106 protein-coding genes and 3 pseudogenes (2 of these 109 cut by a window edge) are annotated in these 115,343 nt (G+C 67.4%); 74 read left to right on the top strand and 35 right to left on the bottom strand.

The annotated features are described in order from the left end of the window. The 19 genes and pseudogenes from infB to IEW22_RS06625 form a co-directional block, all read left to right on the top strand. A protein-coding gene (infB, locus tag IEW22_RS06720) for a translation initiation factor IF-2 (RefSeq protein ID WP_188585815.1) crosses the window boundary here: on the top strand, window positions 1-1,098 show its final stretch. It extends 1,797 nt beyond the left edge of the window; only the last 1,098 of its 2,895 coding nucleotides appear in the window; the start codon falls outside the window, past its left edge; it ends in the stop codon at window positions 1,096-1,098. Between the two features lie 110 nt (window positions 1,099-1,208). Continuing rightward, window positions 1,209-1,694, top strand: coding sequence for a 30S ribosome-binding factor RbfA (gene rbfA / locus IEW22_RS06715; protein WP_188585814.1), 486 nt, complete (start codon window positions 1,209-1,211; stop codon window positions 1,692-1,694). Further along, complete coding sequence (locus tag IEW22_RS06710; RefSeq protein WP_229742234.1) at window positions 1,684-2,655, top strand: DHH family phosphoesterase; 972 nt, start codon at window positions 1,684-1,686, stop codon at window positions 2,653-2,655. Before rbfA ends, IEW22_RS06710 begins: the two co-directional genes overlap by 11 nt. An 18-nt stretch (window positions 2,656-2,673) precedes the next feature. Then, window positions 2,674-4,044, top strand: coding sequence for an MATE family efflux transporter (locus IEW22_RS06705; protein WP_188585812.1), 1,371 nt, complete (start codon window positions 2,674-2,676; stop codon window positions 4,042-4,044). Between the two features lie 305 nt (window positions 4,045-4,349). Continuing rightward, window positions 4,350-6,950 (top strand): LuxR C-terminal-related transcriptional regulator, encoded by a 2,601-nt coding sequence (locus IEW22_RS06700; protein WP_188585811.1) that lies wholly within the window; start codon window positions 4,350-4,352, stop codon window positions 6,948-6,950. 95 nt (window positions 6,951-7,045) lie between these two features. Next, window positions 7,046-8,308 carry a DUF2235 domain-containing protein gene (locus IEW22_RS06695; RefSeq protein WP_188585810.1) on the top strand — a complete coding sequence of 421 codons (1,263 nt, stop codon included), beginning with the start codon at window positions 7,046-7,048 and terminating at the stop codon, window positions 8,306-8,308. 182 nt (window positions 8,309-8,490) lie between these two features. Next, window positions 8,491-8,871 carry a cupin domain-containing protein gene (locus IEW22_RS06690; RefSeq protein WP_188585809.1) on the top strand — a complete coding sequence of 127 codons (381 nt, stop codon included), beginning with the start codon at window positions 8,491-8,493 and terminating at the stop codon, window positions 8,869-8,871. An 11-nt stretch (window positions 8,872-8,882) separates the two neighbouring features. Beyond that, window positions 8,883-9,509 carry a dimethylamine monooxygenase subunit DmmA family protein gene (locus tag IEW22_RS06685; RefSeq protein WP_188585808.1) on the top strand — a complete coding sequence of 209 codons (627 nt, stop codon included), beginning with the start codon at window positions 8,883-8,885 and terminating at the stop codon, window positions 9,507-9,509. Window positions 9,510-9,631: 122 nt separating this feature from the next. Beyond that, on the top strand, window positions 9,632-10,564 hold the full coding sequence (locus IEW22_RS06680) for a PDR/VanB family oxidoreductase (protein ID WP_188585864.1): 933 nt from the start codon (window positions 9,632-9,634) through the stop codon (window positions 10,562-10,564). After that, window positions 10,561-12,161, top strand: a pseudogene (locus IEW22_RS20365) (heme-dependent oxidative N-demethylase subunit alpha family protein). The gene IEW22_RS06680 and the pseudogene IEW22_RS20365 overlap by 4 nt, the downstream one beginning before the upstream one ends. A 3-nt stretch (window positions 12,162-12,164) precedes the next feature. Further along, window positions 12,165-13,187, top strand: coding sequence for a PDR/VanB family oxidoreductase (locus tag IEW22_RS06665; RefSeq protein WP_188585805.1), 1,023 nt, complete (start codon window positions 12,165-12,167; stop codon window positions 13,185-13,187). Next, window positions 13,184-14,242, top strand: coding sequence for a heme-dependent oxidative N-demethylase family protein (locus IEW22_RS06660; protein ID WP_188585804.1), 1,059 nt, complete (start codon window positions 13,184-13,186; stop codon window positions 14,240-14,242). Before IEW22_RS06665 ends, IEW22_RS06660 begins: the two co-directional genes overlap by 4 nt. A gap of 86 nt (window positions 14,243-14,328) precedes the next feature. After that, window positions 14,329-15,687: an ammonium transporter gene (locus IEW22_RS06655; protein WP_188585803.1), complete on the top strand. Its 1,359-nt coding sequence runs from the start codon at window positions 14,329-14,331 to the stop codon at window positions 15,685-15,687. Window positions 15,688-16,051: 364 nt separating this feature from the next. After that, window positions 16,052-17,392: a type III glutamate--ammonia ligase gene (glnT, locus tag IEW22_RS06650; protein WP_188585802.1), complete on the top strand. Its 1,341-nt coding sequence runs from the start codon at window positions 16,052-16,054 to the stop codon at window positions 17,390-17,392. Window positions 17,393-17,455: 63 nt separating this feature from the next. Next, window positions 17,456-18,352: a class II glutamine amidotransferase domain-containing protein gene (locus tag IEW22_RS06645; protein ID WP_188585801.1), complete on the top strand. Its 897-nt coding sequence runs from the start codon at window positions 17,456-17,458 to the stop codon at window positions 18,350-18,352. Then, window positions 18,340-19,023, top strand: coding sequence for a GltB/FmdC/FwdC-like GXGXG domain-containing protein (locus IEW22_RS06640; RefSeq protein ID WP_188585800.1), 684 nt, complete (start codon window positions 18,340-18,342; stop codon window positions 19,021-19,023). Before IEW22_RS06645 ends, IEW22_RS06640 begins: the two co-directional genes overlap by 13 nt. Window positions 19,024-19,056: 33 nt before the next feature. Next, complete coding sequence (locus IEW22_RS06635) at window positions 19,057-20,403, top strand: FMN-binding glutamate synthase family protein (protein WP_188585799.1); 1,347 nt, start codon at window positions 19,057-19,059, stop codon at window positions 20,401-20,403. Continuing rightward, window positions 20,403-21,596: an NAD(P)/FAD-dependent oxidoreductase gene (locus tag IEW22_RS06630; protein ID WP_188585798.1), complete on the top strand. Its 1,194-nt coding sequence runs from the start codon at window positions 20,403-20,405 to the stop codon at window positions 21,594-21,596. Before IEW22_RS06635 ends, IEW22_RS06630 begins: the two co-directional genes overlap by 1 nt. 9 nt (window positions 21,597-21,605) lie before the next feature. Beyond that, window positions 21,606-22,712: a proline racemase family protein gene (locus IEW22_RS06625; RefSeq protein ID WP_188585797.1), complete on the top strand. Its 1,107-nt coding sequence runs from the start codon at window positions 21,606-21,608 to the stop codon at window positions 22,710-22,712. A gap of 18 nt (window positions 22,713-22,730) precedes the next feature. Here the strand turns inward: IEW22_RS06625 and IEW22_RS06620 are convergent, their stop codons facing one another. Beyond that, window positions 22,731-23,366 (bottom strand): helix-turn-helix domain-containing protein, encoded by a 636-nt coding sequence (locus IEW22_RS06620; protein ID WP_373284144.1) that lies wholly within the window; start codon window positions 23,364-23,366, stop codon window positions 22,731-22,733. Between the two features lie 223 nt (window positions 23,367-23,589). Here IEW22_RS06620 and IEW22_RS06615 point away from each other — a divergent pair, with 223 nt between their 5' ends. From IEW22_RS06615 to truB, 3 genes are all read left to right on the top strand, one after another. After that, window positions 23,590-24,564 carry a metallophosphoesterase family protein gene (locus tag IEW22_RS06615; protein ID WP_188585796.1) on the top strand — a complete coding sequence of 325 codons (975 nt, stop codon included), beginning with the start codon at window positions 23,590-23,592 and terminating at the stop codon, window positions 24,562-24,564. Continuing rightward, window positions 24,561-25,259 carry a 4'-phosphopantetheinyl transferase family protein gene (locus IEW22_RS06610; RefSeq protein ID WP_188585795.1) on the top strand — a complete coding sequence of 233 codons (699 nt, stop codon included), beginning with the start codon at window positions 24,561-24,563 and terminating at the stop codon, window positions 25,257-25,259. The genes IEW22_RS06615 and IEW22_RS06610 overlap by 4 nt, the downstream gene beginning before the upstream one ends. A 161-nt stretch (window positions 25,260-25,420) precedes the next feature. Next, window positions 25,421-26,353: a tRNA pseudouridine(55) synthase TruB gene (truB, locus tag IEW22_RS06605; RefSeq protein ID WP_373284140.1), complete on the top strand. Its 933-nt coding sequence runs from the start codon at window positions 25,421-25,423 to the stop codon at window positions 26,351-26,353. A 1-nt stretch (window position 26,354) separates the two neighbouring features. Here the strand turns inward: truB and IEW22_RS06600 are convergent, their stop codons facing one another. Further along, window positions 26,355-27,122: a metal-dependent transcriptional regulator gene (locus IEW22_RS06600; protein WP_188585793.1), complete on the bottom strand. Its 768-nt coding sequence runs from the start codon at window positions 27,120-27,122 to the stop codon at window positions 26,355-26,357. A gap of 105 nt (window positions 27,123-27,227) precedes the next feature. On the opposite strand from IEW22_RS06600, the gene IEW22_RS06595 reads away from it, so the two are divergent. From IEW22_RS06595 to IEW22_RS06580, 4 genes are all read left to right on the top strand, one after another. Continuing rightward, the gene (locus tag IEW22_RS06595; protein ID WP_188585792.1) at window positions 27,228-28,202 is read left to right on the top strand and encodes a bifunctional riboflavin kinase/FAD synthetase; all 975 of its coding nucleotides are present in this window, start codon (window positions 27,228-27,230) and stop codon (window positions 28,200-28,202) included. A 155-nt stretch (window positions 28,203-28,357) separates the two neighbouring features. After that, the gene (gene rpsO, locus IEW22_RS06590; protein WP_188585791.1) at window positions 28,358-28,627 is read left to right on the top strand and encodes a 30S ribosomal protein S15; all 270 of its coding nucleotides are present in this window, start codon (window positions 28,358-28,360) and stop codon (window positions 28,625-28,627) included. 365 nt (window positions 28,628-28,992) lie between these two features. Then, window positions 28,993-31,293 carry a polyribonucleotide nucleotidyltransferase gene (locus tag IEW22_RS06585; protein WP_188585790.1) on the top strand — a complete coding sequence of 767 codons (2,301 nt, stop codon included), beginning with the start codon at window positions 28,993-28,995 and terminating at the stop codon, window positions 31,291-31,293. Window positions 31,294-31,334: 41 nt separating this feature from the next. After that, complete coding sequence (locus tag IEW22_RS06580; RefSeq protein ID WP_188585862.1) at window positions 31,335-32,651, top strand: M16 family metallopeptidase; 1,317 nt, start codon at window positions 31,335-31,337, stop codon at window positions 32,649-32,651. Window positions 32,652-32,754: 103 nt separating this feature from the next. Here the strand turns inward: IEW22_RS06580 and IEW22_RS06575 are convergent, their stop codons facing one another. Beyond that, window positions 32,755-34,233: an amino acid permease gene (locus IEW22_RS06575; RefSeq protein WP_229742232.1), complete on the bottom strand. Its 1,479-nt coding sequence runs from the start codon at window positions 34,231-34,233 to the stop codon at window positions 32,755-32,757. 612 nt (window positions 34,234-34,845) lie between these two features. On the opposite strand from IEW22_RS06575, the gene IEW22_RS06570 reads away from it, so the two are divergent. Then, entirely contained in the window at window positions 34,846-36,702 is a 1,857-nt protein-coding gene (locus IEW22_RS06570) for a putative nucleotidyltransferase substrate binding domain-containing protein (protein ID WP_188585789.1), read from the top strand. Window positions 36,703-36,712: 10 nt separating this feature from the next. Here the strand turns inward: IEW22_RS06570 and ald are convergent, their stop codons facing one another. After that, the gene (gene ald, locus IEW22_RS06565; protein WP_188585788.1) at window positions 36,713-37,813 is read right to left on the bottom strand and encodes an alanine dehydrogenase; all 1,101 of its coding nucleotides are present in this window, start codon (window positions 37,811-37,813) and stop codon (window positions 36,713-36,715) included. A gap of 135 nt (window positions 37,814-37,948) precedes the next feature. Between ald and IEW22_RS06560 the strand changes: the two genes are divergently transcribed. The 4 genes and pseudogenes from IEW22_RS06560 to IEW22_RS06545 all read left to right on the top strand — a co-directional run. Further along, entirely contained in the window at window positions 37,949-38,464 is a 516-nt protein-coding gene (locus tag IEW22_RS06560) for an Lrp/AsnC family transcriptional regulator (protein WP_188585787.1), read from the top strand. A gap of 108 nt (window positions 38,465-38,572) precedes the next feature. Beyond that, window positions 38,573-39,325, top strand: a complete 753-nt coding sequence (gene dapB, locus IEW22_RS06555; RefSeq protein ID WP_188585786.1) for a 4-hydroxy-tetrahydrodipicolinate reductase — start codon at window positions 38,573-38,575, stop codon at window positions 39,323-39,325. Between the two features lie 105 nt (window positions 39,326-39,430). Continuing rightward, window positions 39,431-39,916, top strand: a complete 486-nt coding sequence (locus IEW22_RS06550) for a hypothetical protein (RefSeq protein ID WP_188585860.1) — start codon at window positions 39,431-39,433, stop codon at window positions 39,914-39,916. Next, a pseudogene (locus tag IEW22_RS06545) lies at window positions 39,916-40,131 on the top strand (flavodoxin family protein); the annotation flags it as partial. The gene IEW22_RS06550 and the pseudogene IEW22_RS06545, both read left to right, overlap by 1 nt. A 182-nt stretch (window positions 40,132-40,313) precedes the next feature. Here the strand turns inward: IEW22_RS06545 and IEW22_RS06540 are convergent. The 9 genes from IEW22_RS06540 to IEW22_RS06500 form a co-directional block, all read right to left on the bottom strand. Then, window positions 40,314-40,847, bottom strand: a complete 534-nt coding sequence (locus IEW22_RS06540; RefSeq protein WP_188585785.1) for a hypothetical protein — start codon at window positions 40,845-40,847, stop codon at window positions 40,314-40,316. A gap of 121 nt (window positions 40,848-40,968) precedes the next feature. Then, window positions 40,969-41,748, bottom strand: coding sequence for a hypothetical protein (locus IEW22_RS06535; RefSeq protein WP_188585784.1), 780 nt, complete (start codon window positions 41,746-41,748; stop codon window positions 40,969-40,971). After that, the gene (locus tag IEW22_RS06530; protein ID WP_188585783.1) at window positions 41,745-42,392 is read right to left on the bottom strand and encodes a hypothetical protein; all 648 of its coding nucleotides are present in this window, start codon (window positions 42,390-42,392) and stop codon (window positions 41,745-41,747) included. Before IEW22_RS06530 ends, IEW22_RS06535 begins: the two co-directional genes overlap by 4 nt. 13 nt (window positions 42,393-42,405) lie before the next feature. Further along, window positions 42,406-42,585: a hypothetical protein gene (locus tag IEW22_RS06525; protein WP_188585782.1), complete on the bottom strand. Its 180-nt coding sequence runs from the start codon at window positions 42,583-42,585 to the stop codon at window positions 42,406-42,408. Beyond that, window positions 42,582-42,866 carry a hypothetical protein gene (locus IEW22_RS06520; protein WP_188585781.1) on the bottom strand — a complete coding sequence of 95 codons (285 nt, stop codon included), beginning with the start codon at window positions 42,864-42,866 and terminating at the stop codon, window positions 42,582-42,584. The genes IEW22_RS06525 and IEW22_RS06520 overlap by 4 nt, the downstream gene beginning before the upstream one ends. Window positions 42,867-42,981: 115 nt before the next feature. Then, the gene (locus tag IEW22_RS06515; RefSeq protein WP_188585780.1) at window positions 42,982-43,221 is read right to left on the bottom strand and encodes a hypothetical protein; all 240 of its coding nucleotides are present in this window, start codon (window positions 43,219-43,221) and stop codon (window positions 42,982-42,984) included. Between the two features lie 256 nt (window positions 43,222-43,477). After that, window positions 43,478-44,176 carry a recombinase family protein gene (locus IEW22_RS06510; protein ID WP_188585779.1) on the bottom strand — a complete coding sequence of 233 codons (699 nt, stop codon included), beginning with the start codon at window positions 44,174-44,176 and terminating at the stop codon, window positions 43,478-43,480. A 105-nt stretch (window positions 44,177-44,281) separates the two neighbouring features. Next, window positions 44,282-44,992 (bottom strand): hypothetical protein, encoded by a 711-nt coding sequence (locus tag IEW22_RS06505; protein ID WP_188585778.1) that lies wholly within the window; start codon window positions 44,990-44,992, stop codon window positions 44,282-44,284. Beyond that, the gene (locus tag IEW22_RS06500; RefSeq protein ID WP_188585777.1) at window positions 44,989-45,429 is read right to left on the bottom strand and encodes a hypothetical protein; all 441 of its coding nucleotides are present in this window, start codon (window positions 45,427-45,429) and stop codon (window positions 44,989-44,991) included. Before IEW22_RS06500 ends, IEW22_RS06505 begins: the two co-directional genes overlap by 4 nt. An 877-nt stretch (window positions 45,430-46,306) precedes the next feature. Between IEW22_RS06500 and IEW22_RS06495 the strand changes: the two genes are divergently transcribed. From IEW22_RS06495 to IEW22_RS06480, 4 genes are read left to right on the top strand one after another with little or no spacing between them, the layout of a single operon-like run. Further along, window positions 46,307-46,750 carry a helix-turn-helix domain-containing protein gene (locus tag IEW22_RS06495; protein WP_229742231.1) on the top strand — a complete coding sequence of 148 codons (444 nt, stop codon included), beginning with the start codon at window positions 46,307-46,309 and terminating at the stop codon, window positions 46,748-46,750. After that, window positions 46,747-48,876, top strand: coding sequence for a phage/plasmid primase, P4 family (locus IEW22_RS06490; RefSeq protein ID WP_188585776.1), 2,130 nt, complete (start codon window positions 46,747-46,749; stop codon window positions 48,874-48,876). Before IEW22_RS06495 ends, IEW22_RS06490 begins: the two co-directional genes overlap by 4 nt. Next, complete coding sequence (locus IEW22_RS06485; protein WP_188585775.1) at window positions 48,873-49,343, top strand: hypothetical protein; 471 nt, start codon at window positions 48,873-48,875, stop codon at window positions 49,341-49,343. Before IEW22_RS06490 ends, IEW22_RS06485 begins: the two co-directional genes overlap by 4 nt. Beyond that, window positions 49,337-50,440, top strand: a complete 1,104-nt coding sequence (locus IEW22_RS06480) for a bifunctional DNA primase/polymerase (RefSeq protein ID WP_188585774.1) — start codon at window positions 49,337-49,339, stop codon at window positions 50,438-50,440. The genes IEW22_RS06485 and IEW22_RS06480 overlap by 7 nt, the downstream gene beginning before the upstream one ends. A gap of 112 nt (window positions 50,441-50,552) precedes the next feature. On the opposite strand, the gene IEW22_RS06475 is transcribed toward IEW22_RS06480, so the two are convergent. Continuing rightward, window positions 50,553-52,010 (bottom strand): recombinase family protein, encoded by a 1,458-nt coding sequence (locus tag IEW22_RS06475; protein WP_188585773.1) that lies wholly within the window; start codon window positions 52,008-52,010, stop codon window positions 50,553-50,555. 22 nt (window positions 52,011-52,032) lie between these two features. On the opposite strand from IEW22_RS06475, the pseudogene IEW22_RS06470 reads away from it, so the two are divergent. Next, window positions 52,033-52,275 (top strand): annotated as a pseudogene (locus IEW22_RS06470) (flavodoxin family protein); the annotation flags it as partial. Window positions 52,276-52,304: 29 nt separating this feature from the next. Here IEW22_RS06470 and IEW22_RS06465 read toward each other — a convergent pair. Next, window positions 52,305-53,177: an NAD(P)-dependent oxidoreductase gene (locus tag IEW22_RS06465; RefSeq protein WP_188585772.1), complete on the bottom strand. Its 873-nt coding sequence runs from the start codon at window positions 53,175-53,177 to the stop codon at window positions 52,305-52,307. A gap of 174 nt (window positions 53,178-53,351) precedes the next feature. Between IEW22_RS06465 and IEW22_RS06460 the strand changes: the two genes are divergently transcribed. The 11 genes from IEW22_RS06460 (at window position 53,352) to IEW22_RS06410 (ending at window position 65,848) form a co-directional block, all read left to right on the top strand. Then, window positions 53,352-54,158, top strand: a complete 807-nt coding sequence (locus IEW22_RS06460; protein WP_229742230.1) for a thymidylate synthase — start codon at window positions 53,352-53,354, stop codon at window positions 54,156-54,158. Then, window positions 54,122-54,649, top strand: a complete 528-nt coding sequence (locus tag IEW22_RS06455) for a dihydrofolate reductase (RefSeq protein ID WP_229742229.1) — start codon at window positions 54,122-54,124, stop codon at window positions 54,647-54,649. The genes IEW22_RS06460 and IEW22_RS06455 overlap by 37 nt, the downstream gene beginning before the upstream one ends. Window positions 54,650-54,686: 37 nt before the next feature. Beyond that, a complete protein-coding gene (locus tag IEW22_RS06450; RefSeq protein WP_188585771.1) occupies window positions 54,687-55,331 on the top strand; it encodes an SIMPL domain-containing protein in 645 nt (214 codons plus the stop codon). Continuing rightward, a complete protein-coding gene (locus tag IEW22_RS06445; RefSeq protein ID WP_188585770.1) occupies window positions 55,328-55,492 on the top strand; it encodes a hypothetical protein in 165 nt (54 codons plus the stop codon). The genes IEW22_RS06450 and IEW22_RS06445 overlap by 4 nt, the downstream gene beginning before the upstream one ends. After that, a complete protein-coding gene (locus IEW22_RS06440; RefSeq protein ID WP_188585769.1) occupies window positions 55,489-56,721 on the top strand; it encodes a winged helix-turn-helix domain-containing protein in 1,233 nt (410 codons plus the stop codon). The genes IEW22_RS06445 and IEW22_RS06440 overlap by 4 nt, the downstream gene beginning before the upstream one ends. Window positions 56,722-56,825: 104 nt before the next feature. Further along, window positions 56,826-57,578, top strand: coding sequence for an FAD-dependent thymidylate synthase (gene thyX, locus IEW22_RS06435; protein WP_188585768.1), 753 nt, complete (start codon window positions 56,826-56,828; stop codon window positions 57,576-57,578). A 100-nt stretch (window positions 57,579-57,678) separates the two neighbouring features. Then, window positions 57,679-58,584 (top strand): 4-hydroxy-tetrahydrodipicolinate synthase, encoded by a 906-nt coding sequence (dapA, locus tag IEW22_RS06430; protein ID WP_188585767.1) that lies wholly within the window; start codon window positions 57,679-57,681, stop codon window positions 58,582-58,584. Further along, the gene (locus IEW22_RS06425) at window positions 58,581-60,704 is read left to right on the top strand and encodes a ribonuclease J (protein ID WP_308421366.1); all 2,124 of its coding nucleotides are present in this window, start codon (window positions 58,581-58,583) and stop codon (window positions 60,702-60,704) included. Before dapA ends, IEW22_RS06425 begins: the two co-directional genes overlap by 4 nt. A 152-nt stretch (window positions 60,705-60,856) precedes the next feature. After that, on the top strand, window positions 60,857-61,474 hold the full coding sequence (locus IEW22_RS06420; RefSeq protein WP_188585766.1) for a TIGR03085 family metal-binding protein: 618 nt from the start codon (window positions 60,857-60,859) through the stop codon (window positions 61,472-61,474). Between the two features lie 163 nt (window positions 61,475-61,637). Beyond that, a complete protein-coding gene (locus IEW22_RS06415) occupies window positions 61,638-64,607 on the top strand; it encodes an FtsK/SpoIIIE family DNA translocase (protein WP_188585765.1) in 2,970 nt (989 codons plus the stop codon). A 185-nt stretch (window positions 64,608-64,792) separates the two neighbouring features. Next, entirely contained in the window at window positions 64,793-65,848 is a 1,056-nt protein-coding gene (locus IEW22_RS06410) for a TerC family protein (protein WP_188585764.1), read from the top strand. 31 nt (window positions 65,849-65,879) lie between these two features. Here IEW22_RS06410 and IEW22_RS06405 read toward each other — a convergent pair whose 3' ends face one another. Together IEW22_RS06405 and IEW22_RS06400 are read right to left on the bottom strand one after the other, a co-directional pair. Continuing rightward, window positions 65,880-66,161, bottom strand: a complete 282-nt coding sequence (locus IEW22_RS06405; protein WP_188585763.1) for a YciI family protein — start codon at window positions 66,159-66,161, stop codon at window positions 65,880-65,882. Window positions 66,162-66,250: 89 nt separating this feature from the next. Further along, complete coding sequence (locus tag IEW22_RS06400) at window positions 66,251-66,835, bottom strand: amino-acid N-acetyltransferase (RefSeq protein WP_188585762.1); 585 nt, start codon at window positions 66,833-66,835, stop codon at window positions 66,251-66,253. A gap of 295 nt (window positions 66,836-67,130) precedes the next feature. Between IEW22_RS06400 and pgsA the strand changes: the two genes are divergently transcribed. From pgsA to IEW22_RS06355, 9 genes are all read left to right on the top strand, one after another. Beyond that, window positions 67,131-67,868, top strand: coding sequence for a CDP-diacylglycerol--glycerol-3-phosphate 3-phosphatidyltransferase (pgsA, locus tag IEW22_RS06395; RefSeq protein WP_188585761.1), 738 nt, complete (start codon window positions 67,131-67,133; stop codon window positions 67,866-67,868). A 74-nt stretch (window positions 67,869-67,942) separates the two neighbouring features. Continuing rightward, window positions 67,943-68,455, top strand: coding sequence for a CinA family protein (locus IEW22_RS06390; protein ID WP_188585855.1), 513 nt, complete (start codon window positions 67,943-67,945; stop codon window positions 68,453-68,455). Window positions 68,456-68,516: 61 nt separating this feature from the next. Then, window positions 68,517-68,849, top strand: coding sequence for a helix-turn-helix domain-containing protein (locus tag IEW22_RS20460; RefSeq protein ID WP_188585760.1), 333 nt, complete (start codon window positions 68,517-68,519; stop codon window positions 68,847-68,849). Window positions 68,850-69,084: 235 nt separating this feature from the next. Further along, entirely contained in the window at window positions 69,085-69,894 is an 810-nt protein-coding gene (locus tag IEW22_RS06380) for a PspA/IM30 family protein (protein ID WP_188585854.1), read from the top strand. A 3-nt stretch (window positions 69,895-69,897) separates the two neighbouring features. Continuing rightward, window positions 69,898-70,092, top strand: a complete 195-nt coding sequence (locus tag IEW22_RS06375; RefSeq protein WP_188585759.1) for a hypothetical protein — start codon at window positions 69,898-69,900, stop codon at window positions 70,090-70,092. A 16-nt stretch (window positions 70,093-70,108) separates the two neighbouring features. Next, window positions 70,109-71,278, top strand: coding sequence for a glycosyltransferase (locus tag IEW22_RS06370; protein ID WP_188585758.1), 1,170 nt, complete (start codon window positions 70,109-70,111; stop codon window positions 71,276-71,278). Between the two features lie 57 nt (window positions 71,279-71,335). After that, a complete protein-coding gene (locus IEW22_RS06365) occupies window positions 71,336-71,530 on the top strand; it encodes a DUF3046 domain-containing protein (protein WP_188585757.1) in 195 nt (64 codons plus the stop codon). A 276-nt stretch (window positions 71,531-71,806) separates the two neighbouring features. Further along, window positions 71,807-72,850 carry a recombinase RecA gene (recA, locus tag IEW22_RS06360; protein WP_188585756.1) on the top strand — a complete coding sequence of 348 codons (1,044 nt, stop codon included), beginning with the start codon at window positions 71,807-71,809 and terminating at the stop codon, window positions 72,848-72,850. A 272-nt stretch (window positions 72,851-73,122) separates the two neighbouring features. Further along, entirely contained in the window at window positions 73,123-73,623 is a 501-nt protein-coding gene (locus tag IEW22_RS06355) for a regulatory protein RecX (protein WP_188585755.1), read from the top strand. A gap of 115 nt (window positions 73,624-73,738) precedes the next feature. Here the strand turns inward: IEW22_RS06355 and IEW22_RS06350 are convergent, their stop codons facing one another. Genes IEW22_RS06350 through IEW22_RS06335 form a run of 4 tightly spaced genes read right to left on the bottom strand, consistent with a single transcriptional unit; the run spans window position 73,739 to window position 77,067 of the window. Beyond that, window positions 73,739-74,656: an amino acid ABC transporter permease gene (locus tag IEW22_RS06350; protein ID WP_188585754.1), complete on the bottom strand. Its 918-nt coding sequence runs from the start codon at window positions 74,654-74,656 to the stop codon at window positions 73,739-73,741. After that, window positions 74,653-75,336 (bottom strand): amino acid ABC transporter permease, encoded by a 684-nt coding sequence (locus tag IEW22_RS06345; protein WP_188585753.1) that lies wholly within the window; start codon window positions 75,334-75,336, stop codon window positions 74,653-74,655. Before IEW22_RS06345 ends, IEW22_RS06350 begins: the two co-directional genes overlap by 4 nt. Further along, window positions 75,333-76,337: a glutamate ABC transporter substrate-binding protein gene (locus tag IEW22_RS06340; RefSeq protein ID WP_188585752.1), complete on the bottom strand. Its 1,005-nt coding sequence runs from the start codon at window positions 76,335-76,337 to the stop codon at window positions 75,333-75,335. The genes IEW22_RS06345 and IEW22_RS06340 overlap by 4 nt, the downstream gene beginning before the upstream one ends. A gap of 1 nt (window position 76,338) precedes the next feature. After that, on the bottom strand, window positions 76,339-77,067 hold the full coding sequence (locus IEW22_RS06335) for an amino acid ABC transporter ATP-binding protein (protein ID WP_188585853.1): 729 nt from the start codon (window positions 77,065-77,067) through the stop codon (window positions 76,339-76,341). Between the two features lie 254 nt (window positions 77,068-77,321). Here IEW22_RS06335 and miaB point away from each other — a divergent pair, with 254 nt between their 5' ends. Both miaB and IEW22_RS06325 read left to right on the top strand, forming a co-directional pair. Next, window positions 77,322-78,848, top strand: coding sequence for a tRNA (N6-isopentenyl adenosine(37)-C2)-methylthiotransferase MiaB (gene miaB / locus IEW22_RS06330; RefSeq protein WP_229742228.1), 1,527 nt, complete (start codon window positions 77,322-77,324; stop codon window positions 78,846-78,848). Continuing rightward, window positions 78,845-79,756, top strand: coding sequence for an Rv2732c family membrane protein (locus IEW22_RS06325; RefSeq protein ID WP_373284138.1), 912 nt, complete (start codon window positions 78,845-78,847; stop codon window positions 79,754-79,756). Before miaB ends, IEW22_RS06325 begins: the two co-directional genes overlap by 4 nt. 50 nt (window positions 79,757-79,806) lie before the next feature. On the opposite strand, the gene IEW22_RS06320 is transcribed toward IEW22_RS06325, so the two are convergent. Further along, entirely contained in the window at window positions 79,807-81,288 is a 1,482-nt protein-coding gene (locus IEW22_RS06320; RefSeq protein WP_188585751.1) for a DUF349 domain-containing protein, read from the bottom strand. A gap of 200 nt (window positions 81,289-81,488) precedes the next feature. Between IEW22_RS06320 and IEW22_RS06315 the strand changes: the two genes are divergently transcribed. The 4 genes from IEW22_RS06315 (at window position 81,489) to hflX (ending at window position 85,706) form a co-directional block, all read left to right on the top strand. Continuing rightward, entirely contained in the window at window positions 81,489-82,292 is an 804-nt protein-coding gene (locus tag IEW22_RS06315) for a class III extradiol ring-cleavage dioxygenase family protein (protein ID WP_188585750.1), read from the top strand. After that, a complete protein-coding gene (gene miaA / locus IEW22_RS06310) occupies window positions 82,289-83,200 on the top strand; it encodes a tRNA (adenosine(37)-N6)-dimethylallyltransferase MiaA (RefSeq protein WP_229742227.1) in 912 nt (303 codons plus the stop codon). Before IEW22_RS06315 ends, miaA begins: the two co-directional genes overlap by 4 nt. A 59-nt stretch (window positions 83,201-83,259) precedes the next feature. After that, on the top strand, window positions 83,260-84,147 hold the full coding sequence (gene dapF, locus IEW22_RS06305) for a diaminopimelate epimerase (protein WP_188585850.1): 888 nt from the start codon (window positions 83,260-83,262) through the stop codon (window positions 84,145-84,147). 83 nt (window positions 84,148-84,230) lie between these two features. Continuing rightward, complete coding sequence (hflX, locus tag IEW22_RS06300; protein ID WP_188585749.1) at window positions 84,231-85,706, top strand: GTPase HflX; 1,476 nt, start codon at window positions 84,231-84,233, stop codon at window positions 85,704-85,706. A 25-nt stretch (window positions 85,707-85,731) separates the two neighbouring features. Here the strand turns inward: hflX and IEW22_RS06295 are convergent, their stop codons facing one another. From IEW22_RS06295 to IEW22_RS06280, 4 genes are all read right to left on the bottom strand, one after another. Then, window positions 85,732-85,989 (bottom strand): HPr family phosphocarrier protein, encoded by a 258-nt coding sequence (locus IEW22_RS06295; protein WP_188585748.1) that lies wholly within the window; start codon window positions 85,987-85,989, stop codon window positions 85,732-85,734. Between the two features lie 74 nt (window positions 85,990-86,063). Further along, the gene (locus IEW22_RS06290; protein WP_188585747.1) at window positions 86,064-88,220 is read right to left on the bottom strand and encodes a PTS fructose transporter subunit IIABC; all 2,157 of its coding nucleotides are present in this window, start codon (window positions 88,218-88,220) and stop codon (window positions 86,064-86,066) included. 159 nt (window positions 88,221-88,379) lie between these two features. Next, a complete protein-coding gene (locus tag IEW22_RS06285; protein WP_188585746.1) occupies window positions 88,380-89,363 on the bottom strand; it encodes a 1-phosphofructokinase family hexose kinase in 984 nt (327 codons plus the stop codon). Next, on the bottom strand, window positions 89,360-90,148 hold the full coding sequence (locus IEW22_RS06280; protein WP_188585745.1) for a DeoR/GlpR family DNA-binding transcription regulator: 789 nt from the start codon (window positions 90,146-90,148) through the stop codon (window positions 89,360-89,362). The genes IEW22_RS06285 and IEW22_RS06280 overlap by 4 nt, the downstream gene beginning before the upstream one ends. Before the next feature lie 244 nt (window positions 90,149-90,392). On the opposite strand from IEW22_RS06280, the gene IEW22_RS06275 reads away from it, so the two are divergent. Then, a complete protein-coding gene (locus IEW22_RS06275; RefSeq protein WP_188585849.1) occupies window positions 90,393-92,060 on the top strand; it encodes a phosphoenolpyruvate--protein phosphotransferase in 1,668 nt (555 codons plus the stop codon). A 47-nt stretch (window positions 92,061-92,107) separates the two neighbouring features. Here the strand turns inward: IEW22_RS06275 and lexA are convergent, their stop codons facing one another. Next, entirely contained in the window at window positions 92,108-92,776 is a 669-nt protein-coding gene (gene lexA / locus IEW22_RS06270) for a transcriptional repressor LexA (protein WP_188585744.1), read from the bottom strand. A 453-nt stretch (window positions 92,777-93,229) separates the two neighbouring features. Here lexA and IEW22_RS06265 point away from each other — a divergent pair, with 453 nt between their 5' ends. Next, window positions 93,230-93,802, top strand: coding sequence for a hypothetical protein (locus tag IEW22_RS06265; protein WP_188585743.1), 573 nt, complete (start codon window positions 93,230-93,232; stop codon window positions 93,800-93,802). A gap of 145 nt (window positions 93,803-93,947) precedes the next feature. After that, complete coding sequence (gene nrdR / locus IEW22_RS06260; RefSeq protein WP_188585742.1) at window positions 93,948-94,520, top strand: transcriptional regulator NrdR; 573 nt, start codon at window positions 93,948-93,950, stop codon at window positions 94,518-94,520. Here the strand turns inward: nrdR and hrpA are convergent. Then, window positions 94,504-98,574: an ATP-dependent RNA helicase HrpA gene (gene hrpA, locus IEW22_RS06255; protein WP_188585741.1), complete on the bottom strand. Its 4,071-nt coding sequence runs from the start codon at window positions 98,572-98,574 to the stop codon at window positions 94,504-94,506. The two genes, nrdR and hrpA, sit on opposite strands and share 17 nt — an antisense overlap. Window positions 98,575-98,637: 63 nt before the next feature. Here hrpA and IEW22_RS06250 point away from each other — a divergent pair, with 63 nt between their 5' ends. Together IEW22_RS06250 and IEW22_RS06245 are read left to right on the top strand one after the other, a co-directional pair. Then, window positions 98,638-99,882, top strand: a complete 1,245-nt coding sequence (locus IEW22_RS06250; RefSeq protein ID WP_188585740.1) for an aminotransferase family protein — start codon at window positions 98,638-98,640, stop codon at window positions 99,880-99,882. Between the two features lie 67 nt (window positions 99,883-99,949). Further along, the gene (locus tag IEW22_RS06245) at window positions 99,950-100,768 is read left to right on the top strand and encodes a DUF2185 domain-containing protein (RefSeq protein ID WP_188585739.1); all 819 of its coding nucleotides are present in this window, start codon (window positions 99,950-99,952) and stop codon (window positions 100,766-100,768) included. Between the two features lie 104 nt (window positions 100,769-100,872). Here IEW22_RS06245 and IEW22_RS06240 read toward each other — a convergent pair whose 3' ends face one another. After that, window positions 100,873-101,412 carry a carboxymuconolactone decarboxylase family protein gene (locus IEW22_RS06240; protein ID WP_188585738.1) on the bottom strand — a complete coding sequence of 180 codons (540 nt, stop codon included), beginning with the start codon at window positions 101,410-101,412 and terminating at the stop codon, window positions 100,873-100,875. A gap of 5 nt (window positions 101,413-101,417) precedes the next feature. Continuing rightward, window positions 101,418-102,005 carry a peroxiredoxin gene (locus tag IEW22_RS06235; RefSeq protein ID WP_188585737.1) on the bottom strand — a complete coding sequence of 196 codons (588 nt, stop codon included), beginning with the start codon at window positions 102,003-102,005 and terminating at the stop codon, window positions 101,418-101,420. Window positions 102,006-102,165: 160 nt separating this feature from the next. On the opposite strand from IEW22_RS06235, the gene IEW22_RS06230 reads away from it, so the two are divergent. Then, entirely contained in the window at window positions 102,166-103,176 is a 1,011-nt protein-coding gene (locus tag IEW22_RS06230) for a hydrogen peroxide-inducible genes activator (RefSeq protein ID WP_188585736.1), read from the top strand. Here IEW22_RS06230 and IEW22_RS06225 read toward each other — a convergent pair. Together IEW22_RS06225 and IEW22_RS06220 are read right to left on the bottom strand one after the other, a co-directional pair. Further along, entirely contained in the window at window positions 103,163-105,655 is a 2,493-nt protein-coding gene (locus IEW22_RS06225; protein WP_188585735.1) for a DEAD/DEAH box helicase, read from the bottom strand. The two genes, IEW22_RS06230 and IEW22_RS06225, sit on opposite strands and share 14 nt — an antisense overlap. Further along, on the bottom strand, window positions 105,652-106,731 hold the full coding sequence (locus tag IEW22_RS06220; protein WP_188585734.1) for a proteasome assembly chaperone family protein: 1,080 nt from the start codon (window positions 106,729-106,731) through the stop codon (window positions 105,652-105,654). Before IEW22_RS06220 ends, IEW22_RS06225 begins: the two co-directional genes overlap by 4 nt. 459 nt (window positions 106,732-107,190) lie before the next feature. Between IEW22_RS06220 and IEW22_RS06215 the strand changes: the two genes are divergently transcribed. Beyond that, entirely contained in the window at window positions 107,191-108,279 is a 1,089-nt protein-coding gene (locus IEW22_RS06215; protein ID WP_188585733.1) for an S-(hydroxymethyl)mycothiol dehydrogenase, read from the top strand. After that, window positions 108,276-108,905: an MBL fold metallo-hydrolase gene (locus IEW22_RS06210; protein ID WP_188585732.1), complete on the top strand. Its 630-nt coding sequence runs from the start codon at window positions 108,276-108,278 to the stop codon at window positions 108,903-108,905. Before IEW22_RS06215 ends, IEW22_RS06210 begins: the two co-directional genes overlap by 4 nt. Before the next feature lie 80 nt (window positions 108,906-108,985). On the opposite strand, the gene IEW22_RS06205 is transcribed toward IEW22_RS06210, so the two are convergent. Beyond that, window positions 108,986-109,507, bottom strand: coding sequence for a hypothetical protein (locus IEW22_RS06205; RefSeq protein ID WP_188585731.1), 522 nt, complete (start codon window positions 109,505-109,507; stop codon window positions 108,986-108,988). 101 nt (window positions 109,508-109,608) lie between these two features. Between IEW22_RS06205 and IEW22_RS06200 the strand changes: the two genes are divergently transcribed. Both IEW22_RS06200 and IEW22_RS06195 read left to right on the top strand, forming a co-directional pair. Beyond that, window positions 109,609-110,340 carry a DUF5642 family protein gene (locus IEW22_RS06200; protein ID WP_188585730.1) on the top strand — a complete coding sequence of 244 codons (732 nt, stop codon included), beginning with the start codon at window positions 109,609-109,611 and terminating at the stop codon, window positions 110,338-110,340. Between the two features lie 99 nt (window positions 110,341-110,439). Continuing rightward, on the top strand, window positions 110,440-111,504 hold the full coding sequence (locus tag IEW22_RS06195) for a DUF4192 domain-containing protein (protein ID WP_188585729.1): 1,065 nt from the start codon (window positions 110,440-110,442) through the stop codon (window positions 111,502-111,504). Window positions 111,505-111,622: 118 nt separating this feature from the next. Here IEW22_RS06195 and galE read toward each other — a convergent pair whose 3' ends face one another. Both galE and IEW22_RS06185 read right to left on the bottom strand, forming a co-directional pair. Continuing rightward, window positions 111,623-112,597, bottom strand: coding sequence for a UDP-glucose 4-epimerase GalE (galE, locus tag IEW22_RS06190; RefSeq protein ID WP_188585728.1), 975 nt, complete (start codon window positions 112,595-112,597; stop codon window positions 111,623-111,625). Window positions 112,598-112,605: 8 nt separating this feature from the next. Continuing rightward, window positions 112,606-113,292, bottom strand: a complete 687-nt coding sequence (locus tag IEW22_RS06185; protein WP_188585848.1) for a metal-dependent transcriptional regulator — start codon at window positions 113,290-113,292, stop codon at window positions 112,606-112,608. A 248-nt stretch (window positions 113,293-113,540) separates the two neighbouring features. On the opposite strand from IEW22_RS06185, the gene IEW22_RS06180 reads away from it, so the two are divergent. Together IEW22_RS06180 and IEW22_RS06175 are read left to right on the top strand one after the other, a co-directional pair. Continuing rightward, window positions 113,541-114,938, top strand: a complete 1,398-nt coding sequence (locus tag IEW22_RS06180) for an acetoin utilization protein AcuC (RefSeq protein ID WP_229742225.1) — start codon at window positions 113,541-113,543, stop codon at window positions 114,936-114,938. Further along, window positions 114,931-115,343, top strand: the 5' end (the start) of a protein-coding gene (locus IEW22_RS06175) for a bifunctional acetate--CoA ligase family protein/GNAT family N-acetyltransferase (protein ID WP_373284137.1). It continues 2,386 nt past the right edge of the window; only the first 413 of its 2,799 coding nucleotides appear in the window; it begins with the start codon at window positions 114,931-114,933; the stop codon falls past the right edge of the window. The genes IEW22_RS06180 and IEW22_RS06175 overlap by 8 nt, the downstream gene beginning before the upstream one ends.

Below are 115,343 nucleotides of genomic sequence, written 5' to 3'. Positions count from 1 at the left end.
GGCGGCGACACCATGTTCGTCGACATCTCCGCACGGGAGGGCACCAACATCGAGCAGCTCCTCGAGGCGATCCTGCTCACCGCGGACGCCGCGCTCGACCTGCGTGCCAATCCGGACATGGACGCCCAGGGTGTCGCCATCGAGGCGCATCTGGACCGCGGCCGTGGCCCGGTGGCGACCGTGCTCATCCAGCGCGGAACGCTGCGTGTGGGTGATTCGGTGGTCGCCGGTGACGCCTACGGCCGCGTGCGTCGCATGGTCGACGAATACGGCGAGGACGTCGAAGAGGCGTTGCCGTCGCGACCGGTCCAGGTGATCGGTTTCACCTCGGTGCCCGGAGCCGGCGACAACCTGCTCGTGGTGGAGGAAGACCGCATTGCCCGGCAGATTGCCGACCGCCGCAATGCGCGCAAGCGCAACGCGCTGGCCGCACGCAGCCGCAAGCGGATCAGCCTGGAGGATCTGGACTCCGCACTCAAGGAGACCAGTCAGCTCAACCTGATCCTCAAGGGCGACAACTCCGGTACGGTCGAGGCCCTCGAAGAGGCATTGATGAACATCGATGTCGGCGACGAGGTGCAGCTGCGCGTCATCGACCGTGGCGTCGGTGGTGTCACCGAAACCAACGTCAACCTGGCGTCGGCCTCGGACGCGATCATCATCGGGTTCAACGTCCGCGCGGAGGGCAAGGCCACTGAGCTCGCCAACCGCGAGGGCGTCGACATCCGCTACTACTCGGTGATCTACCAGGCGATCGACGAGATCGAGAGCGCGCTCAAGGGCATGCTCAAGCCGGTCTACGAAGAGGTGCAGCTCGGCCGCGCCGAGATCCGCGCGATCTTCCGGTCGTCGAAGGTCGGCAACATCGCCGGTTGCCTCGTGCAGTCGGGCATCATGCGGCGCAACGCCAAGGCCCGCCTGCTGCGCGACAACGTGGTGGTCGCCGACAACATCACCATCTCGTCGCTGCGTCGCGAGAAGGATGACGTCACCGAGGTCCGCGAAGGCTACGAATGTGGTCTCACGCTCACCTACAGCGACATCAAGGTCGACGACGTGATCGAGAGTTTCGAACTGCAGGAGAAGCCCAGGGACTGATCCCTGTGTTCCGCCCGCCCCCTCTCGTGCCACGAGAGGGGGCGGGCGGACGGCTGTGCAGCCCGCATACTTTCAGCGAAGTGTTCGAAGCGAGGAGAAAGGACACGACCATGGTGGATACCGCTCGCGCGAACCGCTTGGCCAAGCGCATCAGTGCCATCGTCGCGACCGCCATCGGCGGCGAGATCAAGGATCCGCGACTACTCGGCGTCACCATCACCGACTGCCGGGTCTCCGGGGATCTGCATGACGCGACCCTGTACTACACGGTGATGGGGGCGTCGCTGGACACCGAACCCGATTACGAGGGTGCCGCCGCCGGCCTGGAGAAGGCCAAGGGGGCGTTGCGCTCGCTGGTCGGCGCTGGAACCGGTGTCCGTTTCACTCCCACGTTGACTTTTCAGCTCGACACCGTGCCTGACTCCGCGCGTCACATGGAAGAGCTGGTCGCCCGGGCCCGCGCCCAGGACGAACTGGTCGCCCGTCGGGCCCGCGAGGCGCGACCGGCCGGCGAGGCGGACCCGTACCGCCAGCCCGGCGAGCATGCTGATGCCGACCAGGGTCCGGCGGAGGACGGCGACCAGGTTGTCGACTGACACCCTGCCCGCCGATCTCGCGGCGGCGGCGAAGGTCATCGCCGCCGCCGACTCGGTGACGATCGTCTGTCACATCCGCCCCGACGCCGACACCGTCGGTTCGGCGCTGGCGCTGGCGTTGGCGCTGGACAAGCGCGGTACCCGTGTCGAGGTGGTCTACCCCGCGCAATGGGAACTCCCGGCCGCCCTCGCCGAGTTGCCCGGCAGCGAGATGCTGGCGGACTCGCCTGCTGACGGCGGGCATGCGGTGGTCGTCGCCGTGGACTGCGCGAGCCCCGAGCGGCTCGGCGAGCACGCCCAGATGGCCTCCGAGGCCGACGAATGCGTGGTCATCGATCATCACGCGTCCAACCCGGGCTTCGGAACTCGTCAGGTGATCGACCCGACCGCCGACTGCAGCGCAGAACTCGTCCTGGCGCTCGTCGAGGAACTCGACGTGGACGTCGACGTCGATATCGCGACGTGTGTCTACGCGGGACTGGTCACCGACACCGGCTCGTTCCGGTGGGCGCGGCCGCGTTCCTTCGATCTCGCCGCCCGGCTGCTGGCCCACGGTGTGGACGGTTCGGCGATCACGCGCCGGCTCATCGACACCCACCCGGTCGGCTGGCTGCAGATGGTCTCTCATGCGCTGGGTTCGGCCACCCTCGTCGCCGATGCCTTCGACGGCGCCGGACTCATCTATGCGGTGATCCGCCATGCCGACCTCGCCGATCTGGGCTGGGAAGAAGGCGAGAGCGTGATCGACGTGGTGCGCACGGTGGATGCCGCGGAGGTGGCCGTGGTGTTCAAGGAGGGCACACCCGGCGAATGGACGGTCAGCCTGCGATCCAAGAGCACGGTCGATCTCGTGCCGTTGGCGAACAGACTCGGCGGTGGCGGACATCCGCGTGCGTCGGGATACACCGTGTCCGGAACGGCCGATGAGGTCGTCGGACAGCTGCTCGGTGCCCTTGACTGACGACGCCCGTGACTGACGATGCCCGTGACTGACGATGTGGCCCAGCCCGACCAGGCGGGTGAGCAGTCGGCGGCCGCATCGCTAGCGCAGGCCACGCCGGCCAGAATCGCGCGCCTGGCCGGATCTGCCCTGATCGTGCTCGCGGCCGAACCGCTGTATCTGATGTGGGATCTGGCTGTCGTGGGGCGGCTGGGGGCATCCGAACTCGCCGCACTGGGCGTGGCGTCGCTGGTATTGGGGGTGATCAGCACCCAGCTCACCTTCCTGTCGTACGGCACCACCGCGCGGTCGGCGCGCGCGTACGGCCGCGGGGACCGCACCGGCGCGATCGACGAGGGGATGTCGGCGTCCTGGCTCGCGGTGATCGCCGGCGCGGTGATCATCGCCGTGGTCTGGCCGACTGCGCCCTACATCTTCGACGTACTCACCGGACATCACGACATCGCCTCGGCGGCCACGTCGTGGCTTCGCATCGCGGTGTTCGGCGTTCCGCTGATCCTGCTGTCGATGGCCGGCAACGGGTGGATGCGCGGCGTCCAGGACACCCGGCGGCCCATCGTCTACGTGGTGACCGGCCTGGGATTGTCGGCCGTTCTGTGCCCGTTGCTCGTGCACGGGATCGCCGGCGCGCCCCGGCTCGGACTCGAAGGCAGCGCCTGGGCCAATGTGATCGGACAGTCGGTGGCCGGTCTGGCCTTCGTGATCAGCGTGGTTGCGGCCGCCCGCGGACGTGTCCGGCCCCGGTGGAGTCTCATCGGGTCGCAGCTGCGGATGGGCCGCGATCTGATCGTGCGCAGCCTGTCCTTCCAGATCTGCTTCCTGTCGGCCGCCGCAGTCGCGAGTCGCTTCGGGGTGGCCGCGGTGGCCGCCCACCAGGTGGTGATGCAGGTGTGGAACTTCGTCTCGCTGCTGCTCGATGCGCTGGCGATCGCCGCTCAGGCGCTGGTGGGCGCGGCACTGGGGGCGGGCGCGGTCGCCGTGGCGAAATCGGTGGCCTGGCGGGTGACGATCGCCTCGTTCGCCGCCTCGGCGGTTCTCGCACTCGTGTTCGCGCTCGGGCGTTCGGTACTGCCGCGGCTGTTCACCGGATCGGCGTCGGTGCTCGACGCGATCGCGGTGCCGTGGTGGTTTCTGGTGGTGATGCTCCCGGTGGCCGGGGTGGTATTCGCGCTCGACGGAGTGTTACTCGGCAGCGGTGATGCGGCATTCCTGCGCACTGCCACCCTCGCATCGGCGCTCGTGGGGTTCCTGCCCGCCATCTGGATGTCGCTTGCCTTCGGCTGGGGGCTGACCGGGATATGGAGCGGGCTGCTCATATTCCTCCTCGCCCGGCTGCTCACCCAGGTGCTCCGGATTCGCAGCGGTCGTTGGACATCGATCGAGTTGTGACCTCAGTCCTTCACTATTTGTGCGAACGAAATATCAACCCCCGCGATCAAACGCGATTCCCAGGTTCTCCCAAATAGGTAAACCATTCGTCAAAGAATGGATTTCACGCGTTGGGACATATTGCTGCGCACGATGATTCACATCAATGGGACACATGAACGATATCCACAGGTCAGCGGCGTCGGGAACGAGTGGTCGGTGATATTCACCAGCCAATCGCATCGGTGCCGGCGGTGTGCGCGTCAATTCCCGTTGGCTGATAATTCAATGTTCCCATCGGGATGATTCCCAGTAAAATCCCAGATATGGCACGCCTGTGGCCGATGATTACGCGCGGCCTCGAATACGACACCATCACGACTGCTCTCACGTCGACGAGCGGTGAATGCGGCGTGGTCCTCACCGGCTCGGCAGGTGTCGGGAAGACCACCCTGGCCCGTCAGGCCACCTCATCTGTGGGCGGCAACGTGCGCTGGGTGGCCGGAACCGAGTCTGCTCGCAGCATTCCGCTGGGTGTGTTCGCGCACCTGGTGGGCTCGCGGACGTCCAGCGATCCGGTGAGTTACATGGCTGCGGCGCGCGAATCCCTGCTCGCCGACGGCAACCTGGTGATCGGGGTCGACGATGCCCACCTGCTCGACGAGATGTCGGCGACGTTCCTCCATCACCTCGCCATCGACCGCTCGGCGCACATCATCGCCACTGTTCGCGACGGTGAGGCGGTGCCCGATGCGGTGATCTCGCTGTGGAAGGACGGACATCTGCACCGCATCGACCTGCAGCCGTTCACCCGGGAGCAGAGCGTGGAGTACATCGAGAGCGCACTGGGTGGTCGGCTGGAGGGCCTGTCCGCCGATCTGATGTGGCGCGCATCGGGCGGTAACGCCCTGTACCTCCACCACCTCGTGGACGGGGCGCTGGAATCGGAGACGCTCAAGCAGGTCCGTGGTGTCTGGCAGTTGCGCGGACGCGCGGAGGTCACCTCCGAGCTCGCCTCGCTGCTGGAGGGCCGGATCGAACAGCTCGACGGCGACGTCAAACGGGTGCTGCGGTTGCTGACCTTCTGCGAACCCCTCGATCTCGACGTCCTGGCTGATCTGGCCGGTGAGGATGCCGTCGACGAGGCCGAGACCCGGGGCCTCATCCGCGTCTCGCGTGAGAGTGATCGCCTCGCGGTGCGCTACACCCATCCGCTGTTCGGCGATGTCGTCCGGCGTCGCCTCGGTGTCACCGCCTCGCGTCGGCTGCGCGGTGAGCTGGTGAAGGCGATGCGCCACGGCGCGCTCTCGACCGCAGCCGACCGCATCCGACTCGCCCAGCTCGCGCTCGACAGCGACGAGACGGTCGACAAGGGACTGTTGACCGCTGCAGCCAACGACGCGATCTCGTTGGCCAAGGTCCCGCTCGGTGCACAGTTCGCGACCGCGGCCCTGTCGGCGGGCGCCGGCTTCCCCGCCGCCGCGGTGCTGGCCCGCGCACAGTTGTACGCCGGTGACGCCGCGGAGTCCGAACGCACGCTGGCCGAGTTCGACGTCGCCGACATCGACGGCGCCGAACTGGTGTGGTGGGCGGTCACCCGGATCTCCAATCTGTTGTGGGCGATGGGGGAGTCCGAACGCGCCGACGAGGCACTGGCGCTGCTGGATTCGCGGGTGAAGTCCCCGGCTGGTCGCCTCACGGTGGCCGGGATCACCGCCGCGGTCAAACTCTTCGAGAATGAGATCGACGAGGCGATCACCAACGCGCGAACCGTCCTCGACGATCCGACCGCCAACCCCTGGGCGGTGGGATTCGCCTGTCTGGGCGGGGGGTTGAGCCTGGCGGTCAGTGGTCACGGCAATGAGGTCGCCGAGGTCGCGGCCCGGATGGACGAAGTGGTCGCACACACAGACGGCCTGCTGCGCTATCCGGCGGGCACCGGTCAGATCCTGGGGCTGACCCTCTCCGGGCGTATGGACGACGCCCGTCGCGCGGCGAATGATTTTCGCGAGTTCTCCTCTGCGGGACAGTATCTGGCCTGGGGAATGTCATGCGTGCTCACCGGCATCGTCGATCTTGCACAAGGTCTGCTCGACGATGCCGCGGTGCGGTGTGAGCAGGCGTTGGCCGCCTTCGACTCCGAGAGTGCGAGCTCGTGGGGATTTCCCGCCCGCATCGCGCTGGTGGAGGCCTACTCGGGACTCGGACGCGTCGAGGAGGCCGAGTCGGCGCTCACCGATGCGATCCGGAGATCGGGGCGTCACGTGGCGGTGTACGAGCCGCAGTTGCGCATCAGCAAGGCCTGGTTGGCCGCGGCCCACGGACTCGTCGGTGAGGCGGCTCAGCGTGCCCGCGACGCCGCCCGATTCGCGGCCGCATCGGGTCAGACGGCCATCGAGGCCGAGGCCCTGCATTTCGCGGCGCGCTGCGGCGACCACGGGGTCGCTGACCGGCTGAGTGAGATCGCCGGTCGTGTCGACGGGGAACTCGTGGACATCTACTTGCGTCATGCGCTCGCACTGGCTGCCGATGACGGTGCTGAACTCGACTCCTGCGCTCGTCAATTCGAGCGCGTCGGTGCGCTGCTGTCGGCCGCCGACGCCGCCGCGGCGGCTGCCATGGCACATGACCGCGCCGGTCGGCGAACCGCCGCGGCGACGTCGTCGGCCGCGGCGATCCGCCTGGCCGCACGGTGCGGCGGTGCCCGCACGCCCGCGTTGACCCTCGCCGCGCAGCCGCTGCCGCTGACCACGCGCGAACGTGAGATCGCGACATTGGTCGCCGCGGGTCTGTCGAACAAGCAGATCGCCGATCGGTTGACCGTCTCGGTGCGCACAGTGGAAGGCCACATCTACCGGGCCTGCACGAAACTCGACCTGTCCGATCGGGCCGAGCTCGCGACCATGTTGCAGGGGGCACCGGGATGAGTGGTGCGGAATCGAGTAGCCGACTACGCATGTGCTCGACCGCGTGAGCTGGTCACCTGGGGGGACCACATCACCGACCTCGGGAGGCCCACCTCATGTCTGTCGACCAGCGTCCCGCCGACCCCGGCCCGTCTGACCCCCACGCCTCTGAACCCCACCATCGCGACGTCACGACCACTGAGTTCGACCTGCGCGCACAACGTAAGCGTGTCGTCGTGTGCTGTGACGGTACGTGGAAGACGTCGTCGGACCGGCACGTGTCCAACATCGAGAAGATCGCCAGGTCGATCCGGACCACCGCCGACGACGGCGCGCCGCAGGTGGTGTTCTACTCGCCGGGCGTGGGAACCGGTGCGACGTGGATGGATCGACTGGTCGGCGGGGCGACCGGGAAGGGACTCGACGCCGACCTGCTGGCCGCCTACCGGTTCCTCGCGCTCAACTGGCAACCCGGCGACGAGATCCACGTGTTCGGCTTCAGCCGCGGTGCGTACACGGCGCGCAGCCTGGTCGGGATGATCCGGTCGATCGGGCTGCTCACGCCGCTGGGGATGGCGCGGGATCATCTGCCGGAGGCGATCGAGCTGTACCGGGGGCGTCCGTGCGACGCACCGCCGACCGCGGAGTACGCACGTCGCCTCGCGGACTACCGGACCCAGTGTTTTCCCGGCACAGTCCCGATTCGGTTCCTCGGCGTCTTCGACACCGTCGGGGCGCTGGGGGTCCCGGGGATCACCAGTAAGCGGTACCGCTTCCACAACGTCGCCCTCGGTGATCACGTGCGCACCGCGCGCCATGCGTTGGCGTTGCACGAACGTCGGCGGGCGTTCGCTCCGGCGATCTGGTCGGGCGCGCCGGCTGTGGGCCAGGACGTCAAGCAGATCTGGTTCGAGGGTGTGCACAGCGACGTGGGTGGCGGCTACGCCGAGTCGGGTCTGGCCGATGCGACCCTGGCCTGGATGGTCACTCAGGCCGGCGATGCCGGCCTGGACTTCGACCCGGCGTTGTTACGCGTCTGCGCCGTCGATCTCGACCCCTGCGCCCACACGTCGTTGCGATGGGGCTACCGCATCGCCAACGCGGTGTCGGCGTGTGCGGCACGGTTGCAGGTGGGAGGCGCCGCTCACGCGCGGTTCCGCCACGGGTGGCGCGTGGTGGAGGAGCGGGGCGACACCCGCGTCGGGGTGAGCGGTCCGGCGTTGAGCCGTCTGGCCGACGGACTCGATCCGGCCGCCGGCGCGCGCAACCTGTGCGAATGGGCCAAGACCCACGCCGACACACCCGCAGGTCTCATCGGCGAGCCGGTCACGCTGCCGTGGAGAACAGTCCTCACGCCATTGCACACCGATCACCCGTAAGCGACTGGAACGCGTAAGCGACTGGAACGCGTAGCGACTCGAATGTGAACGACTGCGTTAACTGTTGTGAACCAATGAGTCCCTACATTCAACTCATCTGTCACACGGTTGCAATATCCCCTGGGTTTCATGGTGGATGACACCGTCTCACGCGGTGATTCACAATCGAGAGGGATGACGACATGGACAATTCGGCCACGCTCACGCCGTTCCGGGTGACCGCAGACGCCTGGCGCACGCTGCCCGCGATGCCGCAGGAGCTGTACCCGGGAACAAAGGGTTTCATCGGGGATGTCTACGAGAATCCTGACGGCAGCGAGATGTGCAGCGGGTACTTCGAGCTGCACGCCACCGATGAACCCCTGTGCTACGAGTACGAATACGACGAGATGAAGGTCGTGCTCTCCGGCGAATTCCTGCTGGAGAACAGGGAGACCGGCCAGCAGATGGTCGCCAAGGCCAACGACGCGATCTTCTTTCCCAAGGGGTCGAGGATCTACTTCAGCACACCCGATCACGCGCTCGCGTTCTACGTCGGGCATCGCAACGCCGACCTGCTCTGAGCGTCGCGGTAATGGATCAGCTGCGCTATTCCAGTGTGCCGGCGTGGGCGGTGTCGGATCTGTCCGGCACCACCCGGCCGGACTCCGACCCCGCCCACCTCGCCGGGCGTGAGGACACCGCATCCGAGCATCTCCTGGTCGGTGTCGGTCCGGCTGCCGCAGAAGTGCTGTCGCAGATAGGCTCTCGCGGCGGTGCTATTCCCACTACACGCATCCTCGTCACGGACAACGACCGTGCGGGGGGCGGCCAGCTCGATACCACACCGGCCGAGCGGGCCGCGGCCGCGATGTCCGGGCACCTACGGGCAGCGTCGGTGGGAGTGCGCATCACCATCGCCGGCTCGGCGTCGGACTGCCTGCTCCTGCGCGCCCGTGCCATCGCCGATGGCGCCGAAGACGACGAGGTCTCGGTGATCGCGGTGGACTGGGGCACCGTCACCGTGTTCTGCGCGCACTGCCGCGCCGTGACAGCGGCCCGCGCGCGCATCGGCGAGGTCATCACATGTGCGGGCTGCGGGCGTGAGGTGGTTGTCTACCACCATGTCTCGCGTCGAACAGGATTCCACCTGGGCTACATGATCGACGCCGAGCGAAGCGGACAACATCCGGTCCGATCTGATTCGGGGGTCCCATCGTGAGTGCGACGGTCGACTCGGACCCTACGACACACAGCAGGTCGGCACCGGAGGTCTCTCCGGTTCCGGACGCAGCTGCGGCATCGGCGACGACCGATCGCCGCGACGAGCCGACCAATTCGCCGATGATGTTGCGGGTGAGGGTCATCGACGATTCGGTGCCCACGATCCGGAGTCTGACACTGGCGGCCGACGACGGTCGGCGACTACCCGGGTTCGTTCCCGGCAGTCATGTCGTGATCGATGCCGGCGGGCGTAGTAACGCCTACAGCCTGACCGGCGACGGGATCGCCCCGTCGGAGTACCGCATCTCGGTGCTGCGGGTGGACGGTGGCCACGGCGGTTCCCGCTGGATCCACGACATGCTGGGCCCCGGTGACACCGTGACAGTCAGCCTGCCACGCAGCGCATTCGCTCCGGTGGCGAGGGCGCGACGTCACGTGCTGATCGCGGGCGGTATCGGTGTCACGCCGATCCTGTCTCATCTGCGTTCCGCACGGCGGTGGAACCGCGAGGTCCGCGTGTTCTACACACACCGGCCAGGTGTCGGCGCGCACCTCGACGAGATGACCGAACTGGCCGGCGGCGACCTCGCGGTGTTCACCTCGCGTGAGGAGTTCTGTGCCGCACTCGATGTCGAACTCGCCCGCCAACCGTTCGGCACACATCTCTATGCCTGCGGTCCGGCCGGGATGATCGACCGGGTGCACGCGGCCGCGTCCGCTGCCTACTGGCCTGCATCACGAGTGCACGTCGAGCGCTTCGGTATCGATGCGCTCGACGCCGGTGAGCCGTTTCGGGTGCATCTGCGCGAGTCGCAGCGCACCATCGACGTTCCGTCGGGCACATCGATGCTCGAGGCCCTGGAGCGCAACGGCATCGCGATCCGCAACCGATGTCGCCAGGGTGTGTGCGGTGAATGTGTGACCCCGGTGTCCGCCGGTGTACCCACCCACCGCGATCTCTATCTCAGTGACGAGGACAAGAACTCAGGCGCGGTGATCATGCCGTGTGTGTCTCGCGCCGCCTGTGACACGACATTGGAGGTTCCCCGATGACCTCATCGGTCACCGACCCGGATCTGTTGTCCGGGTTCCCCTTTCCCTTCCCCGAGGACACCTACCGCTACAGCACCAACGTGGAGCCGGCGAGAACCGTGGTCGCGACCGCGGCCGGCGGATGGGGTGGCGCGGTGGTCGACATCGACAGCGAGTACCGCCACGAACTCGCCACGCGGGAGGCTGTTCTCGCCGCCGACCCCACCCGGCATGCGGTACTCGGGCATATGGTCCAGGCGTCGTGGGATGCGATGTTCACCCTGATGCGTGAGCTCGCCGACACGTATCCGCAGTCGATGAGCCTGACCGAGCAGCACGACGGATCCTGGGTGTGGTGCAACGACCTGCTGGGGATCCGAGCGCACTTCGTCTACGGTGACGAGTCATCGCTCGGCTGTGAACCGTTGCGCTACATCGGCAGTCAGGTGCAAGAGGACATCGCGCTGCTCGACCAGCGTGCCGGGTCGCTCTACGTCGACGCCGGCCTGATCACCTTCGCCGCCGATTGGAGTTTCGGTTTCGACGTGGGTATGAGCTTCCTGGAGATCCACGGACCGGTGCCCCGCGTGCGGGCCGACGGTGTGATCACCCGGGCTCACGAATTCCTCATGCGTCTACAACCGCACGAGCCCTATCGGCGTACCAACTGGACACTGACGATCGGCAGACGTCTGGATGTGTCGACAGAGCTGTACCCGCAGTGGGGGCCTGACCGCGACACGATCTGCACCGTCGACGACGACGACTTCGCACGGTTGGTCCACCTGCGCGTCGAGGTGCAGCACTTGATCCGACTCCCTGATTCGGGCGCGGTGATGTTCCTCATCCGCACCTACATGCTGCCGTTGTCCGCACTCGCGCAGGTCGAATCATGGCGTATGCGCGCGGCGCAGGTGTTCGCCGAATTGCCCGCCGACATGGCCGAGTACAAGGGCATCATCAAATATCGCGACCGCGCTGCACAGTGGCTGCGCGATCACGGATCCGCAGCTGCCGCAGACCACTCGGAGGGTCAGTCGTGAGCGCCGCCGGTGGGCCACCGACGTCGTGGATGGACGCACATGCCGACGGTGTGCAATGGATGTGCGGTGAGATCGGCGAGGTCGATCGTTGCGGCACATCGTTTCTCGTGGTGTCGGTGGGCTCGGACCCGAGGGTCGCCGACGTGGTCGGTCAGTGGGTCCGGACGGCCGAGGCGGTGGCGCCCGTACGGCTGCTCGTACTCGACAGCCTCGACAGCCCTGGTGAGCTGGCAGCCTTCGATGCCGAGCTCGGCACATCGGTGGTGGGCGTGCGGATCCACATCGCCGGCGGACAGGCAGATGTGCTCGCAGCCACCGCGTATGCCGCCCGCCGAGGGGTCCTGCCGGCCGAGATGTCGACCTTCGCCGTCGACTCCGGCGACCTGCGGATGTACTGCGCGCACTGTCGGCAGATCTTCCGGGTGTCCGCACGCGCCGGTGAGACGACCCGGTGTCCCGGATGTGCGCGCATCCTCGAGATCCACCGGCATTCCTCGCGCATGCTCGGCGCTTTCCTGGCCTCGTGTGTGTCCGTCCCGCGCGAATCGGTCCCTGCTGTATCGGCGGAGGAGTAGACCATGTCAAATCAGCACACCGACGAGACGTCGGCGACTGTGCCTGCCGTTCGCGGGATCTCGGCGCATCTGCACGCCGCCTACGACTGTGCACCGCGGCCGATGCGGGTGGTCTCGACCACACGGCTCACACCCGACATCACACACATGCGGCTGGTGTCGGCGGAGGGGTCGCCGTTGCGGCCCTATGTCGCCGGCAGCCATCTGATCGTGACCGCCGGCGCCCATCGCAACGCCTACTCACTGGTCGATGATGGGTTGCGGCCCGATTCCTACGGCATCTCGGTGCTGCGTCGGGCCGGCGGCGGCGGGTCGCAGTGGTTGCACGACAACATCGCGGCCGGAGACGTGATCGAGGTGGAGGGTCCCCGGTCGATGTTCGCGCCGGTGAGCGGGCAGCGGCGAGTGCTGCTCGTCGCCGGTGGCATCGGCGTCACCGCGATCCTGTCGCATGCGCGCGCAGCGCTGCGCGATGGTGTCGAGGCCGAGATCATCTACTCCCATCGTCGCGGACACGGCGCACACTTGCCCGAGCTGCGGGCCCTTGCCGCTCGCGACGGTGTGACACTCCATGAGGTCTGCGGACGCGAGCGCACCCGTGCGGTGATGTATGCGGCCTTCGCCCGACAGCCCCTGGGCACCCACGCCTACGCATGCGGCCCGGCCTCGCTGCTCGACACCTATGTCGAGATGGCGGCACAGGCGGGATGGCCGGGTGCCCGGGTGCATCTCGAGCGGTTCGCCGCACCCGAACACGACGCGGGCGAACCCTTCACGGTCACCATCGTTCCGAGCGGGGCGGTCGTCGAGGTGCCGGCCGGCACGTCCTTGCTGCACCGGTTGCTCGAATCGGGTGTGGCCGTTCCCCACATGTGCCGGCAGGGAGTCTGCGGTGAGTGCCGGATCACGGTGCGCAGCGGTCGGGTCGACCACCGCGATTGCGTGCTGACCGATGACGAGAAGGCCGCCGGCGACACGATGCTGTGCTGCGTCTCCCGCGGCACCGACCTCGAGGTGCAACCATGACGAAGTCCACGACCGACGCCATCGACATCCCCCGATCGCGTCCGCGCGCGAGAACCGCAGCGGCGCAGGCATATCTGGATGCGCCGGTGGATCATCTCGCGAACCTACCGTGGCCGTTTCCCGATGGACTCGGCGAGTTCACCTACTCGGTCAACGTCGAACCCGCACGCGTGATGCATCGGACACGTGGTGGGCAGTGGGGAAGCGATCTGGTCGATCTCGGTGGGGCCGAGTATCCGCAGATCATGGCCGACCGGCGGCGAATCCTCGACGCGGACCCCTCTCGCGTGCGGATCCGTCCCGGGATGGAGATCGCGTGCTGGGATCTGTTGCTCTACTACCTGCGTGACCTCTCGCTGTCCTATCCCGAGCTGATGCACCTCGACGAGGACGCAACGCGTGGATGCCATTGGCGTAACGATCTTCTCGGCACCGACCAGACCTTTGTGGTCGGTGACCACGAGTCGTTGCCGTACTCACCGCTGGAGTTCCTCGCCCGTGAGGTGCCCGACGATCTGCTGCTGATCACCGAACGTGACGGGCACATGTATTTCGATGCCGGGGTGGTGACCTTCGCGGCCGGTTGGTCGGTGTCCTTTGACGTCGGGATGGACATGTACGAGATCCACGCCCCGGTGCCGCGGATGTACCGCGAGGGGATCGTCGCACGCGCCGAACAGTTCCTGCGTCGCCTGCCTGCCGATCAGGTGTACCGGCGGGTGAACTGGACACTGTCGGCCTCGGATTCGCAGCGTCTCGACATCAGCCTCGAGGAGCTGCCCGAGTGGGTCGATGACATCCCGAAGATGGTCGCCGACGGCGACTTCGGCCGCGCGCGGCTGCGAATCGAACTCGAACACTTCATCCGGCTGCCGGCCTCGGGAGCGGTCACGTTCAACATCCGTACGTTCATGGCGACCCTCGCCGACGTCAGACGCATCCCCGCCTGGGCATCGCAGCTGGCCGACGTCATCGAGACACTCGGTGACGACATCGCCTCGTACAAGGGCTTTCTCGACTACCGCGACGACGTCGTCGCCTACCTCCGGTCCTGAGCGATCACGCCCGGGCCCCCTTCTCACCACTCCCTGATCTCACCACTCCCTGTCCTCACGACACCTCCACGTCAGGAGATTCTCTGATGCATCCCGTCCTCGCCGCCAACGCCGATCTGGCGTGGCTACTCGCGGCATTTGTCTTCGTCTCGTTGATGTTCCCCGGTCTGGCGCTCTACTACGGCGGCATGATGGGTTCTCGCAACGTCCTCAACGTCATGATGATGGTGATGGCCACGCTCGGCATCACCAGCGTTCTCTACGTGCTCTACGGGTATGGGCTCGTGTCGGGCCCGTCGGTGCACGGCTGGGGGCTGATCGGCAACCCCGTCCACTACATCGGGTTGGGGGACTTCCAGAAGGACGACGGATCGGGGGGCCCGCAGGGCGCCTTCTACGCGGCGTGGTTCATCCTCTTCGCCGCCATCACGATCGCCATCGTCGCCAGCGGGACAGCGGGTCGGATGAAGTTCACCTCGTGGGTGATCTTCGCCGCCATCTGGCTGACCCTGGTGTATTTCCCGGTGGCGCACTGGGTGTTTGCCGCCGACAGCGACGGACACAAGGGCGGCTTCTTGCTCAACGACCTCAAGATCCACGACTTCGCCGGTGGCACGGCGGTTCACATGAACTCCGGTGTCGCCGCTCTGGCGGTCGCGCTCGTCATCGGTCGACGTCGAGGTCGGGCCGAACGGCCACACAACCTGCCGCTGGTACTGCTCGGCGGTGGCATTCTGTGGTTCGGCTGGTTCGGGTTCAACGGGAGTTGTGCCGGCGGTGCGAATTTCGTTGCGCAGTACGTGATCCTCAACTCGTTGCTGGCCGGAAGTGCGGGAATGATCGGGTTCCTCGTCGTCGAACGAATCAAGACCGGGCACGTCACCACCCTCGGCCTGATCACCGGCGCCGTAGCCGGGCTCGTCGGGATCACCCCGTCGGCCAATGCCGTCAGCCCACTGGGCGCACTCGCCGTCGGTGTTCTCGCCGGCGGTGTGGTCTGTGCGGCCATGGGTCTCAAGAATCTGCTGCGCGTGGACGACACACTCGACGCATTCGTGGTGCACGGGCTCGGCGGCATCGTGGGCACCCTGTGCATCGTCGTCTTCGCCTCCTCGTCTGCACCGGCGGGTGTCAAGGGCATCCTCTTCGGCGGCGACATCTCGATCCTCTGGCGCGAGCTCGCCGGGATCGTCATCACCTGCGTCTTCTCCTTTGTGGTCACGTGGCTCATCGCGACGGCACTGGACAAGACGATCGGACTGCGTGTGGATGCCGAGACCGAGCGCACCGGCCTGGACTCGGTCATCCACGCGGAGTCGGCCTACGAGATCCACGCGCCCGGCGTCGGACATGCCGGACCGGGGACGTTGCATCCCAAGGCTGCCTCGAGGGCCCTCGACGCCGTCGAGGCCCACGGGGTCGAGTCGGTGACGACGACCAGCTGAGAGCCTGTCGCAGGTCGCGCCCGGTTCGGTCGGCTCGCGCCGGCTAGCGGCGTGCTCACGCGCGATCCGCAGAATGCACTGCTGGACTCCGGTCCCGGCACATCGGTGTGCCGGGACCGGAGTCGTGTGCGAGTAGGAGTCGTGTGCGTGTGAACGGTCGATCACCGGGGATGTGTCACCGACTCATCATGCAACCGAAACATGAGCGCAATCGTCGGCGGGTCTACTATTTGTAGACAGTGATTCATGCGAGTGGACCCACGCGGTGCATCGCAGCGGTGCAGCCGACTGCAACCGGCTCAGCGCCGCACCACTGCCCACACTCGACCCCCTCACCAGATCCGCAGAGCAAGGACCGATGGCCATGACCAGAACACAAGATCTCGCCGAGCGGTGTGCGGCGACCGGAACCACCTTCATCCTCGCCCTCTTCGTCGACCTGCGCGGAAAGCCCTGCGCCAAACTGGTTCCCGTCGAGGCCGTCGACGAACTCGCCAGCGACGGCGTGGGTTTCGCCGGCTATGCCGTCGGCGCGATGGGCCAGGAGCCCAAGGATCCCGACCTCGTCGCCATTCCCGATGTCGAGTCGTTCACCCCCATCCCGTTCGTGAAGGAGGGGCTGGCGATCGTGCATTGCGATCCGCATGTCCAGGGCCGCCCGTGGCCGTTCGCGCCGCGCAACATCCTCAAGACGCTCATCGCCGCGGCCGGTGACGCCGGCTTCGAGCCGTGGGTGGGTGCCGAGGTCGAATACTTCCTGCTCAAGCGTGATGAGCAAGGGCGACTGGTCACCGCAGACGATCACGACGACTCCTCCCAGCCCTGCTACGACGTGCGCGGTCTCACCAGGATGTACGAGCACCTCACCTCGATCTCCACCGCCATGAACGCGCTGGGCTGGGGCAACTACGCCAATGACCACGAGGACGGAAACGGGCAGTTCGAGCAGAACTTCGCCTACGCCGACGCGCTGACCACCGCGGACCGGGTGACGACGCTGCGCTACCTGCTCTCGGTGTTCGCCGCCGAGCGAGGGATGATCGCCACTTTCATGCCCAAGCCGTTCGCCGATCGCACCGGGTCGGGTCTGCACCTGCACATGTCACTCACGTCGGCGGGCGCTGCGGTGTTCCCGTCCGCCGAGGACGAGCGGGGTCTCGGATTGTCGCCGACGGCATATGGTTTCGTCGGCGGGATCCTCGACCACGCCTGCGCGCTGCAGGCGCTGATGGCGCCGACGGTCAACTCCTACAAACGCACCGGTGCGGTCTCGACCCGCTCGGGCGCCTCCTGGGCGCCGCGCCGGCCCACCTACGGCGGTAACGACCGCACGCACTACCTGCGGATCCCTGACGATCAGCGGGTGGAGTTGCGCGGCGGCGACGGTTCGGCGAATCCCTACCTGGCGATCGCGGCCGCACTCGGCGCCGGTCTCGACGGCATCAAACGGAGTCTGGACCCCGGCGCACTCGGGTCGTGTCCTGATCACGTGGGCGAGCTGCCGCTGACACTTCTGCACGCCGTCGAGGCGCTCGAGGCCGACCCGGTGGTCTACGGGGTGCTCGACGCCGCGCTGCCCGCGGACTGGCCCGCCGAGGCACTCACGGTCGGCAAGTACTTCACCGGTCTCAAACGAGACGAGTTCTTCGACTGGCATTCGCAGGTCTCCCCGTGGGAGATCGACTCCTACCTGACGGCCTTCTAGGCCTCGCAACACTCGGCCTTCTGGGCCACCCAACGCACGCAGCCAAACGAAAGAGGACAGACCATGTGCGGAATAGTCGGGTTGCATCTGCGCAACCCCGATCTCTATCCCCGACTGGGGGAGTTGCTCGCCGGCATGCTCGGTGAGATGCAGGACCGCGGAGCCGATTCGGCCGGTGTGGCCGTCTATGGCGATCCGAAGTGGGCGCCCCCGGGTCGCGGCTGTGTATGCCTGCTCGAGGTGGTCGCGACCGCCGAGGACGCCGCGGCGGCGGTGTCGGAGGCGCTCGGTACACCGGTGTCGGCTCGGCTGATCGACGAGACCCTGGTTCTGACCGCGGATACCGACGCCGAGACGCTGCTGGCGGCCGCGCGCGGCGTCTTCCCGCAGGCGCTTGTCGCGGGATTCGGGCGCGACATCACAGTTCTCAAAGGGGTGGGTGCACCGCGCGATCTCGCGCAGCGATGGGATCTGGCAGCAGCATCCGGATGGCAGGGCGTGGGACATACGCGGATGGCGACCGAGTCGGCGGTGACCCCGTCGGGTGCACATCCCTTCGCCGTGGGTCCCGAGCAGTGCCTGGTGCACAACGGATCGTTCTCCAACCACGCGGGTATCCGACGTGAACTGCGTGCCTCCGGGGTGCACTTCGACTCCGAGAACGACACCGAGGTCGGGGCGCGGTTCGTCGCCGCACAGCTCGCCGCGGGTCGCGACGTCGAGACGGCGCTGAAAGAACTCTGCGCCACCTTCGACGGCTTCTACACGCTGCTGGTGTCCAACCGCGACTCCTTTGCCGTGGTCCGTGACGCGATCGCCTGCAAACCGGCGGTCATCGCCGAAACCGACGACTGGGTGGCCATGGCCAGCGAGTACCGCGCGCTGGCGCATCTGCCCGGAGTCTCCGACGCCCGTATCTGGGAACCCGAGCCCGAGGTGGTCTACGCATGGACACGATGACGTTCGATCTGTCGACAACCCCACTGCGCGAGCTGAACTGCGCGCTACACGCCCCCGACGTGTGCGGCGAGGTCATCGTCGACAACCCGGCGGGCGCACATTCGGTGGCCGTCGGCGTGGACGCGCCGGTCAAGGTGACCGTCAACGGCCATGTCGGCTACTACGCGGCCGGGATGAACCAGCGCGCGGAAATCGTGATCAACGGCAATGCCGGCACCGGCGTCGGCGAGAACATGATGAGCGGCACCGTGGTGGTCAAGGGCAACGCCTCGCAGTCGGCGGGTGCGACCGCGCACGGAGGACTCCTGGTGATCGACGGCGACGCCGCCGCGCGCTGCGGCATCTCGATGAAGGGCGTCGACATCGTGGTCGGCGGGAATGTCGGGCACAACAGCGCCTTCATGGCACAGGCCGGGCGACTCGTGGTGCGCGGTGACGCCGCCGACGGACTCGGCGATTCGATCTACGAAGCTCGGATCTACGTCCGGGGCGACGTCGCCTCACTGGGCGCCGACTGCATCGCCAAACCGATGGGTGAAGAACACCGCGAGGAGCTCGCCGGCTTGCTCAAGGCGGCGGGATTCGGCGATGACGATCCCGGTGACTACACCCGCTACGGGTCGGCGCGCGAGCTCTACCACTTCCACGTCGACAACTCGTCGGCCTACTGACCCGCCCGTTCCACCTTTCCCGACAGGAATCTGATGACCGAGAATCTGAGCATCCAACAGCGCGGGTTGCGTGAGTCGGCGACGTTCGACCGCACCACCATCGCCGCGATCCAGCGCGCCGCCGAGACCGGCGTCTACGACATCCGCGGCTGGGGTGCCAAACGGGCACTGCCGCATTTCGACGACCTGCTGTTCCTCGGCGCGTCGATGTCGCGCTATCCACTCGAGGGCTACCGCGAGAAATGCGGCACAGACGTGGTCCTCGGCGCGCGCAACGCGAAATATCCTTTGCACCTGGACATCCCGGTCACCATCGCCGGGATGAGCTTCGGGGCGCTCTCGGGTGCGGCCAAGGAGGCGCTCGGACGGGGTGCGTCGACCGTGGGCACCTCGACCACCACCGGTGACGGCGGTATGACCACAGAGGAACGCGGCCAGTCCAAACACCTCGTCTACCAGTATCTCCCGTCGCGTTACGGGATGAACCCCGATGATCTGCGCAAGGCCGATGCGATCGAGATCGTCCTCGGCCAGGGCGCCAAGCCCGGCGGCGGCGGAATGTTGTTGGGGCAGAAGATCACCGAACGGGTTGCAGCGATGCGCACGCTGCCTGAAGGTATCGACCAGCGCAGCGCGTCCCGCCATCCCGACTGGACCGGTCCCGACGACCTGGCGATCAAGATCGCCGAACTGCGCGAGATCACCGACTGGGAGAAGCCGATCTACGTGAAGGTCGGCGCGACCCGGACGTACTACGACGTCAAACTCGCCGTGCACTCCGGAGCCGACGTCGTGGTGGTCGACGGTATGCAGGGCGGCACCGCGGCCACTCAGGAGGTGTTCATCGAGCACGTCGGCATCCCGACGCTCGCGGCGATTCCGCAAGCGGTGCAGGCATTGCAGGAACTCGGTGTGCACCGCCATCGCGAGGGCGTCCAGTTGATCGTGTCCGGCGGGATCCGCAACGGTGCCGACGTGGCCAAGGCGATGGCGCTCGGTGCCGATGCCGTCGCGATCGGCACCGCCGCACTCATCGCACTGGGCGACAACGATCCTCGCTATGAGGCCGAGTACGAGGCACTGGGTTCGGCGGCCGGCTACTACGACGATTTCCAAGACGGCCGAGACCCCGCCGGCATCAGCACCCAGGACCCGCAACTGTCGGCCCGCCTGGATCCGGTGGCCGCGGGCAACCGGCTCGCGAACTTCCTGCGGGTCACCACGATGGAGGCCCAGACCATCGCCCGCGCATGCGGTAAGGCCCACGTGGCACATCTGGAACCCGAAGACCTGGTGGCGATCTCGATCGAGGCGGCGGCGATGGCCAGGGTGCCGCTCGCCGGGACCAGTTGGATCCCCGGTACCGGGGGAGGGTTCTGATGGCCCGCGCCGATTTCGCCTCGGTCGTGATCGTCGGCGGCGGTCTGGAGGGTGCTGCGGCGGCGTGGTCGTTGTCGCAGCGCGGTGTGACCGACGTGCTCGTGCTCGAGCGCGACACCGTCGGCGGCGGGATGACCGGCAAGTCGTCGGGGATCGTGCGCTGCCACTACGGGGTCGGTTCGCTGGCGGCGATGGCCACCGTCGGTCTGGAGACCTTCGAGAAGGCACACGAGATCTTCGGCACCGACATCGGATTCCGTCAGACGGGCTATGTGGTCGGCGTGGGTGAACCCAATGTCGAGAACCTGCGCGCGAGCATGGCCGCACAGCGCGAGGTGGGTGTGCAGACCGAGGAGATCAGCGCGGCCGATGTCGCGCAGATGTGGCCGACCGCCGACCTCGACCCGTTCGCCGCCTTCGCCTGGGAGGAACGCGGAGGCTATGGCGACGCCTATCAGACAGCGCAGGCCTTCGCCGTCGCGGCCCGTGCGGCCGGGGTGCGCATCCGCCAGGGTGCGCAGGTGGCCGAGGTGATCGTCGATGCCGACCGCGCGACCGGCGTGCGCCTGACCGACGGCACCGTGGTCGGTGCCGACACCGTTGTGGTGGCCACGGGCGCCTGGACCCGACCGTTCCTCGCGCCGCTGGGGCTCGACGTGCCCATCGAGGTGCACCGCGAGCAGATCGTGATGATCGATCCCGGCGTCGAACTGGGTCCCGTGCCGGTGTTCTCGGATCTGGTGACGCTGCAATACATCCGGCCGGATGTGCGTGGCGAGGTACTGTTCGGCAACAGCGACCTCGCCGAACTCGAACCAGCCGACCCCGACGGCTATCTCAACCGCGCCGATGACGACTTCCTGGAACTGACTGCCGAGAAGGTGGGCACCCGCTTCCCCGGATTCGGCGACGCGGCGGTCGCGTCGAGTTATGCGGGATGCTACGACGTCACACCCGACTGGAACCCGATCATCTCCCAGACACCGATCGACGGGCTGATCGTGGCGGCGGGCTTCAGCGGACACGGCTTCAAGATCTCACCGGCAGTCGGGCGACTGGTCGCCGATCTGGTGGTCGACGGCCGCAGCAGTGACCCCCGCATCCCCGAGACCGACTTCCGGTTCACCCGATTCGAGGAAGGTGACCTGCTCACGACGCGCTTCCCGTACGTGGGGGCCGGCGAGATGCGCTGAAATGGAGGTATGAGCACCCCACGATCAGCCGCACACGACTCGGTACGGGCCGTCGACTACCACACCGCGGGCGAACCGTTCCGCATCGTCGCGCAGCCGCCCGTCGCACTCGACGGCGACACGGTGGCCGACCGGCGCATGCGGGCCATCGCATCGCCGCAGGTGCAGGAGCTCCGACGATTCCTGTGTTGGGAACCCCGTGGCCACGCCGACATGTACGGCTGCTTCGTGACGCCGCCGGACGACGCCGACGCTCATCTCGGTGTGCTGTTCTGGCATCGCGACGGCTTCTCCACCGCGTGCGGACACGGCACCATCGCAGTGGGCGCGTGGGCGGTCGAGAGCGGCCTGGTCGCCGCCGATGCCGACGGTGTCACCGATGTGGTGATCGATGTGCCCTCGGGTCGGGTGACCGCGCGCGTCCACCTGCGCGACGGTGCGGTGACCGGTGTCGACTTCCTCAGCGTCCCGAGTTGTGCTGTCGCGCTGGACATCCCGGTGACGCTCGAGCGTTACGGCTTCGCCGCCCCGGAACTCACCGTCGACATCGGCTTCGGTGGCGCGCTCTATGCGCACGTGGACGTGACCGACATCGGACTGTCGGTGCGTCCCGAGGCGTTGGGCGAGCTGATCGGCGTCGCCGGTGATGTGAAAGCCGCGTTGGCCGACACCGAGTGGACGCGATTCGCCGCCGACGAGAGACTCGCGGGCATCTACGGAGTGATCTTCTTCGAGCGTGAGACCGGGCCCGACGCCGGCGACGAGGCGCTACGGCACCGCAACGTGACGGTGTTCGCCGACGGACAGGTCGACCGGTCGCCGTGCGGATCGGGCACCGCCTCACGTGTGGCGGTGCTGGCCGCGCGGGGTGAACTCGATCCCGGCCGGCGCCTGGTGCACACGTCGATCATCGATACCGTCTTCGAATCGTCGTATGTCCCAGCAGATCCCGATGCCGGTATCGGCACTGATGGGACGGGCGGTTCCGACACTGGGCAGGCCGGGTATCCGGTGGTGTTGCCCACGGTGAGCGGCAATGCCTATCTCACCGGTCGCCACGAATTCGTGACGGCACCGGGTGATCGGCTGATTCCGGGATTCCTGCTGGAGAGGTAGCGGCCCACTCGTCTGTGACTAGTCGACGACCTCGTGGTTGTCGGGATAGGCCGTCACCGACAGGAAGCGGATCGGGACGCGGACGAGATCGGTGGGGCCGTGCACACCCTCGCCGTCGATGAGCATCGAATCCCCCGGTCGCAGCGTGAACTCGGCACCCTCGTGCTGGTAGACCATCACGCCCTCGAGCATGTAGAGCAACTCGGTACCGGCGTGCTGGAAGCGGGGATGGGTCTCGCTGGACTCGGTGAGGGTCACCAGCACCGGCTCCAGACGTCGATGCTGTCCGCGCAGCGCACCGAGCAGTTCGTAGTGGTGGCCCACCCGCGTCCCGCGGCCCACGATCACCGCGCCGCGTCCGTTCTCCACGTACACCGCCTCACGAGGGGCGTCGGCGCCGCGGAACAGAGTGGTCACCGGCACGTCGAGACCCGTCGCCAGCCGGGACAGTGTCGACAGGCTGCAGGAGGTCTGCGCATTCTCGATCTTGGACAGCATCGCCTTGGAGATGCCGATCTTCGCGGCGAGCTCGCCGACCGACAGGCCCGCCGATTTGCGCAGGTTGCGCACCTGGACGGCGATCACATCCTCCAGCGCGACCGGCGATGTGGTGTCGTCGGGCAGTTCGCGATGTTCGGGAGTCGGATTGTCGATCACCGGACGCTCGTCGGTACGCGTCGCAGCGTCCGCGGTGGTCTCGGGAAGGTCGGGGGTGTTCACGATCGCCAGACTACCGTGCGTTTCCTCAGAGGAAACGCGTTCCGCGTTCCCGCGGTCGCGCTGCCGGCTGCCGCTCGCTCAGCGGGGATGACGATCGCCCGTCGGTGCGCCGGTACCATCAACGGCGGCAAGACGTACCCGACGGTGGGAGGACAGTGTGGCGACCTTGTGGGCGGTCAGCGACCTCCACGTCGCCCACCGCGGAAACGAGTCAATCCTCGACGGCATCGTGCCCGAGGGTGAGGACGACTGGTTGATCGTCGCCGGCGACGTCTCCGAGCGCACCGACGACATCGTGGCGACGCTGCGCTCGCTGAGAGCACGCTTCGCGACCGTGATCTGGGTGCCGGGTAATCACGAGCTCTACACCACGTCGAAGGATCCATTGCAGATCTTCGGTGTGGCTCGCTATGACTATCTCGTTCAGGCGTGCCGTGACATCGGTGTGGTCACACCCGAGGACATCTATCCGCTCTTCGATCCGGGTGACGGCACGACTCCGGTGCGGGTGGTGCCGATGTTTCTGCTCTACGACTACACATTCCGTCCCGAGGGCACCTCGACGAAACTCGAGGCGCTCGCGGTGGCGCGTGAGCGCAACGTGGTGGCCACCGACGAGTTCCTGCTCTCGCCCGAGCCCTATGGCACGAGGGACGCCTGGTCGCGAGCGCGGATCGAGCAGACGCGCGCACGTCTGGATGCCATCGACCCCGCCGAGGCGACGATCCTGATCAATCACTGGCCGCTGCGGCGCGAGCCGACCGATGCGCTGATGTACCCGGAATTCGCACTGTGGTGCGGCAGTGAACAGACCGCCGATTGGCACCTGCGCTACCGCGCACAGTGCTGTGTGTACGGCCATCTGCACATACCCCGGACCACCTGGTACGACGGTGTGCGCTTCGAAGAGGTGTCGGTGGGCTATCCCCGCGAGTGGAAGCGGCGCGGACTGCCCGAACCTCTGCTGCGCAAGATCATTCCCGACGACGGGCCCAGCGCCGAGGACCTGCCCGAGCACGGTGTGCGTTTCGAGTTGCCGCCCGACTATGCCGAGCGCGCACAGGAATTCGCCGATCGCGTCGCCGCGCGGCAGGCGCGCCGCCGTGAGAGTGGTCGTGGGGACCGGTCATGATCGATCAGCTGCTGGCGCCGGGAATAGCCTCGGCCGAATCTTTCGGTGACCCCGATGGTCTGGCGCCGCTGCCAGCCGAGGAGTCGCTCATCGCACGGGCGGTTCCCAAGCGGCGCAACGAATTCGTGACCACGCGTCATTGTGCGCGACAGGCACTCGGGTCGCTGGGCATCGATCCGGTGCCGATCCTGCGGGGGGATAAGGGGCAGCCGCTGTGGCCGACGTCGGTGGTGGGCAGCTTGACCCACTGCGACGGATACCGGGCGGCGGTGGCAGCCTATGCACTGCAGGTGCGCTCGCTGGGTATCGACGCCGAACCGCATGAGCGGCTCCCGGACGGAGTCCTCGACCACGTGTCGTTGCCGACCGAACGTGACGATCTCGCCGCGCGCACCCGCGACGGCTCGGATTCGGTCCAGAACGATGCGAGCGAGGCCGATCCACCGGTGCACTGGGACCGACTTCTGTTCTGCGCCAAGGAAGCCACGTACAAGGCATGGTTCCCGCTGACCGGCCGATGGCTGGGATTCGAGGACGCCCACATCACCTTCGAGCGCACCGGGCCAGGGGGCGGCACCTTCCACTCGCAGCTGCTGGTGGATGGCTCGACACACGACGGCGGCACACCACTCACCGAGTTCAGCGGCCGGTGGCTGGTGCAACGGGATCTGATCCTCACCGCCATCACCGTGTGACCCACCGGGTCGACCGGCGCGGAGCCGGTGCGATCGCGCGGTCGGGCCGCCCGAGACGTGATCGAACGGTATACGAGAGAACCAACGACATATGAGAGAACCACCGTCGACCGACCGGCCTGCCGAAGGCTGTTCGATCGGCTAGAGCAGCCGAGGAGTGCATGATGGCGCGGCGAGCCGGACCCGAGACGATCGACGACGCCGGTGTGGTGATCGTCGACAAGGCGCCCGGGGTGACCAGTCACGACGTGGTGTCGTCGATGCGCAAACTGTTCAACACCCGCCGTGTCGGACATGCCGGGACACTCGATCCGATGGCCACCGGGGTGCTGATCATCGGTGTCGAACGCGCGACGAAGATGCTCGGGCTGCTCGCGCTGGAGACCAAGGAATACACCGCGACCATCCGTCTCGGTGCGGCGACCGACACCGACGACGTGGAGGGCACCGTACTGTCGACCGCCGACGCCTCGGCGGTCACCGACGAGCAGATCCACCAGGCGGTGGCCCGCTTCCGCGGCGACATCGACCAGGTGCCCGCCAAGGTCAGCGCCATCAAGGTCGACGGTCGTCGTGCACATGCGTTGATGCGCACGGGGGAGGAGTTCGACCTCAAGCCCCGTCGAGTCACGGTGTCGCGCTTCGACATCGTCGCGATCCGCCGTGCGGTCGGTGGTCCCGTCGACGTCGACGTCGAGGTGGAGTGTTCGACGGGGACCTATGTGCGGTCACTGGCCCGTGACGTCGGTGAGGTCCTCGGCGTCGGTGGACATCTCACCGCGTTGCGCCGTACGCGGGTCGGTCCGTTCGGTCTCGAGCACGCCCGCACGATCGAGGAGTTGACCGAGAAGCCGTCACTGAGTCTGACCATCGACGAGGTGGCCACCCTGGCCTTCCCCCGCCGGGACATCACCGACGCCGATGCCGAGTCGATCAGTCAGGGCCGGTGGCTGGAACCGGTCGGCATGAAGGGCGTGTACGCCGTGGTCGATCCGCACGGGCAGGCGATCGCCCTTGTCCAGGAGAAGGGGCGTCGTGCGAGTTCGGTGATGGTGGTGCGGCCGGCGACGCTGCGCCGACCCCCCGAGTCGTGACCTAGCGGTCGCGGGCGTCGTCGATGACCAGCCAGATCGCACGCGCGGCGATGTCGCCGATGTTCACCGGTTCGTCGCCGTCCACGCGGATGCACACCGTCCCCGCGAACGGTCGGTGCTCGACCACGTCCACGCGCGCATCCGGGCGGATGCCGAGGGAATCGAAGTAGCGCAGCATGTCCGGGTCGTCGTCGGAGATGCGTGCCACGACGCCCTGCGCCCCGGCGTCGAGCTCGGCGAGCACCGCCGCCGGGGGAGTGGGGACCGTCCCGTCCTGACCGGGGATCGGGTCGCCGTGCGGATCGCGGACCGGGTGACCCAGTTTGGCGTCCAGTCGCGCCAGCAGCCGGTCGGATACCGCGTGTTCGAGGATCTCGGCCTCGTCGTGTACCTCATCCCACCCATAGCCGAGCTCGTTGACCAGAAATGTCTCCAGGAGCCGGTGCCGCCGGACCATCGACACCGCCGCTGCGCGTCCGTCGTTGGTCAGCGACACCGCGCCGTAGCGGGCGTGGGACACCAATCCCTGATCGGCGAGTTTGCGGATCGCCTCGGAGGCCGTGGATGCCGAGACCCCCAGCTTCTCGGCGAGCATCTTGGTGGTGACCTTGGTGGCATCCCACTCCTGGGTGGTCCAGATGACCTTCAGGTAGTCCTGGGTGACCGTCGAGAGTCCCGCCACAGATGCGAGACCAGGGGCGAGATCAGGGGCCGGACCAGAGCCCTGTGCGGGATCGTCGGCGCGTGAATCCGCGGCGGTGTGTGCCATGCCACCAGCTTAGGGCTGCCTTGGCGGCGACGGTCCGATGGTGGCGAGGCGACGCGCGGGAGACGCGCGGATGAGGCAGACACCGCCCCCGGTTAGGCTGAACCAGTGCTGCGTTGGCGAGGACTCGACGACATCCCGGCGGGCTGGGGACGATGCGTGGTCACCATCGGCGTATTCGACGGTGTACACCGCGGACATGCCCAGCTGATCAACCGTGCGATCGAGGCGGCGCGTGCACGCGGTGTCCCCGCGGTGATGATGACCTTCGACCCGCATCCCGCCGAGGTGGTGCGACCCGGTTCGCATCCCGCCCAGCTGACCACCCTGACCCGGCGGGCCGAACTCGCCGAACAGCTCGGTGTCGACGTCTTCTGCGTCATGCCCTTCACCCCCGCGGTCGCCCACCAGTCGGCCAAGGACTTCGCCCATGAGGTCCTCGTCGAGGGCCTGCATGCGGCCGAGGTGGTGGTTGGCGACAACTTCACCTTCGGGCACAAGGCGCAGGGCACCGTCGAGGTGCTCACCGAGTTGGGCAAGCGGTTCGGGTTCGAGGTGCACGGGGTGTCGTTGCTGTCCGAGCATGCGGTGACCTTCTCGTCGACCTACATCCGCGCCTGCGTCGCGGCCGGTGACGTGGAGGCCGCCGCCGATGCGCTTGGTCGACCGCACCGCGTCGAAGGCGTCGTGGTCCGCGGTGACGGGCGAGGCCGTGAGCTGGGATATCCGACCGCCAACATCGCGCCACCGATGCACGCTGCGATTCCGGCCGACGGGGTGTATGCAGCCTGGTTCACCGTTCTCGGCGCCGGCCCGGTGGTCGGACAGGTGGTGCCGGGCGACCGTTACATGAGCGCGGTCTCGGTGGGGTCCAATCCGACGTTCTCCGGACGCACCCGAACGATCGAGGCCTTCGTACTCGACACCGCCGCCGATCTCTACGGGCAGCATGTGGCGGTCGATTTCGTGTCGCGGATCCGTGAGATGGAGAAGTTCGACTCGGTGGACGCCCTGGTCGACCGGATCGGCGACGACGTGGCCGACACCCGCACGATCCTCGAGAAGGACTCCTCGCAACAGTGAACCGGCCGCGGCCGGGTCCGGTGATGTCGGCGGAGTCGCGCATTTTGGTTGTCGACCTGCGTCGCTGGTAACCTGGACGATCGGTGTGTGCTGCGGTTCGCGGCGGCCACGTCGAGTGATTTTTTCGCGCGAACTGAAACAACAGGAGAACATTCGTGGCTCTGACCGCAGAAGACAAGAAGCAGATCCTCGGTGAGTACGGCCTGCACGAGGGCGACACCGGTTCGCCGGAGGCCCAGGTTGCACTGCTCACCAAGCGCATCTCGGATCTGACCGAGCACCTCAAGGTGCACAAGCACGACCACCACAGCCGCCGCGGACTGCTGCTGCTCGTCGGTCGTCGTCGTCGCCTGCTCAAGTACGTCGCCGCAGTCGACGTGCAGCGCTACCGCAACCTGATCGAGCGTCTGGGCCTGCGCCGCTGACCTCGATCGCCATCACGTCTGTCGAACGCGTCCGACCTCTCGGGGCCGGGCGCGTTCGGCTGTCGTGAGAACCCCGGGTGATAAAATCCACCTGGACGATTCGTCTGCGTACCGCCGACACTCGCGCGTCGCGACCATGCAGCGGTCCTCGGTAGTGGCCGCCGGAACATCTGGTTCCGGCCGCTTCGATCGATGGCCGTTCCGGCCGCATGCGTCCTCGCCCTGACGATCAGGAGCGAGATGAGTGCCCGGCTGTGCCGGTGTACCCGCCCCAGCTGCGGGGGACCTGTGCGCGGTCGAGTCGCACCCGCGTGTCGCCGACATTCCTGGGCACACGCGTACCGACGAGAGGATTGAGACTCTTCATGACTGATGTGAACACATCCGGTGACGTCGACACCGCTGACTACGACGACGAGATCACCGAGGCGACCGCTGTCATCGACAACGGCAGCTTCGGCACCCGCACCATCCGCTTCGAGACCGGCCGGCTGGCACTTCAGGCCGCCGGTTCGGTGACCGCCTACCTCGACGACGAGACGATGCTCCTGTCGACCACCGCGGCATCGAAGCACCCCAAGGAGCATTTCGACTTCTTCCCGCTGACCGTGGACGTCGAAGAGCGGATGTACGCCGCCGGCCGCATCCCCGGATCGTTCTTCCGTCGCGAGGGACGCCCGTCGACCGACGCCATCCTCACCTGCCGTCTCATCGACCGACCGCTGCGTCCGTCGTTCGTCGACGGCCTGCGCAACGAGATCCAGGTCGTGGTGACGGTGATGAGCCTGAACCCGCAGGACCTCTACGACGTGGTCGCGATCAACGCCGCGTCGGCATCCACCCAGATCGCCGGTCTGCCGTTCTCCGGCCCGGTCGGCGGTGTGCGCGTGGCGCTCATCCCCACCGAGGAGAACAAGGCCGGCCAGTGGGTCGCCTTCCCGACCGTCGACCAGCTCGAGGGTGCGGTCTTCGACATGGTGGTCGCGGGTCGTATCGTCTCCGGATCCGGTGACGACGCCGACGTCGCGATCATGATGGTCGAGGCCGAGGCCACCGAGAACGTGATCGACATCGTCGCCGGTGGTGCCCAGGCACCGACCGAGGCGATCGTCGCCGAGGGACTCGAGGCCGCCAAGCCGTTCATCGCCCGTCTGTGCGAGGCGCAGAAGCAGCTCGCCGACGCGGCCGCCAAGGAGACCGGCGACTTCCCGCTGTTCCCGGCATATGAGTCCGACGTCTACGACGCCGTGGCCGAGATCGCCACCGACAAGCTCGCCGAGATCCTCACGATCCCCGGCAAGCAGGAGCGTGACGACAAGACCGACGAGCTCAAGGCCTCCGTCCTCGATCAGCTCGGCGACAAGTTCGCCGGACGCGAGGGACAGATCGGCGCCGCATTCCGCTCGCTGACCAAGAAGCTCGTGCGCCAGCGCATCCTCACCGACCACTTCCGCATCGACGGACGCGGCATCACCGACATCCGGTCGCTGTCGGCCGAGGTCGCCGTGATCCCGCGGGCACACGGTTCGGCGCTGTTCGAGCGCGGTGAGACACAGATCCTGGGTGTCACCACCCTCGACATGGTCAAGATGGCCCAGCAGGTCGACTCGCTGGGGCCCGAGACCTCCAAGCGCTACATGCACCACTACAACTTCCCGCCGTATTCGACCGGTGAGACCGGTCGTGTGGGCTCGCCCAAGCGCCGCGAGATCGGCCACGGTGCGCTCGCCGAGCGTGCGCTGGTTCCGGTGATCCCCAGTGTCGAGGACTTCCCGTACGCGATCCGTCAGGTCTCAGAAGCGTTGGGCTCCAACGGTTCCACCTCGATGGGTTCGGTGTGCGCGTCGACCATGTCGCTCTACAACGCCGGTGTTCCGCTGCGGGCACCGGTCGCGGGCATCGCGATGGGTCTCGTCTCCGACGAGGTGGAGATCGACGGCAAGACCGAGAAGCGTTATGTGGCGCTCACCGACATCCTCGGCGCCGAGGATGCCTTCGGCGACATGGACTTCAAGGTCGCGGGCACCAAGGATTTCGTGACGGCGCTGCAGCTCGACACCAAGCTCGACGGCATCCCGTCCAAGGTCCTCGCCGGCGCATTGAGCCAGGCCAAGGATGCGCGCCTGACCATCCTGGATGTGATGGCCGAGGCGATCGACGAGCCCGACGAGATGAGCCCGTACGCACCGCGGATCACCACCATCAAGATCCCGATGGACAAGATCGGTGAGCTGATCGGGCCCAAGGGCAAGACGATCAACGCGATCACCGAGGAGACCGGCGCCAACATCTCGATCGAGGACGACGGCACCGTGTTCGTCGGCGCCACCGACGGCCCCTCGGCCCAGGCTGCGATCGATCGCGTGAACGCGATCGCCAATCCGCAGCTGCCCAAGGTCGGCGAGCGTTTCCTCGGAACCGTCGTCAAGACCACCGCATTCGGCGCGTTCGTGTCGCTGCTGCCGGGTCGTGACGGACTGCTGCACATCAGCAAGCTCGGTAAGGGCAAGCGAGTGGGCAAGGTCGAGGACGTGGTCAACGTGGGCGACAAGATCCAGGTCGAGATCGCCGACATCGACGATCGCGGCAAGATCAGCCTGGTGCCCGTCGACGACAGTGCCGACGCCGATGCCGGTGCCGACACGGTCGGAGCGAGCTCCCACTGAGCGCAGTGACCGAAGGCACTCGAGATCGGCTGGTCGAGCCGATGTCACGACGCCGATCCGCCACTCGCGGTGAATCGGGCACCATCCGCAGGACCTCCCTCCCGGGCGGCCTGCGGGTGGTGACCGAACACGTTCCCGCGGTGCGATCGGCGTCGATCGGTCTGTGGGTGGGTGTCGGATCCCGCGACGAACGCCCCGCTCTCGCGGGTGCGGCGCATTTCCTCGAGCACCTGCTGTTCAAGTCGACGCCGACGCGCACCGCCGCGTCGATCGCCGAGGAGATGGACGCCGGGGGAGGCGAACTCAACGCCTTCACCTCCAAGGAGCACACCTGCTTTTACGCGCACGTTCTCGACGACTACGCCGACGATGCGATCGATGTGATCGCCGACGTCGTGCTGCGCGGTCGATGCGAGGCCGCCGACGTCGACCTCGAACGTGACGTGGTGCTCGAGGAGATCGCGATGCGTGACGATGACCCCGAGGATCTGCTCGGCGACATCTTCGCCGGAGCGATGTTCGGTGATCATCCGATCGGACGTCCGGTCATCGGGTCGAGCGAATCGATCACTGCGATGTCACGAGCCCAGGTGCGTTCCTTCCACCAGCGCCGATACACCCCCGACCGGATGGTGCTCTCGGTGGCGGGCAATGTGGAACACCGCGACGTGGTTCGTGCCGCCCGGCGCGCGTTCGCCGGTCGCCTCGACGGCGAACGCCAACCCGCGCACCGCCGTAGCGGCTCACGGGCGTTGACCGGACGTCCCGGCGTCGACGTGGTGTACCGCGACATCGAACAGGCACACATGCTGCTCGGCGTGCGGACCGCCGGTCGCGGATCGTCGGACCGCTGGGCACTGTCGGTGCTCAACGCCGCACTCGGCGGCGGTCTGAGTTCTCGTCTCTACCAAGAGGTTCGAGAAGAACGGGGACTCGCGTACTCGGTGTATTCCGGACTTGACGCCTACCACGACGTGGGCACGTTCTCCGTGTACGCCGCATGCTCGCCGGCACGTCTGGCCGACGTGGCGGCGGTGACGCGGCGCGTCCTGAGCGATGTGGCCGAACACGGTATCACCGACGCCGAGTGTGCCCGCGCCAAAGGCTCGCTGCGCGGCGGATTGGTTCTGGGACTTGAGGATTCGCAGTCGAGAATGCATCGGCTCGGACTCAACGAACTCGAATACGCGCGCAAACGTCCGGTGTCGCGGTCGTTGTCGGCGATCGAGCGCGTCACGCCGGCCCAGGTGCGTGCGGTGGCCGCCGAGGTGCTCACCAGGCCGATGGGAGCCGCGGTCGTCGGACCGTACCGCGGCGTCCGCAACCTGCCGAAGGCGATCACCGAACTCGGTCGCTGACCTCGGCGCCGCCGACACACCGGGGATGTGCACACATCACGGATCGGGCCGCAGCAGATGAGATCTGCTGCGGCCCGATCCGATTCGTATGACGCGCTGGCGCTCAGCTCTTGGCGTCCTCGGTGGTCCACGCCGGTCCGAGTTTGCCGCCGGTGTGGTCGTTGACGTTGCCGCGAATGGCATACCACCCGCCGATCATCACCACGGCGATGACCGGGATGCCGACCACCACGACGTAGAAGTCCACCTTGTCCTCACTGAGCCACCCCGAGATCGCCAGCATGACGATCACCGAGACCAGGAACACCAGACCGATGATCGAGGTGTACGGGTACCCGGGCGCCTGGAATGAACTCTTCGGTATGACTCCGCGATTGACCAGCTGACGCAGCCGCAGCTGGCAGGCGAAGATCGTCCCCCAGGTGAAGGTGATACCCAGCGAGGAGGCCTCCAGCGCGATGTCGAAGGCCTTTCCCGGTGCCACGGCGTTGAGGATCACGCCGAGCACGAAGACGATCGAGGTGACCCCGATACCCACCCAGGGGACGCCCGAGCTGCTCATCTTCGTCATGAACCCCGGTGCCTGCTTGGACAGTCCGAGGCTGCGCAGGATTCGCCCGGTGGAATAGAGACCGGAGTTCAGGCTGCTCATCGCCGCGACGATCAGCACCGCGTTGATGACGCTGCCCATCCACCCGATACCGAGTCGGCTGAACACGGTCACGAACGGGCTCTCGCCGGACTTGTAGGCGCTGGTGGGCAGCATGCAGATCAGCAGCAGGATCGATCCGCAGTAGAACACGGCGATACGGAAGATGACGGAGTTGACCGCGCGCGGGACCTCGCGCTCGGCGTTCTCCATCTCGCCCGCGGCGACGCCGACCAGCTCGATCGCGGCGTAGGCGAAGACCACGCCACTCATCACCAGCAGCGGTCCGTACCAGGCGTACGGGTCGGCGGTGGGCCAGAAGCCGCCGTTGGACCACAGGTTGGAGAAGCCCGCCTTGTGATCGCCGACGTGGATCGCGCCGAACACCACGACGATGCCGACCGCCAGGAAGATCACGATCGCGGTGACCTTGAGGATGCTCGCCCAGAACTCGAACTCGCCGAATGCTTTGGCCGAGAGCAGGTTGATGCCCAGCACCACCACCAGCGCGACCAGCGCGCTGGCCCAGTTGGGCATCGAGGGCACCCACTTGTGGAAGTACACGCCCACCGCCGACAGCTCGGCGATGCCGGTCAGTGCCCAGTTCAGCCAGTACATCCAGCCGGTGACGTACGCCGCCTTCTCACCGAAGAACTCACGCATGTAGGACACGAATGCACCCGAGGTGGAGCGGTGCAGGACCAGTTCTCCGAGTGCGCGCATCAGGAAGTACGCCATCAGGCCGGCGAAGGCGTAGCTGAAGAGCAGCGCCGGACCCACCGAGTGCAGGCGCGAGGCCGAACCCAGGAAGAGGCCGGTTCCGATCGCGCCGCCGATGGCGATCATCTGGACGTGGCGACGGCCGAGGGACTGCTTGTAGCCGGCCTGTTCGTCGAGATGTGCGGTCGTACTCGTGTTCGTGGTGTCAGTCATATTCGTTTCGATCCTGACTGTCACGTCAAGTGACTGTTCATTCGGACTTCGGTTGTCGAGATGACTCGGTAGTCGAGATGACTCGGTTGTCGAACGCCATTCGCACTGTGTTGACGTCGCGGCCACAACGCTCGTTGTGACGGGTGCTCGTTGTGGCGGGTCAAGCCAGAGTCATTGCGCCTCACCAGCCACCACGTGTCGGTATGGGCATGTCTCTGTCCTGGCTCGTCACGGGATCTGCACGCGGGGAGTGCCCCGGTGCACAGTGCCGACCGCGGGGCTCGTACTTCTTCAAGCCCTCACCACGACCAGGCACGAATTGTCTGAAACGCATATTTCCGAATTGTTACAGGCATGAGTCGCGACGTTTCCTGGGATGTCATGTTGAGATCGTGTGTCCATTCACCAAAGAGGTGTTAAAGAGAAATCGTCTGAAATACTCACTCCGGTATCGAGGGCGGGTATGTGCGCGGAGTCGTGCGGATTTCTCGGCGCGCGAGCGTTGCCGTAGCGCAGGTGTCGAGGGGTTCTGGGACGATTGACGGCATCACGTGGGCAACCCGGGCGGTCGCGGGTGCGGTGCGGCGAGCGCCGGTGGGCGAGAGGGAGTGGATGAGCGAACTCGGTGATTTTCTCGCGCGTCATCCGCCGTTCGACACGCTCGATGACGACGCCCGAGAGCGACTGGCAGCCTCGGCGTCGGTGGTGCGTTATGACTCGGGTGCGGAGATCTTCAACGCCTTCGTCGAACCGATCCGCTCGTTGTCGGTGGTGCTCACCGGTCGGGTGGAGCTGTGGAACAGCCCCGAGGCCTACGAGATCACCGAACCCGACGAGATTCTGGGGGTGGGCGGAGTGTTCGGGTACTCGTCGTTGCTGACGCGGGACCTGAAGGGGCCACGGGCGGTGGCTTCGGGGCCGGTGCGGCTGTGTCAGATCCCCGAGGATGACGTCCGGGAGGTGTTCACCGGACAGTCGGGTGCGGTGTTCCTCGCGCGGCAGCTGTCGGTGCGGCGCCGGCGCAGCGATCCGACGCCCGCACACGGCACGGTCGACGAACTCATCCGCACCGCACCGGTGGTGGGGCAGCCGTCGATGACGGTGCGGCAGGCAGCCGTCACGATGTCCGACCACGATCACGACTATGTGGTGATCCCCACCCGTTCGGGGGAGTTCGGCATTCTCACCGACGGCGACATCCGTGCCCGGGTGGTGGCCCCCGGACTCGACCTCGCCACGCCGGTGTCGGAGGTGATGACGGTTCCCGCCCTGACGGTGCCGGCGAACTCCGCCGCCGCCGACGCACTGACGCTGATCCTCGAACACGATCTGACCTGTGTGCCGGTGGTCGGGCCGTCGGGGGAACTCGTGGGTGCGGTGGGGCCCGGTGATTTCGTCGTCGCGCCCGCCGGCCCGAGTGTCACCTTGCGTCGGCAGGTGATCGAGGCCTCCAGCGTCAGTCGCCTCGCCGACCATGCCCGCCGGATGCCCTATCTGGTCGCCGATCTCGTGCGCAGCGGTGAGCCCTCCTCGGAGATCACCCGAGTCCTCTCGCTCGTCCACGACGCGGTGATCCGCCGCGCACTCGAACTGGTACTGGCCTCACACCCCGAACTCGAGCCCGACGCGATGACGTGGATGTCATTGGGCAGCAACGCTCGTCGCGAACCTGTGCTCAGTTCCGACGTGGACAGTGCGGTGTCCTTCGACGACGCGGTGTCCGACGAGATGATCGACCGCTACCGCGCGGCATTCCGAGAGGTCGACGACGTACTGCGGTCGTGCGGACTGCCCATCGACGTGAACGGGGCGATCGCCTCGATGCCGCTGTTCGCGCGTAGACACGGCGACTGGCGCGCCGCGGCGCGGACCTGGCTCGACGCGCCGCTGGACAACCAGGGCATGATGTTCACCTCACTGCTGCTCGACGGCCGGCCCATCTGGGGCGATCAGGGGCTCCTGGCAGTCGCCGAGGTGTTCGCCGATCTGCGATCCCATCCGGGCACGCTGCGACTGCTGCTGGCCGAGACGCTGACCTCCAAGGCCCGTCTGCGGTCGATGCGCGACGTGCTGGCGCGCCGCGGGGGGACCTTCGACATCAAGAATCACGCACTGACCCCGCTGGTGAACATCGCGCGGTGGGGTGCGTTGTCGGTCGGGTCATCGGAGGTCGACACCCGGTCGCGACTGCGTGCGGCGGCCGGGTCGACGATGCTCAGCCAGGACAGTGCCACGACGCTGGTGGAGGTCTTCGACACGCTGCAACGCATCCGGCTGGAGAATCAGGTGGACCAACTCGACCGGCGCGAGGATCCCTCCGATGTGGTCACCATGCGCAGACTCTCGCCGCTGGACCGCAGCCTCATCGCGCAGAGTGTGCGCGAGATCGCCGCGGTCCAGCGGCGGATGGGGAACACGTCTCAGTACACCCCGGTCACCGAGTGGGGCTCGGGGGCGCGCTCGGGGTGAGTGGTGGGGATCAGATCTGCGCGAGCGGCAGATCGAGGGCGGCGGCGACCTCGGCCGAGTACAGCTCGCCGTCGTGGGTCGACAGACCGCGTGCGAGTGCCGGATCGGTGTCACACGCCGCCTGCCAGCCCTTGTCGGCCAGTCGCAGTACATAGGGCAGGGTCGCGCCGGTGAGCGCGAGTGTCGAGGTGCGCGCGACCGCGCCGGGCATGTTCGCCACGCAGTAGAACAGCGAGTCGTGCACGCGGAAGGTGGGGTCGTCGTGGGTGGTGGGGTGCGAATCCTCGAAACATCCGCCCTGATCGATCGCGATGTCGACGAGAACCGAACCCGGCTTCATCTGCGCGACAAGGCTGTTGGGAACCAGCACCGGCGCCTTCGCGCCGGGGATCAGCACCGCGCCGATGACGAGGTCGGCGTTGGTGACCGCCTCGGCCAGCGCCAGCGTGGTGGAGTAGCGGGTCTGGACGCGTCCGTTGAAGCGGGCGTCGATCGCGCGCAGCTTGGTGATGTCAAGGTCGAAGACGGTCACCGAAGCGCCCATACCGACCGCGATGGTCGCGGCATTGACACCGCTGACACCGCCACCGATCACCACGACGTCGGCGGGCTCGGTGCCGGGCACACCGCCCATCAGCACGCCGCGTCCGCCCGCCGAACGCATCAGGTGGTACGCGCCGACCTGCGGTGCCAGGCGACCCGCGACCTCGCTCATCGGTGCCAGCAGCGGCAGTGAGCCGTCGGCCAGCTGGACGGTCTCGTAGGCGATCGAGGTGGTTCCCGAGGTCAGGAGCGCATCGGTACACGGCCGACTCGCGGCGAGGTGCAAGTAGGTGAACAACACCTGGTCGCGGCGCATGCGGCCGTATTCCTCGGCGATGGGCTCTTTGACCTTGAGCAGCAGGTCGGCCTGCTCCCACACCTCGTCGGCCGAGGCGAGCATCGTGGCGCCAGCCTCCTTGAAATCGGCGTCGTCGATCGCCGACCCGGCGCCCGCGCCGGCCTCGATCACGATCTCGTGTCCGTGTCGACGCAGCTCGCCGACACCGGCGGGGGTGATCGCGACGCGGAATTCGTTGTTCTTGACCTCGCGGGGGATGCCGACGAGCATGAGGGTCTCCTGGAAGAATCGGTGATTGTGTGGACTAATTGTCGAAGGTTCATCGACACCGGTTCAATACGAGTGCGGTAAATTCTCTGATACACCGTCAGGCGTGAAGACTGTTCGAGCAGGGAGGGGTGACGGATGTCGCAGCCGAAGAATCTTCGGCAGGTGCGTGGCGGACCCGCGTCTCGCGGAAGCCAGGAGGTGATCCTCGACGAGATCGACCGGTCCCTGCTGAGGCTGCTGCAGGCGGATGCGCGGGTGTCGAACGCCGCGATGGCCGAGGCGGTGGGCATCGCGCCGTCGACCTGCCACGGGCGGGTGCGACGACTCCTCGACGAGGGTGTGATCCGCGGGTTCTTCGCCGATGTCGACCCGGCGTCACTCGGACGACCGTTGCGGGCGATGGTCGCGGTGAGCCTGCAATCCGACGCCCGTGGACGCATCCGGCACTTCGTCGGCGAGGTCGCCGGCCACGATGCGGTGATCGATGTCTTCTTCCTCGCCGGGGCCGACGACTACATCCTGCACGTCGCCGTCGCCGACACCGACGAGTTGCGCGGATTCGTCGAGACGCTCAACTCCCGGCGGGAGGTGGCCGGGACCACCACCTCACTGGTGTTCGACCACGTCCGCGGCTCCGCACCGGTCTACTGAAGCCGCCCGCCGCGGCGGCATCGCCGCGTTCGGGGTCGTTCACATGCACGTTTAGACTTGGTGGCGCAAGACGAACCGCTGGGATGCGACGAGAGAACGGGTGTGAGGGTGAGCGAGACCATCAAGGTCGGTGTGCTCGGCAGTAATGGCAAGGTGGGGCAGGCCATCGTGGCAGCGGTCTCCGACGCCGACGATCTGACCTACACGGTCGGCGTGGACCGTGGGGACGCGCTCACGTCCTTCGTCGATGCCGGCACCGAGGTGGTGGTCGATTTCACCCACCCCGACGTGGTGATGGACAACCTGAAGTTCTTGATCGACAACGGCATCCATGCCGTGGTCGGTACCACCGGGTTCACCGAGGAGCGGCTGGAGCAGGTGCGCACCTGGCTCGGCGACCAGCCGCGTTCCGGTGTTCTCATCGCTCCCAACTTCGCCATCGGTGCCGTGCTGTCGATGCGATTCGCCCAGCAGGCCGCCCGCTTCTACGAGTCGGTCGAGGTCATCGAGCTGCATCACCCGCACAAGGCCGATGCCCCCTCGGGTACCGCATTTCGCACCGCGCAGCTGATCGCTGACGCGCGCGAGGATGCGGGTCTGGGTCCGAGTCCGGATGCGACCACCAGCGAACTCGAGGGCGCCCGCGGGGCGACGGTCGGCGGGGTGCACGTGCACTCGGTCCGACTGGCCGGTCTCATCGCCCATCAGGAGGTCCTGCTGGGGACCTCGGGCGAGACGCTGACGATCCGCCACGACTCCATGGACCGGGCGTCCTTCGCACCCGGTGTGCTCCTGGGTGTGCGCCAGATCGCCACCCGCCCCGGGCTGACCGTGGGCCTCGACGATTTCCTCGATCTGTGAGCGATCGGCGCACAGTGAATGAGGCGCACAGTGAGTGACGAGCATCAGCCCGGCGGTGACCACGCGCCGGACTCGTCGGCACCCGCCGGTCAGAGGCAAACGCCGATCAAGGCCAAGGATGCGCGTCCGATCGTCATCGGCATCGCCGTTCTGGTGGTCGCACTGTGCTTCTACTTCGTGCTCCTGGGCAAACGCGGTGTCGATCTCATCACCAGCGGCAACGCCGCCGGTGTGGGTATCGGGATCGGCGTCCTGATCCTGCCGCTGCTGGGGATCTGGATGGTGGTCGCGACTGTTCGCGCCGGGATCTCACATCAGCGACTCGCGGCGCGTATCGCCGACGAGGGCCGGGAGATCGACGTGTCGAGGATGCCTCGCCGGCCGTCCGGGCGCATCGAACGCGACGCCGCAGACTCACTGTTTGCCCAGGTCAAAGCTGAGTGGGAGGCCGATCCGGACGACTGGCGCAACACTTATCGCATCGCTCGGGCTTACGACTACGCCGGCGACCGGTCGCGGGCTCGCGAGATGATGAAGCGCGCTGTCGCCCAGGAGCGCGCCGAACGCAAGGGCTCCCCGGGAGACCGCTGATGTCACGTCTGCTGATCGTGCACCACACCCCGTCGCCGTACTGTCAGGCGATGTTCGAGTCGGTGATCGCCGGAGCGACCGATCCCGAGATCTCCGGCGTCGAGGTGATCCGGCGTGCGGCGTTGTCGGTGAGCGCCACCGACTTCCTCGCGGCCGACGCCTACCTGCTCGGTTCGCCGGCCAATCTCGGGTACATCTCCGGGGCGCTCAAACATTTGAGTTGCGATAACCCCGCTATTACGTGTTCTTGGAGGTCGGCGGCATGAAGCGCTTGCTGATCATCCACCACACGCCCTCGCCGCACTGCCAGGCGATGTTCGAGACGCGGACGGGTACATCATGCACGTCGGCACTGACATCGGTGGTCGGTATCGGTGGGGTGAGCTGTCGGTGCCGCTCACGCCCGCACGCCCGCTGGCGTGATACCGAAGGTGCCCGGCGTCGCACCGCTCCTGATGTTGGCGAGTGCGAACGCTCGCGCGTCGGGGTCGTCGGCGGGCAGGAACAACGCTCGGTCGGCGTCGGTCTGCGAGATCTCGCGCTCGGCGTACAGGACTCGCGCCAGCCCGGTGATGCTCGGCCAGCAAGTCGCCACCAGCCGGGGTACCTGCCCGCTGTGGTCGCCAGCGGCGCGGATCGCTCGGGCGTCGTGGGGGTTTCGCGCCATCACCATCCGCAACCCGCGCGGTGTGGGCGGGCCGCCGTGGCGGGCGAACGCTTCGCTGTAGACGCCTGCGAACAGAATGTCGGCGCGGCGCTGGCCGGTGACGCGGGTGCTGTACTCGGTGAGCCCGGCGCGTTCGGGATCATCCGGGGTCACCACTGCCCGGTCGATGGTCGCGCCGAAGATCGTTGCGGCCACACAGTGACCGCTCTCGTGTAGCGCCGTCAGCATTTCCTCACGGGCGCTCGGGGTCATCGCGGTCGTCACAGCTTCTCCTGGGGGTTGAGGTTGACCGACACCCGGCAACGCGGACCGTATCCAGGCCGTTGCCGGGTGTCGGGGTGGGGCGGTGCGAAAGGACCGGACGCACTGCCCCTCGGTCAGATGGTCAGGGGGTCAACGTCGCAGCGCCGATGGACTTCTCGTAGCCGACGACCACCGAGCGTTCGGCGACGGCGACGAACTGGTTGAATTTGGCCTCGATCGTCTCGCGGACCTCAACGGTATTGCGCCAGCCGAAGGTCGGCGACGTGCCGACGATGGTGTCGCCCAGACCCTCGACGTACCCGCCGCCGAACACCCAGGTGTGTCCCAGTGGCGACTTGAGCACGCCGCCGTTGCGGATGATCAGGCCGTACCGGTCGGCCAGGGAAGCGAGACCGGCGCTGGCGTGGATGAGGCCGGTGGTGTTGGTCTTGGCGAACTCGGCCTCGATATGGCTCACCGCCGCAACGATGTTGGCGGCGGCCTCGGGGGTGCCCGCGTCAGCGAGCAGGCGGGCGGCGAACTCGCGCTCCACCGCGACGGGCTCGATCAGGCGCAAGTTCTGTGCCGCGCGTTCGCGGACCTCCTGCTGGGAGGGCAGGGTCAAGTCGCATTGGTCGAACGCCCACACGGTCAGCGCGTCGAACGGGTCCGGCAGGCCGGGTCGCTCGCCGTCCTTGATCGAGTCGCCGGGGTCACCACACCACGGGGCGTCCCAGACACCGAACGCCTCCTCACCGCCGTAGTTGTGTGGCCGGACGCGTACGCCCTCAGCGAGCCAGCGGGGCACGTCGGACGCCTGGGAGACGAACGTGGTGACGGTGTAGAGCCCGTTGGGGCTCGGGTTGACCAGCGGTGCCTCGTACTCAACGGGGTTGAGCGTCTGTGCAACAGGGGTGGTCATCGGTTGTCCTCCAACTGGACTCCGAGGTCGGCCAACGTGGCGCGGGCGGCCTCGGGGTCGTCACGCTCAGACTGGCTGGGCGCGTGTGGGTTCTGGGAGCGGAACAGCAGGGTTCGATCGATGCGACGGTCGAGGTCGAGAACAGCGCGGTCGAGCAGGCGAAGTGCTTCGACAACGGCATCCGATACCGAGGGATTCGCCCGGCCAAGAAGATTCGCGAGCGGTGCGGACAGCGGTTCGGACATGTCGGCGAGCATGTCGGGCCACGATCCATCGGCGAGGGCGGCTCGGGAGATCTCGGGGACTGGCTGCTTGGTGAGGGTCTTGAGTGCAGCGCGCGCACGGCTCCGGCTGGCGTAGTCGATACGAGAGATCTTGGCGTCGTTGAGGAGATCGGCGCAGGTGACACACAGCTCCCGTACGGCCTCGGCGATCTCGTCGACGTCGCCGATGAGTCCGGCGGCAGTGAGCCGGTCAGCGACGGGCCGGATGACGCCGCGAATCTCGTCGGTGAGGCCGAGGTCGCGGCCATAGCGCACCGGTAGGTGTCGGCGGCGACGCGTGCGCTTCTCGTCCTGAGAGAAGGTCTTGGCGGGCGGGTCCAGGAAAATGCGGGGCCGTACCCCGAATCCGGTAGCAGGCATGGTGGTCAACTCCTCACGAGTCGTTGTTGTTGAGTAGGGCAAGGCAATCGGTGGTGGCGGTGGTGCGCGGCCTGGTTGCCGACCGGCGGGCCGTGACGATCAGGGCCGTGACGGCGGCGACGATGATGTCGCAGACGTCTCGGGCAACCCAGGCGGCGATGAACGTGGCGATAGCGCCGGTCAAGGGGCTCACAGGACCAGCAGCTCTCGAGGCTGGCCGCGTCGCGTGCTGGCCAGGTCAGCGGCCTTGCAGAACTCGTCGCAGATACCGACGTACGTGCGTCCGTTGATCTTGACGGTGACCACATCGCCCTCTTCGACGAGGGACTGGAGAGCTTCGACCTGGCCCCAGAAGGTGCCGGTCAGATGGCGGCGGATGGTGCTCCACGGCACCAGTTCCTCGTCGGTGGGGTCGAGTCGGTGCAGCTGGTCGAGGATCTGGTTCTCGAGGGTGGTGGCGGCGGTGGTGGTCATGCTTAATCTCCTCGGTGCATGAACGAATTACGGCGTCGTGCTGGGGTTGTCGTCCGCACCGCTCGCGCCGAGGCTCGCTCGCGATGCACCGCTACTCGCGGTGTGTGGGGTCAGGTCAGCGCCGACCTCCGTCGAGCCGGAGTTGCAAGTCGGCCCGGTCCGCCGACGACAGCGCCGGAGCCTCGACGTCGAGCACGCGACGAATGCGCCAGTACGACAGGGCTTCACGGCACCACCGCACCCGAGGGTCAGTCTCGCTGACGCCGCGCGACGCGAGCGCAGCCAACTTGCTCGACCACTGGCCCGGCGTCAGTTCATAGCTAGCCGGGGTCGGTGCGGGTGCGGTGGTGCTCATGGTCCCAGGATGACACGTGCGTTGCCGCTGCGCAACGACGCCACGACGCTAATTCGACTGTCGCACAGTCATATTGCCGACAGTGCTAGGTGTTGTGCCGGGCGGAAACTGTATTGCCGGTGTTGTCGCGACAGATATTGGCTCGGGCCGCCCGGCGGGCCGACCGGGGGCACCTGGCTACGGGCTTCCGCGCATCCCCGGTCGACCCGCAACTGATCATGCACCGATCGGGTGCAGGGGCGGCTCTACAGGCCGATCAGGTCACTGGCTCGCGCCGGATCAGGCGCGCCACGGACGCCGATGACCAGCGGCCACCCTTGCGCGTGGTCAGACCCTCCTCGTTGATGACGTCGGCGATGGCACGGGTCGCGAGCCCTTCGGAGTGAAGCGAGCGCATGCGGGCGAGCACAGCCTGCTCTGCCTCGTCGGGTACCAGTTCGCCCGAGGAGTCGCCGCCCCGGTAGCCGAACGGGGGCTGTCCGCCCGCGTAACCACCGCTGGCCTTCTTGATCCGACGCCCTGCCTGCATCCGCTGCACGATCATGGCTCGGTCGTACTCGTTGATCGCGGCCATGATCGTGCGGATGAGCTTGCGCTGGGGGTCCTCGGGGTTGTCGAGCATCGCCTGCTCCTCGCCCGACGTCGAGAACAGCACCGCGTCACAGGTGGCCATCTGCTCGATCGTCAGCTCCAGGCGAACCTGATCGCGGGACAACCGTGAGAGGTCTGAGACCACAACACCATCGGCCTCGCCCGCACAGCACCGATCGACCGTGCTCAGCCATGCCTCACGTTCGAACGGGGCGACGGTGCCCGAGACGTCTTCGACAACCTCGGCGACGATCCGGTGACGGTTGCGTTTGGCCCACTCGATGATCGCCTCCCGTTGACGGGCAGGGCCGTGGGCGGCGAGCTGGTCGCGGGTGCTGACGCGGATATAGGCGATCACCTTCATGTCACCAACCATATATCGCCCTGACCAGCAACGCGATATTTACTTTTAAGTATCTAGCGCAGCGTTGTGTCCGTTGACGATTCCGCGACGTGACTGTTGGAGGCCCTACTGGTCGCCGAGACCAGGCACGTCGGTGCGGATCTCGGTAACCGGTCGGCGACGCCCGGTGATCGGGCGTGCCAGCGGGTTTACGCCGGGGCTGTAGTAGCTTCCAGCGGGCATCCGGAAAGTTTTCTGGGACGAGGTGGTGCGCTCGATCTCCACAGGCGCGGTGGGCTCGGCGTCCTCGTCGTCGCCAGCGGGTTCCTGCCGGGTTGGGGGTAGGTCGGCCTGGGGCATAGCCTCCTGGCCCGTCAGCGGCCTACTGGACGCTGGAGCGGGGTCCACCTCGGCATCCCACGGCTCCGGCTCATCGAGGGCGTCTGGTCCAGCTACGGGTGACGCGGTACCGAGGATTCGATCTGGGTAGGTTCCGTCGCCGAGGTCGGCCCACCGGGTGGAGTCGTGGATCTCGCCGCGCAGCAACGCGGTCCGGATCTCCTCGCCGGTCAACATGCCCAGCGCGAGGACCTGCTTCGCGACGGAGCGCCACAGCCCCGTGTGCGGTCCGTCGCGGCTGACGTCGAGGAACATCTTCGCCATCGCTTCGGCGAACTGCATGTCGAGATCGTTGGTGGACGTCTGCCCGATCGCCAGCTCGCGCGACGAGTCTGCCGACGCGGCCAGCAACGCCAGAGCATCCTCATCGGGTTCGTTCTCGGCGATGGCTCGGGCCACGCCGACCGTCTTGCTCATCGTGGACTTCTTGTCGGTCATTCCTCGACTACCTCTCCGTCGAGCGTGTTGAGCAGCTTCTGCTCCAGTTCGTTGAGGACGTCGGCGGTCGTCGTGGTGACCACCGCCTCCACCTGGTGACGCTCGGGGCTGTTCGCCCCGGTCAGCTGCGCCCACTGCGACAGGTTGCGGTGGACCTCGCGGGCCAGCTTCACGAGCGTGTCGTCGTCGCCGCGCTGGCTCGCCGAGGCGAACCGGCCCATCAGGACCGAGCGGGTAATCCGCAGAGTCTCGCCCGCCGACCGGCGCACCTCCTCCAGCGACTCGCCGGGCTCGGCCTCCAGGTATCGCTGCACAGCCGTTCGGGCTGCGCTACGCGAGCGGAAGCCCTCGGCGTCGGCGACCTCCTGCCACGACCGTCCAAGGGCTCGCAGGCGGTGAGCGCGTTCAGCTCGACGGCGCGAGTCCTCGCGGCTCATGACGGGTCCAGGTCTCACCATGTGCTCATTATGTTCCAATTAGGTGCAACCAAAGAACGCCTCAAATGTCGGCGTTGTGCGTTGGGGGCGTGGATGATTCACTCGGCACAGCCATCTACCCGGCTCGCGGATGCGGAGCTGTGTAACGGTCTCAGGGGCGCGCTCGGGCAGACGTAAATCAGGTAAATCAGGTAATCCAGCAAACTTCTCTGCCCTATGAAATATCTCCCTCTTCATCCTCACAACCAACTTTCTTGATTTACCTGATTTACCTGATTTACCTACCAAGGCGGAGGAGGCCGAATACCCCGCACAGCCTGCGCTTATGCGCGCCGGGTGGGTGTCCCCGACGGCGCGATCCGAACTGATTTACCAACTGATTTACCGGTGATTTACGTCCCCGATCGCCGGGGTGCAGCGCCCGATCGGGGCACCCGCAGCCCCATCGCCGCCGTCGCCGAGCCGCTCTGAGCCCCCGTAAATCAGTCTGCGACCGCCCGTAAATCAGCCGGTAAATCAGCTCGCGGGTGATCCGCAGCACCCGCAGCAGTCCTGCCCGAATGACCACAACACCGACTAAGTCGGGATTGTAAGGGCCGCAACGACTTACGGCGCGTCAATCGTTGCCCCGGCGTTCTCGAACGGGCTAAGATGGGTCTCAATAAGTCGCACCGGCGACGACCATCTGTCAGGTAGCCGGTACGCACATCACGCGCCGGATGAACCGCCTGACCGAGATGGCGGCATTCGGGGAGTGATGTCCCGCTTGCCAGTCGGGTGCTCGACGCAGCACCCACGCACGCTGACCTGAGGGCCGAGACAGACGGCCCGGCTCGGGGATTGCTGCGGAACTCCTTCACGACCTCTGGAGCCCGCAGTGTCAGCACCAGCACCCACCATCTCGTCGCGCCTTCTCGACTCCGACGACATCGCCCAGCGATTCAGCACCACCCGCGAGACCGTATACAAGCTCGTGCGTGAGGACGGCCTTCCCGCGCACCGTATCCGCCGCCGCCTGCTGTTCGACCCTCAGGAGGTCGATCAGTGGATGCGATCGCAGGACGGGTCGCCGGGTGGCATGTCCACCACCGACGCGAAGACCGCCGTATTGTGGTCGGATTCCTGGGTGTCGCAGCAGGTCTCGAAGTTCGGACCCGACGACCTGCGCCGCGCGGCGGTGCGACGCCGCCGACAGCGGGCGCGGATGACCCTTCGGGTGGCCTCGGAAACCTCCCCACAAACACGAGATCGCCCGCCCCACGCCGAGATTCGCGGGACGGGCGAGACAACCCGAGTCAACGAGATGAAGGCCGACCAGTGACCCTCAGCACCCAGAATAGCACCGCCACCGACACCAGCGCGGACACCGAGACGGCCCAGCACGTCGCGGGGGCACATCTCGCCGACCTCCTGAGCAAGCCACAGAGCACGCGCATTCTGGATCTGCTCGGCGATGAGATCGGGCAGACAGTGGTCGACTGGAACGTCCAGACCATCCGCTACGGGACGATGTTCTCCGACTACGACCCCGCCAAGCGGCGGGTGAACACGTCCGCAACCGGCAGAGTGCAGACCACCGACAACCCCGTGGCCTCCGAGGTTTTGGCTGTGCCCGTCGCCCTCGTCGAGGAGATCCTGACGGACACCGGTATCGCCGTGCCTTCCCGCGACGACTGCATCGCGTGGGCCGAGGCCGATCGGGCAGACGGCGGTGACGGGACCGATCCCGAGCAAGCTGTCCGGCGGGCTGTATACGTCGCCGATCCCGACCTCATCGGCACCACTGGACCCGCCGAGGCGCGAGTATGCGGTGTGCCCCGGTCGATCTTCGACGGGCTGGAATCCCACGAGCAGCGCTCGGTTCTCGACGGCAAGGTGATTGGTGGTCCGAACTCGCCGATGGCCGCCGCGAGATGGTTGGCCCGGCAACACTTCACGAAGAAGATCCGGGTCAACGGCAAAGGCCGCCGGTATCGGACGATCCGCGCCCGCACGCTGGTCCGGATCGATCAGACCTGGTACGAATATGCCCGGCCTGCCCCTGGACAGCCTGAACGATGGATTGCTCGCGCAGATCCCGAGTGGATGGGCGGGAAGCTGCGCCGCATCCTCGGCGAGATGCGCTACCTCCACACGCGACGGGAGAACAAGCAGAACGTCTACTCGGTGCGGTGGTGGAACCCGACCGAGAAGGCCATCGTCGAGGTGGAGAAGGCACTGGCCGGGATGCTTGCTGCCGGTTCGGGCACCCACGCTCGGGAGCTTCCTGACTTCTACGGCGTCGGGCAACGGTTCTACGCCGGTTCTGATACGTGGGCGCTGTGCCGCAACGGGGTTCTGGACGTGTCGACGGGGCGGCTGCGCGCCGCGTCACCGCTCTGGTTCAGCCTCACCCGCATTGAGGCCGACTACGACCCGCACGCGGACCCGAACGCGCCGTGCCGGTGGCTGGACGCACTGCGCGCGCAGTGGGGTGACGACCCCGCCGCGATCACCTGCCTCCAGCAGTGGTTCGGATACGTCCTCAGCGGTCGTAACGACTTGCAACGCTGGATGATGGTCTACGGCCCGAAGGGCAGCGCGAAGTCCCTGATCGCCACCGTGTTGTCGGCGCTGATCGGCAACGTCTCCGAACTCGGCCTCAAGTCGCTCAATCTCGACTTCGGCCTCCAACAGGCATACGAGTCGGGCGCGACGCTTGCGGTCATGAGCGACATGCGATTCGGTGGCCGCGACACCAGCGCCGCCCTCGGGCGTCTCCTGGCGATCACCGGCGGCGACATCGTGGACGTGCAGCGCAAGTACAAGGCGGCTGTGTCGCTCGTGCTTCCGATGCGGTTTCATGGCTCGGCCAACGAGATGCCGCGTATCTCCGACCGCAGTGGCGCGTTGCTGTCGCGGATGCTGGTGCTGCACACCAACCGGGTGTTCCGAGGCACCGAGGACGACGACCCCGGCCTCACGCGCGAGATCCTGGCCAATGAACTGGGCCAAGTGCTCCGATGGGCTGTCGACGGCCTGATGCTGCTCAACGCCTCCGGCGGGACGTTCACGATCAGTGCCGACGCGCCGGAACTTCTCGATGAGATCGCCGACGATATGTCCAACGTGCGGCAGTTCGTAGGCGAGTGCTGCGAGGTCGACGGTGGCGATAGCGGCCACTTTGTCACCCTCACCCAGCTGTTCCGCGTGTGGAAGGCATGGGCCGAGGAAACCCGAACCGGCGAACGCATGAGCCAGAACGCCTTCTTCAAGGCACTGCGCTCCTACTCAGACGGCAACACCGACACCCCGATCCGGGTCGGCCAGACACGTTCGCTGGGCAAGGTCGTCCACGGGATCAAGGTCGCCCGATTCGAGATCACCGACGATAACCGGGCGTTGGGTGAGGTGTCCCGCGCCGTCTCTACAGCCCAGCACCAGACCAACTTTGAGGAGATCAAGTGACCATTGACGATTATCACGCGAGCCAGCCCGTTGTGGACACCGCGACCATCCAGCAGGTACTCGACTCGTACCCCGGTCTAGGGCACCGGGGGTACTTTCCCAACGGCACTTCGTATGGCGGTGAGCACGTCGATAATCGCCTGGAGCCGTTCAGCGTTGAGGCGGTGGAATGGTGCGCGTTGGTGTTGCGGAGGAACTTCACCCCGCTGCTCAAGCCCAGTGCGGCGGTAGTCAGTCACCAGGTTGCGCGGATCATGGAGCGTCGTCGTGCGGCCACCGGTGAGGTGAAAGATCCGTACGTCACCGAAGGTGAGTTGGTCGTCGCGGCGATCATCGACGGGTTCCCGGTCTGCCCCGACCTGACCGGATCGACAGGGGCGTGCTCGCTCGGTATCTCACCCCGAGCCTTGAAGATGTTTGACGCACGTTCACAGATCCAGGCGAGTGGAGGTGAGACGTCGTGCTAGGCGCTACCCGACTCACCGCCGTACTCGGGTCGGGCGTCGACCCCACCGACCGCGAGGCCATGCGCAACTACCTACGCGAAGGTGCCAGTGCCGGTCTGTCGCTGCTGTTCGTCCAGCCGAGCACCAAAGTTCCTGCCGATCCGCGCACCGTGCGGTCACGGAACCGAGCCAACAAAGCCGCGCGAGAAGCTGCCCAGGCCGCCGGACGCGGCGACTGGCGGAAGGTCAGAGCCCCTGCAGGTTTGGCCTTGGCCACCGCCAAGGACCGGACGCTGCTCGCTTACCTCGACCAGTACTTCCACGACTATCCCGGCCAGCCGGTCAACCTCGCCGTCGAAGTGGGCGGGTCCAGGCTGATCGTCGTCGACTGTGACACGCCTCAGCAACGCGCAGCTTTCCTCGGCATGGCTGAGGCACCTGATGTGCCCCCGACCATCGTCACCCCCGGTGGTGGCGGGCACTTCTATTTCACGGTGCCTGAGGGGATCGAGCTGCCGAGGACAGCCGGTGCGATGACGCTGGGACACGGTGAGGGCGCGTTCGCGGTGCTCTGGGACCGGCGCTACGTCCTGGTTCCGCCGTCGATCGTGGACGGTAGGCGCTACGAGGCGCTGGGCCGTGAGTATCCCGCCCCTGATTGGCTCATCGAGAAGATCATTGAGCGCGGGCATGCGCGCCACGAACGCCGCATCGCCGAGGATCATTTTGCTGAGGGTGTGGACCTGTGGGCCGAGATGACGCCCTGGTCGATGATCTTGGAACCGCTCGGCTGGACTCGTGTAGCGCGGCCTGACAGCTGTGGCTGCGACGTCTGGACCGCCCCCGGTGAGCGACGCACCGCCCGGTCGGCTACCGCTCACGACTCCGGTTGCTCGCTGGGCCGCTACACCGAGATCAATGCGCCGCTGCACATCTGGTCGCACTTCGTGGGCGAGCCCTTCGAGCGCTATATCGACGAGCGAGGCACCTACACCCTGAGCAAGCTCCAAGCCGTCACATACGCCGACTTCGACGGTGACACCGCCTGGGCAGTCTCACAGCTGGAGTTGCTGCCTGACGTCGAGATCGACTTCGCGGGTGTCGCGGCGCTGGGCTGAGTAGCCCGCTTCAACGCGGAGCGCCCCGCTCGCAGACAATCTCGCACATTCGGCCCCCGAGGTACCGGGGCAGTGCGGACGTCCGTGAGCGGGGCGCTCTGGCGTTCTGGTCCTATCCCGCGTCGCCGGGTCGGCGTGGGGTGATGGTGATGGCGTCCGAGGGCTTGTGCCAGCGGCCCCGGCCCACGCGGTCGATGGTGATGGTCATGGTCGACCGGATGAACTCGCGGCGGGCGATCAGGGGTAGCTCGCCCCACAGCGCCATCGGGTCGGGAGCCGTCGCGAGATCTCGCACCACGGGGTCGGTGAACACAGGAGTCGCTTCGGCCTCGGCGTCGGCGATCTGGGATTCCAGGCGGGTCGCCACTCGCGCCCCGGTGCTCGGCGGCATACGGCCCTCGGCGATCTCGTTCTCCACGTCCCCCAGACGTTGACGTAGCTCGGCCAGTCGTGCCGGGGCGGTGGGGTCAGACGCCGGGATCTCGGCGAGGGCGGCCAGCGACTCGGGCGTGGTCAGGATGCCCTCGACGACAGCTAGGATCACGCCGTCCGTCGCCTGCATATTCCGCCCGACGCAGTGTGACTTGCACTGGTAGACCTCGTAGTTTCCGCCGTCCCTGCGACGTCCGCCGCGCGCCTTCCAGACGTACTCGCCGCACACCGCGCACCGCGCGATACCGGTCAGGAGATGCTTCACCGGCCCGCGCGGGCCGGTCTTGCGCCCGGCGAACAACGCCACCAGATCGTGGTGCTGTTCGTCGGTGAGAATCGGCTCCCAGGTGCCCTTGCCGTGGATCTCCTGCGGGCCGCGCTTGCCGTCGACCTTCGCGCTGACGGTCCGGTACCCGGCGTAGGTCGGGTTCACCATGATCCGGCGCAGCTTCGCCGAGTCCCAGCCGAGCGGGTCCTGAGTTTCGATCCACCGCACCACCGACCCGAAGCTGTGCCCATCGAGCACGCGCCGCGCTGCCTCGGCGACCAGGGGAGCGCGCGACGGGTCGGGGACGCGGCCCGTCGACTTGCCGGTGTCGGGGTCGCGAACGATCTTGTAGCCGTAGGGAACTCGCCCGTGGGGCTTGCCCTGGGCCAGGTTCTCGCGGTGGGCGCGCTTGATCCGCTTGCGGATGTCTTCGGCTTCACGCTCGGCGAGCAGTGCGTCGAGCCCGGTGGTGAAACGGTCGTCGCCGTCTTCGAGATCGAACAGCCGTCCGCTGTAGGACAACATCACCTGTCGATCGGTGCAGAGGCGGCGCAGATCGACGTAGTGGTCCATCGACCGGCCAGCGCGTGAGGGCTCCCAGACCACCAGCACGTCGCCGGGGCGCAGCACCTCACTGAGCCGGGCGTACTGCGGGCGGTCCTTGGTGGCGAAGCGGGTCGCCGACCGATCGTTGTCGGTCAGCACCTCGGCGACCGGCCACCCATTGCGCTCGCATACCGCCCTGCACTCGGCCTCCTGCTCGGCGACCGAGCGGCCACCGGCCAGGTCGCGCGAGACGCGCGTGTAGATCACTGCGCGGGTCGGCGCACGTCGGGACTCGGTGTAGGTGCTGGTCAGCGCGGTGCTCATAGTAAGAGAGTTTACGAATAATAAACACGCCTTCGACTCGTCGTACTACCAGATCCTCGACTCCACTCGCGGCCGCCCGTTCGGCTGTTATCTCCACGCGAACGAGGGTGCCGAGGGCGCCGAACGGGCCGTCGAGACCATCACCACCGGCCTCGGCTGGACGCGGGTGGCCCCGAATGTGGTGGTGTCGGGCACGCCCTCCAAGGATGACCTCGAATCGTGCTGGGAACTCGGTGCGACGATCGCGGCGGGGCTCATGGGATGACGACTGTGCCGAGCCGGGTGGTGTCGGCGTCACGTCGCCGGGTGTGAGCCCTGATCTGAGGAATCCGGCCGCATCAACTCCACCACGGCGGCGACATCGCGGTCGGCGTAGCCGTGCGCTGCGGCCTCGCGATAGCGCTCCAGTGCGGCGAGCGCAGTCGTCGGCGTGACGTTTCCGGCGGCGGCGATGTCGACGAACAGGCCCAGATCCTTCGCCCCCAGCGGGGTGGCGAACCAACCGTCGTGGTCACCGCCGATGACGTCGTCGAGCCGGTTGCGCAACCCTGGGGCCATCATCGGACTCGACGACAACACCGAGGTGAGGGTGTCATCGTCGAGTCCGGCGGCCTGCCCGACGACGACGGCCTCGGCCAGCGCCTCCAACCCGGTCAGCAGCAGGTGGTTCGACAGGAGTTTCACGACGCTGGCCCGTGCCGGGTCGTCGCCGCAGTCGAGAACCTTCGCGGTCAGCGCCGGCCACACCGGTTCGAGAGCGGCGCGGGCGGTGGCCGGCCCGGCCACCACATACGTCGCCGTGCCGTCGGCCACGGCCTGGGGCGCACCGAGGATCGGGGCCGCCACGAACGCCGGGTAGGTCTGCGCCATCGCGGTGGTGCGATCGGGGGCCGACGTGGTGCAGTTGACCACGGGCACCGTCACGTCGGTCGCGGCGATCTCGTCGATCAGCGATGCGGCCGCGTCGTCGTCACGCACCGAGATCAGCACCGCCTCGGCGTCGCTGACGGCCTGCGCGACCGTCGACGCACTACGAGCCCCCGCGTCGACAAGCGGCTTCTCGCGGGAGGCCGTGCGGTTCCACACCACCACGTCGTGCCCGCCGTCGATCAGCCGCCGCGCGATCGACGACCCCATGTTGCCCAGTCCGAGTACCGCGATCGTCATCCTGCATCCCTTCTGCGAGCTGTGCCTGTCGAGACATGTCTTGTCGAGCCGCTGTCAGGGTCTGCGCGCCGACCCCCTCATTCGATGATGCTCCGGGCCCGCCTGGGGTGGGGGTGGCGAAAACGCCGAGCACGTACCAGGGGCATCGGACCGGAGTCGCTAGACTCGGCGTCTGTGACACCCCCGATCCCCACGCCGTACGAGGACCTGCTGGCCGACGTCCTCGACAACGGCACCGCCAAAGCCGACCGCACCGGCACGGGGACGCGCAGCGTGTTCGGCCGGCAGCTGCGATTCGACCTCGCCGAGGGGTTCCCGCTGATCACCACCAAGAAGGTGCACCTCAAATCGATCGTCTACGAGCTGCTGTGGTTCCTGCGCGGCGACTCCAACGTCGGGTGGCTGCAGGAACACGGCGTGAGCATCTGGGATGAGTGGGCCGACCAGAACGGTGAACTCGGTCCGGTCTACGGCGTCCAGTGGCGAAGCTGGCCCACCCCATCGGGTGAACACATCGATCAGATCTCGGCGGCGCTGGATTTGCTGAGATCCGACCCCGATTCGCGCCGCAACATCGTCTCGGCCTGGAACGTGGGGGAGATCCCGCAGATGGCGTTGCCGCCGTGCCACGCCTTCTTCCAGTTCTACGTCGCCGACGGCAAGCTCTCCTGCCAGCTCTACCAGCGCAGCGCCGACCTCTTCCTCGGCGTGCCCTTCAACATCGCCTCCTATGCGTTGCTCACCCACATGATGGCCGCACAGGCCGGATTGCAGGTGGGGGAGTTCGTCTGGACCGGCGGTGATTGCCATATCTACGACAACCATGTCGACCAGGTTCGTGAACAACTCTCACGAGATGCCTACCCCTATCCGACTCTCGTGCTGGCGCAGCGTGATTCGATCTTCGACTACGTCTACGAGGACATCGAGGTGAAGGACTACCAGTGTCATCCGGCAATCAAAGCCCCAGTCGCAGTCTGAGTCTGGCCCTCATCTGGGCGGCCGACCGGACCGGCGGCATCGGTCGTGACAACGCCATCCCGTGGCGGATTCCCGACGATCAGAAGCGTTTTCGCGAGATCACCCTGGGCCATCCGGTGATCATGGGGAGGCGGACGTGGGAGTCGCTCCCGGCGAGTGTGCGCCCGTTGCCCAAGCGGCACAACATCGTTGTCACCAGTGGCACCGCCGCGCTGGGTGACGGAGTCTCGACCGCCAGGGATCTGGGCGCCGCACTCGACATCGCACGCGACGAGGATGAGGAAGCGTTCGTGATCGGCGGTGCAGGCGTCTATGCCGAGGCCATGCCGTATGCGCAGCTGCTGTACGTGACCGAGGTCGACGCCACCGACTCCGGATGCGACACCTTCGCGCCCACCATCGACCCGGACATCTGGGTGGGCCTGTCCGGGCAATGGCAGACCACCGACGAGGGCCTCCGCTACCGCTGGGTCGACTACCGCCGACGGTGAGCGCGGCGTGTCGGAGGTGGCGGGCACAATATGCGCCATGCCCGAGATGACGATCGCCGTCCGCGGAACCGCCTCCCTGAGCCTGCCTGCACAGACCGCCACCCTCCGGCCGATCATCCACTGCGAGTCCGATGAGTCGGCTGCGGCCGCTGCGGCATCGGCGAGTTCGGCGGCCAATGAACTCTCCGAACGGCTCGATGCGCTCGCCGAGCGCGGTGTGGTGGACACCTGGTCGGTCGGCGGTGTGCACACCTGGCAGTCGGCGCAGCAGTACGAGATCGTGACGGCCGACGAGATCGAAAGTGTCGCCGAGATCGAGAGTGTCGCTGAGGTCGAGAGTGCCGCCGACGACGATGGACCCGGCGAGATCGACGACGCGGACCGTGCCGACGAGACAGGTGAGTACCTGGTGGAATACGTCGAGTACACCGCCGAGGTGCGGGTCGACGTGCGATTCGTTCGCCTCGGCGCCGACCTCGACGAGTTCGTGACCGATCTGATGAGCGACTCCGCAGTCCGGGTGAGTCACATCGCGTGGGGGTTGCACACCGAGGACGAGGAGGCCGCGCGGACACGGATCTATGCGCTCGCCGTGGACAATGCCGTGCAGAAGGCGAACGCCATCGCGGGGCCGCCGGCTGCGCGGACCCGGTTCCCACGTCGATCGTCGAACCCGATATGAGCAGTCCGGTGCCGACATATGAACGATCCCCAGCCGCACTCGGTGCGCCCGCGCCGCGCGCGTTCACCGGCGACGACCAGCCTCCGGTGCTCGCACTGCGGCCCGAAGAGCAGCGACTGTGGGCGATGGTCGAGGCCACGTTCACCGCCGTGCGGCCATGAGAATCGGTGCAGCCGGTCTGTCGGTCGCGCAAGCACGCCGGATCGCGCTCGCCGCACAGGGTTTCACCGACCCGCGACCTGCGTCGCCCACCCGGCGTCATCTGCAGCGAGTGCTCGGACGTATCCAGCTGATCCAGATGGACTCGGTGTCGGTGGCGGTTCGTGCGCACTACATGCCGCTCTACAGCAGGCTCGGCGCCTACGACCGGTCGCTGCTCGACAAGGGCGCATGGATGCCGACGTCGACCTCGCCGCGGCTGCTCGTTGAGTACTGGGCGCATGAGGCGGCGCTGATCCCGGTGGCGGACTGGTCGCTGTTCGGGTGGCGGCGCGAGGACTACGCCGACGGGCGCTGGTGGAAGGCCAGCGTTATCGAGGAGACCCACCCGGGCCTTCGCGCGGCCATCCACTCTGCGATCGCCGAACTCGGGCCGTCCACGAGCGGTGTGCTGGAGAAGCACCTGGGCCACGTTCCGGCCGCCGAGCGCGGCACCTGGTGGGATCGCAGCGCTGTCAAACGCATGTGCGAGGCCATGTTCGCCAGCGGTGAGCTCGCGGCGACGCGGGACACCGGTTTCGCCCGCCACTACTGCGAGCCCGCGGACGTGATCGATGCGCCGACCCTCACCGAGAAGATCTCCCGGCCCGAGGCGATGGTCGAGCTGATGCGCCGATCGGTGCGGGCGCTGGGCATCGGAATCGAGGCCGACCTTCGCGACTACTACCGGCTGCCCGTCGCCGATGCGCGTGCGGCACTGGCCGAACTGGTCGCCTCCGGCGAGGTGGAACAGGTGGCCGTCGCGGGCTGGAAGCAGCCCGCCTATCTCGACGCGTCGGCGCGGATGCCGCGGCGTGTCGAGGGGGACACCCTGCTCAGCCCGTTCGACTCACTGATCTTCTTCCGGCCGCGCGTACAGCGATTGTTCGACTTCGACTACCGCATCGAGATCTACGTTCCCGAACACAAGCGGGTGCACGGGTACTACGTGTTCCCTTTCCTGATGGACGGCGAACTCGTCGCCCGTGTCGACCTCAAGGCCGACCGGGCCGCCGGCGTGCTGCGGGTGCAGTCCGCGCATGCGGAGGCGAATGTCGGCGCGGGTGCGGATGAGGTACCCGCACGGCTCGCGGCGAGTCTGCACGACTTCGCCGGATGGCTGGACCTCGACGACGTCCTGGTCGCCGATCGGGGTGACCTCGCGCCCGCGCTACGCCGCGCCCTCGCCTGACCCCGACTGGTCTGGGTGCCCGGTGTCCGGGGTCGATGCTGTCCCCGACGTGGGCGTCGGGGACAATCAGGATGTCTGATGCACGATCGCGAGGGAGAGCTGCGTTGCCGGAAATGGTGTCACTGAAGGTCCAGATGGTCGCCAAGACCGACTTCGGCGCGCCCGGCGACGTGCCGTGGGAGACCGACGCCGACGGCGGCGAGGCGCTCGTCGAATTCGCCGGCCGCGCCTGCTATCAGAGCTGGGACAAGCCCAATCCCCGCACCGCGACCAACGCCGGGTATCTGCGCCACATCCTCGAGGTCGGACATCTGTCGCTGCTCGAACACGCCAACGTCACCTTCTACATCACCGGTATCTCTCGATCATGCACTCACGAGCTGATCCGCCACCGCCACTTCTCCTATTCCCAGCTCTCGCAACGCTTTGTGCCCGAACATGATTCGAATGTGGTGCCGCCGCCCGCGATCGCCGGCGACGCCGAACTCGAAGCGCTGTTCGCCGAGGCGACCGACGCCTCCCGTAAGGCCTACGGGGAACTGCTGGCGGCTCTCGAGGCGAAGTTCGCCGACGTGCCGAATGCGATCCTGCGACGCAAACAGGCGCGGCAGGCTGCGCGGTCGGTGCTCCCGAATGCCACCGAGACCAAGATCGTGGTCACCGGGAACTACCGCGCGTGGCGGCATTTCGTCGGGATGCGCGCGACCGAACACGCCGATGTCGAGATCAGGCAGCTAGCGGTGGAATGCCTGCGCCAGCTCAAAGAGGTCGCTCCCACGGTGTTCGGTGACTTCGAGATCGGCACACTGGCCGACGGCACCGAGGTCGCGACCTCGCCGTACGTGTTCGAGGGCTGAACGACACCGGGACCACCACCGCCGGTGGAGGTCCCACCCGTCACACGTATCGCGTGGGTCTTCCCGGGAAGCAGATCGGGGCACGGTAGCCTTGACCACCATGGAGCCAGGTCAGGCAGAGCAGCGCACGCACCCGTTCGGGACCGTCGCGGTTGCGATGGTCACCCCGTTCACATCGGACGGAAAGCTCGATCTGGACAAGTCGGCCGAGTTGGCCGACCGTCTCGTGCGCGGCGGATGTGACGGTCTCGTCGTCTCGGGTACCACCGGCGAATCCCCGACGACCACCGTCGAGGAGAAGATCGAGCTGCTGCGCGTGGTCCTCGACGCGGCCGGCGACCGTGCCCGCATCACCCAGGGTGCCGGTAGCTACGACACTGCCGAGAGCGTGCGGTTCTCCATCCGCGCCGCCGAGGCCGGAGCGCACGGACTACTCGTGGTGACTCCGTACTATTCGCGGCCCCCGCAGCGTGGACTCCTCGGTCATTTCCGTGCCGTCGCCGACGCCACCGACCTGCCCGTGATGCTCTACGACATCCCGCCTCGGTCGGTGGTGCCGATTGAACGAGACACGCTGATCGCACTCGCCGAGCATCCCCGGATCGTTGCGGTCAAGGACGCCAAGGGCGATCTCGCGCAGGCCGCCGATGTCATAGCGCGCACCGGCATCGAATACCTGTCGGGCGAGGATGCACTCAACCTGCCGTGGTTGTCGATGGGCGCATCCGGATTCGTCAGCGTCATCGGCCATCTCGTCCCGGATCGTTTGCGCGACATGCTCGAAGCGGTCGACAAAGGCGATCTGGCACGCGCACGCGAGATCAACGTGTCGATGCTGCCGTTGGTTCGAGCGATGGGTCGTCTGGGTGGAGTCAGCATGGTCAAGGCAGCACTGCGGTCGACAGGACTGGATGTGGGTGATCCCCGACTGCCCCAAGTCGCTCCCGAACAAGCCCAGATCGATGCCCTCGAGGCCGATCTCCGTGCAGCGCAGGTGATCTCGTGACCGATCAGTCAGGTGAGAAGAAGCGGTCCACGGCGGCACGCCGCGGTCGCGCCGTACGCAAGGCCGGACCGCCGCAACCGGCCCCCGCAGTGGTCGAGGTTCCGGATCCGGCGACCGAGGCGACGGTAGTGAATCCGCCAGTAGTGGACCCCCCGGCGGCCGCGGACTCGGCAGACAAGGCCGCTGCGGCCCAGGCGGATTCGGCGTCCTCGTCCTCCGCGCGTTCACCCAGGTCGAAGTCGTCGCGTGGCGGTTCGTCTCGCGGCGCCTCCCGCGGTTCGTCGCAAGGCGGTTCGTCCCAGGGCGGTTCGTCCCAGGGCGGTTCGTCGCACGGTGGTTCGACCGAGCAAGGATCCTCGAAGGGCTCCAGCCAACAGCGCAACCGGCGGGGCGGCGGCGGACGCCGTACCGCCAAGCCCGAGAAGCCGGCCGCGGCGATCGATCGGCTCGGCCCCCCGCCGAAGCTGCCGCGCGGTGGTCTGCGTGTGGTGGCACTCGGCGGCATCGGCGAGATCGGTCGCAACATGACCGTCTTCGAGTACAACGGCCGGCTGCTGATCGTCGACTGTGGCGTGCTGTTCCCCGAGGACGCCCAACCCGGTGTCGATCTGATCCTGCCCGACTTCACCTACATCGAAGACCGGATGGACGACGTCGAGGCCATCGTCTTGACGCATGGACACGAGGACCACATCGGTGCCGTGCCGTTCCTGCTCCGGTTGCGCACCGACATCCCGGTCATCGGCTCGAAATTCACCCTCGCACTCGTCGACGCGAAATGTCGTGAACACCGACTGCGTCCGAAGCTCGTCGAGGTCACCGAGGGGCAGAAGACCGAGCACGGACCGTTCAGCTGCGAATACTTCGCGGTCAACCACTCCATCCCCGATGCCATCGCTGTGGCGATCCGCACCCCGGCAGGTGTCGTGCTGCACACCGGTGACATCAAGCTCGACCAGTTGCCGCTCGACGGGCGACTGACCGATCTCGCCGGGTTCAGCCGGCTCGGCGACGAGGGTGTGGACCTGTTCCTGGTCGACTCGACCAACGCCGAGGTCCCGGGCTTCGTGACACCCGAGCGCAACATCGGCGGTGTTCTCGACACGGTGATCGGCAAGGCCAAGAGCCGCGTGATCGTGGCCTCCTTCGCCAGCCACGTGCACCGCATCCAGCAGGTCGTTGACGTGGCCGCCGCGCACAACCGGCGCGTGTGTTTCGTGGGACGCTCGATGGTCCGCAACATGCAGATCGCCCAGGACCTGGGATATCTGCACGTGCCCGAGGGCATCGTCGTCGACATGGACACCGCCGCGACGCTCCCGTATCACCGGCTGGTGCTGATCTCCACCGGCTCGCAGGGTGAACCGCTCTCGGCGCTGTCGCGGATGGCGCGTGGCGAACACCACCAGATCAACATCCGTTCCGACGACCTGGTGGTCTTGGCGTCCTCGCTGATCCCCGGCAACGAGAATTCCGTCTTCGCCGTGGTCAACGGGCTAGCCAAGCTCGGTGCGACCGTGGTCACCCAGGCCAGCGCCAAGGTGCATGTGTCCGGCCACGCGTCGGCCGGCGAACTGCTCTACCTCTACAACGCCGTGCGGCCGACCAACGCCATGCCCGTCCACGGCGAATGGCGGCACCTGCGTGCCAACGGCGCGCTCGCGGTCGCCACCGGCGTGCAGGAGGAGCGGGTCGTGCTCGCCGAGGACGGTGTGGTGGTCGACCTGGTCGACGGCCTCGCCGGGATCGTCGGACGAGTGCCGGTCGGTTACGTCTACGTCGACGGACTGTCGGTGGGCGACGTCGGCGAGTCGACGCTGTCCGAACGTCTGGTTCTGGGCGAGGGCGGATTCATCGCCATCACCGTCGCGATCGACGCCTCGACCGGCGAGCTTGCGAGTACGCCGGAGATCTCCGGTCGCGGATTCTCCGACGACCCGGGTGCGCTGACCGATGCGGCCGAACTGGTCGACAAGGCGCTCGGGGAGCTGGCCGCCGAGGGCGTGACCGACACCCATCAGATCGCTCAGGCCATCCGCCGGGTGGTCGGACGCTGGGTGTCCGACACCTATCGCCGCCGCCCGATGATCGTGCCGACGGTCCTCGCCGTCGGCGAGTGACACCGCATCGACCGGTGCTTCGGCACGCCACGGGTCTCGAAATCTGAGGCGGCTGTTCCACTGAGTGATATCTGGGCCTGGAGATGGACCCCACGCCCGAGGCGTCGGCCCGAATCGGTGGCGCCTGAGGGGTTTGCTGGTAAGCATGGGGCATGAGCTTCGCCCATCGGGAACGTCTCGCGCTGGTCGGCACGGCCTCTGCGGCCGGACCTCAGGCCCCGACACTGTGTGAGGGGTGGGATGTCCGTGCGCTGCTCGCGCATCTGGTGATCCGCGAACGACGCCCCGACGCAGCGGTCGGGATCATGGTGCCGCGCCTGGCTGAGCACACCGAACGTGTCCAGTCCGCGACCGCGCAACAGCCCTGGCAGGAGCTGCTGGACGATGTCGCGTCGGGTCCGCCGTGGTGGTCGCCGATGAAGCCGCTGGATTCACTGGTCAACTCCGCGGAGATGTTCATCCACCACGAGGACATCCGACGCGCACAACCGGGCTGGCAGCCGCGCATCCTCGACGACGAGGACGCTGAGTCGCTGCGCACAGCGGTCAAACCCATGTGCCGCTCGCTCAAGAAGTCCGGTGCACGCGTCACGCTCGCCGAACCCGACGGATCGGCGCTGGTGACGGTGGGGGAGGGGCCCGCGGTGACGGTGACCGGGGACGTCGGTGAACTGTTGCTGTTCGTCAGCGGTCGCGACGAGGTTCTGGTGGCCTTCGACGGCGACGAGAAGGCCGTCGCCGCGGTGACGGCCTGCCAGCGCGGTATGTGAGCAGCTCGGTATGTGAACGGCCGGGTCGGGCACGACCGAGGCACGACCTCGCGCCGCGTCTGACAGCGGCCGTGCCGGTGCTCCGGCACGAAAAGGACACGATCTCCTGGGGCAGGTGTGACCGGTGAGGTTTGTGGGGCCACTGGCGACTATGGTGAGACCCATGTCTGCGAAGCCCACGACACGCACGCGTGCCAGCTCGTCCCGAGGCGCACCGGCCAGCCGCGCAGCTGGTTCGCGCGCGACGTCGGCCACCTCGGGCGGTCGCGGGACGTCGGCGGGACGGTCGACGTCCGGGGGTCGATCCTCACGGTCGGCGTCCGGCGGTCGCAGCGCCCGGGCCACGCCCCAGTCGGCGCCGCGTACCTCGGTTCTCGGCGGTGTCGGACGCGGCGTCGGGGCCGGATTCGGGCTGCTCGCCCGCGGGGTGGGCAACGTGGTGCGCAGCGGATCCAAGGAATCGGGTTCCAAGGAATCGGGGTCCAAGCAAGCGGGATCCAAGCAAGCGGGTTCCAAGAACGACAGGGCGACGCGAGAGAGGACCGGGCACGAGGACGAGTTCGGTGGCGCCGAGGCGTCACCGCCCCGGCGCGGTTCGACAGAGTCTCGGCGTGGTTCGACAGAGCCGACAGACCCGGCGGACACCCGTCCTGGCCACACCCACGGTCGCGACGCCCTTGCCCTGGTCATCATCGTCATCGCACTGGTGCTCTTCGCCGCCGTCTGGTTCTCCGCCGGTGGACCGATCGGGAGCTTCTTCGATGCCGCCATCAGATCGCTGGTGGGCTCGGCGGCGGTCCTGGTTCCGCCGCTGCTTCTGGTGATCGCATTGATCCTCATGCGACGTGCGCCGAACCCGAACCGCCGCGGTGCCTACATCGGTGCGGGGCTGCTCATCGGGCTACCCCTGGTGGGTCTGTGGCACCTGGTGTCGGGATCGCCGAGCGGATTCGATGCGCGTGCACACGCGGGTGGGTTTCTCGGCTTTGCTGTCGCCGGCCCCCTGACCACGGGTGTCACCGCATGGATCTCGGTCCCGATCCTGGTGCTGTGCATGGCATTCGGTGTGCTGCTGGGATTCGGTCTCACCGTGCGTGAGGTGATCGACCGGGCAGCGCTCTACCTGGGGCTCGGTGACAGGGGTCATGGTGAGGACGACCTCGACGATGACGATGCGCTCGAGGAAGACCTCGGCCCGGAACGGTTCGACGACGACCCTGATCTCACGCGCAGGCTGTCTCGGGGGTCCCCTCGCGCCGCCTGGTCGGCGACTGTCGGCGACGTCCCCTCGGATGCCGATCTCTACGGGGATCCTGGGGCCGCCGATCCCTACCTCAACTACCCGCCCGACGAACCGACCACGCGTATCGATCCTGCCGCGTCGGCCCCGGCGCCGCGCAGGTCGCGCACGCGCACCGCAAGCGCCCAACCGGACGCGCCGGCGGCCGGTGTGGCCGACGACGGCAGTGCCGGCTACGCACCGGCCGACGACGCCGAGGCTCAGCCCGCGGCGCCGGCGCACTCGGCACGCACCCGCGTCATCGACCGGACGGCCGCACGACAGTCGGCACGGGAGCCCGAGCCCGCCAAGACGCCCGCCGAGGAGTTCGCCGGCAGTCTCGTCGAGCGTGACGACGACAGCGATTACCGGCTGCCGCCGGCGTCACTGCTCGTCGACGGCGATCCACCCAAGGCGCGCAGCGCGGCCAACGACGAGATGATCGAACGCATCTCGGCGGTGCTCGAGCAGTTCAAGATCGACGCGGCGGTCACCGGCTTCACCCGCGGACCCACCGTCACCCGCTATGAGGTGGAACTGGGTCCGGGTGTGAAGGTCGAGAAGATCACCGCACTGCACCGCAACATCGCCTACGCCGCGGCGACCGACAACGTGCGACTGCTCGCGCCCATCCCGGGCAAGTCCGCGGTCGGCATCGAGGTCCCCAACGCCGACCGCGAGATGGTGCGTCTGGCCGACGTGCTCAAATCGCCGTCGACCCGCAAAGACGGCCATCCGCTGATCATCGGGCTGGGCAAGGACATCGAGGGCGACTACGTCAGCGCCAACCTGGCGAAGATGCCGCATCTGCTGGTGGCCGGTTCCACCGGCTCGGGTAAGTCGAGCTTCGTGAACTCGATGCTCGTGTCGCTGCTGACACGTGCGACACCCGAGGATGTGCGGATGATCCTCATCGACCCGAAGATGGTCGAGCTCACACCCTATGAGGGCATCCCGCACCTGATCACGCCCATCATCACCCAGCCCAAGAAGGCGGCAGCGGCGCTGGCCTGGCTGGTGGAGGAGATGGAACAGCGCTATCAGGACATGAAGGCCTCGAAGGTGCGTCACATCGACGACTTCAACGCCAAGGTCCGATCCGGGGAGATCACCACCCCGCTGGGATCCGAGCGGGTCTACAAGCCCTATCCCTACATCCTCGCGATCGTCGACGAGCTCGCCGACCTGATGATGACCGCCCCCCGCGACGTCGAGGACGCCATCGTGCGGATCACCCAGAAGGCGCGTGCGGCCGGCATCCACCTGGTGCTCGCGACCCAGCGACCGTCGGTCGACGTGGTGACCGGTCTGATCAAGACCAACGTGCCGTCCCGGTTGGCCTTCGCGACCTCGTCGCTGACCGACTCACGCGTGATCCTCGACCAGCCGGGAGCCGAGAAGCTCATCGGTATGGGTGACGGGCTGTTCCTGCCGATGGGGGCGAGTCGGCCGGTGCGCATGCAGGGTGCGTTCATCACCGACGAGGAGATCGCCGCGGTCGTCGACTTCGCCAAGGAACAGGCCGATCCCGAGTACACCGAAGGCGTGACGACGGCCAAGGCCGGCGACAAGAAGGAGATCGACGCCGACATCGGCAACGACCTCGACGACCTGCTGCAGGCCATCGAACTCGTGGTCTCCAGCCAGTTCGGCTCGACCTCGATGCTGCAACGCAAGCTGCGCGTCGGGTTCGCCAAGGCCGGGCGTCTGATGGACCTGATGGAGACGCGCGGGGTGGTGGGCCCCAGCGAAGGGTCCAAGGCGCGTGAGGTACTCGTCAAGCCGGAGGATCTCGCCGGTGTGATCGCCTCGATCACCGGCGGGGGCGAGGCGGACGAGCCCACGGAGCAGTGATCGACCGACGGTTGCCGCGCTCGTAAAGAGCCGGTAACCTTCACGGGGTCACTGAGGGGAGTATCCCTGTCGCGACGGGCTCGTCAATACGGCCGCACCCGGTGCAGCCCGGACCCGTCGGCGTGGTTCGTCCACGCGGGAGAGACCTCTGGCACACAAACGTAAGTTGTGAGCTGGAGGTTCATGTGCACGTTTCTCTGACCGTCTGGATCGTCACCTGCGTGGTGATACTCGGACTCTTCGTCTTCGATTTCTTCGCCCACGTGCGTACGCCGCACGCGCCGACCCTCAAAGAGTCCGGCATCTGGTCGGCGGTCTACATCACCATCGCGATCCTCTTCGGACTGTTCGTCTGGTGGCACTGGGGCGGCACGTACGGCGGCGAGTACTTCGCCGGATACGTGACCGAGAAGGCGCTGTCGGTCGACAACCTCTTCGTCTTCGTGGTCATCATGTCCAAATTCGCGGTGCCCCGCGAATACCAGCAGAAGGTGCTGCTGCTCGGGATCGTGATGGCACTGGTCATGCGCGGCGCCTTCATCGCGGTCGGCGCCGCGGCCATCGACGCCTACAGCTGGGTGTTCTACCTGTTCGGTCTGTTCCTGGTGCTCACCGCGGTGAAGCTACTGCGCGAGGGCGACGATCCGGTCGAACACGAGGAGAAGCGGGAGACCAGGCTCGAACGTGTGGTCAAGCGGGTGTTCCGCACCACCGACGAATTCCAGGGCGACCGGCTGACCGCCCGCGTCAACGGCAAACGGATGATCACCCCGATGCTGCTGGTCCTGGTGATCATCGGCTTCACCGACGTCTTGTTCGCTCTCGACTCGATTCCCGCCATCTACGGGCTCACCCAGGAGCCGTACCTGGTGTTCGCGGCCAATGCCTTCGCGTTGATGGGCCTTCGTCAGCTGTACTTCCTGCTCGGCGGACTGCTCGATCGCCTGGTGTACCTCACCTACGGACTGTCGCTGATCCTCGCCTTCATCGGTGTGAAGCTGATCCTGCATGCGCTGCACGAGAACACGCTGCCGTTCATCAACGGCGGTCATCACGTGGCCGTCCCGGAGATCTCCACGGCCGTCTCGCTCGGGGTCATCGTGGGCACTCTCGTCATCACGACTGTGCTGAGTCTGGTCGCCTCCCGACGCGCCGAACAGCGGGAAGCGGTCGATGCGGCGGCATCACAGCGATCGTCGCAGGAGCAACCGAGCCTGCACGAGCCGAGACAGCGAGATTAGTGCGGAACCGTGGGTGTGGGCTCGGTGCGCGTCAGGAGAACGGGCTGTAGACGTTCACCCACTCGTCGACGCGCACATCGGCGATCGCCTGCGCACGCGCGAACGGATCGTCGGAGAGGGTTGCGCGCAGCTCGTCTGCGGTGTCGGCCTCGAACATCAACAGCGCGCCCAGACCGTCGGCGTAGGGACCCGAGAGCTTGAGAACGCCGGTGTCGTAGAGCGACTTGAGCCATTCGCGGTGGGCCGGGCGGTGCTCGTCGCGGATCCCGGCGTGATCAGGGGAGTAGGTGTGATGCACGGCGAACAGCGGCATGGCGAGAACGGCCTTTCGGGGTCGGTGAACGGGATGGTCGGCATGAGCTCGGTGATCGGGACGGGCGGGGCCGGTGCTGATCAGGCTGATCAGGTGGTCGGCCCGATGCCCGACCCGTGGTCGGTCTCGTCGAGTACGGCCAGCATGCGGGTGTTTCCCAGGGTGTTGGGCTTGACGTAGCTCAAGTCGAGGAATTCGGCGACGCCCGCGTCGTAGGAGCGGCACATCTCCTCGTAGACCTCGGCGGTTACGGGGGTGCCGTCGATTTCCCGGAAACCGTGCCGGCCGAAGAACGACGTCTCGAAAGTGAGTACGAACACCCGCGACAGTTGCAGTTCGCGGGCGACGTCGAGCAGCCGCGCGACCAGTTGATGGCCGATTCCGCGTCCCTTGCACACCGGGTCGACGGCGACCGTGCGCACTTCGCCGAGATCGGCCCACAGCACGTGCAGTGCTCCGCACCCCACGACGGTGCCCTCGACCTCGGCCACCCAGAACTCCTGCACCGACTCGTAGAGCGTGACGAGGTTCTTCTCCAGCAGGATCCGGCCGGAGAAGATGTCGATGATCTCCTTGATCCGGCCGACGTCGGACGTGCGTGCCCGACGGATCAGCGGCGGCGTGTCCGTGGATGCGGAGTCGCGTGTCTCGCAGGAGGACTCGTCCGAGGTCATGACAGACGAGGTTAGAGCATCGCGGCGGCGTGTCGACGAGTGTCGCGGGGTGATCTGCGCCCACCGTCTCGACAGGCAGCCGGTGTGATCAATCGTGTCGGTCACGGCCGTGATGACGGTTGCCGGTCGCCGGGACGGGCTCCTCGTCTAGGCTTGACGGCGTGAGTGCAGGCGCGAACGTGACAATTCCGAGCGCGTCCCGGCCGTGTCGTCCGATCTCCGGGTGGTCGCCCCGACGTCCGACGCCGATGTCCTCGAGTGGTGTGCACCCCGTGGCGCGTCGGCAGGGGATCGCATGAGTGCCGGCACGTCCGAGTCGCGTCCGGGTTCGGCGGCGCGCGGACCTGACCCGATCACCGACCCCGTCAACTCGGTGCCGGTGGTCAACATCGCCAACATCCTGACCTCGTTTCGCATCGTGCTCGTCCCGGTCTTCCTCGTGGCGCTGTTCGCCGACGGCGGTCACAACACGGTGTGGCGCATCGTCGCGTTCGCGATCTTCGCGGTCGCGGCGATCACCGACCGCTACGACGGGATGATCGCCCGCTCTCGTGGCCTGATCACCGATTTCGGCAAGCTCGCCGACCCGATCGCCGACAAGGCGCTCATGGGTTCTGCGCTGATCGGTCTGTCGATCCTCGGCGATCTGTGGTGGTGGGTGACCATCGTGATCCTCGCCCGTGAACTGGGTATCACCGCTCTGCGGTTCTGGGTGCTGCGCCACGGGGTGATCGCCGCGAGCCGGGGCGGAAAGCTCAAGACCCTGCTTCAATCGATCGCCATCGGGCTCTACATCCTGCCGCTACCGGCTGCGGGGCATGTGGTCGCGGTGGTCATCATGATGGCCGCGCTGGTGGTGACGGTGGTGACCGGTGTCGACTACCTCTGGCATGCGCTGCTGCTGCGGGCCCGCGGACGCGCAGCCGCCGACGCGGCACGTCGGCACGACGCGGCCGTGAGCGATCCGGCATCGACTGCCGACCACTCATCGACGGGCAGCCGCTCGTCGGCCGGTGAGCGCGACGCGCGGTGACGTCGCAGTCATCGGCATCATCGGAGTCACCGGCTGCTTCAGCTTCATCGCAGTCACCGGCCGCGGGCGACCCGTTGGTCGGGCAGATCCGCGCGCGGGAACTGGTCGCAGCCCTGACCGGACGCGGGGAGACGGTGGCCACGGCCGAGTCGTTGACCGCGGGACTGCTGGCGGCCTCGATCGCCGGAGTGCCCGGGTCGAGTGCGGTCCTGCGCGGCGGACTGATCGTGTACGCCACCGATCTCAAACACTCGCTGGCCGACGTGGACGAACGCACCCTCGCCGAACACGGACCGGTGTCGGTGGCCACCGCTCGTGCGCTGGCACGCGGGGCGATGCGGCGCTGCGGCGCCGACTGGGGCGTGTCGTTGACCGGTGTCGCCGGTCCCGACGCCCAGGACGGTCACCTGCCCGGCGAGGTCTACTGCGGCCTGGCCTACCGTCACGCAGGGGTCGACGACACCCGCGTGAGCAGGCTGGCGATCGAGGGCGACCGATGGGACGTCCGGTCACAGTCGGCAGCACACGCCACCGATCTGCTGCTCTCGTGGATCGCCGACGCGCCGGTGCCGCCGCAGGCTCGTTGATCGCCGAGGGAACCGATCGGGCCCTCGATGCGTTGCACGTGCAGAGGTGAGGAGAAACCGAATGGCATTACTGCTTCGTGAAGCACTCGGTGACCGCCTGCGCCGGACCAGGACAGATCAGGGACGCACGCTGCGTGAGGTGTCGTCGACGGCTCGCGTGAGCCTGGGCTACCTGTCCGAGGTCGAGCGTGGGCAGAAGGAGGCCTCCAGCGAGCTGCTGGCGGCGATCTGTGACGCCCTCGAGGTGGAGATCGCCGACGTCCTCGAACAGGCGGGCACGGTGTTGCGGGGGGATTCGGCCGGCCGGTCGCAGACCTCGGGTGCGGTTGCCCTCGATCCCGACACCAAAGTGGTCATCCCTCGTCCGGTGCCCGCGCCGCTGCGCGCGGCCTGAATCGATCCATCCCTGTCTCCGGGTGGATCCTCGGGGTGGATCTCAGGGTCTGCGATCGACCACCAGTGAGGCTGAACACGCTAGATTGGACGTGATCGGTTTACCTTCTCGTTGCCGGTCGTCGGGTCTCAGTGGTCGTCGGTTCCCAGCGGAGGCGACACATCCGCTGGGTCCCGTCCTTTCCACCCGACAGTCCACACCGACTGCCAGTACCGACATGGAGCAGCGCACACCGATGGCCAAGCCGAACCCGTTCGTGAAGGCGTGGAAGTACATGATGGCGTTGGGTAACGCCAAGGTCGACGAGTATGCCGACCCGAAGGTGCAGATCCAGCAGGCCATCGAGGACGCGCAGCGCCAGCATCAGGCGTTGTCGCAGCAGGCCGCCGCGGTCATCGGGAACCAGCGTCAGCTGGAGATGAAGCTGAGCCGTCAGCTCGAGGAGGTCGAGAAGCTCGGCGCCAACACCCGTCAGGCGCTGACACTGGCCGATCAGGCCACCGCAGCCGGTGACGTGAAGAAGGCCACCGAGTACACCAACGCCGCCGAGGCGTTCGCAGCTCAACTCGTGACCGCCGAGCAGAGCGTCGAGGATCTCAAGGCCCTGCACGACCAGTCGCTGCAGGCGGCGACACAGGCCAAGCAGGCCGTCGAGCAGAATTCGATGATGCTGCAGGACAAGCTCGCCCAGCGTTCCAAGCTGCTGACCCAGCTCGAGCAGGCCAAGATGCAGGAACAGGTCAGCGCATCGCTGAACCAGATGGACGAGCTCTCCGCGCCGGGTAACACACCCAGCCTCGACCAGGTGCGAGACAAGATCGAACGCCGCTACGCCAACGCGCTGGGGTCGGCGGAGTTGTCACGCAACTCTGTGCAGGGCCGCATGATGGAGGTCCAGCAGGCGAGTACGCAGATGGCCGGACACAGCAAGCTCGAGGAGATCCGCGCAAGCATGCGCTCCGAGGCGCTGCCGAAGGCCCAGAGTGCCGAGCAGACGCCGCAGATCGGGCAGGAGACGCCCGACAAGCAGGTCGAGGGAAACTGAGTCATGTGGTGGAAGGTCGCACTGGCGATCGTGGTGGTCTGGCTGTTGTTCGGGGTGCTCGCCGCCGCGATCAAGGGCATCGCCGCGATCGTGCTGCTGATTCTCGCAGCGATCGGGACCATCACCGTCGTCCGCTGGTTCACCGGATCCGGCTCGAAGTCCGGCAACCACACGTCCGGCAACCACACGCGATACTGATCGCCCCGGGGGCGGCGTGCGCATAGCGATCGTCGCCGGACCCGATGCCGGTCATGCGTTCCCCGCACTCGCACTGGCCGAGCGTGCCGCCGATGCCGGGGACGAGGCGATCGTGTTCACCGGTCAACGTTGGCACGATGTCGCGGTGCCGGTCGGCGTACGGGTGTGTCAGCTGCCCGGTGTCGACGATCCGCCGACCGACGACGTCGACGCCGGTGCGAGGCTGAGTGTGCGGGCAGCGGCGATGACCCTCGACCTCCTCGAACCCCTGCGCGCGGCCGCTCCCGACCTGGTGGTCTCCGACGTCCTCACGGTGTGCGGGGGATGGGCGGCGGCAGCCCTGGGGATTCCCTGGGTGCAGCTGTCACCGCATCCGCTCTACGAACCGTCGCGCGGACTGCCGCCGATCGGGTCCGGTCGTGCGCCTGCCGATGGCCTGTTCGGGCGCGCCGGCGACGCACTCGCTCGGGCGTTGACCGCGCGCTCGCTGGCCACCGGTGAGCGACAGCGCCGTTCGGCGCGCGCGGCGGTGGGCCTGCCGCCCGACATCCCGCGCCCCGATGCCCATCTGATCGCCACGCTGCCGGGTCTGGAGGTTCTCCGCCCCGATTGGCCGGCGACCGCGCATCTGGTCGGACCGCTGCTGTGGGAACCCACCGACACCGAGTTCACTGTGCCGCCCGGACATGCGCCGCTGGTGATGGTGGCGCCGTCGACAGCGGTCACCGGTGTCGCCGATCTGGCTGATCTCGCCGTCGAGGCATTGTCCGGGCGCGGTGTGCGCATGGTCGTGTCCACCATCGATTCCGATTCCGGGTCCGCCACCGACTCCGGGCCCGCCACCGACTGGCTGGTCGCCGGACACGGACGGCAAGACCACCTGCTCGCACATGCCGCCGTCACGATCTGCGGTGGGGGACACGGGATGCTGGCGAAGTCGTTGCTCGCCGGGGTGCCGGTCGTGGCGGTGCCCGGTGGCGGCGATCAATGGGAGCTGGCGCAGCGGACCCGGCGGGCCGGCGCCGGGCTGTCGGTTCGACCACTGAGTGCGGCGGCACTGTGGGCGGCGGTGCTCGAGGTACTCGGCGATCCGGCGTATACGCGGGCCGCGCGGGCGATCGGCGAGTCGATCGCCGACACCGTCGACCCGATCCGGGTGTGCCATCGGGTGGCCGCATCGGTGTGAGAGTGCCCGGTCGTGTGGGGTCGTGTGGGTGGTCCACGCATCGCTACGCTGGTGTCGATGCGACTCACCGAATTCACCGAACTCGTGCACACCCAGTTCGGTAGTCAGGCAGCCGACTCGCTGCTGATCGACCACGTGTTGATCGATTTGGGTGGCCGGACCGCCGCGCAGGCGATCGAGGACGGCGTCGACCCGCGTGACGTCTGGGTGGCCCTGTGCAGGGACTTCGACGTCCCCCGCGAACTCTGGTGACTTCCGCCTGATCCGGCGGCCCGGCGTCTCGGCGGGTCCTCTCCCCGGCGTGTCGGCACTCGAAATCCTCACCTCGAACACCTGTTCGTCTACAGTGTTCGGTGTGCACGAGGTGGATTGTCGGTAGGCACATCTAGCGTCTCGGGCATGACCCAGAAGCGTGGGACCACGAAGAGAACGCGGGCCGATGTGAACACGTCCACCGCCGGAGAACCCGGCGCCACCCCGGCCGGCCCGCGGAAGCGAGCAACGGCCGACCCGACCAGGAGAGCAACCATGGCAGCTGTACCCCAGGACCGCGAGAAGGCACTCGATCTGGCACTTGCCCAGATCGACAAGAACTTCGGCAAGGGATCCGTGATGCGCCTCGGCGAGGAAGCGCGTCAGCCCATCGAGGTGATCCCCACCGGGTCGATCGCACTCGATGTCGCACTCGGCATCGGTGGCCTGCCCCGCGGGCGCATCGTGGAGATCTACGGCCCGGAATCCTCGGGTAAGACCACCGTCGCACTCCACGCGGTGGCCAATGCCCAGGCCAACGGCGGTATCGCGGCGTTCATCGACGCCGAGCACGCCCTCGACCCCGACTACGCATCCAAACTCGGGGTCGACACCGATGCACTGCTGGTGTCGCAGCCCGACACCGGTGAGCAGGCACTCGAGATCGCCGACATGCTGATCCGCTCCGGCGCACTCGACATCATCGTGATCGACTCGGTGGCTGCGCTGGTGCCCCGTGCGGAGATCGAGGGCGAGATGGGTGACAGCCACGTGGGTCTGCAGGCCCGCCTGATGAGCCAGGCGCTGCGCAAGATGACCTCGGCGCTCAACAACTCCAACACCACCGCGATCTTCATCAACCAGCTGCGCGAGAAGATCGGCGTGATGTTCGGCTCCCCGGAGACCACCACCGGTGGTAAGGCGCTGAAGTTCTATTCGTCTGTGCGCCTGGATGTCCGACGCATCGAGACCCTCAAGGACGGCACCGAGGCGGTGGGTAACCGTACCCGTGTGAAGGTCGTGAAGAACAAGGTGTCGCCGCCGTTCAAGCAGGCCGAGTTCGACATCCTCTACGGCCACGGCATCAGCAAGGAGGGTTCGCTGATCGACCTGGGTGTGGCCGAGGGATTCGTGCGCAAATCCGGATCCTGGTTCACCTATGAGGGCGATCAGCTCGGTCAGGGCAAGGAGAACGCACGGAAGTTCCTCCTGGAGAACACCGACGTCCGCGATGAGATCGAGAAGAAGATCAAAGAGAAGCTGGGCATCGGTGCGGTGTTGACCGAGGACGACATCGCCCCCGCGCCGGTGGACTTCTGACGGACCGATGCGTCGATGGCACCGATCGTGTACGAGCGAGCTGATCTCGTACAACGCTGATGTCTGACACAGAACGCCACCGCGAGGATGTCCGCAGACGGCTAGCCGCCGCCACCGCGGACATCCTCGCTCGCGATCGTGGGCATCGCGATCAGGGGTCTCATGGTCCAGGCCGATCGGCCGATACCACGCGAACGTCAGCCATCCACCTGACCGAGAATTCGACAGACAAGTCGAGTCATGGCCCGTCGACCGCCACCGCGGACGAGGGGATGACTGATGACCGGTCCATCTACGACGCGGCGCTACGACTGCTCGCGGTGCGCGCACGCAGCTGTGACGAGATGCGTACCCGCTTGTTGCGCAAGGATTTTGCGACCGAGCAGGTTGACGAGCTGATCGACCGCCTCCTGCGCGAGCGACTTCTCGACGACACCGACTTCGCCACCGAATGGGTGCGTTCCCGTCACGAACACAGCGGCAAGGGACGCACGGCCCTACGGCATGAGCTGCGCACCAAGGGAGTGGCAGCCGAGGTCATCGAGGGTGCGCTCGCCGAGATCGACACCGACGACGAACGTGTGCAGGCCATGCGACTGGTCGAGAAGAAGGTAGCGCGACTCGACGCCGTCGACCTCGTCGATCGCGACGACAGACTGCGCCACCGGCGGCGACTGGTCGCCATGCTCGCCCGCCGAGGGTTCCCGGCGCCGATGTCCATCGAGATCGTCGACGAGGCGCTCGACGCACTGGCGCATTCGGCACCTCACTGAACGCCGAACCTCACTGAACGCCGAACCTCACTGAACGCCGAACCTCACTGAACGCCGACTATCGGGATCCGGCCGCCGCCGACAAGTGTTGTCGCGGTGGCCGGATCGTCGCAGCTCAGTCGCCGTAGGTTATCGGATCGCCAGCGGCCGTGGTGCGTTCACCCTCACGGACCTTGGTTTCCGCACTCGGCTCCGGGTCGGGTTGTCGTCGGCGCCGACTGCCCTGACGCACGCGTCGTTCGATGCCGGTGGCCGCGCTCGACAGGGAGAAGTTGATCACGATCATGATCAGCGCCACCACCACGAGTGCCGGCAGATAGTTGCCGTAGTAGGACGCCGACTGGATACCCGACCGCACCACCTCGACGTAGCCGATCGCGTAGCCCAACGCGCTGTCCTTGAGCGCGATCACCATCTGCGACACCAGTGCCGGGAGCATGGCGGTGACCGCCTGGGGCAACAGGATCATGCGCATCACCTGGGACTTGCGCAGGCCCAGTGCGTACGCGGCTTCTGACTGTCCGCGCGCCAGGGAGTTGATGCCCGAGCGCAGGATCTCGGCGATCACCGAGCCGTTGTAGAAGGTGAGGCCGAACACCACTGCGGCGAAGGACAATTGCGTGGCGGGGAATATCGCGTAGTGCGCGAACAGGTAGTAGGCGAAGATCATCAGGATCAGCACGGGGATCGCCCGGAAGAACTCCACGATCGCGCCGCTGATGATGCGCACCCAGCGGTGATCGGAGAGCCGGCCGATGCCCAGCACCGCGCCGAGGACCGAGGCGAACACGATCGACAGCAGTGCCGCCTTGATCGTGCCCCACAGGCCGGGCAGCAGGTACGTGGTCCAGGTGGTCGACTTGATGAACGGCGACCATTTCTCGGAGGCGAGCTGACCGTTGTTGCCGAGGGTGACGAGGATCCAGACGACCAGCGCGATCACCAGGATCGAGAAGATCACGGTGATGATCCGGTTGCGGGCCCGCGCCTTGGGGCCCGGCGCGTCGTAGAGGGCTGTCGCACGTGTGGTCATCGCCTGACCTCCCATCGTTTGGCCAGATATCCGAACACGAATCCCTCGATCAGGGTGATGATCATGAAGCCGATGGCGATGATCACGAAGATGGCGATCACCTGGTCGGCGTGATTCTCGATCTGCTCCTTCATCAGCAGCGACGCCTCGGCCACTCCGATCGCCGAGGCGATCGTGGTGTTCTTGGTGAGTGCGATGAGCACGCTGCCCATCGGGCCTATCACCGTGCGCATCGCCTGCGGCAACACGATGATCCCGAACACCTGGATGAACGACATACCCAGCGATCTCGCTGCTTCGGCCTGTCCCACGGGCACGGTGTTGAAGCCCGAGCGCAGTGTTTCGCAGACGAAGGTCGACGTGTAGATCACGAAGCCGAGCACCGCGAGCCAGAAGTTGTTGTTCTTGATGAAGTTGTCGTTCTCCGGGGCGAGTGCCAGCCCCAGATTCTGATAGAGGCCCACCGAGCAGAAGATCACGATGAGGGTGAGGGGGGTGTTGCGCACCACGTTGACGTAGGCGGTGGCGAAGGCGCGCATCACCGGAATCGGTGAGACCCGCAGTCCCGCGAGGATCGTGCCCCAGATCGCCGAGCCGATCGCGGCGTAGAGGGTCAGCTTGAGTGTCGTCTCGAATGCCGGCCACAGCTGCGGGCCGATATCCGACCAGAGATCGTTCACGAGAGCTCCTTGGGGCACGGTGTCGACGGCGCGTCGAGGAAGGACAGATTTCCCGGTTGGGGAGTGAAGGTGTACTTCGATCCCGAGCTCCCCGCACGTTCACGCATCCTGTTGACCTCCTCGGCTCCGACGGCCTTCTGCAGTGCGTTCGACCACGGGGAGACCGAGGAGCCCGTCGCCGGGGTGAGCATCTGCTGCAGCACGGAGTTGACCTCCTTGACCGTGTCGGGCTGGTCCTTGGCCATGCCGATCCCGTAGTACTCGGTGGAGAACGGGGCGCCGGCCTTCTTGTAGGTGTCGTTGACGCAGGTGTCCTTCGCATACTCCATCCCGACCAGCTTGAACTTGCCCGGATCGAAGTTGGAGAAGCCGGCGAGGATCATCTCGTCGGTGGTCATCGCGTCGACCTTGTTGCGCTGCAATGCCTCGACGCATGAGGAGTAGGAGTCGTATTCCTGCAACTGCACACCGGGGAGCTGCTTCTTGACGTTCTGTGCCGGGGTAGAACCGGTGACCGAGCACAGCTTCTTACCCCGGTTCAGGTCGGCGAGCGTCGTGATCGACGTGTCGTCCTTGCGCACCATCAGTCCCTGATAGGTCACCAGATACGGCCCGGCGAAGGCCACTTTCTTGGCGCGTGAGGGGGTGATGGAGTAGGTGGCGGCGATCATGTCGACCTCGCCGTTGCCGATCAACGTCTCGCGCTGCGCCGACGGCGTCTCGCGCCAGGTGATCTTCGGGTGTTTCACACCGAGTCGGTCGGCGATGGTGTCGACCACGTACTCCGAGACCGACACGTCGAATCCGCTGAACTTCTTGTCCGGGTGGCGAAGACCCAACCCGGGCTGGTCGTACTTCGTGCCCAGGATCACCGAACCGCTGCGGATCGAATCGATCAGGTTGCGAGGTTCACTGCTGCCGCAGGCACTCACCAGCGACGCGGACGACACGGCGGCGACAGCCAGCGCCAGCGTCGCGCGGACACGAAAGGCTCTCCGCATCTCAGTGCCCCAGGATCTTGCCGAGGAAGTCCTTGGCGCGCTCGGACTTCGGTGCGGTGAAGAAGCTCTCCGGGTCGGAGTCCTCGACCACGGCGCCGTTGTCCATGAAGATGACCCGGTCGGCCGCACGGCGGGCGAAGCCCATCTCGTGGGTGACGCAGACCATCGTCATACCTTCCTTGGCCAGTGAGACCATCACGTCGAGGACCTCGTTGACCATCTCGGGGTCGAGCGCCGAGGTGGGCTCGTCGAAGAGCATCACCTTCGGGTTCATCGCCAGTGACCGGGCGATCGCGACACGCTGTTGCTGGCCGCCCGACAGCTGCGCGGGATATTTGTCCTTCTGCCCGGCGATGCCCACGCGTTCGAGCAGCGCGAGTGCGTTTTTCTTCGCCTCGTCGCGTGAGAGCCTGCGCACCTTGGTCGGTGCGAGGGTGACGTTGTCGAGGATGGTCTTGTGGGAGAACAGGTTGAACGACTGGAAGACCATGCCGACCTCGGCGCGCAACGAGGCCAGCGCCCTGCCCTCCTCGGGTAGCTGTTCGCCGTCGACGTAGATCTCACCCGAGTCGATCGGCTCGAGACGGTTGATGGTGCGGCACAGCGTCGACTTGCCCGAACCCGACGGGCCGAGCACGACCACGACCTGACCGCGGGGGATCTCCAGGGTGATGTCGCGTAGGACGTGGAGCTCGCCGAAGTGCTTGTCCACGTGGCGCATGGAGATCATCGACGGCGCCTGTGTCTGGGCCTGCGCCGAGGCAGTGCTGGGTGAACTCGCAGGGGGAGAGCCCGGTTCCGAAGAAGGAGGAGGGGTCATGCGCTGACGATACCCACGAGCGGTGGCTGATGTGATGCGACGCACCGCCGCTGACGTGCGAGCTTTGTCCAGAGTTTACTGTTCTCCTCGCGGTCCGGGGTCGTCGGTGACGCCGTTGCCGGGCGGATTCTGGCCTGTTCGTCTCGGCAAGTACCCTGGTCAAAGTGAGTAGGGCAGCAGTGACCGGGTCGGGTCGCACCTTCGATGTGCGGACCTACGGATGTCAGATGAACGTGCACGACTCCGAGCGGATCGCGGGATTGCTGGAATCGGCCGGCTACGTCCGCGCCGCCGATCCCGCCGACGCCGACCTGGTGGTCTTCAACACGTGTGCGGTCCGGGAGAACGCCGACAACAAGCTGTACGGCAACCTGTCGCATCTGGCCCCGGTGAAGTCGCAGCGCCCCGACATGCAGATCGCCGTGGGTGGCTGCCTCGCCCAGAAGGACCGCAGTGCGGTGATCGACCGTGCGCCCTGGGTCGACGTGGTCTTCGGCACGCACAACCTCGGGTCACTTCCCGCACTGCTCGAACGCGCCCGGCACAACCAGCACGCCGAGGTCGAGATCCTCGACTCCCTCGAGACCTTTCCGTCGACGCTGCCCGCGCACCGCGAGTCGGCCTACTCCGGGTGGGTGTCGGTGTCGGTGGGCTGCAACAACACCTGCACCTTCTGCATCGTGCCCGCACTGCGCGGTAAGGAGGTCGATCGCCGACCGGGTGATGTCTTGGCCGAGGTGCAGGCACTGGTCGACGAGGGGGTCGTAGAGGTGACCCTGCTCGGCCAGAACGTGAACGCCTACGGGATGTCGTTCGCCGATCCCGACCAACCCCGTGACCGCGGCGCGTTCGCCGACCTCTTGCGTGCCTGCGGGCGGATCGACGGCCTCGAACGTGTGCGGTTCACCTCGCCGCATCCCGCCGAGTTCACCGACGACGTGATCGAGGCGATGGCGGCCACGCCGAATATCTGCCCGCAGCTGCACATGCCGCTGCAGTCGGGATCCGATCGAATCCTGCGGTCGATGCGGCGCAGCTATCGCACGACCAAATTCCTCGGCATCCTCGACCGTGTGCGCGAGGCGATTCCGCATGCGGCGATCACCACCGACATCATCGTCGGCTTCCCCGGTGAGACCGAGGAGGACTTTCAGGCGACCCTCGATGTCGTCGAGAAGGCCAGGTTCTCGGCCGCCTTCACCTTCCAGTACTCACCCCGCCCGGGCACACCCGCCGCCGACATGGACGAGCAGGTGCCCAAGGAGGTGGTGACGCAGCGATACCAGCGTCTGGTCGAGCTGCAGGAGCGGATCTGTCTGGAACAGAACCGTGCACTCGTCGGGTCACAGGTGGAACTGTTGGTGAGCGCCGACGACGGGCGCAAGAACTCCGAGACCCGGCGCATGTCGGGTCGGGCCCGGGACGGTCGACTGGTGCATTTCGCCGCACCCGAGTCCGGTGCGGTGCGCCCCGGTGACGTGATCGAGACCGTGGTGACCGGTGCTGCACCGCATCATCTGGTCGCCGACGGGACGCTGATCTCCCATCGCCGCACCCGCGCCGGGGACGCCCACGAGGCCGGCCGCACCCCGCAGACCCCGCCGATCGGGGTCGGGCTGGGCATGCCGGGGATGGGTCGGCCAGAACCCGTGGCGGCCACCGCCGGATGTGACACAGGATGCGGGGCATGAGCGTGACGGATCGAAGCGGCGATTCTGCTGGGGACAGGGCTCCCGAGAACAATCTGACCGGGGACGGGATCGCCGGAAGCGACGGCTCGGCCGCGCGCACCCCTCATACCGGTGAGGCTCACCCCGAGCCGATCAGCGACAACCGTCCGGTGTCCGACGGTTTCGAGCAGTTCGAAGCGCAGCTGCGTCGCACCGAACGCAAGGTCGCCGGTGAGATCGACCCCGGTGCGCGCGCGGTCGTGGTGGCCGTGGCGGTGCTGGCGGTGATCGTGTCGCTGGTCCTGCCGCACACCGGTCACGCGTCGGGGATCGACGTTCTGACCTTCAGTGACGCGGCCCGTGACGAGCGGGTCACCGTGACCTCACGGGTGTTCGTGTGGATGGAGGTGATCTTCGGTATCGGCTTCTCGGTGGTGGCGCTGCTCACCCGGCGGTGGACGCTGGCGTGGATCGCGCTCGCCGGATCGGCGGTCACCTGCGTGGCCGGAATGCTCGCCTGGTGGTCGAGAAACACCCCGGGCGTCAACGGGATCACACCACCCAGCGGTGTGGGCGCGGGTCTGGTGATCGGTTGGATCGCGATGTTCGTCCTCACCTTCCACTGGGCGCGCGTGGTGTGGAACCGTACCGACTATCAGCTGGCGCTCGAACAGCGCCGCAGGCTGGAGGCCCAGCGCAACGAGGTGCGCATGGTCGAACTGCAGCAGCGGCGACGGGCAGCGGCCAAGAACGCCGAATCCCGGGCTACCGACTCCAGCACCACCCAGTCGAGTACAAGCCCGTCGAGTGCAACCCCGTCGACGTCGGATACGCAGCCCCCGGCAGCCGGCACCGACTCGGCAGATTCCGCCTCCGATCTCACGGAGAAGTCCGGTGACCAGGCAGGTGACGGGCGCGACGAGGACTGAACCTCGCGGGTTGGGCGGGCTGATACCCGCGTCGCGCGGGTCTGCCCGGGTCAGCGGTCGGAGATGGCGCTCTCCGCGGCGCGAGCCCATTCGCGCCACTGCACCGCCTGCTCGCGCAGCTTGGCCGCCTCCTTCGTCTTGCCGCTCGCCTCGGCCTTGTCGGCCTGCTCTTCGAGCTGTTCGACGCGGCTGGCGAACTGTTCGGCGCGCGCTTTCGCCGCCGGGTCGGTGCGATGCCACCGCGCTTCCTCGGCGTCGCGAATCCGCTTCTCCAGCGCACGGATCCGTGACTCGAGCGATGCCATCTTCTCCCGCGGAACCTTGCCGATCGCATCCCAGCGATCGCGGATCTCGCCGAAGGCACGGCGCGCCGCATCGAGGTCGGAATCGGGGTCGATGGTCCGTTCGGCCTCGGCAAGAAGTTCTTCCTTCGCCTCGCCGTTGGCGGTGAACTCCGCGTTCTGCTCGTTGTTGGCCGCCTTCCTGGCGGCGAAGAACACATCCTGGGCTGCCTTGAAGCGGGCCCACAGTGCGTCGTCGGTGTCGCGGGGAGCGCGTCCGGCGGCCTTCCACTCGGCGAGCAGCTCGCGGAAACGTGCCGACGTCGCAGCCCAGTCGGTGGAGTCGGAGAGCTCCTCGGCGGCCACGATGAGTTCTTCCTTGCGCGCCTTGGCGCCCGCGCGTTCACGGTCGAGTTCGGCGAAGTGGGCTCCGCGGCGACGGTTGAACGCGTCGCGCGCCCGCGAGTAGCGCTTCCACAGGACGTCGTCGGTCTTGCGGTCGACGCCCTTGATCGTCTTCCATTCGTCGAGGATCGCCCGGAGCCGATCGCCGGCGACCTTCCACTGTGTCGACTCGGCGCCGATCTGTTCGGCTTCGGCGGCCAGCGTCTCCTTGCGCGCAATGGCTGCCGCGCGAGCCTGTTCGCGACGCTTGTTCTGCTCGGCTGCTGTCGAATCGGCGCCGTCGACCAGCGCCCGCAACTTGGCCTCCAGCGCGGCGACGTCACCGATCACCGCGGCGGTGGGCAGTCCGTCCAGCACTGCCTGGGCGGCGGACTTGGTCTTTCGCGGGTCGCCCGAACCGGCTTCGAGACGTTCCTCGAGGATCTCGACCTCGGTCGCCAGGTCGTCGTAGCGGCGCCCGAAATGCGCCAGCCCCTCGGCGACCGTGCCCGCCTGCCAGGACCCGACCTGATGTTCGCCCTCGGGGGTGATGAGCCACACCACGCCGTCGTCGTCGATGCGCCCGAATGCGGTCGGATCCGACGCCGGACGTGCGGGTGTGGGGTCGGCCGCGGCGACGGGTGCGGGGTGCGCGCCCGGCTTCGGTCCGGGCTTGGGTGCGCCCGGGCGGGGACCGGGCTTGGGTCCCGGCTTCGGCGTCGCAGCCGGCGCCGCCGGGGATGCCTCAGAGGCGGGTGCTGTGGCAGGGGACTCCGGGGCTACAGAGGATTCCGGGGCGGCAGGGGATCCGGGACTGGCTGCCGAGTCCGGCTCATGTGCTCCGGGTGTCGTCTGCTCGCCTGTCATGTCCTCACACCTCTCGTCCCTCGCCGCGCGTCACGGCTGCCGTCCCGACCAGTCCCCGCGCCGATGCCGACCCGGTTTCCTCCATTCAAACAGGTCGTCGGCCGATACGTGTCGCGGTGGCGCATACGCGCCACCCGCGTCACTCGCTACCCCCGTGCGTGAGGCGGGTGAGGCGGTGATCGTCGTCTAGCGTGAATGCCGTGCTGACCGATGTGGCTGTGGTGCCCGCCGCACCCGTACTCGTCCCGGAGCTCGCCGGCGCCGGTGCCCTCGAGATCGCTGCGGTGCGTGCGGCCGCCGTCGCCCGGGTACGCCGGCTCGCCCAGGCCGCGCCGTCGTGGGTGGTGGTGGGTATCGACGACACCCACGCGGGACCGGCGCGGACAGGCGGCATCGGAACCTTCCGAGGGTTCGGCCGCGATGTGGTGGTCACGCTGCGATCGGCGAACTCCGACGGGTCGAGTGCCGCCCCCGACCCGGAGATGCCTCTGCCGCTGCTCATTGCCGGGTGGCTGCGCGGTGAGGTCGTCGGGCCCACGAGTGTCGAGATCGACCTCGACGCCTCTCTCATCGGTCTCGTCGATGCCCGGACCGCGCCGGAGGAATGCCGTCAGATCGGTAAGGAGCTGCGTCATCGCATCGACGCCACACCCGGGCCGGTCGGCGTGCTGCTGGTCGCCGACGGCTCGATCCGGCTGACCGACAAGGCGCCCGGTGGACCGGTGGCGGGGGCGCGTGAGTTCCAGGACACGGTCGACGATGCCCTGACCAGGGGCGACCTCTCTGCCATCACGTCCATGACCACCGCACAGGCCGACCGGTTCGGGTACGGCGGACGTGCCGCATTCCAGGTCGTCACCGGCCTGCTCGGCGACCAGCCGCAGCTGTCGGTCGAGGTGGACTACCGCGATGCGCCGCTGGGGGTTGGCTATCTGGTGGGGCGACTTGCTCCCACCCCTGCCCCCGCCGGTGGTGCGCCGGAGGCCGGAAAGGCCGGCCGGTGAGTGCCGTGGCCCCGGTTGCGGTCATCGGACCCACCGCCGGCGGCAAATCCGACCTGTCACTCGAGCTGGCCGAACGTCTCGGCGGCGAGATCGTCAACGCCGATGCGATGCAGCAGTACCGCGGGATGGACATCGGAACCGCCAAACTCCCGATCGAGGAGCGTCGCGGTATCGTCCACCACCAGCTCGACGTCCTCGATGTGACCACCACCGCGACGGTCGCGCGGTATCAGGAGGCCGCGTCGGCCGACATCGAGGAGATGCTCGCACGCGACGTGACACCGGTGATCGTCGGCGGCTCGATGATGTACATCCAAGCGTTGCTTGATGAGTGGCGAATCCCCGCCACCGATCCGGTGCTGCGCGGTCGGCTCGAGGAGGATCTGGAGCAGCTGGGCGTCGCGGTGATGCACGACCGGCTGGCCGAGGTGGATCCCGTCGCCGCGCGCACCATCCTGCCCACCGACGGTCGCCGCATCGTGCGGGCACTGGAGGTGGTCGAGTTGACCGGGCAACCGTTCGCAGCGTCGGCCCCGCGCAAGGGAGAGCCGCGGTGGGGCACCAGGATCATCGGACTCGACCGCGACACCCCCGAACTCGACGCCCGCATCGCGGTGCGTACGCAGGCGATGTTCGATTCCGGACTCGTCGACGAGGTGCGCGCACTGCTGGGTCAGGGCCTGCGTTCGGGGCTCACCGCCGCGCGGGCCATCGGCTACGCACAGGTGCTCGCGGCACTCGACGGCGAATATCCGATGGCCACGGCGCAGGAACTGACCACGTCGGGTACACGTCGCTACGTCCGCAGGCAGCGGTCGTGGTTTCGCCGCGACCCGCGGGTGCGCTGGCTCGACGCATCCGACCCCGAACTCGTGCGCGCCGCCGAGCAGATCGCCGTCGGTGCATGAGGTCGGTTGGTGCATGAGGCGGGTCGGTGCATGAGGTTAGGCTTGATCTCGTGGGATCACTGCAGGCCAGCGGGCCGGAATTCGTCAAGGCGCACGGCACCGAGAACGATTTCGTCGTATTGCCCGATCTCGACGTCGCACTCGATCTGAGCCCCGTCGCGGTCGCGACACTCTGCGATCGCCGGGCCGGCCTGGGCGCGGACGGACTGCTGCGGGTGGCGCGGGCGGGTGCACTGGTCGCCGCCGGGGTGCTCGATGAACTGCCCGCGGCGGTCGCCGCCGACGACTGGTTCATGGACTACCGCAACGGCGACGGTTCGATCGCCGAGATGTGCGGCAACGGCGTGCGCGTATTCGCCCACTACCTCGTGGCCTCCGGGCTGGTCTCCGCCAGCGAGTTCACAGTGGGTACGCGCGCCGGTGCCCGCCCGGTGCACGTGTGGCATGCCGACGGTCACACCGCCGACGTCACCGTCGAGATGGGCCCGGTCCGACTCACCGGGGAATCGAAGGCCGATGTTGCAGGGCGCACCGTGGCCGGGGTCGTCGTCGATGTCGGCAACCCGCATCTGGCCTGCGTCGTGGAGGGGCTGGACAAACCCGCCCTCGACGCGTTGGTGCTGCCCGACGTCGTGGCCGTCGATTCCGACGTCTTCCCGGCCGGGGCCAACGTGGAGATCCTCACTCCGGTCCACGAGGGTGCGGTCGACATGCGCGTCGTCGAACGGGGGGTCGGGGAGACGCGCAGCTGCGGAACCGGCATCGTCGCCGCAGCCGCAGCGGCCCTGCGCGGTGCCGACGGGGCCGCACCACGCGCCGGTGCGCTGACCGTGCGGGTGCCCGGCGGTGTGGTCGATGTGGAGTTCAGCGACGGTTCGGCAACGCTGCGCGGCCCGTCTCGGCTGGTCGCGACGGGCAGACTCACCGCCGGATGGACCACCTCCTGAGCTGGATGCGCGACCACGGTGTGCCCGTCACGTGTGAGCGGCGGGCACAAATCGGATGCGTCCGACGTTGAGACAGTGAGACGATGGGATGGCCGTCGGCGACTCGCTGGCGGCCCGAATGCTCCACTGACACCGAAGCTCCACTGACACCGAACAAGGATTACGTGACCAGTACGACGCAACCGACAACCGGCGAACTCCAACTCGACGAGCGCAGCTCACTGCAGCGTGTTGCAGGGCTGTCCACCGAACTCTCCGACGTCACCGAGGTCGAATACCGCCAGCTGCGACTCGAGCGGGTCGTGCTGGTAGGGGTGTGGACCGAGGGAAGCGCCCGGCAGGCCAATGCGAGCATGACCGAACTGGCCGCACTCGCCGAGACCGCCGGGTCGGTCGTGTTGGAGGCCGTCATCCAGCGGCGTGACCGACCGGATCCGGCGACCTACATCGGATCGGGCAAGGCCGTCGAATTGCGTGAGATCGTCCTCGCGACCGGTGCCGACACCGTCATCGCCGACGGCGAGCTGACCCCCGCCCAGCTGAACGCGCTGGAGAAAGTGGTCAAGGTCAAGGTGATCGACCGGACCGCGCTCATCCTCGACATCTTCGCCCAGCACGCGACCTCGCGTGAGGGCAAGGCACAGGTGTCGCTGGCGCAGATGGAATACATGCTCCCGCGACTGCGCGGCTGGGGTGAGTCGATGTCGCGTCAGGCCGGCGGTCGAGCCGGCAGCAATGGCGGTGTGGGTCTGCGCGGACCCGGTGAGACCAAGATCGAGACCGACCGTCGGCGTATCCGTGAGCGGATGGCCAAGTTGCGCAGAGAGATCCGCGAGATGAAGACCGCGCGTACGGTCAAACGCCATCATCGCCGCGAGGTCGGCGTGCCGGCGATCACGATCGTCGGATACACCAACGCCGGAAAATCGAGCCTCATCAACGCGATGACCGGAGCCGGTGTCCTCGTGCAGAATGCACTGTTCGCCACGCTGGACCCGACGACTCGTCGTGCCACCCTCGACGACGGCCGCGAGGTGGTGTTCACCGACACGGTCGGATTCGTCCGCCACCTTCCCACCCAGCTCGTCGAGGCATTCCGATCGACACTCGAGGAGGTGGTCGACGCGGAGTTGCTGCTGCACGTGGTCGATGCATCCGACGAGTTCCCGATCGGGCAGATCAACGCGGTCCGGCGGGTGATCGACGATGTGGTCTCCGAGGAGAACGCCACGATGCCACCGGAGATCCTGGTCTTCAACAAGATCGACGCCGCCGACCCGCTGACGTTGGCTGGGCTGCGCAGTGAGTTCGGGGATGCGGTGTTCGTCTCCGCGCACACCGGTGCGGGCCTGCCGGAACTGTTCGATCGTGTGCGTGCGGTGATCGGCCGAGACGACGTGGAAGTCAAAGTCCGCGTTCCGTTCTCACGCGGAGATCTCGTGTCGCGGCTGCACGCCGAGGGCGAGGTGCTGCACACCGAACACGACTCCGAGGGCACGTTGCTGACGGTTCGCGTCCCGTCGGCGGTCGCAGGACAACTGGCCGACCTCACACTGTGAGGCCGGCCAGGTCCGCGGATGACGCTCAGGCGTCGAGATCGGTGGCGACCATGTCGGCGATCTTGTCCAGTGTGGCCTGATCGTCGGAGCTGACCACCACTTTCATCCCCTTCTCGGCGCCCAGGGTCATGATCATCAGCGCCGACCCGGCATCGACGGGGTCCCCGCCCTGCAGCGCCAGGGTCACCGGCACGCCCGAGTCGGCGACCGCCTCGGCGATCAGGGTGGCCGGACGTGCATGCAGTCCGACTGCGGATCCGACGACGACGGTCGTGCTGCTCATGGTGACTCCCTCTCCTGGAATGTATGCGGTGTCGACGATAGTGTGCGCGGCTCGCGCGGTCACATGAGCGGTGCTCATGCGGTCACCGCGGTGTTCGCCACGGCTGCAGTCGTTGGTGTGGCGTCCGCCGACCTGCGTGTGCGCTGACGGATCTCCTTGAGTACCACCACGATCGCCGCGGCGATGACTGTTCCGGCCGCGAGCGCCACCAGGAACCACACCCAGTTGTTCATGGCGAAGAACACGAAGATGCCGCCATGGGGTGCCCGCAGCTGCACATCGAGCAGCATGATGAGCCCGCCGCTGACCGCTCCGCCGGCCATCATCGACGGGATCACGCGCAGCGGGTCGGCCGCGGCGAACGGGATGGCTCCTTCGGAGATGAAGCAGGCGCCCAACAGCCATGCGGCCTTACCGCTCTCGCGTTCGGCCTCGTTGAACAGGCCGGGGCGTACGGCGGTCGCCAGTGCCATGGCCAGGGGCGGCACCATCCCGGCGCACATGACCGCAGCCATGATGCGCAGGTCCGCGGCGCTGCCGGTGGCGATGCCCTGTACCGCGAAGGCGTAGGCGGCCTTGTTGACCGGCCCGCCGAGATCGAAGCACATCATCAGGCCCAGGATCACGCCGAGGAGGATGCGTGAGGTGCCGTCGAGGCTGCCCAGCCAGTTGGTCAGCTCGGTGGTGATCCACGCCAGCGGGCGGCCGAGGAACAGGAACATGATCGCGCCGGTGATCAGCGTGGCCAGGAACGGGATGATCACCACCGGCATCAGACCCTTGGCCCACTTGGGCAGCGGGATCTTGCTCACGTACAGGGTGACCACACCGGCGAGCAGACCGCCGACCAGTCCGCCGATGAAGCCGGCGCCGATGACCACCGCGACATAGCCCGCGGTGAATCCTGGTGCGAGACCGGGTCGTCCGGCAATCGCGTAGGCGATGTAGCCGGCCAGTGCGGGCACGAGGAAGAAGAACGCCAGCTTGCCGAGGTAGAACGACACGCCGCCGAGATACTGCAGGACACCGCCAGAGGGGAGGTGCCACAGGCTGTTGTGCAGCGCGACCGTGTACCCCAGCGGATCGGTGGCGCCCTCAGGCGTGAGACCCAGCTTGTATCCGCCGAGCAGGAAGCCCAGTGCGATGAGCAGACCGCCGGCCGCGACGAACGGGATCATGTAGCTCACACCGGTCAGCAGCGCCGCCTTGAGCTGTGTACCCAGACCCTGACCGCCTGCGCCGGACGTCTCTGTCGCCGCGGCGTCCCCGGCGACGCGTGTGGCGTTCGGATCTCCTGCGGCGGCGATGGCGTCGGCGACCATCGCATCGGAATTGTTGATGGCACGGTTGGTGGTCCCGGACACGAGGGGCTTTCCCGCGAACCGTTCCCGGTCGCGCACACCGACATCGACGGCGAAGATCACCGCGTCGGCAGCATCGATCCGCGACTGCGGCAACGGTGTGTCGTTACCCGATCCCTGGGTCTCCACCGCGATGTCCACCCCGGCACGTTCGCCGGCCATCGTCAGCGAATCCGCTGCCATGTAGGTGTGTGCGATGCCGGTGGGGCAGGCGGTCACGGCGACCAGTCGCGGCCGGTGTGCGGCATCTCCGGAACCGGTGGGCTGGGCTGTTGCGGGGTCGGCGACCTCATCGGCCGTGGCGTCGGTGGCGTCGGTCTGTGTCGTGGTCGGGGCGGGGGCGGTCAGTGTTGCCGTGCCACCGCCGTGCTGGGCGGCGGCGGAGGCCCCCGCCGTCGCAGCGCCGGAAGCCGGGCGGGCCGAGACCACATCGTCGACCAGCGCCACGATGTCGGCGGCCGAGTCGGCCGCACGCAGGGCCGCCACGAAGTCCGGTCGCACGAGGGCACGCGCCAGCGAACTGAGCAGACGCATGTGATCGCTGGCACCGTGTTCGGGTGCGGCGATGAGGAACACCAGATCGGCCGGACCGTCGGGTGCCCCGAAGTCCACCGCCGGGGCCAGCCGCGCGAAGGCCAGGCTGGCCGTGCGGACCTCGGCGACCCTGCAGTGCGGGATCGCCAGTCCGCCGGGAAGCCCCGTGGGGGACTGTTCCTCGCGGGACAGCGCGGCTGCGACGACACCCTCGGTGCCGCTCACCCGGCCGGCCTCCGCGAGCAGGTTGGCGAGACGGGAGATCACAGCCGCCTTGTCCGGGCCCGCATCGACGTCGAGTGCCACCAGGTCGGTGGTGATGATGCTTTCTGTCATGGTCTGACTTTCGTTGTGCCGACCCGTGCGTGGATCGGATTTTCTCTCTGGGGACGTGACATCGCCGTGATCGCTGGTCGCGACGGGAACCGTGCCGGCGGGGAGCCGGCGACGATGACGATGTCGGTTTCTGGGAATCGCGGGCACCGTTGAGCGCGGTCAGGCGGCTCCAGAGGTCAGTGTGGTGATCGTCACCTCGGACGGGTTCACCATCGTGGGCTGGGGTGGCTGGGTTCCCGGGAGTGCGGCGGCCGCGGCCCCGTAGGAGATCGCCAGGGCCAGCCGCTGCTCGGGGGGCAGTCCGTGGGTGTCGGCCAACAGGTAGCCGGCCAGCGATGAATCGCCGGCACCGACGGTGCTACGGGGCTCGATCGGCGGGGGCGTCCCGAACCAGGCGCCCTCGTCGGTGACGAGCAGGGCTCCGGCAGCCCCGAGCGTCGCGAGGACCGCGGCGCCGGAACGTTCGTGCAGCGTCGCGGCCGCGTCGAGGGCGGGGGTGAGGTCGCCGGCGGCGGCGCGGGTCTCGAGGTCGTCGGCATCGACCGCCGATGGTGCGTTCACGAGCTGGGCGAGCTCATGGCCGTTCGGCTTGAGCAGATGCGGGGCGGCCGTGTCGAACGAGGCGGCGAGCGCACACAGCGGAGCGTCGGAGGTGTCGACGGCGATACGGCAGCCCAGTCCGCGTAACCCGACGATGAGCTGGACGTACCAGTCCTCAGGCACCCCCGGCGGCAGCGACCCGCACAACGCCACCCAGTCCGCCCCGGACGCGCGCGAGACGATGAGCTCGGTGAACTGCGCCCGGGTGGTGTCGGTCCACGCGGTGCCGGGCAGATTGATCTTGGTGGTGGTCCCGTCGCCTTCGGTCACGGTCAGGTTGGTGCGGACCTCGGTGGGGACCGGGACGCAGGCGTGCGGCAGACCGTCGGCGATCAGCTCGGTCACCAGTGGGTCGTCGGCCGCGGCGGGGAACAGCGCGCACACGTCGTCGCCGGCTGCGGCCACCGCACGTGCGACGTTGATGCCCTTGCCGCCGGGTTCGCGCCGGGAGCCGGATGCACGCAGCACCGCCCCACGGGTCAGCGTCGCCGCCAGGGCGATCGTGCGATCGATGCTCGGATTCGCGGTCACCGTGACGATCATGCGATCACCACCTCGACTCCCTTGTCGGTCAGTTCATGTGAGAACTCGGTGGTGATGCCGTCGTCGGTGACGAGGACATCGATGTCGTCGAGGGAGCCGAAACTCACCACGTCGTCGCGTTCGAGTTTGCTCGAATCGCAGAGCACCACCACACGATTGGCGGCGGCGATCATCGCGGCTTTCACCGCGGCCTCGTCGGGGTCGGGCGTGGCGAGGCCCTGCCCGACGCTCAATGCGTTGGTTCCCACGAATGCGACGTCCACCCGCAGGCGGGCCAGCGCGCTGACGGCACTCACGCCGACGGCCGCCTGGGTCAGTCCGCGCACACGTCCACCGAGAATGTGCAGATCGAGGGTGTGGCCGCCTCGACCGGCGGTCATCGTCATCGCGAGCACGCCGGCGACGGCCACCGAGTTGGTGAACACCGACAGGGTGCGGTCGCGGGGTAGTGACCGGGCCGCCTCGATCGTGGTGGTCCCGGCGTCGATGAGCAGGGTGCCGCCATCGTGCGGGGCGAACCGGGCGGCCGCGGCACCGATCGCACGCTTGTCCGCGGGGTTGGTCTCGGCGCGGACGTCGACCCCCGACTCGGCGATCCGGATCGCTCGCATCGGGACGGCGCCACCGTGTACGCGACGCAGGTGCCCGGATCGCTCGAGGACGTCGAGATCCCGGCGCACCGTCTCGCCGGTCACCGCGAAGCGTTCGGCGAGTTCGTTGACAGCCGCCCGCCCGTGTTCGGTGATCAGGTCGGCGATCGCGCGTTGCCGTTCCTCTGCGTACACAGTCCCTCTTCTCTGCTCGTGGTTCGACCGTTGCTCGGGCGGTGTGGAAAATTGTGGGTTTCAATCTGTGTATGGTTGGTTTTACACTTGAGTCTGTTGGCAAGTCAAGCAATAATTGTGCGGCCGATCACAGGAGGATCTGAAAGTGAACAGTGAAGTCACTGACAACCCCGCCCGCTCCGACCATCTGGCCGCTGTGGACACGGAGAAGCCGCTCAGGTCAGCGGGTGCGCCCTCGGCAGGCATGACCACCGAGCTCGCCGGTACCCCGGTGGTCCCCGGTGTGGCCTACGGCCCGGTGCTGTGGCCGGCATCGCGCCCGACTCTGCCCTCCGCCGACGCCGCGTCACTACCCGACGATCTCCGGGACGCCGAGTCGACCCGATTCGTCGAGGCTGCGGCCACTGTCGCCGACCGCCTGCGTGGGCGGGCGTCGGCGAGCTCCGGTGCGGCCGCGGAGGTGCTGACAGCGACCGCGGCACTGGCCCAGGATCGTGGCTGGATCGGTGCGGCAACGGCGTTGATCGCATCCGGCACGCCGGCGCCGGTGGCGACGGTGGCAGCGACCGAGAAGTTCACGACGCTGTTCACGCAGCTGGGTGGGCTGATGGCGGAGCGAGTGACCGACCTGCTCGACGTCCGTGACCGCGTGCTCGCCGAACTCGACGGTCTGCCCGAACCGGGAGTGCCGACACCCGAGGTGCCCTCGATCCTGTGTGCCGACGACCTCGCCCCGGCCGATACCGCGGGGCTCGATCCGTCGCGGGTGATCGCACTGGTCACACGTCTGGGGGGACCGACGAGCCACACCGCGATCATCGCGCGTCAGCTCGGCATCCCCTGCGTGGTGGCGGTCCCGCGTCTCCACGAGATCCCTTCGGCGACACTGGTGCTCGTCGACGGCGGTCGTGGGGTGATCGACATCGCGCCCGACCCTGATGACGCCCGTGGGGAGGTGGCGCGGGCGGCAGAGCGCGCGGAGGCCATCTCGCGGTGGCAGGGTCCGGGCCATACGGCCGATGGGCATCCGGTGGCGGTCCTGGCCAACGTGGCCGACGGCGTCTCCGCACACGCCGCGGCCTCGGCGCCGGTGGAGGGTGTGGGATTGTTCCGCACCGAGCTGGCCTTTCTCGACCGCACGTCGGCTCCGACGGTCGCCGAACAGACCGCGCTCTATCGAGACGTCCTTGACGCATTCGACGGTCAGAAGGTGGTGATCCGCACGCTCGACGCGGGATCTGACAAACCACTTGCCTTCGCGCCCGGAGACACTGAGGCCAATCCGGCCCTCGGAGTGCGCGGAATCCGCATGGCCACACCGTATCCGGAGTTGCTCGACGATCAGCTCGACGCGATCGCCGCGGCAGCGGCCGCCACCGACACCACACCGTGGGTGATGGCGCCGATGATCGCGACCGCCGCCGAGGCGCGCACCTTCGCAGCGGCGGTGCGGAGTCGGGGACTGATCCCGGGCGTGATGATCGAAGTACCCGCCGCGGCACTGCTCGCCGAGGCTGTGATGGCCGAAGTGGATTTCGTGTCGTTGGGCACGAACGACCTCACCCAGTACACGATGGCCGCCGATCGGATGTCACCGGCGCTCGCAGCGCTGACCGACCCGTGGCAGCCAGCGGTGCTCTCGCTCATCGCGACGGTGGGCTCAGCGGGTACGCGCACCGGCACTCCGGTGGGGGTGTGCGGTGAGGCCGCTGCCGACCCGTTGCTGGCGCCGGTGTTGGTGGGACTCGGCGTCACGTCGCTGTCATGCGCGCCCGCGGCTGCGGCCGCGGTCGGGTCGGCGCTGTCGACACTGACCCTGCAGACCTGCCGCGACGCGGCACGCGCCGCGTGTGCCACGTCGGACCCGGCCGCCGCCCGTGCCGCGGCCGAGGCGGTGATCCATCCGCACTGACGGCGGATAATTCAGACGCGGCGGATAAATCAGACGCGGCGGATGGATCAGACGCGGCGCATGACGGTGACGACCTTGCCGAGAATGGCGGCGTCATCACCGGGGATCGGCTCGAAGAGAGGGTTGTGCGGCATCAGCCAGACGTGACCCTTGGAGCGGTGGAAGGTCTTCACGGTGGCCTCGCCGTCGATCATGGCGGCGACGATGTCGCCGTTGTCGGCCACGTTCTGCTGCCGCACCACCACCCAGTCGCCGTCGCAGATCGCCGCGTCGATCATCGACTCGCCGACCACTTTCAGCAGGAACAGCGAGCCCTCGCCGACCAGTTCACGGGGGAGCGGGAAGACGTCTTCGACGGCCTGTTCGGCCAGGATCGGGCCCCCGGCCGCGATACGGCCCAGGACGGGCACGAAGGTCGGTGTGGGCAGCTCACCCGCGGCGACCAGCGCTGCTGAATCCTGCTGAGGCGACTCCCCGGCCACGTTCACCGCGCGGGGACGATTGTGGTCGCGCTTGAGGAATCCCTTGCGCTCCAGGGTGCGCAGTTGATGTGCCACCGACGACGTCGATTGCAATCCCACCGCATCGCCGATCTCGCGGATGCTCGGCGGGTACCCCCGGTCGCGCACCGAATCGCGGATGACGTCGAGTACCGCCCGCTGTCTGGGGGTCAGACTCGCTTCCGCGGAATCGTCGGTGGTGGACTGGTCGGCCATGTGTGCCTCCTCGGTGCGGTTGCCGCAGATGCCGGTGCGGCGTGGATCCGGTGACGCTGGTTCTTTTGTGACGCGGGTTCTCGGGTGACGCTGGGTGTTCTGGTGACGCTGGTTCTCGGGTGACGCGGTCGATGACGAGATAGCGGGTGTTCGGCGGGACGCTCGACGTCGGGCCGGTGTGCGGCCGGCCACGTTGTCCGGGGCGCGCCGAACACTCCGACGACGCCGTCAGCGTATCAAACACCTGTTCGAGAGTGTGTCGAATGCGCGTTCTCTGCGTGTCGGCCGAAGTTCGGGGTTGCGTCTTTGTCGGAGCCGGGTGATAGTAATCGAACGTACATTCCATCGAACGCCTGAGCGACCCTGTCGGGGTCTCGTGTTCGAAGGGTGGACACCGACGCCACAGACATCCTCCCCGGTGGGGCCAGGATGCGACTCCGGAGGAAGAATCCCATGACACGTGCACTTCTCGATCCGGCCCCCGCGATGGATCCTGTTCTCAGTGAGCTGTTCGCGCCCGCACGGTCCGCATCGTCGGCCGGCAGTGTTCGAACGCGCACCGCGGCCGCACCGACTGTTCCCGAACGCCGTCGGACCCCGGGCTCGCGGACGCGCCCGACCGATCGTCGCGCCCACGTCGCGACGCGTTCGGCCACCGTATGTGACGGGATGGCGGGTTCAGACGCCCTACGGACCCGCGCCGCGTCCTCGCTGCGGCCGGGCACTCGATGGGGGTCGAGGAGTTGGTGGGCCGGCATTGGAGCCGGTGTGCTGCTCGCGGTGCTGGTGGCCGTCTTCGCCGTCGTCGGCAGTGCACTCGAGCAGTCGCATGAGCCGCCGGCGCAGGTCGGCACGGCGGTGGTGTCGGCCGCGGCCGGCGAATCGCTGCACGATCTCGCCGCGCGGACGGCACCGGCCGAGCGTGTGTCCGACTCGGTCGCGGTCATCCGTCGTCTCAACCATCTTGACGGTGTGCAGGTGGCCCCGGCGTCGGTGGCGCTGCTCGTTCCCGTCTACCACGGCTGACACGTCGGTGACGGGTGTGCGAGGGCGCAGGTCGGTGTCGGCTGTGGCGGTATTGTCGGAGGTACTGGGTGGCGCCGATACGGCGCACCGTGCTCCTGCCGGTGACGAGCGGGGGTGCCCACGCAACCGGCACAAGGACACACCGATGCACTGCCCCTTCTGTAAACACGAGGACACGCGGGTCGTCGACTCGCGCGTCGCCGACGAGGGGCAGGCGATCCGCCGGCGTCGCTCGTGCCCGGAGTGCGGCCGCCGCTTCACGACGGTGGAAAGTGCCGTCCTTGCGGTGGTCAAACGCAACGGTGTCAGCGAGCCGTTCAGTCGCGAGAAGGTCATGCGGGGTGTGCGGCGGGCGTGCCAGGGGCGCGACGTCGACGAGGATCGTCTGCAAAAGCTCGCCGCCCAGGTGGAGGACACTGTCCGCGGTTCCGGTTCGGCGGAGGTCCCCAGTAATGAAGTGGGCCTGGCGATCCTCGGGCCGCTGCGCGAACTCGACGAGGTGGCTTATCTGCGCTTTGCGTCGGTGTACCGCTCGTTCGAATCGGTCGACGACTTCCAGCGCGAGATCGACGATCTGCGCACTCGGCCTGCTCAGGACGCCACGGACGGTCGTACGTCCACCGGGGTCGATGCGTCAGCTGCTGACAAGGCCGAAAGTGTCGACGCCGAACGTGCCGACGCGGCAGCAGATTCTGAGGAAGTCAGCGTACCGCGCTGATTGCGCGCAGCACCCGCTTCTCCGATACCGGATAGGCGGTGCCGAGCCGTTGTGCGAACAGACCCACGCGCAATTCCTCCACCATCCACCCGATCTCGTCATTCGCGTGGTCACGTCGGTCGGCGGGCAGCGCGTTCACATGGTCGTTCCACCGTGCGGTCACCCGATCGATCACCGCCATCGACGACGCATCCCGGGTCGCCGATCCGGGAAGCTGATCGAGGCGTTCGATGATTCCGTCGAGGTAGCGGGGCAGCGCGCGCATGTGTGCGTACGGGGTGGATGAGACGAAACCGTCGAAGACGAGATTGTCGAGCTGCTCGGCCACGTCGTCGCGAATCGGTGCCGGGGTGACACGGAGTCGTTCCCGCACCGGCCCGACGCGCGCCAGCGCCTCGGTGACGGTGTCGAGGACGGTGATCGCCAGCGACGAGGCGTGTGGTCGCACCGATTCGACGAGTCGGGCGAAGGCGGCCGCGGTGCGAACGCCGGTGACATCGGCGGGCACGGTCGCCGCCACGGCGCAGCGGGTGCAGTCGCGCAGCAACGCATCGGTGGATGTGTACGGGCTCATGCTCAGGGCCAGTCGGGCGGTGGTCGGCAGTGCGGAGATCGCGGCCCGACCCGGCGGTGGTACCGCCGCACAGACGAGGGCGATGATCGCCTCGCGGGTCCCCTCGTCGCGGCGTCGGCGGTCGGGATAATTGTGCCGCGCGACGGCGTCGCCGGTGCGCGCTAATCCCGGATAGCTGGTGACCTGTTGTCCGGCTACGGTTTCGGTGGTGGAGTCGGCGAGCGTCCCGAGGCCGTCCGTAGTCCAGGTGGTGTACGCGCGCCCACCGACCGTTCGGCTGATCGCCGGTGTCGTCGCGTCCGGTGTCGAGATCAGATCGGCGAGGGAGTCAGCGGATGCGATCACCGCACCGGTCTTGTCGACCAGAGCGAAATGCATCTGCAAGTGGGTCGGCAGACGGGTGGGATCGAAGTCCTCGGGGCGGATGGCGGTGCCCACGAGCGCGGTGATCTCACGCGCGAGGCCGGCCAGCAGCGGTTCGCGGCGCGGCGTGAGTCGTGCCAGCACCGTGTCGGCGATGTCGGGCGCGGGCACCACGTGGCGACGAAGTTGTTTGGGGAGTGTGCGGATCAGCGCGACCACCAGCTCGTGGCGAAACCCCGGTACCAGCCAGTCGAAGCCGGAGTTGCGCACGCGCGGCGCGAGCGGTGCGGGGATCCGCACGGTCACCCCGTCGTCGACGGTGCCCGGTTCGAAACGGTAGTGCAGATCGAAGCGAAGGTCGCCCTGCTGCCAGGCGGTCGGGAAATCGTTGGGGGACAGCCCGCTTCCTGCGACGGCTGCGGGACTCAGATCCAGCAGCGTCGGATCGCTCGAGCGCGCCTTCTTCCACCAGTTGTCGAAATGTCGTGTGGAGACCACATCTGCGGGGATCCGGCGATCGTAGAAGTCGTACAGGGCGTCGGCGTCGATGACGATGTCGCGCCGGCGGGCGCGGTCCTCCATCTCGCCGGCGTCGTCGAGCAGTGCGCGATTGTGCTCGAAAAACGCGTGGTGCGTGCGCCATTCGCCGTCGACCAGTGCGTGCCTGATGAACAGTTCGCGGGACTGCTCGGGGTCGATGCGGCCGAAGTTGACCGGCCGCCGGGTCACCAGCGGCACTCCGAACAGCGTGACCCGCTCGTAGGCCACCGCCGATCCGCGTTTGGCAGACCAGTGCGGTTCGGAGTAGGTGCGTTTGACCAGGTTCGGCGCGAGTTGCTCGGCCCATTCGGGTTCGATCGCCGCGGCGGTGCGGGCCCAGAGACGCGAGGTCTCCACCACCTCGCCGGCCATCACGAAGCGTGGCGGCTTCTTGGCCAGCGACGAGCCGGGGAAGATCGCGAAGTGGGTACCGCGGGCTCCCAGGAACTCGCGGGTGTCGCCTTCGCGCACGCCGATCTGGCTGAGCAATCCTGACAGGATCGCGCGGTGGATCCCCGCGGCGTCGAGTTTCTCGTAGACGGGTCGGGGTTCGATCGGCTCCTGTGCGGATGGCTCCGGCGACGAGCCCGCACCACCGCGCGGCTGCCCCGGGTGCGTCTGCGATCGGCGCGATCGCTGATCCCGGCGGGACGGCACCGCGGTGGGGCTCCAGCCCAGTTCGACCACGATCTCGGTCAGCTGGCGGTGCAGGTCGCGCCATTCGCGGATACGCAACCAGTGCAGGAACTCTCGTTCACATCGCCGACGGAACGCTGACCCGGACAGTCCGGTGCGCATCCGTTCGAGGTAGTCCCACAGGACGAGATAGGTCAGGAACTCCGACCCCGGCGCCACGAAGCGCCGGTGTGCGGTGTCGGCGGCCTCGCGATGGTCGGCGGGGCGTTCGCGGACGTCGGGCAGTGACATCGCAGCGGCGATCACGAGCATCTCGTCGAGGCATCCGTTGGCCCGCGACTCGATCAGCATGCGGCCCAGCCGAGGGTCGACCGGGATCTGGGCGAGTTCGCGTCCGACCGCACTGAGGGTTCGGGTGTCGGCATTCGGGTCTTCCCAGGCCCCCAACTCGGTCAGCAGCGCCACACCGTCGCGCACCGACCGGTGCTCGGGGGGTTGGAGGAAAGGAAACTCCTCGATGTCACCGAGGTGCAGCGCGGTCATCGACAGGATCACCGCGGCGAGATTGGTGCGCAGGATCTCGGGATCGGTGAACGCGGGCCGGGCTTCGAAGTCCCGCTCGGAGTACAGCCGGATGCAGATGCCCTCGGCCACGCGCCCGCAGCGGCCGGCTCGCTGGCGTGCGCTGGCCTGGGAGATGGGCTCGATGGGCAGGCGCTGCACCTTCGTGCGGGTGGAGTACCGGGAGATGCGTGCGGTGCCGGTGTCGATCACGTAGCGGATGCCCGGCACGGTCAGCGAGGTCTCGGCGAGGTTCGTCGACAACACGATGCGCCGACCGTCCGAGGGGGTGAAGATCTTGTGCTGCTCGGCCGCCGACAGTCGTGCGAACAGCGGGACCACCTGCGCACCCTTGGTCACTCGGTGGCGCAGCGCGTCCGCTGTCTCGCGGATGTCACGCTCGGTGGGCAGGAACACGAGAATGTCGCCGCGCGCATGCGACCACAACTCGTCGATCGCCGCGTCGATCCCGGCGATCTGGTCCAGGTCGGCGTGGTCGTCGCTGCCCGTGTCGTCGCTGCCCGTGTCGTCGATATCGCTGTCGGTGCCGTCGGCGGCCCGGCCGTCGTCGATGTCGTCGGCCGACAGCGGGCGGTAGCGGACCTCCACCGGATAGGTGCGTCCGGACACGGTGAGCACCGGCACGGTGTCGTCGTCGGTGGAGAAGTGCTCGGCGAATCGCTGGGGGTCGATCGTCGCCGAGGTGATGATGACCTTGAGATCCGGCCGCCGGGGAAGCAGCCGTTTGAGATAGCCCAGGATGTAGTCGATGTTGAGGCTGCGCTCATGCGCTTCGTCGATGATGAGGGTGTCATAGGCGCGCAGCATCGAGTCGCGTCCGAGTTCGCGCAGCAGTATGCCGTCGGTCATCACCTTGACCAGCGTGTTCTCGCCGACGCGGTCGGTGAACCGCACCGAGAAGCCCACCGCGTCGCCGACCTCGGTGCCGGTCTCGTCGGCGATTCGCTCGGCCACCGAGCGCGCCGCGATACGCCTGGGCTGGGTGTGCCCGATCATCCCGCGGACACCGCGTCCGGCCTGCAGACAGATCTTGGGTAGCTGGGTGGTCTTACCGGAGCCCGTCTCGCCGGCGACGACGATCACCTGGTGTTCTGCGAATGCGGCCGCGATCTCGTCGCGGGCGGCAGACACCGGCAGATCGTCGGGGAAGGAGATCACCGGGACGTTCGCGCGGCGTGCTGCGATCCGCGAGCGCGCCCGGTCGAGGTCGCGGTCGAAACGCTGCGCGTCGGCGTCGCTGCGCACCCGGCGCCGGGAGAGGCGATGCTCGTCGACGAGGGTGAGTTCGGACAGGTCGGCCTTCGGGCGGTCGGTGTGCGGCGGTGTGCGGCGCGGCGACGCCTGGGAACGAGAGGCCATGATGGTTTCCAGGGTATGGGGCGGCAGACGACCGTGCGACGTGCGGTTGGCATGATGGCTCCCATGACCTCACCGCAGCTGCCCGACTATCCGCTCTGGCACGGCTTCGCCGACATGGGCGCCGTGAGCGCGTCGCCGTTCGTGGTCGCCCGTGGCGAGGGTGCCTACGTCTTCGACGCCGAGGGCACCCGCTACCTCGACTCGACGGCGGGCCTGTGGTTCACCAACGTCGGGCACGGCCGCACCGAGATCGCCGACGCGGTCGCCCGGCAGCTGTCGACGCTGGCGCATTGTTCGGGATTCGGTGATCTCACCTCCGACGTGACGCTCGCGCTGGCCGAGCGACTCACCGCTATCGCACCTGTCCCGGGGAGCAAGATCTTCTTCACCTCCGGTGGCAGCGACTCGATCGACTCGGCGGCGAAACTGGCGCGTCGGTACTGGCATGAGATGGGGCGCCCGGACAAGAAGATCATCGTCGGCCGCACCAAGGCCTATCACGGCATGCACGTGGCCGGCACCGCGCTGTCGGGGCTGCCGCCCAACCGCGAGGGCTACGGCGAGCTGATGGCCGATGCGGCCACGGTCGACTGGGATGACGCCAAGAGCCTGCTGGGTCTCATCGAGCGGGTGGGCGCCGACAACATCGCCGCATTCTTCTGCGAGCCGATCATCGGCGCCGGCGGCATCTACCTCCCGCCGGAGGGGTATCTGGCCGAGGTGCGTCAGATCTGCCGCGACAATGACGTGTTGTTCGTGGCCGACGAGGTCGTCACCGGCTTCGGCCGTATCGGCGGCGGCGAGTGGTTCGCCTCGACGCGCTTTGACCTGCAGCCGGACATGATGACCACCGCCAAGGGGCTCACCAGCGGCTACGTCCCGATGGGTGCGCTGTTCGTGGCACCGACCGTCGCCGAACCGTTCTTCTCCGGCGGTGTGTGGTGGCGGCACGGCTACACCTACGGTGGGCATGCCGGTGCGGCGGCCGCCGCGATGGCCAACCTCGATATCGTCGAGCGGGAGAACCTTCTCGACGAAGCTGCACGGGTCGAACGTGATCTAGCGACCTACTTCTCGCCGCTCATCGAGCATCCGGCGGTCCACGAGATCCGCACCGGGCTCGGCGCGGTCACCGCAGTACAGCTCGCCGACGCGCCGGCGGCGATGGCCGCGGTGGGTGCACTGCGCAAGCAGGGAGTGTCCGGCCGTGCGGCCGGCGCCGGCGCGCTGCAGATCTCACCCTCGTTCGTGATGACCACCGAACAGATCGAGGAGATGGCCGCAGCCATCGGCCGGGCGCTGGACTAGTCCGCCGCGGGTTCGGCCCGCCGGCGACTCCCGGTGTGTCACACCAGATCCGGAGGATTCGTCACAGATGTGGGGACGCAGGTCTGGCCGCTCGCGGCCGACACAGAATTCGCGGCCAACCGAGAATTCGGGGCCGACCCAGAATCGGCCGATCCAGAAGCGGTACCGACTGCGCGGCGAGGACATCGTCGCCGGACTCGCCCCGAACGTCGCCTGCTATGTGTCCGACCGGATCACCGTCGACGGCGCACCGGTGGGATACATGTCCCGAGACGTCGACGGCTGGTCATTTCTCGCCGGTGATGAAACGCAGGACTACGTCGACGACCCCGGCAACACCAGCCTCGTCTCGTGCAACACCGTCGCCAACTATGACCGCGCGATACTGCCCTATCTGGCTGCCCCGGTGGGTACCGGCTGGATTCGTCACGGGTCGGGGTTCCTACCCCTGTCCGACGAGCCGCCCGCGGACCCCGCATGCGTCCCGGTGTCGGGTGACCTCCGGTTTGCCGACGGCTGGGTCATCACCACCGAGAACATCACCTTCATCCGCCGGGAAGATGACACCGTGCAGTTGTGGTCACCGGGGCTGAGTCTGTGGCTCATGGCAGTCGGATCGGTCGCCCCCGCCGGTGTGGACCAGCGCTGCGATGCCCTCATGGCACAGAGCTCACCCGACCGCTATGACGAAAAGCGTTGGCGTGACGGAGGTCTCGAATACGTCTCGTATCGGCTGCACGAGGCGGATTCCGACGCGCGTTGTCCGGCGCTGCATGCGATCGTCGTCGGCCGATCAGGCCACGTCCGTGTCGCGGCGTACATCGACGCCGAGGCCGACATGGCTCGTGCGCTCGATCTGGTCGCAGGAATCCGGCTGCTGGCCTGAGATCACGTGGCTTGAGATCACCTGGCCGGGAGCACCACAACGAGTGAGGCCCCGCCGGTGACCGGCGGGGCCTCACTCGTGATCTGTGATCGTGCGGTTGCGGACTAGACGCTCACGCCACCGAGGATCTCGGCATTGGTGATCGCCTGCGCCACACCCTGCAGTGTCGCTGCGACCTTGACGGCCTCCCACACCTGCTCCTTGGTGAGGCCGGCATCGCGGACCACCTTGGCATGGGCAGCGGTGCAGTCGTGGCAACCGTTGATGGTCGACACGGCCAGGCTCCACAGCTCGAAGTCGGTCTTGTCGACGCCGGGATTGCCGATGATGTTCATCCGCAGACCCATACGCACCTGGGCGTAGTCGTCACCGAGGAAGCTCTTGGCGCGGTAGGCGACGTTGTTCATCCCCATGATCGACGAGGCGCCCAGAGCAGCGTTGTAGGCGTCGGCCGACAGGGTGTCGGCGGCTTCCTCGCTGACCTCTTTGAGCACGGTCGCGTTGCGGGTGGCCGCCGCCGAAGCCAGGAGCGTGCCCCACAGCTGCTGCTCGTTGAGCTCGGTGGAACGGGCGAGAGAGCCGAGGTTGAGCTTGAGATCCTTGGCGTACTCGGGGATCGCGTTCTTCAGGTTGTCGATGCTCATGTCGATCAGACCGCCGAGGTGAGGAGCTCGCCGGCGTCGATCGTCGGGTCACCCTTGCGCCAGTTGCAGGCACACAGCTCATCGGACTGCAGTGCGTCGAGGACACGCAGGACCTCGTCGACGTTGCGGCCCACCGAACCCGCGGTGACGGAGACGAACTGGATCTCGTTGTTCGGGTCGACGATGAACGTCGCACGATCGGCGACACCGTCGGCGTTGAGCACACCGGTGGCCGCCACGAGCTCACGCTTGAGGTCCGAGAGCATCGGGAAGGGGAGGGTCTTGAGATCCTCGTGCTGTGCGCGCCACTGGAAGTGGACGAACTCGTTGTCCACCGAGGCACCGAGCACCTGGGCGTCGCGGTCGGCGAATTCGTCGTTCAGCTTGCCGAAGGCGGCGATCTCGGTCGGGCACACGAACGTGAAGTCCTTGGGCCAGAAGAAGATGATCCGCCACTTGCCGGGGTGGTCGTCGCTGGTGACGGTGGTGAAGTAGTCGTCAGGCTGCTGTGCATCGACCTTCGAGAGATCACCGCCGATCACCGCGGTCAGGGAGTACGAGGGGAACTGGTCGCCGATGGTCAACAGGGCCATGAATGCTCCTTCGTGAGTTTCTTGGCCTCGCCCCGTACCGAACAGGTGTGAGCCGTGTCGAGGTTGGGGTGAGTGGGCACCGGTCTGGTGCCGTGCACTGTCGATCTTGCCGGATTCGGATCGAAAACGAAACGTGATGATTGGCACTATATTGATAGCCATGTCCAATCAGTCTTATCAACCGTCGATCGTCGGCCTGCGCGCCTTCGTGGCCATCGCGCAGAAGCGCCATTTCGGCTCGGCTGCTTCGGCTTTGGGTGTCTCGCAGCCCTCGCTGTCGCAGGCGCTCGCCGCCCTCGAAGAGGGACTGCACGTACGCCTCGTCGAACGGTCCACGCGACGGGTGATGCTCACCGCCGACGGTGAGCAGCTCCTCCCGCGGGCGGCCGCCGCAGTGGGCGCGTTCGACGAGTTCACCACAGCCGCTGCGGGTTTGGGTGATCCACTGTCGTCAGTGCTACGGGTGGGGCTCATCCCCACCGTTGCGCCGTATGTGCTCCCGGTGGTGTTGAGCGGGCTGGCCGAGACGTTGCCGGATCTGGGTCTGCGTGTCGTGGAGGACCAAACCGCACGATTGGTCTCGGCACTCGCCGACGGGTCACTCGACGTGGCGATCCTCGCACTTCCGGTGGAGGGGGGCGGTCTGGTCGAGATCCCCATGTACGACGAGGATTTCGTTCTCGCGCTACCCGGCGACCACCCGCTGGCCGACTCGACGAGCGTGTCACCGGAAGTACTGCGCGATCTTCCGCTGCTCCTGCTCGACGAGGGGCACTGTCTGCGCGATCAGGCGCTGGAGGTGTGTCGCCTCGCCGGTGTGCGACCCGATCTCGGCCACACCCGAGCGGCGTCGCTGGCCACGGCTGTGCACTGTGTCGAGGGCGGACTGGGTGTCACGTTGATTCCCGAGACCGCCGTCGGCGCCGAGACCGGACGCGGTCGGCTGGCGACCGCCACCTTCGCAGAACCGGTGCCCGGCAGGCGGATCGGGCTGGTGTATCGCGCCAGCAGTGGCCGCGACGACGCCTACGGAGTTCTCGCACGTACGCTCACCGGCCTGATCGGCGCTGCCCATCGGGTGACGCCGGTCGACCGGCCCGCACAGGTGCGACTCGAAGCGCTCGACGAGGTCGGTGGGCTGTCGTCGACGCGCGCGGTCAGCCGGCGATGATCGCGACGTCGCGCAGTTCCGGCTCGGCGTCGGGGGTGGTGGGTGCGTCGGCGCGAGCGGTGATCGCCCATCCGTGGTCGCCGGCCGGGTCGTCGATGGTCTGACGCAGGTGCCACTCGTCGCCGGACTCGTCGACACCGAACAACGCCGGACCGCGCGCGTCCGGCCCCGCGCCCACCGAGTCGTATTCGGCGAAGTACTCGTCGAACTCGTCCTCCCAGTCCACGTCGGGATACCGAGCGCGCAACTGTGTGTAATCCTCGCGGGCCAGCAACACCACGATCTGGAACATCTTGGTGCGCAACGCACGTCGCCACCCGCGCACGTCGGGTCCGGCGAACCGTGGCTGCTGCGCGGGGGCATCGGGCTCGCCGGGATGGATGAGTGCATCCCACTCGTCGATGAGCGACGAGTCGACCCCGCGGATCAGCTGACCGAGCCAGGCGGTGATCTCGTCGATCTCGTCATCGCGCACCGATGACGGCAGCCCCTGACGGAGTACCCGGTACACGTCGGTCAGATAACGCAGCACCACGCCCTCGCTGCGCGCCAGGGAGAAGCGCGCGATGAGATCGTTGAAGTCCATACCCTCCTCGATCATCATGCGCAGCACAGACTTCGGGCTCGGTGGTGATGAGACCCACGGGTGGGCGCTGCGGTAGATCGTGAAGCCGGCATCGATCAGATCGGCCAGCGGCATCGGCCACGTGATCTCGGCCAGTTCGGCCATCCGTTCCTCGTACTCGACGCCGTCGGCCTTCATCTCCGCCATCGCCGCATCGCGCGCCGCACTACGTTGCGCCATGAGCACCGGTCGTGGGTCGTCGACGGTCGCCTCGATCACCGAGATGACGTCGAGCGCGTGATCGGGTGCGTCGGCGTCGAGGAGTTCGAAGGCGGCCAGCGCGAATTCCGAGAGCGGGCGGGTCAGGGCGATGTCGTCGGGCAGGTCGGCGGTGAGCTCGACGTTCTTGCCGTCCCAGCGTGGATCAGAACTCGGTGCCGACGGGTCGCGGCGCACCACGATTCCGGCGTCGAGCAGGCCGCGATAGAGCTCGACGGTGTGCAGGATGTGCCGCCGTTGGCGCTCGCGCGGTTCGTGGTTGTCCTCGAGGAGATGGCGCATGGCGGCGAAACAGTCGCCGGGGCGGGCGATCACGTCCATGATCATCGCGGTGCTCACCCGGAAGTGCGATCGCAGCGGTTCCGGTGGTGCGGCGATCAGCTTCTCGAAGGTGCCCTCACCCCAGGAGACGAACCCCTCGGGCGCCTTCTTCTTGGTGATCTTCTTGCGGCGCTTGGGATCTGCGGCCACCTTCGCTTCGGCTCTGGCATTCTCCACGTCATGTTCGGGGGCCTGTGCCACCACGAATCCCTCGGTGTCGAATCCGGCGCGGCCTGCGCGGCCGGCGATCTGGTGAAACTCGCGGGCGCGCAGATGCCGTACCCGGTTGCCGTCGAACTTCGTCAACCCGGTGAACAGCACCGTGCGGATGGGCACGTTCACGCCGACGCCAAGTGTGTCGGTTCCGGCGATGACGCGTAGAAGTCCTTGCTGGGCAAGACGTTCGACCAGTCGGCGGTAGCGGGGGAGCATCCCGGCGTGGTGTACGCCGATGCCGGCGCGTACCAGCTTCGACAGCGTCTTGCCGAATCCGGCACTGAACCGGAAGTCGCCGATGGCCTCGGCGATGGCGTCGCGTTCCTCCCGCGTGCAGATGTTGGCCGACAGCAATGCCTGGGCGCGCTCCACGGCGGCAGCCTGGGTGAAGTGCACCACGTAGACCGGGGCCTGCTTGTCGGCGATGAGGGTTTCGATGGTCTCGTGCACCGGGGTGCGTACGTAGTCGTAGCTCAGCGGGACCGGTCGCTGGGTGCCCGTGATCGCCGTCGTCGTGCGGCCCGTGCGTCGCGTGAGGTCGTCGACGAAGAAGTCGACGTCGCCGAGGGTCGCCGACATGAGCAGGAACTGCGCGTGGGGCAGCTCGATCAGCGGTACCTGCCAGGCCCACCCGCGGTCGGACTCGCCGTAGTAGTGGAACTCGTCCATCACCACCAGACCGACAGGGGCCGAATCACCTTCGCGCAGTGCGATGTTGGCGAGGATCTCAGCGGTGGCACAGATGATCGGCGCACCGGTGTTGACCGCCGCATCACCGGTGAGCATCCCGACGTTGTCGGCGCCGAACTGCTCGCACAGATCGAAGAACTTCTCACTGACCAGTGCCTTGATCGGTGCGGTGTAGAAGCTGCGCTCACCGCGCGAGAGGGCAGCGAAGATGGCTCCTGAGGCGACCAGTGACTTCCCCGACCCGGTGGGGGTGGACAGAATGACGTTGTCGCCGGAGACCAGCTCGATCAGCGCCTCTTCCTGGGCCGGGTACAACTCGATCCCGCGACCTGACCACCAGTCGGTGAAGCGGTCGAACACCGTGTCGGCGTCGGCGTCGACCGCCGCGACGAGTGGTTCGGCGGTCACTCCCCGGCGCGCGGTGCGTCGCCGGGCGAGTCGTCACCCCGCAGGTCGCCTCGATCGTTGCCGTCCGGCTCGTCGCCGGTCGAACCCTCATCGCCGAGATGACCGGCCAGGAACCGTTCGAGTTCGGCGCCGATCTCATCCCCGCTGGGCAACGGCTGGTCGGCGGCGAGCAGGGACTCCGATTCGGCGCGCGAATCGGTGTAGGCGTCGTACTGCTCCTCGAGTGCGCGGACCACGGATTCGACCTCCGCGTTGCCCTCGACCTCGGCGTCGATCTGCGCACGCACGTCGGTCGCGGCATTGTCCAGCGCGGCGGTCGGCAGTTCGAGGCCGGTCACATCGCCGAGCGTGCCGACCAGTTTCGACGATGCGGCCGGGTACTGCGCCTGAGCCAGATAGTGCGGCACATGCACCGACAGCCCGGCCGTGTCGTATCCGTGCTGGGCCAGACGCAGTTCCAGCAGCGTCGAGGCACTGCCCGGGATCTTCATCGCGTTGCCCCACCGTGGCAGATCACCGAGCAGATGCTGCGCCGAGCCGTGTGCGGTGATGGTGGACGGGCGGGTGTGGGGGACTGCCATCGGGATGGCATTGAGGCCGACCACCGAGGACACGCCCAGCCGATCGCAGAGACGGCGGATCGCGGCGACGAACTGCTCCCAGCGCAGATCGGGTTCGGCACCCGAGAGCAACAGGAACGGCCGACCCGCGTTGTCGCGGATGGCGTGCATCGTCAGTGACGGCATCTGGACGCCGGTGAACTCGGCTCCGGAGAACGTCATGGTCGGCCGCCGCGAGCGGTAGTCGATCAGCTCGTCACCGGAGAAGGTGGCCAGCAGTTCGGAGTCGAGGCTCTGACGCAGATGTTCGGCGGCGATGGCCACGGCCTGCCCCGCGTCGGCGAACCCCTCCAGCGCGTGGACCAGGACAGGCCCGGTGCCCTCGTCTGCGGTGACGACCGGCGCAGGGAATTCGAGCTCGTACAGCGAGGAATCCGATGCGCCGTGTTCGGGAATGGACTGGTCGTCCTGTGGATCCGGGTGCTGATCGTCGTTGCTGGTCCCGGAGACGTTCATGGTGTCCTCCTCATGGTTCTTCCATTCTCCCGCATGCCGGTGAAGGGCCGTGCGCACGGGTGGCGGCGCGCGGCGAGACGGCTCGGCCGCGCCGGTGATCGTCTCGTGCGGCACCGGCGACACGGGGGAGTGCTGTGGCGTCGGCGGGATCGCCGGGCATCGGCGGTAGGCGCCCGCGACGCTCACACTCGTCGTCAGAACAACCCCGCCGGCGCCGCGAGGATTCCCGGCAGGTGGCAGGCAGGTGGGATGGGGATCGGCAGGCAGTCAGTGCAGCGGTACCGGCGCTGCCGGTAGGGCGGTTCGCGCGCTACGTCGGCACCGGTGTGGCAACCTGAGAACGCTGGATGGCGCAGCGGTCGACGAACCGCTGTGCCGTCGTGGGCGCGATCGGTCGCGATACGCGCCCGGTCGAACGACGAGACGGCCGAAAACTGACTACTGAGAGGGAGTGGCGAGATGACCGAGAAGGTCCGGGGCGTGGTGTCGATGAGCAAGGGGGCGCCCACCGAACTGGTCACGATCGTGCTGCCCGACCTGGGACCCAACGACGTCAAGGTCGACATCCAGACCTGCGGTGTGTGCCACACCGACCTCGCCTACCGCGATGGCGGCATCAACGACGAATACCCCTTCCTGCTCGGGCATGAGGCGGCAGGGGTGGTCGCCGAGGTCGGATCCGACGTGACACATGTCGAGGTGGGCGACTTCGTGATCCTCAACTGGCGTGCGGTGTGCGGCGAGTGCCGGGCGTGTAAGCGCGGTCGTCCGTGGTACTGCTTCAACACCCACAACGCCTCGGCACCGATGACACTCGAGGACGGCACCGAGCTGACCGCGGCACTGGGGATCGGCGCATTCGCCGACAAGACCGTGGTGCACGAGGGGCAGTGCACGAAGGTGGCCGCCGACGCCGATCCGGCCGTGGTCGGACTCCTCGGCTGCGGAGTGATGGCCGGACTCGGTGCTGCGGTCAACACCGGCGGGGTGACGCGCGGGGATTCGGTGGCAGTCATCGGCTGCGGCGGTGTGGGCGACGCAGCGATCGCCGGTGCACGCCTGGCCGGCGCGACGACGATCATCGCCGTCGACCGCGATCCGCGAAAGCTGCAGTGGGCCACCGAACTCGGTGCCACGCACACGATCAACGACTCCGAGGTCGACGACGTGGTCGCCGAGATCAAGGAGCTCACCGACGGCAACGGTGCCGATGTGGTCATCGACGCCGTCGGACGGCCCGAGACCTATCGCAACGCCTTCTATGCGCGTGACCTCGCCGGTGTGGTGGTGCTCGTGGGTGTGCCGACGCCGGACAAGACACTCGAGATGCCGCTGGTCGACTTCTTCTCCCACGGCGGTGCGTTGAAGTCCTCGTGGTACGGCGACTGCCTGCCCGAGCGTGATTTCCCCATGTACGTCGATCTCTATCAGCAGGGCCGGCTGCCGTTGGAGAAGTTCGTGACCGAACGGATCGGGATCGACGCCATCGAATCGGCATTCCACAAGATGGAGTCCGGCGAGGTGCTCCGGTCGGTGGTGGTCCTGTGAGCGGACTGCGGGTGGAGAAGGTCGTCACCTCCGGCACGTTCTCCCTCGACGGCGGCACGTGGGATGTCGACAACAACATCTGGATCGTCGGCGACGACTCGGAGGTGGTGATCATCGACGCCGCCCACACCGCCGCGCCGATCATCGACGCCGTCGACGGCCGGACCGTGCGCGCGGTGATCGCCACGCACGGCCACAACGATCACATCACCGTTGCGCCGGAGCTGTCCGATCACTTCGACGCCCCGGTGCTGCTGCATCCGGGTGACGAGATGCTCTGGCAGGACACCCATCCCGGTGTCGGACACGGGGATCTGGCCGACGGACAGCGGATCGCGGTGGCCGGAACCGAGCTCGTGGTGATCAACACCCCCGGTCATTCACCCGGGTCGAGCGTGATCTATTCACCCGAGGCCGGTGTGCTGTTCAGCGGTGACACGCTGTTCAACGGCGGTCCGGGCGCCACCGGCCGCTCGTACTCCAGTTTCCCGACGATCATCGAGTCGATCCGCGACAAGGTGCTGACCCTGCCTGCCGAGACCGTGGTCAACACCGGTCACGGTGATGCGACCTCCGTCGGCGGGGAATCCCCTCATCTGGAGGAGTGGATCGCCCGCGGCCACTGAGTCGCGCGAACCCGTCGGCCCCTGTCTGATTCGGTCGCTGTCTGATTCGGCCCGCTGTCTGAATCGAACCGCTGTCTGATTCAGTCCTTGTCTGGTGCGGGCGGGTGTGGCACGTCGCCGTCGCTGCGCAGTGTCGCGGTGACGGCGACGATGTCGCGTTCGGCCTCCTGCGCCGAAACACCCCAGATCCGACCCGGAAGACGTTCGAGTGTGGCGACTTTGGCGTCGGCGCGGTGGAGGTCGGTGTCGTAGTCGGGTGCGTCGCGGTTGCCGGCCAGTTCCACGAGCTGATCGTCGAGCGCGACCACCGCATCGTCGAGCTGATCGCGCGCGACGCTGGCGCTCTCGTCGCCGCTCACTGTCGGATTCTCGTGCACCGAGGCGATCGCGTACCGGAGGCGTTGGTGCAGAAGGGCTTCGGGTTCGGTCGAATGGGTCCACGACTGGGGGGCGCTGCTCGGGCGACCCGGGACCACGTCGGTCGACGAGGCGAACCGACGAATCCGGCGATCGGAGTCGAGTGCGTACCAGGCCGCGCCGGCGACGATGAGAATCGCGACCACGACGGTGACAATGATGATGGTGATCGCCACTGCGCTCATGACCCGAGTGTAGGGCACCGTCGGTGCCCGGCCAACCACTTCACGTCCGTAGCGCTGTGTCGATCCGCTGGTAACGCCGTGAAGGTGGCAAAGTGGACCCAATGAGCAGCCTTCGGTGTGCGAGACGTCTGTGGCTGCCGTTCGCGCTCGTGGTGGCGATCGCCCCGGCTGCGGCATGTGAGCGCCAGGTGAGCGGAAGTGCGGTGGCCGGCGGAGCGGATCTGACGGTCGTCGGGTCGACGGGGAGCGCGGCTCCGAGCGACGATCCCGGGTCGGGGTTGCAGTCGAGATCGCTGCGAGTCGACGAGTTCCCCGCCGGCTACTCGGCGGCGCAGATCCCCGCGGCGCAAGCCCCGAATCTGCTCAACGACCTCACCGGTGCGCGCCCGGGAGCCACGACCGCACCGGCGGGATGTCTTCCGGACTCTCTCGATCCGACAAAAGCGGTTGTGCTCGACGCGTTGTCGCCCTCCGGGGATGCGCATCTGAGCGTGGTGACCGCGACCGTGGACTCGCCGTTGGCGACGGTGGCCGATCAGGCCCGGCGCTGCCCGAGATACACGGTCACCTCCGGCTCCACGAGGACGTCGGTGGTCACCACGATGCTCCCGCCGGCACCGGTCACCTCGCAGGAATCGATCGCGCTGCGCCGCGAGGTACACCAGCTGAGCGCGCCCACGCAGCCGGTCACCACGTCGACGATCCTCATCGCACAGAACAACGGCATCCGGGTCTATGCGGCATATGTGGGGACCGGCGCCTCCGCCACCCCCGACGGTCAGGCTCTCGACGAGGTCTTCACCAAGGCGGTCAAGCGTTCCCGAGGACAGTGACCCCGTCAGGGTTGGGGACAGATCCGCGAACGTGGACAACTCGTGTTTCGGGCGTGCCGGCGGGCGCTGACAGACGCGACCGGGCGCGACGCTGGGGTCATGACATCCCGACGCCACGTGGTCTCTCTCCACGACATGACCGATCTGCTCACCGCGATACCCGGCATGCTCGGCTTCGTGCCCGAGCGGTCGCTGGTGCTGGTCGCCTTCGAGCCCGACAGCGCCCGCATCGGTGCGAGCATGCGCTTCGACATCCTGCTCGAGGGGCCCGGCGACAAGCTGCTGTCGCCCCATCTGCTCAGCGTGATCGACCACCTCGGTGCGGTCTGCGAACAGCAGGGCTTCGGCGACGTGTTCGCGGTGATCGTCGACGACCGCCACGATGGGCAGTCGGCGGTCTATCGTCGCGTGTTCACCGCGGTCGCTCGCGCGCTGGGGCCGACGTCGTATCTGTGCGTGGGGGTGGTGGTGCCACAGATGATCGCCGGCGCCCGCTGGACCGTCACGCACGCCACGCCCGAACACCTCGGTGACACCGGCGTCATCGGCGATCCCCTCATCTCTCCGATGGCGGTGGCTCAAGCGGTGATCCAGGGTCGCGAAACCCATGCCAGTCGGGCTGACCTGGCCCGCTCCCTGTCGCCTCGCGACGTCGAGGACTGCTCGGAGCCCACATGTGTGGTGCACGGCGACCGGATGGACCTGCCCGATCTCGCACCGGGTGAACTCCTCGCCGAGGCGATCACCGTGATCGCGGCGTTCGACGGTACGCAGACCTGCTGGGAACGCGAGGTGGTGCGACAGGCGCTGGCGCACATACATGTCCGTGACGCGATGATGGCGCTGGCCGTGACCGGGCTGAGTTCCCGCGCCGAACAGGTCTACACCGATCTCGTGAGGGCGCTCGATGGACCCGAACGCGCCCCGGCGGCAACGCTTCTGGGCCACCTCTACTACGTCCAGGGGCATGGCGGGATGGCCGGCACCGCCTTCGAGGTCGCGCTCGCCTCGTGCAGCGACTACAACCTCGCCTGTCTGCTCGACAGTGCGCTCGCGCGGGGAATGCACCCCCGAGAACTCGCCGGGATCATCGACTACAGCTATGACCTCGCCGACGAATTCGGTGTGACACTGCCTGCACCGGAATTGGATTGGGCATGCTGATACACATCCCCGGGTGGATGAGGTCGATGGAAGACGATCGGTCCCGGCTCGATCACCGGCCGACCTCCGCCAGGGTTCGAGCGCCCGGGCTCAGGCGCCAGAGTTCATGCGCCAGGGTTCAGGCGGAGGTGTGCTCGGCGAGGGTCCGGGTGAAGTCCCACGCGTCGGAGACGATGGTGGGCAGTTCGGTGCGCGTGGGCTTCCACCCGAGCTCGGCGATCGCCTTGTCGCTCGAGGCGATGAGCACTGCCGGGTCGCCTGCGCGGCGGGGTGCCTCCTGTACCGGGATGTCGATGCCGGTGACATCCATACATGTCGAGATCACCTCGCGCACAGAGTATCCCGTGCCGCTGCCGAGGTTGTAGACCGCATGACGGCCCGAGATGGCCGACTCGAGTGCCAACAGGTGCGCATCGGCGAGGTCGGCGACGTGGATGTAGTCACGGATCGCGGTGCCATCGTCGGTGGGGAAGTCGGTGCCGAAGATCTTGACGTCCGGACGGATGCCGAGGGCGGCCTGCAACACGATCGGGATCAGATGGGTCTCGATGGCACGATTCTCGCCGGCACCGCCGTAGGCACCCGCGACGTTGAAGTACCGCAGGCTCACCGCGGCCAGGCCGTGTGCATGGCAGTAGTCGGCGATCGCGTGATCGATCGCGAGTTTGGTGGCCCCGTACGGGTTCGTGGGACGGGTCGGCGCCGACTCGACGATCGGCACAACCTCGGGTTCCCCGTAGGTGGCGGCGGTGGAGGAGAAGACGAGCCGCGGAGTGACGGTCTGTCGCATGGCCTCCAGTAGTGCCAGCGTCTCCACGACGTTGCCGTACCAGTAGAGCTCGGGCTTCTCGACGGACTCGCCGACCAGTGAGCGGGCGGCGAAATGCACCACACCGTCGAACGATTCCTCGCCCAGCACGTCGGCGGCCACATCGGCCACGTCGCCCTGGACGAAGCGTGCGCCCGGCGCGACGGCCTCGCGGTTGCCGGTGGACAGATTGTCGATCACCGTGAGTTCGTGGCCGGCCTCGATGAGGACGCGCGAGCACACCGAACCCACGTAGCCGGCGCCGCCGGTGACGAGAAGTCTCATCGGTAGCGTCAGATCTTCTCGACGAAGACGGCGTGTGCCATGTCGCCCGACAGTTCGAGCCCCTCATGTCCGGGTGCATCGACCTTGACCGAGGACGGCGTGACGGTGACGGTCACGCGTGCGTCGGGAACGACGCCTGCCTCCCGCAGAGCCGTGATGACGTCGACGTCGGACTGGGCGTGTTCGGAGAGCCGGCGGACGATCACGGCCACCGGCTCACCCTGGGGCAGGTCGGCCAGACGTGTCGACGCGAACGCGACGGCGGCGGACGAGTCGATGCCCAGCCGTTCGAGTCCGGGGATCGGGTTGCCGTACGGGGAGGTGGTGGGATGGTCGAGCACCTCGACGAGTCGCCGTTCGACGTCCTCGCTCATCACGTGCTCCCAGCGGCACGCCTCGGCGTGCACGTCTTCCCACGGCATCCCGATGATGTCGACCAGCAAGCGCTCGGCCAGGCGGTGTTTGCGCATCACCGACACGGCGAGGGAACGACCCTTGTCGGTGAGCTCGAGGTGGCGGTCTCCGGCGACGTGGACCAGGCCGTCACGCTCCATGCGGGCGACGGTCTGCGACACCGTCGGGCCGCTCTGGTCGAGTCGTTCGGCGATCCGGGCGCGCAGTGGCACCACACCCTCTTCCTCGAGGTCGTAGATCGTGCGCAGGTACATCTCGGTGGTGTCGACAAGATCGTTCACGGCCATCCCTTCGGTCGTGTTCAAGGGTACCCTCCATGTCCGTCAATCCCGGCGCGGTGCGATGCGGTCGGCGCCGGTCCGATCGGCGCAGGTGGACCAGGGTTCGGTCACGTCGCCGTGGGTGCGTGTCCACAGCTCCCTCGACGGCGACAGGACCGAGGGACCGTCGCACGTGGCAGGCGCGGAGTGACAGGGGCGACAGTCGAAAACGCCCATGGCCCCCACGGCCGGCGGCATAGCCTCAGACTGTGAGTGCACACATGTCGCGGGCAGCACGTCGCGGATCCGACACCTCCGGGTTGTCCGAGGGCGTTCCGCTGCCGGATGAGCGCGTCGCAGACCGCGGAGGCCCGGGTGCCGGCGCGGCGCCCAGGCTGTCGGTGGCCGACGGCGGGTCGCCCTCGGATGCGGCGGTGATCTGGAGCGAGGACTTCCTCTCGTACCGGTGGACCCCCGATCATCCGATGAATCCCGTCCGCCTCGCGCTCACCATGTCGCTGGCCCAGAGCATGGGGATCCTCGACGGTGTCGAACCGGATCGGCCGTTCTACGCCGACGACCCGCTGTTGCAGCGTGTGCACGCGCGGTCGTACATCGACGCCGTGCGGGCGGCCGGCAGCGGGATGCCGGGGATGTCGGGGGAGACCCTCGCCCGGCTCTACGGCCTCGGTGACATCGACAACCCGGTGTTCTCGGGTATGCACGAGGCAGCCTCGCTGCTCGTGGGCGGTACCACCGCTGCGGCAGCCGCGATCGCCAACGGTGCGGCTCGTCGGGTGGTCAACATCGCCGGTGGCATGCACCATGCGATGCCGGCACGGGCAGCGGGGTTCTGCATCTACAACGACGCGGCGGTGGCCATTGACTGGCTGCTCGACCACGGCTTCGACCGGATCGCCTACATCGACATCGACGCTCACCACGGCGACGGCGTGCAGTACCGATTTCTGGCAGATCCCCGCGTGCTGACGATCTCACTGCACCAGCACCCGGCCACCTTGTGGCCCGGAACCGGCTGGCCGCATGAGGTGGGTGAACGTGACGGTGCGGGCTATGCGGTGAACCTACCGCTCATGCCCGGAACGCCGGATGTGTTGTGGCTGAGGGCATTCCATGCGGTTGTCCCGTCTCTGGTCAATGCCTTCCGACCGCAGTTGATCGTCAGTCAGTGTGGTGTGGACAGCCACCGCGCCGACCCGCTGACCGATCTGTCACTGACCGTCGACGGTCAACGGTCGGCGATGCTGACGATGCGCGATCTCGCCGACACCCATTGCGACGGACGCTGGCTGGCGGTGGGCGGCGGCGGGTACGGCGTGGTCGACGTGGTCCCGCGCAGCTGGACCCACCTGATCGGTGCGGTACTGCGCCGCGACATCGACCCCGCCACCCCGATCGACGAATCATGGTGTGCCCGAGCACATGCCGCTGCCACCGAGCTCAATCCCGCCTACACCGCCGAGCCGGTGGCGGTGATGACCGACGGCGGGGACACCGACTACGTCGCCTGGGACGGCGATGCCGGGGCGGATCCCCCCGACGGGGTCAGCGAACGCGCCCAGCAGAGCACCGACGCGGCCATCATCGCCACCCGCCGCGCGGTCTTCCCCTACCACGGACTCGATCCGGAGGATCCTCGTGACTGAGCATCAGCAGGCGGATTCGGTGCACACCGACGCCGGGAAACACGGGCCCGCCGATGTGCATGCGCCCGACGTTCCGCCGGGGGAGGTGGTGCGTGAGGCGACCAATCCCGACACTCCCGCACCCGACAAGCGCGGACCATGGGATTTCCCGGCGCACTGGGTGGCCGACGTGCTGGCGTCCGACGGCGGCGTGGTGCATCTGCGTCCCATCACCCCCGACGACGCCGACGGACTGCTGCGGTTCCATTCGCGGCTGAGTGAGCGCACCCGGTACATGCGGTATTTCGGGCCGTATCCGACCATCCCGCCGCGCGATCTGGCCCGGATGACCACGGTCGACCATCACGACCGCGTGGCGCTGGTCGCGGTGCTCGGCGGTGAGATCATCGCCGTCGGCGTGTACGA

The sequence above is a fragment of the Gordonia jinhuaensis genome, assembly GCF_014639795.1.
Lineage (GTDB): Bacteria > Actinomycetota > Actinomycetes > Mycobacteriales > Mycobacteriaceae > Gordonia_B > Gordonia_B jinhuaensis.
The sequence above is the reverse complement of the archived record's forward strand: the minus strand, read 5'-3'. Positions and strand labels throughout refer to the sequence as shown.

Bases quoted from the DNA above. Each gene is read 5' to 3' on its own strand.
- rbfA (WP_188585814.1), top strand. From the start codon at position 1,209: ATGGTGGATACCGCTCGCGCGAACCGCTTGGCCAAGCGCATCAGTGCC.
- IEW22_RS06705 (WP_188585812.1), top strand. From the start codon at position 2,674: ATGCCCGTGACTGACGATGTGGCCCAGCCCGACCAGGCGGGTGAGCAG.
- IEW22_RS06700 (WP_188585811.1), top strand. From the start codon at position 4,350: ATGGCACGCCTGTGGCCGATGATTACGCGCGGCCTCGAATACGACACC.
- IEW22_RS06695 (WP_188585810.1), top strand. From the start codon at position 7,046: ATGTCTGTCGACCAGCGTCCCGCCGACCCCGGCCCGTCTGACCCCCAC.
- IEW22_RS06690 (WP_188585809.1), top strand. From the start codon at position 8,491: ATGGACAATTCGGCCACGCTCACGCCGTTCCGGGTGACCGCAGACGCC.
- IEW22_RS06685 (WP_188585808.1), top strand. From the start codon at position 8,883: ATGGATCAGCTGCGCTATTCCAGTGTGCCGGCGTGGGCGGTGTCGGAT.
- IEW22_RS06680 (WP_188585864.1), top strand. From the start codon at position 9,632: ATGATGTTGCGGGTGAGGGTCATCGACGATTCGGTGCCCACGATCCGG.
- IEW22_RS06665 (WP_188585805.1), top strand. From the start codon at position 12,165: ATGTCAAATCAGCACACCGACGAGACGTCGGCGACTGTGCCTGCCGTT.
- IEW22_RS06660 (WP_188585804.1), top strand. From the start codon at position 13,184: ATGACGAAGTCCACGACCGACGCCATCGACATCCCCCGATCGCGTCCG.
- IEW22_RS06655 (WP_188585803.1), top strand. From the start codon at position 14,329: ATGCATCCCGTCCTCGCCGCCAACGCCGATCTGGCGTGGCTACTCGCG.
- glnT (WP_188585802.1), top strand. From the start codon at position 16,052: ATGACCAGAACACAAGATCTCGCCGAGCGGTGTGCGGCGACCGGAACC.
- IEW22_RS06645 (WP_188585801.1), top strand. From the start codon at position 17,456: ATGTGCGGAATAGTCGGGTTGCATCTGCGCAACCCCGATCTCTATCCC.
- IEW22_RS06640 (WP_188585800.1), top strand. From the start codon at position 18,340: ATGGACACGATGACGTTCGATCTGTCGACAACCCCACTGCGCGAGCTG.
- IEW22_RS06635 (WP_188585799.1), top strand. From the start codon at position 19,057: ATGACCGAGAATCTGAGCATCCAACAGCGCGGGTTGCGTGAGTCGGCG.
- IEW22_RS06630 (WP_188585798.1), top strand. From the start codon at position 20,403: ATGGCCCGCGCCGATTTCGCCTCGGTCGTGATCGTCGGCGGCGGTCTG.
- IEW22_RS06625 (WP_188585797.1), top strand. From the start codon at position 21,606: ATGAGCACCCCACGATCAGCCGCACACGACTCGGTACGGGCCGTCGAC.
- IEW22_RS06610 (WP_188585795.1), top strand. From the start codon at position 24,561: ATGATCGATCAGCTGCTGGCGCCGGGAATAGCCTCGGCCGAATCTTTC.
- truB (WP_373284140.1), top strand. From the start codon at position 25,421: ATGATGGCGCGGCGAGCCGGACCCGAGACGATCGACGACGCCGGTGTG.
- IEW22_RS06600 (WP_188585793.1), bottom strand. From the start codon at position 27,122: ATGGCACACACCGCCGCGGATTCACGCGCCGACGATCCCGCACAGGGC.
- IEW22_RS06585 (WP_188585790.1), top strand. From the start codon at position 28,993: ATGACTGATGTGAACACATCCGGTGACGTCGACACCGCTGACTACGAC.
- IEW22_RS06580 (WP_188585862.1), top strand. From the start codon at position 31,335: ATGTCACGACGCCGATCCGCCACTCGCGGTGAATCGGGCACCATCCGC.
- IEW22_RS06575 (WP_229742232.1), bottom strand. From the start codon at position 34,233: ATGACTGACACCACGAACACGAGTACGACCGCACATCTCGACGAACAG.
- IEW22_RS06570 (WP_188585789.1), top strand. From the start codon at position 34,846: ATGAGCGAACTCGGTGATTTTCTCGCGCGTCATCCGCCGTTCGACACG.
- ald (WP_188585788.1), bottom strand. From the start codon at position 37,813: ATGCTCGTCGGCATCCCCCGCGAGGTCAAGAACAACGAATTCCGCGTC.
- IEW22_RS06560 (WP_188585787.1), top strand. From the start codon at position 37,949: ATGTCGCAGCCGAAGAATCTTCGGCAGGTGCGTGGCGGACCCGCGTCT.
- IEW22_RS06535 (WP_188585784.1), bottom strand. From the start codon at position 41,748: ATGACCACCCCTGTTGCACAGACGCTCAACCCCGTTGAGTACGAGGCA.
- IEW22_RS06530 (WP_188585783.1), bottom strand. From the start codon at position 42,392: ATGCCTGCTACCGGATTCGGGGTACGGCCCCGCATTTTCCTGGACCCG.
- IEW22_RS06520 (WP_188585781.1), bottom strand. From the start codon at position 42,866: ATGACCACCACCGCCGCCACCACCCTCGAGAACCAGATCCTCGACCAG.
- IEW22_RS06515 (WP_188585780.1), bottom strand. From the start codon at position 43,221: ATGAGCACCACCGCACCCGCACCGACCCCGGCTAGCTATGAACTGACG.
- IEW22_RS06510 (WP_188585779.1), bottom strand. From the start codon at position 44,176: ATGAAGGTGATCGCCTATATCCGCGTCAGCACCCGCGACCAGCTCGCC.
- IEW22_RS06505 (WP_188585778.1), bottom strand. From the start codon at position 44,992: ATGACCGACAAGAAGTCCACGATGAGCAAGACGGTCGGCGTGGCCCGA.
- IEW22_RS06500 (WP_188585777.1), bottom strand. From the start codon at position 45,429: ATGAGCCGCGAGGACTCGCGCCGTCGAGCTGAACGCGCTCACCGCCTG.
- IEW22_RS06475 (WP_188585773.1), bottom strand. From the start codon at position 52,010: ATGAGCACCGCGCTGACCAGCACCTACACCGAGTCCCGACGTGCGCCG.
- IEW22_RS06465 (WP_188585772.1), bottom strand. From the start codon at position 53,177: ATGACGATCGCGGTACTCGGACTGGGCAACATGGGGTCGTCGATCGCG.
- IEW22_RS06450 (WP_188585771.1), top strand. From the start codon at position 54,687: ATGCCCGAGATGACGATCGCCGTCCGCGGAACCGCCTCCCTGAGCCTG.
- IEW22_RS06445 (WP_188585770.1), top strand. From the start codon at position 55,328: ATGAGCAGTCCGGTGCCGACATATGAACGATCCCCAGCCGCACTCGGT.
- IEW22_RS06440 (WP_188585769.1), top strand. From the start codon at position 55,489: ATGAGAATCGGTGCAGCCGGTCTGTCGGTCGCGCAAGCACGCCGGATC.
- dapA (WP_188585767.1), top strand. From the start codon at position 57,679: ATGGAGCCAGGTCAGGCAGAGCAGCGCACGCACCCGTTCGGGACCGTC.
- IEW22_RS06420 (WP_188585766.1), top strand. From the start codon at position 60,857: ATGAGCTTCGCCCATCGGGAACGTCTCGCGCTGGTCGGCACGGCCTCT.
- IEW22_RS06415 (WP_188585765.1), top strand. From the start codon at position 61,638: ATGTCTGCGAAGCCCACGACACGCACGCGTGCCAGCTCGTCCCGAGGC.
- IEW22_RS06405 (WP_188585763.1), bottom strand. From the start codon at position 66,161: ATGCCGCTGTTCGCCGTGCATCACACCTACTCCCCTGATCACGCCGGG.
- IEW22_RS06400 (WP_188585762.1), bottom strand. From the start codon at position 66,835: ATGACCTCGGACGAGTCCTCCTGCGAGACACGCGACTCCGCATCCACG.
- pgsA (WP_188585761.1), top strand. From the start codon at position 67,131: ATGAGTGCCGGCACGTCCGAGTCGCGTCCGGGTTCGGCGGCGCGCGGA.
- IEW22_RS20460 (WP_188585760.1), top strand. From the start codon at position 68,517: ATGGCATTACTGCTTCGTGAAGCACTCGGTGACCGCCTGCGCCGGACC.
- IEW22_RS06380 (WP_188585854.1), top strand. From the start codon at position 69,085: ATGGCCAAGCCGAACCCGTTCGTGAAGGCGTGGAAGTACATGATGGCG.
- IEW22_RS06375 (WP_188585759.1), top strand. From the start codon at position 69,898: ATGTGGTGGAAGGTCGCACTGGCGATCGTGGTGGTCTGGCTGTTGTTC.
- IEW22_RS06365 (WP_188585757.1), top strand. From the start codon at position 71,336: ATGCGACTCACCGAATTCACCGAACTCGTGCACACCCAGTTCGGTAGT.
- recA (WP_188585756.1), top strand. From the start codon at position 71,807: ATGGCAGCTGTACCCCAGGACCGCGAGAAGGCACTCGATCTGGCACTT.
- IEW22_RS06355 (WP_188585755.1), top strand. From the start codon at position 73,123: ATGACTGATGACCGGTCCATCTACGACGCGGCGCTACGACTGCTCGCG.
- IEW22_RS06350 (WP_188585754.1), bottom strand. From the start codon at position 74,656: ATGACCACACGTGCGACAGCCCTCTACGACGCGCCGGGCCCCAAGGCG.
- IEW22_RS06340 (WP_188585752.1), bottom strand. From the start codon at position 76,337: ATGCGGAGAGCCTTTCGTGTCCGCGCGACGCTGGCGCTGGCTGTCGCC.
- IEW22_RS06335 (WP_188585853.1), bottom strand. From the start codon at position 77,067: ATGATCTCCATGCGCCACGTGGACAAGCACTTCGGCGAGCTCCACGTC.
- IEW22_RS06325 (WP_373284138.1), top strand. From the start codon at position 78,845: ATGAGCGTGACGGATCGAAGCGGCGATTCTGCTGGGGACAGGGCTCCC.
- IEW22_RS06320 (WP_188585751.1), bottom strand. From the start codon at position 81,288: ATGACAGGCGAGCAGACGACACCCGGAGCACATGAGCCGGACTCGGCA.
- hflX (WP_188585749.1), top strand. From the start codon at position 84,231: ATGGGATGGCCGTCGGCGACTCGCTGGCGGCCCGAATGCTCCACTGAC.
- IEW22_RS06295 (WP_188585748.1), bottom strand. From the start codon at position 85,989: ATGAGCAGCACGACCGTCGTCGTCGGATCCGCAGTCGGACTGCATGCA.
- IEW22_RS06290 (WP_188585747.1), bottom strand. From the start codon at position 88,220: ATGACAGAAAGCATCATCACCACCGACCTGGTGGCACTCGACGTCGAT.
- IEW22_RS06285 (WP_188585746.1), bottom strand. From the start codon at position 89,363: ATGATCGTCACGGTGACCGCGAATCCGAGCATCGATCGCACGATCGCC.
- IEW22_RS06275 (WP_188585849.1), top strand. From the start codon at position 90,393: ATGACCACCGAGCTCGCCGGTACCCCGGTGGTCCCCGGTGTGGCCTAC.
- lexA (WP_188585744.1), bottom strand. From the start codon at position 92,776: ATGGCCGACCAGTCCACCACCGACGATTCCGCGGAAGCGAGTCTGACC.
- IEW22_RS06265 (WP_188585743.1), top strand. From the start codon at position 93,230: ATGACACGTGCACTTCTCGATCCGGCCCCCGCGATGGATCCTGTTCTC.
- nrdR (WP_188585742.1), top strand. From the start codon at position 93,948: ATGCACTGCCCCTTCTGTAAACACGAGGACACGCGGGTCGTCGACTCG.
- hrpA (WP_188585741.1), bottom strand. From the start codon at position 98,574: ATGGCCTCTCGTTCCCAGGCGTCGCCGCGCCGCACACCGCCGCACACC.
- IEW22_RS06250 (WP_188585740.1), top strand. From the start codon at position 98,638: ATGACCTCACCGCAGCTGCCCGACTATCCGCTCTGGCACGGCTTCGCC.
- IEW22_RS06245 (WP_188585739.1), top strand. From the start codon at position 99,950: ATGTGGGGACGCAGGTCTGGCCGCTCGCGGCCGACACAGAATTCGCGG.
- IEW22_RS06240 (WP_188585738.1), bottom strand. From the start codon at position 101,412: ATGAGCATCGACAACCTGAAGAACGCGATCCCCGAGTACGCCAAGGAT.
- IEW22_RS06235 (WP_188585737.1), bottom strand. From the start codon at position 102,005: ATGGCCCTGTTGACCATCGGCGACCAGTTCCCCTCGTACTCCCTGACC.
- IEW22_RS06230 (WP_188585736.1), top strand. From the start codon at position 102,166: ATGTCCAATCAGTCTTATCAACCGTCGATCGTCGGCCTGCGCGCCTTC.
- IEW22_RS06220 (WP_188585734.1), bottom strand. From the start codon at position 106,731: ATGAACGTCTCCGGGACCAGCAACGACGATCAGCACCCGGATCCACAG.
- IEW22_RS06215 (WP_188585733.1), top strand. From the start codon at position 107,191: ATGACCGAGAAGGTCCGGGGCGTGGTGTCGATGAGCAAGGGGGCGCCC.
- IEW22_RS06205 (WP_188585731.1), bottom strand. From the start codon at position 109,507: ATGAGCGCAGTGGCGATCACCATCATCATTGTCACCGTCGTGGTCGCG.
- IEW22_RS06200 (WP_188585730.1), top strand. From the start codon at position 109,609: ATGAGCAGCCTTCGGTGTGCGAGACGTCTGTGGCTGCCGTTCGCGCTC.
- IEW22_RS06195 (WP_188585729.1), top strand. From the start codon at position 110,440: ATGACATCCCGACGCCACGTGGTCTCTCTCCACGACATGACCGATCTG.
- galE (WP_188585728.1), bottom strand. From the start codon at position 112,597: ATGAGACTTCTCGTCACCGGCGGCGCCGGCTACGTGGGTTCGGTGTGC.